This is a genomic window from Paenibacillus sp. FSL R7-0179, from assembly GCF_038002265.1.
Lineage (GTDB): Bacteria > Bacillota > Bacilli > Paenibacillales > Paenibacillaceae > Paenibacillus_AQ.
In genome coordinates this window covers 3,631,268-3,746,610 of sequence record NZ_JBBOCC010000001.1, presented here as the reverse complement: position 1 = coordinate 3,746,610, position 115,343 = coordinate 3,631,268, and the positions used below count along the sequence as shown (strand labels likewise).

Genomic DNA, 115,343 nt, shown 5'->3' with positions numbered 1-115,343 from the left:
CACTGGGAGCCTGCGCACGACGGCCTCCGATATTTTATCCGATTTCATGTATTCTCCTCCTTAAAAGTTGTGTTAGACCCTTACAATTATAGCAACCGTGCCCCCCCGCCTGCCGGAGCGGCAGGACAGGGCGGGAACGGATCTTCAGGTTTATCATGACTTATTAATAATAGCAATAGCAGATGAATTAGGAAACCCCGCCGTCCTCCAGCCATTCGGCAATTCTCGGGACCATCTGCTCGGTGAGCATATGCTCCATCTTGGGACCGGGGAGTGAATACAGGAAGTACTTTCCGTAATGCGATTCAATGACTCTGGTATCGTACACAATTACGATGCCCCGGTCCTGCGCCGTGCGGACCAGCCGCCCGAAGCCCTGCTTGAAGCGGATGACAGCCTGCGGCACGGACAGCTTCATGAACGGGTTCTTCTTCTGTGCCTGAAGCAGCTCCGACTTCGCTTCTGCCAGCGGGTGATTCGGCGGCTGGAACGGCAGTCTGACAATCGCCAGACAGGTCAATGCTTCTCCGGGGATATCCACCCCTTCCCAGAAACTGCTGGTACCCAGCAGGACCGAGGCCGGGCTGTCCTGGAAGCGGCGGATCAGCTTGCTCCGGCTGCCGCCTTCCACACCTTGTCCGAGCACCGCGATATCCTGGGAGGCAAGCGCCTCCTTCAGCGGATCATAGACCTGCCGAAGCATCTTATAGGAGGTGAACAACACCAGCATCCGCCCCCGCGTGGTTACAGCAGTCTCGGCAAGAGAGTGAACGAGGGTGTCCACAAAGCGGGCATCCCCTATGCTTCCCTTGACGCTCGGGAAGTCGCGGGGAATAACCAGCAGAGCCTGCTCCCTGTATTTGAACGGTGACGGAAGCAGCGCTGTCATCAGACGACCCTGCTCCGCAGCTTCACCAAGACCCAGGTTATCGATCATAAACTGGAAGGACTTATCCACGGATAAGGTGGCCGAGGTCAGGATGATACTCTTCTTCTTGTCGAAGAACAGCTCCCTGAGCTGGGTACTGACATCAACGGGAACAGCATACATTTGCAGAGACTTCCCCTTATAATTACCGCTTCCCTCCAGCCAATACACGATATTCTCATCGTTCAGACTCATGAAAAAGCGGATCTGCTCTCTAATGGATGCCAGATCCTTGAATAACCCGCCGATATCAGTCACAAGACTGTCCGAGGAGGATTGGCTGTCCGTGTCACGCATCTCACTGAGCATTTTGTCACCCTTGCGGATAATGTCGCTTAGACTGAGGTTCAGTGTATTCTCAAGGGCGGCCAGCTCCTCCCAATCCTTCGGCTTCTTGCCCGGCTGCAGGCGCGCCACCAGCTGGCCTGCTTCACCGGCTCCGGCATCGCTGCGCTCGGGCAGCAGGCTGAAGAGCCGGTCGCTGAGCGCATCCCAGGATTCCTTCACCGTCAGAAGATCGGGGTAGATCCGGTCGATCACACCGCTCCATTCGGAGGCCTGCTCACTGCCTGAAGACTGCAGACTCTGACGGAGGGCAGGCAGCTGCCCGCTCCGGCTATCCTTGTAGAGACGGGTGAGGGTATGGGCGAATGTGAAATATTTCATCTGCATACCAAGATGCTTACCGGCAATATCCTCCAAATGATGGGCTTCATCAATAACAAGGTGGTCATAAGCAGGAAGAAGCTGATGCCCCGCTTTGACATCTGCGAACAGCTTGGAGTGATTGGTGACCACAACATCGGAGATCCCGGCTTCATGCTTGGCGCGGTGATAATAGCATTTGCGGAACCAGGGACAGGCGCGTCCCAGGCAGGAGTCGGTATCACTGGCTACAGTCTCCCAGAAATCGCCGCCCCGTCCGCTTAAGTTAAGCTCCTCATCATCGCCGGTTGTCGTCTGGGTCAGCCATACGAGCATTTGTGCAGCGGTAAGGGCCTCTTCTCTTGGACTTGTAAAGTCCTTTTTGTTCATTCTATGCTCGAACTTGCGAAGACACAAATAGTGCCCTCTTCCCTTAAAGATGGAGGCCTTGAACGGGAACGGCACAACGCTGGTCAAGAGCGGAATATCCCGCTCACGCAGCTGGTCCTGAAGGTTAATGGTATGAGTGCTGACCATCACCTTCTGATCACTTTTCACACTATGGTAGATGGCCGGAAGCAAATAACCCAGCGATTTACCGGTGCCGGTTCCCGCTTCAATCAGCAGATGCTTGTCCTGCTCAAGCGCTGTAATGACCTCATGGATCATCAGCTCCTGGGCTTCACGGCTCTCATACTGGGGAAGAACAGCCTTCAGCCGCAGGGTTACCTCTTCCATATACTCTTCAAAGGTAATATTATCCAGCGGATTGACGCTTCCTTCCTCCCGGGGCGTAGCCAGCTCCGCCCAGTCCCCCACAGCCAGCGCAAGCTGGCGGTAGAAGCTCAGCTCTCCTTCCGGCTGAAAGGTCTCCATCTCCCGCTCCCGCAGCAGACCGTCGAAATACCAGGCCAAATCACTGTCTTCGTCTGCGAACAGCTCATTCAGCCGCTGAATGGTCAGCAGCGGCAGACTGTGCAGCTCTTCCAGACATTTGAGCAGCACAATAGCCGTGGCAAGCGCATCACTGTCCGCCTGATGGGGACGGTCATGCGTAATGCCGAAATGGCTGCTTACCGCACCTAACTGATAGGTGCTCAGCGAGGGAAAGCATATTTTGAGAAAATCGATCGTATCCAGAATCCGCCCCTGAAACGGCAGGTAGCCGCAGCGGTCCAGCGCATTCTGCAAAAAATGAAAATCAAACGCTACATTGTGTCCGACAAGGACCACATCATCCAGCAGCGGCACCAGCTCCATCATCATCTCATCAAGCTCCGGCGCATCCTGTACATCGCTGTCTGTAATTCCGGTCAGGCCCGTAATAAAAGGAGGAATTGGCGCTCCGGGCTTGACGTAGGAACCATACACCCGGGAGATCGTCCCGTCTTCTTCTATAATGGCAAGGCCAACCTGGATGATCTCTCCCACAGATTGGGTTCCCGTAGTTTCAAAATCAAGCACGGCAAATTTCATTATAAGTTCTATTCCCTTTCACTTGAGACTCTTTATCAGCATAACAGAAGTTACGAAAAAAGGCGATGCACACCCCGGGAAACGGGACGCATCGCCTAAAGAAACCGAGGATAAGTTATAATAGCGAAACCAGCTGATGGCCAAACTCCAGCTTCCCGCCCCGCCTGCGGCATACCTCCAGATTCACATTCGGCTCCGGCAGATCCGGGTCATGCAGCAGAGACAGGCTGAACAGCTCACTGGCTTCATTGAAGCGTTCCTGGGAAGCCCGGATACAGCCCAGCGCATTATAGATCATTGCCTTCAGCTTCACTTCACGGATCAGGCCCAGCATGTGGTTCAGATGTCCCCAGGCGGTGTCGCCTTCTCCCTCCTGCAGATAAGCCATAGCCAAATACAGGCGGGCAGCGAGGCTGTCCGGATACTTAGCCGTAACCTCCCTGAACTGTTCAATGCACTTGCGGTACATCAGCAGCTTGTAATAGCCCTGGCCCCTGACAAAAGCATCCATCGCAAGCTCGGGCGCTTCCTCCTCCGGCAATTCCTCCGGCGGAGTCTGGAAATCGGCCTGTTCCCGGAACTCGCTCAGCTTCTCGGCGAAGAGCAGCCACTCATCCATTACAGTATCACTGATTCGGTGGAGCATATTATACTTGGATAAAAGATCGCTTCGGCGGGCACCCTCCGCAGTAGGATAGTCGGTTTTGATCTCCTGGAGCATCTTGTTCATCTCAGCAAATAAATGTTGAAACACCGGACATCCCACCCTTACTGATAATGAAGTCAGCTTAAGCTTGCCTAAGTTCATTATCAGCAAGTACGGGGGTCTTCATCCCTGCCATTGATTACATGGCTCAAAGCGCGGACTTCAGGCAATTGTGGCGTGAATCTCATGATCCGCCAGCTTCACCGGCTTGTTGCCTTCATCTACGAACACCACCGTCGGCTTATGCGCTGCCAGCTCTTCAGAGGACACCACAGCGTAGGAAATAATAATTACGGTATCTCCGGGCTGTACCAGACGCGCCGCCGCCCCATTCAGACAAATGACGCCGCTGCCGCGCGGACCCGGAATGACATAAGTCTCCAGGCGGGAGCCGTTATTGTTGTCCACGATCTGCACCTTTTCATTCTCCAGCAAGTCTGCAGCTTCCATCAGATCCTCATCAATGGTAATGCTGCCCACATAATTGAGATTGGCTTCAGTGACTGTTGCCCGGTGGATCTTGGATTTCATCATATGTCTAAACAAAAGCGTGTGCCTCCTTAGGAATAAATACATTATTATCAATCAGACGGGTTCTGCCGAACTTCACGGCCAGAGCCATTATAACCTCTCCGCCCGCATCCGTCAGCCTGCTGCCGCCTTCCAGCTCTTCCAGATCAGGGAAGGTTAGAATTTCTGCATAATCAATCACTGCGAGCGGCGATGCAGAAATGACCGAGACCAGCAGTGCCCGAGCTTCATTTACCGTACGAATGCTGCCCTCTTCCATAGCTTGGCGCACCTCGCGCAGGGAACGAGACAATACCAGCGCCTGTCTGCGCTCCTCGCTGCTCAGATAGACATTGCGGGAGCTAAGCGCCAGCCCGTCTTCCTCGCGCACAATAGGACAGGCGATAATGTCCACATTCATGTTAAGGTCTGACACCATCCGGCGGAGAACAGCTACCTGCTGGGCATCCTTCAGTCCGAAGAAGGCATAATCCGGCTGCACAATATGGAACAGCTTGCTGACCACTGTAGTTACTCCGTCAAAATGTCCTGGACGCGAAGCGCCGCAGAGCTGCGACGTAAGCGAGGAGACCGTTACGCCTGTACGAATCGGCTGCGGATACATCTCTTCTACACTGGGGATGAACACCAAATCCGCACCTTCACGTTCAGCCAGCTCCAGATCCCGCTGTTCATCCCGCGGATAGGAAGCAAAATCCTCATTCGGTCCAAACTGCAGCGGATTGACGAAAATACTCATCACCACCGTGCCGCTCTTCTCCCCTGCCTTACGCAGCAGGCTGGCATGTCCTTCGTGCAGATATCCCATGGTGGGCACAAAACCAACAGGGCCATGGCCCCCTTCACGCATATATTCAAGCGCTTCGCGCAGTTCAGCAATCGTTCGGATCACTCTCATTTTATTTCGCTCCTTTGCCGGCATTGCCGTATAAAGATTCCAGAACAGTCTCGTCCGCGCTAAACACATGCTCCTCGGCAGGGAACGAGCGGTTCTTCACTTCCTGAACATAGCTGGTGATGCCTTCGCGGATCAGGGAGCCTACATCGGCGTAGGTTTTGACGAATTTTTTCTCCCGGTAAGGAGAGGCATACCGCAGGAGATCATGGAATACCAGAACCTGTCCGTCACAGTAACGCCCGGCACCAATGCCTATGGTCGGTATGCTGACCGTCCGGGAGATCGCCTCAGCCACCTCTTCCGTGACCAGCTCCAGCACAATGCCGAAGGCCCCGGCAGCTTCCAGCGCCTTCGCTTCGTCCATCAGCCGCTGTGCATCCCTGGCATCCTTCCCCTGAATCCGGTAGCCGCCGATCATATTGACCGACTGCGGGGTCAGACCAATATGGCCGAGCACCGGAACACCGGCAGCGACAACAGCGGACACTGCGGAGCAGATTTCGAGGCCGCCTTCCATTTTGACCGCATGGGCCTGGCCTTCCTGCATCAGCCTGCGCACACCGCGCAAGGTCTCATCCACGCTTCCGTGGTAGGTCATAAACGGCATATCAGCCACTATAAAAGTATTAGGAGCCCCGCGTTTCACCGACCGGGTATGGTAGACCATATCGTCTATGGTAACCGGCAGCGTGGTATCATAACCAAGCACGACATTTCCCAGGGAATCACCGACCAGAATCAGATCAATGCCAGCTTCTTCCGCCAGCAGGGCTGAAGGGTAGTCATAAGCGGTCAGCATGCTCAGGGGCACACCGTCCGTTTTCATTTTTTTCATCTTGATAATATTCAGTGCGTGTTTGTCTGCCATGTCGCTCTCATTCCCCTTTTCCATAAAATACGCGAGTTTCGCGCAAACAAAAAAACCTTTTAGCATGGTCCGCTAAAAAGGTCCGAAGGGCAAAAAAGAGTCACTCGCGATCGTCCCTTCTGTCTCGGTCCTTACGGCTCAGAGCAGAATCCAACGTAACCGTTACATCCAGTTATGAAGGTACATCCGGTACAACAAAAAAACAATTGCGTGAGTACAGCTCGCCATGCGATGCCGCCTCATGAGCACAGTATACCAAAAAAACACAAAAATAAACACCTTAAAATATGACATGGCCGCCCTCGTGGTCGTGAGGAGCGGCCTTGTTGGCATTCTAACAAGGTAAAGTACAAAGCTGCATTCGTAGCTAAAAACTGAGATAAGTGTATTATGTACAATTAACAACAGTGAAACGGAAGACTTTCCTCTCAGGGGTTCGTGTAACGAAACCCTATCATCCCCAAAAATCTAACGGACCGAAGAGACCTTATTCCCGCGATAACGCCCCTTTTTGCAGCGTAACGGACTCAGGAGATCTTATCATCTTTCTGAAAGACGTTTTGGGGCTGAATTGCAGGGGATAAGGTCCTTGCGGTCCGTTAATCGCCCAAGTGACGATTTTCTTTATGCATAAGAGCACCTCAGTCCGTTGTGCTAAGCCAAACGCCCTTTAAGAACACCCCCCGCTTGGAAAAGATGTAAATTGAAGGGGAATTGTGTCTGCTCCACTAACTTTAATCTGATGAGATACTAGTTAAATCTGATGCTCTTCTAAATCATTTCAATTTCGCCGGACAGTACGCTCACTACCTCACCGGATTCGTTACGCAGCAGCAGCCCGCCGTTGCCGTTCAGACCTACAGCAGTAGCCTCGGTGCGGCCTTGGGGAGTATTCACGCATACCTGACGCCCCAGTGTTACCGACATCGACTCCCACAGCTCCTTCACGGGCTGAAAGCCGTGTTCCAGATAGACAAGATACAAATATTCGAGTTCCTCCAGCACGGCTTCCGCAAGCCTCGTACGGTCAACAGGAATGCCGCCGCCTTCGATCAGCAGCGATGTACCAACCCCGAGCAGCTCCTCCGGGTAGTCTTCCTCGGTCAGATTGGCAGCGATGCCGATACCCGCGATGCAGTAATGCAGCCCGCCTTCCCGAAGCGAGGATTCAAGCAGGATTCCGCAGATTTTGCGGCCGCCGGCCAGCAGGTCATTCGGCCACTTGATGCCGGCAGGCACCCCGGTAACCTCACGGATTGCTGTGCAGACAGCCACTCCGGCCAGCAGCGTCAGCTGCGGAGTCAAGGCCAGCGGCAGATCGGGACGCAGCACCAGGCTCATCCAGATTCCTTTGCCATGTGGCGAGTGCCATTTGCGGCCCATCCGCCCGCGCCCGCCGGTCTGCTCTTCGGCCATGACCGTTGTTCCTTCCGGTGCGCCGCCTTCGGCAAGTATTTTGGCTTCCTCCTGAGTGGAACCGACTGTATCCAGCCGCTGAATTCCTTTGGCCCAGCCGGGAACGAACGTCTCCCGCTTCAAGACGCCGGAATGCTGCGTATGACCGCTATTCATCTCTATCCATCCTTTGGGCTGCTTGCAGCAGTGATTGGGTGTCATTGGCAAGGTCACCTGCCGCGACAGCCAGAAGAAGCTGGTTCAGCAATATGCCCAGCCAAGGGCCGGGACGCTTCTCCAACGCCCCTGTCACCTCATGGCCGCTCACCGCCAGCTCAGCGAGCGTACGGACCGGCATCTCTGCGGTCCAGGACCGCAGGAGGCTGGTGGTGACGGTTGGGATGGTACTTACGTCCGCAGCTGTGGCGGGGACATCTGTCGCTGTGGCGGATACGCCGTCTATGCCAGGGATGTCTGACGACGTGGCAGATACGCCATCGTCTGTGAAAGGGACGTCTGACGACGTGGCGGATACGCCGTCTGTGCCAGGGACGGCTGACAACGTGGCGGATACGCCACCGTCTGTGTAAGGGACGTCTGACGACAGGTCTGCTGCACCTGCGTCAACAGCGCGCGCGGCGTCAGCCCCCGCCGCCGCCTCAAGCAGCGTCAGCCACCCTTCGGCGGCTGACTGGCCATAGCCCAGCACGGCGGCGATCCACCGCCGCCGCAGCCGCTCCCCGGCGCCGGTAGCCTCCGGCCGGGCCGAGGACAACGCCGCGTCCCAGGCTTCGCGGACGCGGAGCACGGCGACGACGCCGGTGCGCGTCGCCCCCGGGAACCTCCATGCCCGCAGGAGCTCATCGGCGGAGGCCGATGTCGATCCCAGGGCATGCAGCAGGAGCGCCCAGCGCAGGCGGGCGCTCTCCAGGTTCCCGAGACCGGCGAGGCGGGCGGCGGCGGCCGCCAGGTCCCGGCCGGTCCAAGGGAACGGCGCTTTGCCGCGCGGCAGCAGGCCGCTGCGCAGCAGGAGCCCGAGCCCGCGCTGCGGGTGCGGGCCTTCCAGGATGCGCTCCACCTCGGCGCGCACCCGCTCCACAGCAATATGCGCCAGCTTGTCTCGCTGGCGCAGCAGACCGCGCCAGGTATTCTTCGCAATCGCGAAATCCAGCACGGAAGCAAAACGTACGCAGCGCAGCATCCGCAGCGCATCCTCCTCGAAGCGTTCCTCCGCTTCACCTACACAGCGGATCACGCGGAGCTTGAGATCACGCTCCCCGCCGAAAGGGTCAATCCGCCCGCCGTCAAGGCCACAGCAGATGGCATTGATCGTGAAATCACGGCGGCGGAGGTCCTCCCGTACATCCCTTACGAATACGACATGCTCCGGACGCCGGTGATCGGCATAGCCGCTCTCCGTCCGGTAGGTCGTAACTTCTAAGCTGTAGCCCTCCTGCAGCACAGTGATCGTGCCATGCGCCAGGCCGGTAGGGACACAGCGCGGAAACAGGGCCATCACCTCCTCCGGCAGTGCGGAGGTAGTGATGTCTATATCATGCACCGGACGGCCCAGCAGCTCATCGCGCAGGCAGCCGCCGACGAAATAAGCCTCATGACCGCCTGCCAGCAGGCCGGCAACAACAATTCCGGCGGCTTCTGCCATGCCGGGTGGTGCCATTCTCCATTCCATAACGGACTCCTTACCCCCGGATCGGGTCTAATCCGGATACCTTGCGCCCGAGCACACGGTAATAGATATCTTCGTATTGATTGGTAATCATATCTCTGCTGAAATCATGGCAGGACCGCTCCAGGCAGGCGCGCCGGAAGCTCTCAGCCATCGCCGTATCCGAGAGCAGCCTGACGGCATACTCTGCCATCGCTTCTGTATCCCCGACTGGCGCGAGGAATCCGGTCTTGCCATGCTGAATCAGCTCCGGAATGCCCCCGGCCTGCGATCCGATGGTCGGAACGCCGCAGGCCATCGCTTCCAGAGCGACCAGCCCGAAGCTCTCCTTCTCCGAGGGCAGCAGCAACAGGTCCGCCAGGGAGATCACCTGGGCAATCTCGTCCTGCTTACCCAGGAAGCGGACATGATCGTCGAGACCCATCTCGCTGATCTTGGCTTGAATCTTAGGCAGGTCAGGGCCTTCGCCGACCAGCAGCAGCTTGGAAGGCACCTGCCGGTTCACCTTGGCGAACACATCCACCACATCACTTACCCGCTTGACCGGGCGGAAATTGCTGATATGCATGAGAATCTTCTCATCCGGGGCTGCAAAGTCGCCGCGCAAATCCGTGACATCCCGGGGATAATAGACACGTTTGTCCACGAAATTATATGTCAGATCAATTTCACGCGTAATATCAAGCGCCTTGCGGGTCTCCTTGATCAGATCACGGGAGACTGCGGTCACCGCATCGCTCTCGTTAATGCCCAGCCGGATCAGATCCTTCAGGGATTCATCCTGGCCCAGTACCGTAATATCCGTGCCGTGCAGCGTGGTAACCACCTTAATATCATTGCCCAAGATCTGCTTGGCCAGAAAAGCACATACCGCATGCGGAACCGCATAATGCACATGGAACAGGTCCAGATTCTGCATTTTGGCTACCTGTGCCATCTTGGTTGCCAGCGCCAGATCGTATGGCGGATAGCGGAATACATAATAATCGTTAACCTCTACCTCGTGGTAGAAAATATTCTTCTGAAACGTTCCCAGCCGAAACGGGATGCTGTGGGTTATAAAATGAACCTCATGGCCTTTTTCAGCCAATAGCTTGCCCAGTTCAGTGGCCACCACACCCGAGCCGCCAAGAGAAGGATAACAAGTGATGCCTATCTTTAGCCGCTCCATAGCTCCGCCCCTTCATTTAACTTAGCTCTATTACTTCAAGTAACGATATGAATTAATTATAGTTGTTTTCCGGGCTTTGTCGAGTTGCGCCTTATCCGCGTGCAGCACTGAACAGATCCACAGTATACGGTACCTTACCAGCGAACCCTTCGGCATAAGGAATGAGCCTCCGCTGGCCGAGCAGCATATCTCTGGAACGGACGCGGTCAATATATCCTTCTGTCAGAGGAGTCGCTACGGCATCCTCTCCCGGAGTGATACCGAACTGTGAACGGTAGCAGGACAATGCCCGCTCCTTCAGCGGATACTGCGCAGTCACATCGACAATCAGGTCCGTCCGTCCAAGATCATTAATGAAATAGAAATATAATTGTGGCTCCGCAATCGCAGGCTTGTCCGGCATATATTTGCGCAGCTTGGCATTAAATACCGCTTCCTCCACCAGCTTACTGCAGGCAATATGATCGGGATGGCGGTCTTCCCAGTAAGGGGCAAATACCATCGACGGGGCATAGCGGCGGATTTCTGCAGTTACAGCGGCCAGATGGCCCTCTGTCAGAGAGAGGCCCCGGTCAGGCAGCCCCAAATTACTCCGTACCGACGCGCCCAGCACTGCGGCAGCCTGCTCAGCCTCCTTTTCCCGAAGCTCCACTGTTCCGTTCGAGGACATCTCCGCCCGGGTCAAATCGCACATTCCCACCTTGAATCCGGCGGCAGTGTGCTTGGCAATCGTTCCTGCCATGCCGATCTCGGCATCATCCGCATGCGCGCCGAATACCAGAATGTCAAGCTTCATGACTCGTCCACACCCGGCTTGTATTTATGTACCAGCTCACGCCAGCCGAAATCTCCCCGGTCAATAGCCTTCACCAGGATTTCTGCTGTAGCAATATTCGTGGCAACCGGAATCCCGTACACATCACACAGACGCAGCAGTGCCGTAATATCCGGTTCATGCGGCTGGGCCATCAGCGGATCACGCAAGAAAATGATCAAATCCAGCTCATCTGTAGCGACCATAGAGCCGATCTGCTGATCGCCGCCAAGCGGCCCGGACATGTAACGGTGAATGGAGAGCTTGGTCACTTCCATGATGCGCTGGCCCGTCGTTCCGGTGGAGAATAACTGGTGCCCTTCGAAGACATGCTCATAAGCGGTTACGAAATTAACCATTTCATCTTTTTTACGGTCATGTGCGATAAAAGCAATTTTCAACATTCTGTTTCTCTCCCCGTCTATTCTATAAAATGCTCAAAACCGTAAATCAAGCCGGTATAGCCCATCACCTTTTGAATTCCGAGCTTGACTCCCGGCATATATCCCGCACGCTCATAGGAGTCATGACGGATCTTCAGCGACTGTCCGAACCCGCCGAAGACAACCTCCTCCTGGGCAAACACACCCGGAAGCCGCACACTGTGAATACGGAAGCCGTTATAATACCCGCCGCGCGAGCCTTCAATAATCTCTTCTTCCTCGGGATGTCCCTGGCGGAGCTCCTGCCGCGCCTCAGAGATCATCTCTGCCGTCTTAATCGCTGTTCCTGAAGGAGCATCCAGCTTTTGGTCTCCGTGATATTCGATAATTTCGAGATGAGGGAAATACTTTGCGGCCTGGGCAGCGAATTTCATCAGCAGAATCGCACCGATGGAGAAGTTAGGTGCAATCAGTCCGCCGATTCCCTGCTCTTGGCATTGCTTGTCCAGCCCGGCGATCTGCTCCGGCGTGAAGCCGGTGGTACCGATAACCGGACGGACGCCGTACTTGACCGCCAGTGCAGTATTGCTATATGCCGACTGTGGAATCGTAAAATCTACCATTACATCGGCCGCTGTATCAGCAAGCGCAGTCTCCAGATCCGAAGTCACAAGTATACTGCATTCCTCAAGGCCAACCAGCCGGCCGGCATCTTTGCCATGTGCAGAGCGGTCCACCGCTGCCGCCAGCTCAAGTTCATCATCCTGCAATACCAGCTTCACAACCTCTTTGCCCATTCTGCCTCCAGCTCCGGAGACAATAACTCTGATCTTGTCACTCAAATGAATTCTCCCCGCTTTCCCTGGCTCTGTTATTATTGTATATAGTGTTGCAGCGATTTCTGCAGATCCTTCATCAGCAGACGCAGTCCGCTGTCATCCGGGTGCAGCGACATGACTTCTTTGAGTACTGCAATCGCCTGCAGATGTTCATTCATCCGGCTGTGCGCAATCGCCAGCCATACATAAGCATCCCCGTAGAGAGGATCAAGCGATACAGCTTCCTTCAGCAGCGTAATCGGATGGTACGGATTTAGCGCTTCCGCTGCTTCATCCTCCAGCAGCCGCTTCGCCTCCTGCACAAGCTGGAGGGCCTGCAGATGCTGAAGATGCAGCTGATACTCCGGTTTAGTCCCATCCAGCCGGCGTGCGGCTACAGCATGTTCAAGCGCTTTATCCAGCATTCCGCTGCGGGCATAGGTAATAGAGCAGCGGTATCTGACTTCCGCATCATCAGGACTAGCGGCAATGGCCGCCTCGAACAAGGTGATGGCCTCAGCAAAGTCACTGCGGAGTATCGAGCGGTAGGCCGCTTTTACATAATCATTATGATCCATATCCTCACCATCCTTACGGCTAAATCCCGTTCGTTTGGTACAGCATATGTAGCATAGGCCTAATCGGTGTTTTTGGGCGTCCAGCGCCCGGCATCACGCGTATTGAATTTGTGCATAACCTTATTGTGTGCCTCAGTTAAGTCTATACCGAGTGAATTGGCGAAACAAACGGTAATGAAGAGAATGTCACCCAGCTCCAGCTCAATCGAATTATCGGCTTCATCCGCTTTTTTCGGTTTTTCGCCGAATTGATGGTTCACTTCGCGGGCCAGCTCTCCAACTTCCTCGGACATCCGGGCCAGCATCGACAGCGGACTGAAGTAGCCTTCTTTAAACTGTGAGATATAGGCATCCACCTCACGCTGAATGTCACCAAGGCTTTTATCCATAAATTATTGTTCCACCCCCGTGTGTTCTTGCCTTCTGTTTGCCCCTATGTTATCGTAAAGACGTTTTGAAGACAAATCTTTTTTGCAATGCCGCCTGGAGCTTACGTGCTCTCCGGGGGGATCATTACATATAAATTGCCCATTTAGAGGCGTAGGCGAGGGATTATATGAGTTCAACCATTAAAATCAGCACAGTCAGTAAAACAGTGGCCCCCATCATGCTGGGCACAGCCATCTACGCATTCGGACTACTGTATTTCATCATTCCCAACCAGCTGATGGAGGGCGGAGTTACCGGGATTACCATCCTGCTGAATTACGCCTTTAACATCCCGATCTTCTTAACGACACTGCTGCTGAACCTCCCGCTTTTTCTGCTCGGCTGGAAGGTGCTCGGGGCGAATCAGATCGTGTATACGGGTCTTGGCATCGGCGCCCTGTCTTTTTTCCTCTGGTTATTTGAACGGATGATTAAAGCAGGCTGGATTGTGACGTTCAGTACAGAGCATGATTTTATTCTTGCTTCATTATATGCAGGGGTTACCCTGGGTCTGGGTCTGGGGATTGTCTTCCGCTTCGGAGGCACCACCGGGGGTGTAGATATTGTAGCACGGATACTGGGACGCAAGTTCGGCTGGAGTATGGGACAGATTATTCTGGCCGTGGATATCATCATTATCGGGGCTTCCCTGCTCTACATTCCCCGCGAAAAAATATTATATACGCTTGTGGCCGTCTTCATCGCCTCACGCGTAATTGATTTCATCCAGGAAGGAGCCTACGCGGCCAAAGCCTTCACCATCATCAGCGACGAGGCTCCGAGAATTGCCGAACTGATCACCGCTGAGCTGGAGCGCGGCGTGACCTTGATCCCGGCAATCGGCGCCTATTCCAAGCAGGCCAAGCATATGGTCTACTGTGTGGTCTCCAGGCAGGAGATCCGCCGGCTCAGCCTGCTGGTGAAGTCGGTAGACCCTAAAGCCTTCGTCATTATCAGTGACGTTCATGATGTTCACGGCGAAGGCTTCCGGGAGACGTAATCTATACACAAGTGGAAACGGCTTTGCCGTCCTTTTTTAGAGGGCGGCACCCGTTTCAGCGAGAAATAGAAGGATAATTTATCGTGTGCAACATATAAATTCTTATATTTCAAAAGAGGGCGGACCCCGCAAGCCAGCAATAGCTGCTAGCGGGGTCCGCCCTCTTTGTATCCTCTGTTCCCTCGACCTTATGCTACACGGTCTTCAAATCCCGCTTCTGGCCACGATACTTACGATAAGCCGTATACGCCAGCACCGTAAAGATGAACGCGCCTGCCAGCAAAGCCCAGCCCCCGTATTGCTGCGGAGCCAGCGGCAGCGACAAGACCGGCTCGCTGCGCTCCTTGCCGAACATCACTCTTGCTGCATCCTGCCCGTAGGATACGATCTCCAGCAGGCGGGCCCGTTCCACGGGCTGCTCCGAGCCTGCCACCCCACCGGCATATGACAGCCAGGAATCAAAGGCGTTCACCGTCTCAGCAGGCCGGGAGATCATCACGGCAGGCCGGATATTCGCGTACCGGCTCTGAAGTCTTGCCAGCGCCGCTGTCCAGCCCTTCAGATCATTCGCGGCGGCACTTTGCTCCATATCGTTCAGATCCTCACGGACCAGCTTATAATACTGCAGCCACATGGGCTGGCGCGGGTGATTCAGGCTGTTAGCGGCAAGCCGCAGCTTCGCCGCAGCCGCTTCCCATCTCTCCGGGGACGGCTGGGCCGCAGCCAGTGCGGACTTCATATCCAGAATAACGGACGAGAGTGCATTGATCCCCTCCACTGAGGTCATCCCTTCGAAGGATGACGAGATGAAGATCTGCGAGATTTCCTCTGCTTCCTGGCGGGCCTTCAGCACATCGCCTTCAAGCACATACCCATACAGAGCTTCCGCAGCCTGCTCCAGCCGCTGTGCTCCACTCCTGGCTGTGAGCGCAGCGGGATCACTGGGTACACTTCCGGCTGCTTCTATGTAAGCTGTGCTTCCATGGCCTGCAGCAGCATCCCCCGCTTCAGCCTGAACGCGGTCTACGCTGATACCGGCGAGCAGCCAGCACAGCAGAATTCCAGACAGTATGATTACTTTTCTGCGCGGCATAAGACATCCCTCCCACCTTAATGTATGGCGGAAGGACAAGAGTTAGAACGGAGGCTCAGCGCTTCATGGCAGTTCTGTCCGGAAGTGCCGGACGCCTTGTCCGGCCGCAAAACAGCCAGGCAGCGGCTGTACTGAACAGCGTAAGCCCCATGGTGGAATACTGAACAGTGATAAGATCATCATCAAGCACCGAGGGCAGCCATGGATACACGCCTTGTGAATAATCCACTATATCATTAGCGAACGTCCACGCAAGCGCCACAGGCAGCATTCTCCGAAAGGTGAAGAACCGGGCATAGATCAAGGCTTCTACAGCCATTCCGGTATGGGAGATCATCAGCATCCAGTCCTTCCAGGTGATCGAATCCCCCTGATAACCGCCGGCCACTATGATACTGACCGCCCATATCCCGTATTTCACTGATGTTAATACAGCCAACGCTTCAATCAGCTCACGCGCCAGTGTTCCTGCAAGCCCTCTTGGCGGATAGAGCAACAGCAGTAGTGCAGCTGTGAAGAACAGACTGGCCGTAGGGCTGTCTGGAACGAACGGCAGTAGCCAGAGCGGTTCCGTCTGAGCTGTGAATGTGAGCTGATTGCCATACCACATATATCCGTAGACCGTCCCCAGCAGATTTACGATAAACAGCAGCCATATTATTCTTCGGTCCCTAAATAACTTCTCAAACCAATGACCCGGCATATGTACAACTTCCCCCCGACTGTTGGAGCTTCATGACATGACAAAAACCTGAGCGCATAGACGATCAGGTTTTGCGTTACTGTTATTTTACTGTCCGCTTTTTTGTTTGGCAAGCCAGCCGGCCAGCTCATCGATATCCTGCTCAGTCAGCCCTGCCCCCATAGCTGTTTCAACCATCGGCGGCATCTGACCCTTACCTTCTTTTATAATAGTAAGAATCGCTGCCTGATCATGCTTGTCACCGACACCGCGCAGTGAGGGAATACTGCCGGAGCCCTTCATATCTACGGCATGGCAGGTTATACAGGTTGCTTGCTTATAGAGAGCCATAGCCGGATCGTCCTTGTCCACAATGGCAATATCCTTCGGCTTGACGGCGCTTGTGGTTGGCAAACCCGCAGCCCTGTTCTCGGCCGCCTTCTCCTCGCGCTGAACATCCTCTGGAATCTGGCCGGTCTCAGCCATCTCATGCTTGTATTCTGTCCAGGCTGTATTGGTCAAATAGACGATTGCAGCGAGGGACAGGAACATCAGCGAGGATGCAATCGGTCTGCGGTAGAACCGCCGCTCCGGGCCGGTATCCAGAAAAGGTGCCAGCAGCAGAGCCCCGAAGGCCACCCCAGTCACACCCAGCGTCCCCAGCACAATATAGTCACCGGATGCGTAAGGAAGCTTCAAATACTGATAGAGGAAGAGAAAATACCAGTCGGGAATCGGAATAACCGATGCTGCCGGATTGGCAGGGAAGCCGAGCGGAGCCGGCTCTGAGATGGTCAGAACCAGAATCCCCACCAGCACTACTACACCAACCATCCATTCCTTGAGCAGAAAGTTAGGGATAAAGGCTTCCGATTTACCCGGATACGCCGTATAATCCGGCGGGGTAATGAATCCGTTCCCTCTGCGGACCCGGGAATCCCCGACGAATACCACCTTCTCTTTGGAGTCGTCTCCGTGTGCCATGACTGTGCCTCCTATACGTTATTTTACAGCGGACCGGATATGCCTTGTCTGCGGATCATAATGAAGTGCCCGACAAGCAGAATAAGCAGAACCGCCGGGAGGAAGAATACATGTAAGGCGAAGAACCGGGTCAGCGTCTCGGCCCCGGCGATACTGCCGCCCTGCATCAGCTCCTTGAGCACCGGCCCCATGAACGGAACCGAATTGGCGATCTCCAGCGTAACCTTGGTGGCGAAGTACGCCTTATTGTCCCACGGAAGCAGATAACCGGTTAGACCCAGTCCCAGCATGACGAAAAAAATCAGCATCCCCACTACCCAGTTCATCTCGCGTGGAGCCTTGTACGAACCGGTGAAGAACACACGCATCGTATGAAGGAACATCATCACAATGACGAGACTCGCGCCCCAGTGATGCATGCCGCGTACGATTTTACCAAAGGCGACCTTGGTCTGCAGATATTCCACACTGGCATAGGCATTAATAATATCCGGGACATAGTACATGGTCAGGAACATTCCTGAAAGGATCTGTATGACAGTGATGAAGAACGTTAGTCCGCCGAAGCAGTAGACAAAGGCTGAAAAATGGTGTGCCGGATTGACATGCTCAGGGACCTCGTGGTCGGCAACATCTCTCCAGATCGGTGTAATATCCAGACGTTCATCAATCCAGTTATATACGTTTTTGAACACGCCGTTCACGCCTCCTTCGCCGAAACAGTATTAGGAATGATTTCACCGAGATATACCCAGCCTCCGTCAATCTTGGTGGTGTACTGGTCCAGCGGTTTAGCAGCAACGGCAAGTTGCCGGCCCTGCTTCGTGTAGCGGGCACCATGGCAAGGGCAATGATATTCATCGGGATACGCCTTGTTATTATTCCAGCCTACGGTGCAGCCCAGATGCTTGCAGATGGGTGAAAGCGCATAAATATCTCCGTTCGCGTCTTTACGAATCCACGCCGTAAGCATCGCTGTACTGGCATACCATCCGTCCTGCTGCGGAAGCTCGAAGGTGAACTCCTGGGGCTCCTCTGTAATTTTGGACGCTTCGGCTACCTTGATGAATTGCCCCTCGCCTTTTTTCTGCAAAATCGGGTCCACAGCAAACCGGACCATCGGCAAAATAACGCCGGCCCCCATAAAGGCGGTCGCCCCGCCTAACGTATAGGTTAAAAACTGTCTGCGTGACATCTCGTTTCGGCTGGGCGGTTCTTGCGGAAGTGACACTTCTTCTTCATTAAGGCTGCTCATACTGTATGTAACCCCCTTTTCAAAATGTGAGAAGGCACCTGCAGAGTTATTGCATAGGTATTTTAGGTAAAAAATCCGTTTTCAATGAAAAATATCACAGTTCATATAAGTTCATCCTAATCATAGCTTAGGGTCCAAAACCCGTCAAGAATATTGTCTAAATTGTGACAGGCGTTTTCGGTGCTTTTTTAATAAATTGTTGATTTTCCGTCACATTTAACTTATTTTTCATTCTGCCATAAGGTCTGGATTTCGCTGCGCACATACGCGCTTACCCCTGCCCTGGAATCAGCCACTATCTCAGGCAGGCAAAGGAGTAAATCGCTTTCAAAAACATCCTCCCTGCGCAGTCCCTCATTGGCAGACATCACGATTGCGTACTGGAAGCCGCTGGATTTGACTTTTCGGCAAAGTTCATTCACAATAGCTCCCATTCCGGGCCCGGCATACTGTACCGCCGGATAAGTCACGACCCTCCCCTTGTACGGTTGTTCAGCCAATTCCAGGAAATCACGCTGGCGTTCAAGTAACGTGGCGGTCTCAGGCGGAGTCTCCGTGCCCTGAAGTCCGCTATAAGGAATGATGCACGTATCATAAAAATGTCCGTCGGTCTCCCAGGCTCTACTGTCAAAATCACTGAATTTCATAGATTCGCCTCCTCTAGCCGCATCCTGCAGCATGCATTTTTACTTTAAAAGCATCATAAACAAGTGTATTCAGCTTGGCAATCCCTAATACAGAAAAAAAGAAATGCGCCAAGCGCATTTCCTATGCCAAACTTTTCAGTTCTTCAGTCAGATTCCGGAAAGCCGCCTCATCACCGGCAGCCAGCGCCGTGTCAATCTCCAGGTACAACATGTCGGTACGACGCTTTCTTAATGCTTCATCCCACACCATTTCCGCAGCCAGCCCCAGCATCACTTCATAAGTAGCCTTCATTTTGTCCATTCGATACACCTCCGCTGTTTAAGAAATTCCGTATTCCAATGCTTTTTTCACATAGCTTTCACTTGTGCGTGCCATCCTCAGCAGATCCTGCTCAGTCAGTTCACGGATTACTTTGGCCGGTGTGCCCAAGGAGAGTGTGTACGGAGGAATGATTTTGTTCTCGGTTACAATAGAGCCGGCTCCTACTAAAGCATATTCACCAATCTCTGCTCCGTTCAGTACAATTGCACCCATTCCGATTAATGTGCCCTTGCCTATCCGGCAGCCATGGATGATTGCTGAATGCCCGACCGAGATGTCATCCGCAAGCACCAGCGGCAATCCTTCCGCCACATGGCCGACCACACCGTCCTGGATATTGCAGCGTTCCCCGATGATCACCGGCGCCAGGTCACCGCGAAGTACGGCGTTGAACCAGACACTGGATTGTTTGCTTATTCTTACATCGCCAACGAGCTTAGCGCCTTCCGCCACATAGACTGATTCATCAAGCTGCGGTATGTAACTCCCATAGGCAATCCGCATCTCTCTCCCCCTTACCTGAGCAGATGCTTCGGCACAGCCGCCTCACATCCCCAGGGTGTCATCATGACCACTGTTCCTGCGGGCTGCTCACCAAGCTTAAGCATGCCCAGATGCAGCATCATCCGCAAGATGCGCTGTTCCAGAATGGAAGCGGCATCATCGTAATAGAAGGGCTTGATCAGCCAGCCGATTCCTTCTGACAGCGAGGCTGTGGTCACCCATCTGCCGGCACTTAGACTGATCCAGTAGACCAGCGAAGGCAAATTGGGAATAGCCCCTTTATACAGTCTTAACCAAAAGGAGAATAACTGCATCAGCTTCTCGGATTTTCCCTCCGCCAGAAAATGCCCGCCTGCGGCTGTAAGCTGCAGCCTGTAGCCTTCCTCGGAGATCCAGCGGCGGTGGCGGGCATAATCGTACATCAGGGCAAATCTCGGCGGATAATGCTCACAAGCCCTGCCGTAGCCGAACCTCCAGCCACCCTTGCCAAGCAAAGGCTCCGTAATCTGCAGCGCATTCATCAGCCCTTGCTGATTGCGCTTATAAAGCGCGCCTTCCTGGTTCAGCTCAGGCTCATTCTCCTTCACATACCGCAGGAACAGCAGCAGATCCCCGGCCAGTAAATCTCCCTCTCCCCTGTAGACCGCCGGCTCCGGGACAGGAATAATCCGCTGCTGCAAATACTGGCCCATCTGCTCACGGAAGCGCTTCTTCAGATCCAGCGGCACCTGGAACAGATACCGGCTCTGCTGAGAGACTCCGCTGAACAACCAGCCGCTGTTCTTAAGCCGGCTGACCAGCTCGCGGTAGTCACCGCTTTTGCCGGGCGGGGCATCGAAGGAAGCCTGCCTGGCAGCAGCCAGCAGATCCTCCAGGCTGAAGTGACTGCGTTCATCAAAGAGCAGGCTGTTCAGCAAACGCAGCTCTCCCGGGGAACTCCCCTTAATATGGGACTCCATGAATTCCCGGCTGCCCAAGGTAATCAATATACTCTGAATCAAATCATGTTTGGAATTCCGTTTGCACTCACACTGATAGCGTCCCGCAATGGCGGTCAGCTGACCAATGTCTGCATAAGTGAGCATATCCGCCAGATTCATCTCTCATCGCCTCACTGTTTTACTACCATTATGGGAAATACAGCCCTTTTTATTCCTTTTGCCGCAAAAAAAATAACCCGAAGGGTCGGGTTAATGCTGTTTTTGTAAAATATGACGGGTACAGTTGTACAATAAAGGATTCCATTCCTGCTCATTCTTCTCCAGAATCGTGAGTGAGAGATTGCCGAGCCGTTCCGAATATTTGTCTTTGTATAGTGCGGTGTAGAGCTGCGCAAGGAATCCTCCATGGGAGATGACCAGGACATTCTTACCCGGGAAGCGGGCCGTAATATCCTCCAGGAATGCAAGACCCCGGACCTGAAGCGCCTCATCGCTCTCCTGTCCCAGAGACAGCAGCTTCCAATCCTTGCCCCATTTGGCTTCACGGGCTTCGGCTGTCATGCCCTCCACCTGGCCGTAGGCACGCTCACGGATACGGTCATCCGGCTCAAGGAGAGGAATACCCAGCTTGGCCGCTACGATCTTGCCGGTCTCTGCTGCACGCGACAGGCTGCTGGTAATACAATAGTCCCAGTGGTAAGGCTCCTGCAGCAGCCGGTCGCCCAGCATCTCAGCCTGCCGCCTGCCTTCATCATTCAGCGGAATATCACTTTGTCCCTGAATTTTACCTACCGCATTCCAATCCGTCAGCCCATGGCGTATTAAGCCGATCAGCATCGCCTATCACCGTTCCCTTCCCTTTTATGTTTGCTTACTAATGTAACACGAATGAAAACAAATGTCTTCTTTTTTAGAGCAAGAGGATACACATACATTCTTGTATTCAAATCAAAAACCCTCTTCTCCAGGTTCGGGAAGGGGGTTCTCATTGTCTGCGGTACCGGTTCAGACGGACCAGCAGGAATATGGATAATCCGACGCCCAGCGTCGACAATACCATCCAGTACTGCGGATGTGCAGGCCCCATATTGGCCACCAGCGGCTCAATGATCCCGCCCTCAGACTCCACCGGATAGGAAGAAGACCAGTCCAGAGTTAAGCCTGCCACACCTGTCTCGACGATCCCGCTCTGTGCCGCCGTCGTATTCGAAGGGGTCTTGAACACGGTGAAATATAAGAAGCTGGAGATAAACACCGCTAAGAAGCAGGCAATCCAGAGGGTTAAACGATGCCGGAATACTGTAGAGCTCCCCGCAGACTTCCCGTCTCCAGGCATAAGCCAAGGGCTCTCCAGATAGATCCGCTCCATAACCTTACTGTTAATCGCTTCTGCCCGCTCATCGCTGACATCGAATCTTGTATCCTGCATAAGCTCACTGGTCTCCTGCCACAGTGCCCATTCGGCACTGCAGTAGGAGCAGGTTGCGATATGTCTCTCAAGTCTAATCCGCCTGGGATCTGTGGGGGGAGCGTCCCACAAGTGTGGAATGGAATCCTGCGCTTCCCTGCAATTCATAGGCCTTACACCCTCTCAGCCTGCTCTTCAGCTTCAGGCTCATAGAAATAGGATTCGAGCTGCAGCTTCACACTGCTTCTAGCCCGGAACAGCAGTGACTTCACTGAGCTGACGCTCTGCTCCAGAATCACAGCAATTTCCTGATAATCCATCTGATCATATTCACGCAGAATCAGCGCGGAACGCTGCTTCTCCGGGAGATTGTTAATCGCTTCGCGGACGAGCTCCATCCGTTCCTTACGCAATGCTGCCTGTTCCGGCGCAACATCAAGCGGTGCCACAGGCGTATATCCGCTCTCTTCGAGCGACACATTCCCGGCACGGTTCTTACGAAGTTCACTCAGCACTGTATTGCGGGCAATCGTGTACAGCCATGTGGAGAAAGAAGCATCAACTTCCCGGAAGGAATGAAGACTCCGGAAGGCTTTGTAGAAGGTCTCTGAACAGAGGTCTTCGGCAATCAGCTCCATATGGGAGTTCTTCAGCATGTGGTACACAAACGCCAATATCTTGCGTTGATATCGTCGCATGAGTTCCGAGTATAATTCTGTATCGCCTTGCTTGATTAGCTGGATCAACTGGGAATCCGTCATGGTGAGTCGGCCCTCCTCGCCCTTGCACGTGTAATCCCGTCCGGTCCGTATCTACTTATACCGGGCAGGTAACAAAAAGTTGCGGCATTACTTCAAATTTGCAGCACAAAAATCCAATCTTCCTATGTATATTCAACTAACCGTTATTTAAGGCTTGGTGTATGTAAATACTGAAAAAAATTCGCATATTTACAACTTTCATTCTTTTCAAGTCAGAAGAATGGCAGCATTCTCCTTACAGGACAACGCAGCCTCTCTCCACTTGTTCAGCAAGCGGTTACCTATACCTGGAAGGAATCTATAAACATACTTAACCTAGTATAGCACAGTTTCTAACAGGAGGAAATTAATAGACTTTGAGAGATGTGCAGACCGGCCGGTGAAAGCGGTCTTTTTTAAATGATAATTTGGTTTAAATAAAGTGTTGACAAAATGTAAACGGATACATATAATAAAAGTACAGTATGGTTTCTCTCCACTCCTATCCAAACACTACACGGTTCCAAGAAATTGTGAACTGTAACCGCTTATTATGTAAGCGGTCTTTTTTTTTGCCCATTTTTACGAACATTTGGGTGTTTACCAAGCGTTTGTTCTTTGCGGGAGCCGGGGCGTCCTCTCATAGCAGGTGGATATCCTCCACTTATTTAGGGAGTGTGATTCTTTTTCGGTGCAATAGCTGGACAAACAACACTTATTTCTGCTCCTCCTCCGTTGTATGGCAGAAACCAGCAATAATAGTTGCTGTTTTTCCACTTGCTTCCTAATATCCAGCAACTATCGCTGAATTAAGATACATTTGTCCACTTACTCCTTAGAGAAAGCAGTTAAGTTTCAAAAAAATAAGAGCCGGAGCTTCAAGCCCCGGCTCTTATTTTCCTTTTTACATATATACGGTATAATCATTCTCCTGCAACAGAATTCTGGCCCGCTCCATATCGTTCTCCTGGCGGAAGGATAAGCGCATGATCCCGGGAACATCCTCGCGGCTCTCAATAATCTGCACGTTGCTGAGGTTGATGCCCTGGTCGCCCAGCTCCGTAGCAATCCGGCCGATAATGCCGGGATGATCGGGAACATCAATATGCAGATCGAACAGCGGAGTGATCATTCCCTTGCGCCGCTCAGGAAGCTGGCTGCGGAATTGATTCGCCTCCTGGAAGGCCGACTCGATCCCTGCACCATCCCCGCTCTCCAGCAGATGGATGAACGTGGACACTTCATCATTCCAATCCTTCAGCAGCCGCAGCATCACAGAGCGGTTATTCAGCAGAATATCGCGCCAGATGATCGGATCGCTCGAAGCAATGCGGGTAATATCGCGGAAGCCCCCTGCAGCCAGCGTGCTGTACAAGGAGTCCGAATGGTCATATGCATGAATCTGATTCACCAGGGCTACCGCAATAATATGCGGCAGATGGCTGATCGCTCCAACAATCTCATCGTGGCGCTCCGGATCTAGCCGGACAATCTGTGCTCTCGTATGCAGCAGGAGCGACTCCAGAGCCTGGTATGCCGCTTCAGGTACACCTGGCGGAGGGGTGAGTACGTAGTAAGCATTCTCGAACAGTAAAGAGGAGGCTGCTTCTACGCCTGAACGCTCCGATCCGGCCATGGGATGGCCTCCGATGAAATGTACACCGGGAATATCCAGTGCAAGGGCACACGCGGCGATGCTGGCCTTGGTGCTGCCGACATCTGTAATGATACAGCCCGCCTTCAGCGGCAGCCTGCTTAACCGCTGAAGATAGTCCTCAAGCATGCCGACCGGCACACACAGAAAGATATAATCCGCATCCAGTGCAGCTTCCTCAAGAGATAATGTAGCCTGATCAACCACACCTCTGCTCACATATTTGGCAGCAGATTCAGGACGGTGGGCATGGCCTACAACGGTCAGACCCTCCTTGCCTTTGAAGCATAGGGCCAGTGAGCCGCCGATCAGGCCGACACCGAAAATTGCTATTTTTGTCGTCATGTTCTTAGTACTACCTGCCTTCTGTGGTATCGTCAATCCGGCTTCTGAGCCTGTTGCGGTTATGCGCGAACTTCCTGCTCCTTCAGCGCTTGCTCCAGGGCAGCTACGAAGGCTGTGTTCTGCTCGGCGGAGCCGATGGTCACCCGCAGATAGGTCGGATACCGGTGGAAGCCTGTTCTGACGATGATTCCTTGCCGCAGCAGCGTATCGAAGACTTCAGCCGCAGGCTTACGTACATCCACCATAATGAAGTTCCCGTGAGCCGGGAACGACGTAAGCCCTAGGCGCGCAAATTCCGCCTCAAGCTGCACAATCCCTGCACTGTTAAGGGCACGGCACTGCTGTACATATTCCTGATCGGAGAGTGCCGCCACAGCCGCCACCTGAGCCAGGCGGGTCGTATTGAACGGCTCACGCACCTGATTAATCAGGGAGATCACCTGCTGGCTGGCTACACCATAGCCGATTCGGAGCGCAGCAAGACCATAGATTTTGGAGAAGGTACGAAGGACTACCAGATTAGGATATTTGTCGATCAGCTTAATGCCGTCGGTGTAGCTGAGATCCGTCACATATTCGTAATAGGCTTCATCGAGGACTACCATTACGCCCGCAGGTACTGCATCCAGGAACGAAATCAGAGCATCCTCAGGCACAATGGTACCGGTTGGATTGTTCGGATTGCAGATCCAGACGATTTTGGTCCGGTCCGAAATCTTCGCCAGCATCGAGTCCAGATCATGCGTTCCGTCCTTAAGCGGGACTTCTATAGTTACAGCCCCTTCGATATCCGCATTGCTCTTATATACAGAGAAAGTCTGATCGGCCATAATCGTCTCGTCGCCGGGCAGGAAGAAGGCACGGGCAATCAGAGCAATAATCTCATCCGATCCGCATCCGAAAATAATACGGTCACCCGCCACGCCCAGGTGCTTAGCCAGCGTCGCCGTCAGCTCAGCGGCAGAGCCGTCTGGGTATAAAAAGAGGTTATCCAGCTCCGCTACGATAGCGGCCTTCGCACTTGGTGCAGCCCCGTAAGGGTTCTCGTTGGATGCCAGCTTAATGACTTCGCTTAAGCCCAGCTCCTTCTTGACTTCTTCAATCGGCTTCCCAGGCTTGTAGACAGGAAGGTCAACGATATTCGGTTTTGGATTCATGGGTGATCCTCGCTCTCCAAAAGTTAATTAGGTCTTAATTGTGCCACAAATTCACGAATTTGCAACAGTCCGGCGCTTCTCATCTGCGGCTGGGACAAGAGGGGAATAACTTCCTCCACCTTGCGGACAATGGCGCTGCCCACTACTACACCATCACAGATCTTGGCAAACCGGGATACTTGTTCTCCAGTGGAGATTCCGAATCCTACAGCAACCGGCAGGTCCGTAGACCGGCGGACGGATGCTATGAATTCATCTACTCCGCTGTGGAAGCTTGAGCGTTCCCCGGTTACACCGAGCGAGGATACGCAGTAGACAAAGCCGCTTGCGCCGGATACGATCCGGGCAATCCGTTCGCTGGAGGTCGGGGCTACGAGCGGAATGAGATTCACGCCCGCGGCACGGCTGCGAGCACGCATGTCTTCTGATTCCTCAACCGGCAGGTCAGGTATAATCAGCCCGCTGATCTCATGAGTATTCAGCTCCGCAAAAAACGTATCCAGCCCCATCTGCAGCACCGGATTATAATACGTGAACAGGATGAACGGCAGCCCGCTGCCTGCCTGCCTTGCTTTGAGCGCCGTCTCCATACAGGTGCGCAGATGAACCTTGCTGCGCAGGGCTCTTGCGGACGCCCGCTGGATGACCGGACCGTCGGCAAGCGGATCGGAGTACGGAACGCCAAGCTCCAGGATATCCGCTCCCGCTGCCTCCAGCTCGGCAATAATATCCAGTGTAGTCTCCAGATCAGGATCGCCTACGGTAAGGAACGGAATAAGGGCAGTACGGCCTTCCGCCTTCAGCCGGTTAAAAGCCAGGTCCATCCGGTTAGTCGTTTCAGTTGTCATTACTGCTCGCCCCTTCCGTATAAGCCATAATGGATTCGACATCTTTGTCACCGCGTCCCGACAGGCAGATCACCACAATATCATCCTTGGTCAGCGTCTTGCCGAGCTTCACCACATGGGCAATGGCATGAGCCGATTCCAGGGCGGGAATAATGCCCTCCGTCACGCAGAGCAGCTTCAGTGCATCCAGCGCTTCGGCATCGGTCACCGGCACGTATTGGGCACGGTGAATGTCCTTGAGATAGGAATGCTCAGGCCCCACGCCCGGATAATCCAGTCCGGCCGATATGGAATGGGCCTCGATGACCTGTCCGTGCTCGTCCTGCAGCAGATAGCTCAGCGAGCCCTGGAACACGCCATGGCTTCCCTTGCTCATGGTTGCTGCATGGAACGGAGTATCTACGCCTTTACCGGCAGCTTCAACACCAATCATCGCCACCTGCTCATCCTCCATGAACGGATAGAACATACCGATGGCATTGCTGCCTCCGCCTACTGCGGCAACCAGCAGATCGGGCAGACGTCCTTCCGCCTCCAGAATCTGTCGGCGGGTCTCATCCCCGATAATCCGCTGAAAGTTGCGGACCATCATCGGATACGGATGGGGACCTACCGCCGAGCCAAGCACGTAGAATGTATCTTCGACATTGCTCACCCAGTAGCGTAGCGCCTCATTCCCGGCATCCTTCAGCGTTCTGGAGCCTGAGGTCACCGGAATAACCTCTGCCCCGAGCAGCTTCATGCGGAAGACATTGAGCGCCTGGCGGCGGGTATCCTCTTCACCCATGAACACCTTGCATTCCATGCCGAGCAAGGCGGCTACCGTAGCTGTAGCTACTCCGTGCTGGCCTGCGCCGGTTTCGGCAATCACCTTGGTTTTACCCATCATTTTGGCCAGGATGCCTTGTCCGATCGCGTTGTTGATCTTGTGGGCGCCTGTATGATTGAGGTCCTCCCGCTTCAGATAGATCTTGGCCTCGCCAAGCTGCTTACTTAGCCTCTCTGCATAATACAGCGGGGTCTCGCGGCCCGAATACTGCTTGAGCAGATAATCTATTTCCTCCTGAAAGGCCGGGTCTGCCGAGAATTTATTGTAAGCTTCCTCCAGCTCAATCAGCGCAGTCATCAAGGTCTCAGGAACGAAGCGGCCTCCAAAAGAACCAAAACGTCCATTTTTGTCCGGTACTTGTATCATGATTGCTTCACCCTTTCTACGAAAGCTGTCATTTTGGCGATATCCTTACTGCCGTTACTCTCTACTCCGCTGGAGACATCCACGCCATAAGGGCCGTAACCATCCAACAGCTCGTTCACATTGTCCGGATGCAAGCCTCCGGCTATAAATAAAGGCAGCGCATGCTTCGCCGCCGCTTGCTGGTATAAGGGGATTTGCTCCCAATCAAATGTACGGCCCGTACCGCCGCTGTCCTGCGGATCATAGGTATCCAGCAGCAGCGCATCAATCGTACCCGCATAGCTGTCCAGCAGAGTCTGAACCTCATCCCCCGCATCAGTACTGCACCCGGCAACCGAAAGGGCTTTCCAGACCTTAATCTGGGGAAAAGCCGCCTTGACCTCCGCACAGAACTGCGGACTCTCTTGTCCATGAAGCTGCACAACATCCAGCGGTACCGTTCTCAGCAGCTCTGCCAGCTCAGAAAGAGCGGGGTTAACGAATACGCCCACCGGGCGGGGAGCCGGCTCAGACTTCCAGTTGCCCAGCTCTGCAATCAGCTCCACAGCCACACCCGGGGTAACCCTCCTGCGGCTGGGTGCAAATACCAGGCCCACATAATCGAGCGGCAAACTATTCATAGATTTTAGCACTTCAACGCCCTGAAGTCCACAGATTTTTACGAGAGGTTCAGTCACTCTGCACACGATCCTTCCCTGCTGGAAGCGGACCGAGCAGCTGATGGATGGCCTGCTCTACATCCGGCTGGCGCATCAGGTATTCTCCGACCAGCACACCGGTTGCCCGTGTCTTGCGGAGATACGCAATATCCTCCGGCCCGGCAATCCCGCTCTCGCTGATTACGGGAAGACCGGCGGGCAGCAGGGCTGCCAGCTCCTCCGTAGCGGAGAGCGACGTTTCGAACGTCTTGAGATTCCGGTTATTAATACCCAGCAGAACCCCGGGATGTTCAGCCTTACCAGTAGACAATACCGTCTCCAGTTCGCTGCGGTCATGAACCTCAATCAGGATATCGAGTCCAAGCGCGGCAGCGGAGTCGGTGAACGAGGCGAGCTGCTGCGGGGTTAGAATGGCCGCAATCAACAGAATGGCATCCGCACCAAGCAGGCGGGCCTCATAGATCTGCTTCTCGTCGATAATGAAGTCCTTACGCAGCAGCGGAAGCTGTACAGCCTCTCTTACCTGCTGGAGATACACGCCGCTGCCCTGAAAATAATCCTTGTCCGTGAGCACGGACAGGCAATCGGCGCCTCCCGCTTCATAGCCCCGGGCAATCGTCACCGGATCAAAATCGGCCCGGATCAGCCCCTTGGACGGCGAGGCCTTCTTCACCTCGGCGATCAGCCCCATCTCCCGGTTCCGGCGTTCAGTTAAGGCGCTGCGGAAGCCTCTTGTAGCAGGTAATGCGGCAATGGAACGCTCCGCCGCGGCAAGCGAGAATTGCCGGCTTAACGCTTCTACCTCTTTTACTTTCGTGGCAACAATCCGGTCAAGATACATAATCAAGCTCCTTTGTCATCGCTTTTAACTGTTCCAGCTTGCGCAGCGCCGCTCCTGAATCCACAACCTCTCTGGCACGGTCCACGCCTTCCTTAAGGGTATCGGCAAGACCGGCGACATAGATGCAGGCTCCGGCATTGGCCAGTACGATATCACGGTACGGATTGATATTACCCTCCAGCACTGTAGTAATAATCGCCGCATTCTCTGCGGCATCGCCGCCCATGACATCCTCCAGCGGATGCTGGCTGAGGCCAAGCTCCTGCGGTGTAATTTCGTAGGTAGTGACTACGCCCTGCTTCAGCTCGGAGACCTGCGTCGGTGCCGAGATACTGATCTCATCCAGGCCGTCCAGGCTGCTGACAATCATCGCCCGCTTGGAGCCCAGCTCACCCAGGACCTTGGCAACCGTCTCTGTCTTGTTACGGTCGTAGATGCCCATCAGCTGCCGGTCTGCTCCGGCCGGATTGGTCAGCGGACCCAGCATATTGAAGACCGTCCGCACCCCCAGCTCACGGCGGGGAGCAGCGGCATGCTTCATGGACGGATGATAGATTTGAGCGAACAGGAAGCAGATCCCGATACTGTCCAGACACTGCCGCGCCTGCTCTGCATTCAGATGGATATTGACGCCAAGCGCCTCCAGCACATCCGCACTGCCCGCTCTGCCGGACGCCGAACGGTTACCGTGCTTCGCCACTCTGACAGAAGCAGCGGAAGAGATGATCGCCGAAGCTGTGGAGATATTGAATTTATGAATCCCGGAGCCGCCCGTGCCGCAGGTATCCAGCAGCTGGCTCCGCTCAGTAAGCACCTGTGTGCCGAAGCCGCGCATCGCCTCTGCGAAGCCGGTGATTTCTTCAACGGTCTCTCCTTTGATCCGCAGTGCAGTCAGCAGTGCTCCGATCTGCGCCGGTGAAGCCGCACCTTCCATAATCGTGCCCATAATCTCGCGGGCCTGCGTACGGGTAAGATCCTTTCCCTCGATTAAACCGGCAATTCCTGATTGCAGTAACTGGCTTGCGTCCATAGTGGATGTCCTCCTAAGAGTTTTGTGAGCGGGGCTTCCTGAACCAGCTTCGTACAAAACTGGCTCCGAAAGCATACGCAAAAAGTTTTATGGAGCATTCTCTGCTCTTCTGATCTCGTCTCTGCTAATTCGCGGTTCACGGGGTATATTCGTACATATAATCCTGGTTAATGACCTGCTTCTCCTTCACCTCAGCGGGGAACATTGCTTCCGCCATCCGGATCGCCTTCAGCATTCCCTTAGCCTTGTTCACCGTCTCCTCATATTCCTTCTCCGGCACGGAATCCCAGACGATTCCTGCTCCGGCCTGCACATAAGCACGGCCCTTGCGGAAGATAATCGTGCGGATCGTGATGCAGGAATCCATGTTCCCGGAGAAGCCGAGGTAGCCGATCGCTCCGGCATAAGCACCGCGGGCTTCCCGCTCCAGCTCGGCAATAATCTCCATCGCCCGCAGCTTCGGCGCTCCCGATACCGTACCTGCCGGAAGGCAGGAGAGGAAGGCATCGAAGAAATCCTTATCCTCGGCCAGCGTTCCGGTCACATTCGAGACCAGATGCATGACATGCGAGTATTTCTCGATCTCCATGAAGGTATTGCATTTCACGCTGCCGAATTTTGAGACCCGGCCCAGATCATTGCGGCCCAGGTCGACCAGCATCAGATGCTCCGCACGTTCCTTCTCGTCCTCAAGCAGCTCTGCGGCGAGCTGATGATCCTCAGCCGCGCTCGCTCCGCGCGGCCGGGTTCCCGCAATCGGCCGGGTCTCCACCCGTCCGCCGTCCACCTTTACCAGCGCTTCCGGCGAGGTGCCGACGATGATCTCCTCATCCATTTTCAGATAATACATATATGGGGATGGGTTCAGAATGCGCAGCATCCGGTACACATGCAGCGGAGAGACCTCGGTCTCGATATGCATCCGCTGCGACAGCACCACCTGGAAGATATCTCCGGCACGGATGTATTCTTTGGCCTGCTCTACGTTGCTTATATATTGCTCCTTTGTGAGATTCGAGTGAATCTCTCCAAGCTCGATATCCTGCGGAATGCTGCGGCGGTTGACGTTCTCCTTCGGGCCTTCCTTTTGCAGCTCCTCTGCCAGATTCACTAAGCGGTTGCTCAGTTCCTCGTAATTGGCCCGGATATCCGAATCCGTATCGCCATCCTTAATATGAAGATTACCCACCAGCAGAATCTGCTGCTTCACATGATCGAAGACGATAATGCGGTCACAGAACATAAAGCGGATGTCATCCATATTCAGGTCATCTACCGCATGTGCGGACAGCTTCTCATAATACTGCAGCAGATCATAGCCGAAGAATCCGATGGCTCCGCCTGTGAACGGCGGCATGCCGTCCAGCTTGGGACTGCGGTAGGAACGGAGCAGCGCCTTCAGCTCCTCGACAGGTTTGCCGGACAGCTGTTTTTTCTCGCCGCCGACCTCCACCTGGATCTGCCCCTTTTTGCCGGAGATCATCAGGAACGGATCACTGCCGATAAAAGAATAACGCGCCCATTGAATGCCGCCCTCTACACTCTCCAGCAAAAATGCGCGATCCTGCTCGGCAAACCGCTGGAACAGCCGGATCGGCGTTTCCATATCAGCCAGCAATCTTGTCACAACCGGGATCAGATTGTATTCGCGCGACAGCGACACCACTTCTTCAATGCTCGGATTCGTCACTTGGGTAACCTCCTAGGGGGATAACGGATAGGGTCCGAAATACAGAAAAACCTCTACCGGAGTAGAGGTTTGTTGATAGTCAGTATGTGAATAAGCGCCTGGGACAAGCATGAACAAAGCCGAATGCAAGAGATTCCTCCATGGATACATACAGTGATAGCGCAACAGCAACTCATCATAAGTTACGGCTATACAGGTATGCCAAAAAAAGAACACTGACAATCAAGGGCCTGCTCTGCTATAAATCCTACACTCAGCTCAACTATACTCTACTCAACTCATTCAAAACTCTGCTTTACTCGGCTAACTTCACTATACATGATGACGGTAGTCATTGACAACCCCGTAATTATAATTTATTACTTGCTCTGTGAGAGATCCGGGCGAAGCCGCTGGGCTTCATTCAGATACACATGACGCATATCCCGCTGGGATTTGTCGGTGTTCACCTGCACCATCAGGCGGATACAATTCGGCAGGCTGCCCTTCACAGGGATCTCCACGGAACACATCAGCGGAACCATCTCCCAGCCTTCAATCTCACGGATCGCCCGTGCCGGGAAGGTTGCATCCAGATCGGCAGTCATCGTAATCCACACACTGCAAATATCCTCTGCGATCACATCATTGCGCTCCACAATCTCCCGCAGCAGGATCACCGTTTCACGTAAAATTTCCGTCTCTTCATTCTGGGTTACGGTCGTTGCACCGCGTATGCCCCGGTTCACCATGGGCTCCCCTCCTTCTTAAGCTGGGCTATGACCTCTGATACATCGCTTGCCTGCACATCATTGAAGATGCTAACTTCACCAATGGCCTCCGGCACGATAAAAGTCATTCGGCCTTCCTTGAATTTCTTGTCATGCATCATCGCTTCCATCAGCTCTTCCCCGCTATACTGCGAAGGCAGCCGGGTCGGCAGCGACAGGGCGGTGAGCATCGATACAGTATCCTCGTAGATCTGTCTGTCCCGGCCCAGCTTCGCTGCGAGCAGAGCAGATCCGGCCATCCCGATGGCAATCGCCTCTCCATGCAGGAAGGTGCCATAGCCGCCGACAGCTTCGATGGCATGTCCGATGGTATGCCCCAGATTCAGAATCGCACGCTGCCCGTGCTCGCGCTCATCACCGCCGATTACGTCCGCCTTGATGGCACAACCGCGTTCCAGCGCATATCCCAGCGCCTCAGGGTCCAGTGCTAACAGCTCAACCGCATGCTCCTGGCACCAGTAAGCGAACTCACGGTCCAGAATCAGCCCGTGCTTGACTACCTCAGCGAGGCCAGAAGCAACCTGCCGGGGTGGAAGCGTAGTTAGGGTGTCCAGATCATATACCACCATAGAAGGCTGATAAAAGGCACCCAGCATATTCTTGGCCAGTGGATGGTTAACGGCTACCTTGCCGCCTACACTGCTGTCATGGGCGAGAATGGTCGTTGGAATCTGCATAAACCCGATTCCCCGCATATAAGATGCTGCAACGAAGCCGGCCAGATCGCCAACGACTCCCCCGCCAAGCGCCAGCACGGCTGAGCTTCGGTCCAGACCGCCTTGAATGGCGGTGGTAATAACTTCTTCATAGACGGCAAGTGACTTCGAGGCTTCACCTGCCTGAATGACATGGCTGACCACCGTATATCCGCTGCTGCGGAGGGAGGCCTCCACCTGCTCCAGATACAGCGGCGCTACTTCCGTATCACTCACCACCAGCAGCGGGCTGCGCTGCGCGAACCCCGCTTCGGTACAGCGTTCACCGATACTCTGCAGCAGACCGCTGCCGATATAAATCGGATAAGAACGTTCGCCTAAGTCAACAGTAATGCTGCGCATCTTAGTAGCTCTCCAGCTGAGCCAGGTAGTTATTATAGTTCGCGCGGATCTCTTCCAGAGAGTCCCCGCCGAATTTGTCCAGGAACGCCTTGGCAATCTCCCAGGCTACTACACTCTCCAGTACGACACAAGCTGCCGGAACGGCACAGGCATCTGAACGCTCAACCTGGGCTGTGAACGGCTCCTTTGTATCGATATCCACACTCTGCAACGGTTTGTACAGCGTCGGGATCGGCTTCATTACTCCTCTGACGACCACTGGCATTCCATTGGTCATTCCGCCTTCGAACCCGCCCAGCCGGTTGCTCGCCCGGTAGTACCCCTGCGAGGCTTCATACATAATCTCGTCATGGACCTGTGAGCCGCGCAGCTTCCCGGCTTCGAAGCCGATTCCGATCTCTACGCCCTTGAAGGCATTAATAGACATCACGGCTCCGGCAATGGCACCATCCAGCTTGCGGTCAGACTGTACATAACTGCCAAGGCCAATAGGCAGACCTTCGACAATACATTCCACAATTCCGCCGATGGAGTCGCCTTCTTCCTTGATCTTGTCTATGTAAGCCTCCATCTTCTGCTCCGTCTCCTTGTCCACTACCCGCACAGAGGATTCTTCAGTCCGGGCAATCAGCTCATCGATAGGCAGATCGTTAGCAGGTGCTTCAATCTCTCCGATCCGGATGACTTGTCCGGCAATCTTCACCCCGAAGGCTGCAAGCAGCTGACGCGCTACTCCGCCTACGGCTACTCTTGCGGCTGTCTCACGGGCGCTGGAGCGCTCCAGCACGTTACGCAGATCGGTATGGTTATACTTAAGTCCGCCGTTCAGGTCCGCATGACCGGGACGTGGACGGTTCACCCGGCGCTTCTCTTCGTCACTGCCCGGAATCGGCTCAATGTTCATAATGTTCTTCCAGTGTGTCCAGTCCTTGTTCTCCACAATGAGCGCTACAGGAGCTCCGGTAGTATAGCCGTGGCGTACACCGCCGGCAATCTGGGCAGTATCCTTCTCAATCTGCATCCGGCGTCCGCGGCCATAGCCCTTCTGTCTCCGGTGCAGCTGGAAATTAAGCTCTTCAAAGTCAAGTGTCAAATTACTGGGCAATCCCTCAATAATGGCTGTAAGCTGGGGGCCGTGCGTTTCCCCCGCTGTTAAATAGCGCAAACTCATGCTGCGTTCCCCCTTCACACTTTTGGACTGTAAACCGCTAAAATGTTAAATGTCTTTGCTTATTATAGTATAGGCTCTCCGCTTTGACAAGAAAGCAATAGACTATCCCGCCGCTTCCCCCGGAACAAAACAAGCGCCGCTCCTGCTCTTTCGAGTAGAAGCGGCGCTGCTGTGCTCCCCGTTCAGGAGCCTGTCTCCAGAGCATCGCTGCCGGGTGCCGGAAGACGGCTGCCGGTTCTGCCCTCTTCCGCAGTGAGCAGGCTCTGGAGCTGAAGCTCCTCAATGCCGAGAATATGCCCGCATTCGCGCACGGTGAGGAACCCCCGCCGGTACGCGGTGATGACCTTGCTTTTGTCCATCTGGATTAACGACCTTTCACTTGGCGTTAGGTTTCTTCCTACTTTCCAGTATCACTGAAAAGCGCCTAAAGTATACCTTGTACCAAGGGAGACTCCAGCAGACTAAGGCTATTTCTTACGGTAAAAGAAGGTTTCAGTCGACTCGAAGCCATACTGCGCCGGTGTGAAGATCTGCTCCGTGCTGCCCACGAAAAGATAGCCCCCCGGACGCAGACTGGCCGAGAATTTGTGATACAGCTTATTCTTGGCTTCTTCGGTGAAGTAGATCATGACATTGCGGCAGATAATCAGATCGAAGCCTTCATCGAATTTATCCAGCAGCAGATTCTGCTTGCGGAAATCAATATTCTTCTTCAGTCCTTCGCTGACCTTGAAGACCGGGCCTTCAGGTGTGAAATACCGGTCTGCCACATCTTTGGGCACATCCTTCAGGGAGCGCTCCAGATACATCCCCTGCTTTGCTTTGGCCAGCGCCCCGTCATCAATATCTGTAGCCAGAATACCGGTCTGGGCCAGAATATTCTTATCCGAGAGAATCATCGCCAGCGTATAAGGCTCTTCCCCCGTTGAACAGGCGGCACTCCATAGCTTCAGTCTGCGGCCGGAACGCTGAAGCTCCGGCAGAATCACATCCCGCAGCACTTCCCAGCGGTTCGGATTCCGCCAGAATTCAGAGACATTGATCGTCATGCGGTCAAGGAACTCATAGAACAGAGCCTTGTCCTTCATCATTGCCGCATAGAATTCGCTAAAGCTATTGTAGCCGTTCTTCATACGGAGTGTAGTCAGCCGCCGCTTCATCTGTGCTTCCTTATACTGCGCAAGGTCAATGCCGGTGCTTTGCTTAATGTTATGGATAAATCCGGTGTAATCAGGGTCCGGGGTTAATGAGGATTCTTCACGTTCAGCCATAATAATCTCCTGTCTCCTGCCCGGATCTTACATCCAGGCCGCGATGTCTTTATGATACTGTGCCAGCTCATCCGGAGCGAAGAAATTGGCGATCTCACGTGCTGCACTGTCCGGTGAATCCGATCCGTGAATCAGATTAAGCGGAGTATGGCTGGCATAATCCCCGCGGATGGTGCCCGGCAGGGCTTCACCGACCTTGGTTTTGCCGATCAGGAGACGCGATAAAGCGATGACATCATCGCCTTCCCATACCATGGCAAACACAGGGCCGGAAGTGATGAAGCTTACCAGCTCCGGGAAAAAATCCTTGCCGTCATGCTCCGCATAATGCTTCTTGGCCTGCTCTTCAGTAACAGTAATCAGCTTGGCAGCGACCAGCTTGAATCCCTTGTCTTCCAGACGGGCGACGATGCGTCCGATTAGTCCGCGCTGTACACCATCCGGTTTGATCATCAGATACGTTTGTTCCATAGAGTCACTCTCCAATTTCCCTTATTCTAAATGAATGGGCTGTTTATGGTCTGATATTATCAGAAACCCCGGCATCTGTGAACGTAAATTTGCAGGTGAGCTGTTATATTTTCAATAAGCCCGGCCGGTCACGAAAAAGGCGATATCGCGCAAATTGCGCTTCGTCCGGTTGCTGGGCAGCTGCTCCAGCGCATCCAGCGCCTTGGCGATATAGCGGGAAGCCAGCTCCTCCGCACGTGAAATCCCGTCGCCGGAGAGAATCAGATCGATCGCGCGGCCGACCCCGGTGTTCCCTTCACGAATCGCTTCAAGCTCTTCCAGCAGTCGGCTGCGGAGCCGCTCATCCTGCAGACTGTAGATGACAGGCAGAGTGATATTCCCCTGCCGCATATCGCTTCCGGGCGGCTTGCCAATTTGCTTCTCCGTTCCGGAGAGATCGAGCAGATCATCACGGATTTGAAACGCCATCCCAACGTTATATCCGTAATTATAGAGGAGCCTGGCCGTTCCCGGCTCCGCATCTGCAGCCAGAGCGCCAAGCTGACAGCTGACGGCAATCAGCAGCGCTGTCTTCCGGCGGATTCTCCGCAGGTAATGGCGCACGCTCTGTCCGCTGTTGAAGAAGTCGCGGATCTGCTCCATCTCTCCGATGGACATCTCTACCATGGCTTTGGAGAGAATCTGATGAATCAGGGGATTCTTCAGCCCTGAAGTCATCACGAGTGCCTTGGCATAAATATAGTCACCTGTATACATGGCGATCTTGTCGCCCCATTTCGCCTTCACGGTAGGCTCCCCCCGCCGGAGCTCCGCATCGTCAATGACATCATCGTGGACCAGCGAGGCGCTGTGAATCAGCTCCAGCGGAATCGCAACACGCTTTAGCTTTTCGAGATCATAGGTCCCGAATTTGCCGCCCATCAGAACGAATACCGGCCGGAGCCGCTTGCCCCCTGCTCTCAACAGATGCAGAGAGGTCTCGCTCAGCAGTTCATCATCCCCCTGGACACTGCGGTATAGCTCTTTCTCAATTTGATCCATATCTTTGCTTAGCAAGCCGAATATTTGCAGTCGCTTCATTCTTTCACCCGTGTCAGCAGATTGTGGCTCCAAAGCTCCATCTTCACTTCCTGCGGCAGCAGGCCCATTTCATAGGCATAGCGGAAATAGAGGTTCAGACCTTCCTGCTGCCTTTCCCCAAAGTCGTAACATAAATTACGGAAGTAATCTCTCCAATAGGAGGCCGTGCCCCCGATCGTGCAGCAGGCTTCGTGAATTACCGGTCCCAGATCATTCAGGCCGCGTCTTTTGCTCCGCTCGAAGGCTTCGGCAATCTCGGCAATAGCCTCAGGATTCCGGGCCGCGGCCTTGCGGTTAACCGCCCATACAGCAAAGGTCATACTATGGCCGGTCCATTCCTTCCACAGCCCGCCCAGATCCGTCACTTCATAGCCCTGATCCTGCCAGGAGGCGCGAATGGCATGGTCACCTATCAGGAGTCCGGCATCCGCCTGCTGCATCATGGTGTTCAGATCGGGATCGCTGCTAATATACTCCGGGCTGGTCCCTAATGCCTTATGCATCAGAATCTTCAGCAGATTGACCGAGGTAGCCGAGGTATTCGTCACGGCTATCGTTCCGCTGCCAAGCTGATGTAGCGGCTTTTTGGAGAACAGAAATATCGACCGCACCGGACCGTCCGCGCTGACGGACAGACCGGGCAGCAGCAGCAGCCGGTCGCTGGCCGCGGCGTAAGCAAAGGAGGATAAAGCCCCGACATGAATATCGCCTGCTGCCATTCCCCGGTTAAGCACAGCCGGCACCTCACTCACCATTTCAGCAGGAAAGCTTAAAGCAGAGGGATCGAAATAATGATAGACCGGCCATGAATTGGTGTAGCTGATTTTGCCGATGACGGTGTGTTCCAGGTTTGTCATCCTTCATTCCCCCATCTGCGAAATAAAGTATGCTCAATCCCGAAGCTGTCCAGCACCTTACCCACCATGAAATTGATCAGATCATCCATAGTGGCAGGACCGTAATAGAACGCAGGCATCGCCGGAATCAGCTTGACGCCCATCCGCGACAGCTTCAGCATGTTCTCCAGGTGAATCGCATGCAGCGGTGTCTCCCGGGGCACGAGAACGAGCGGACGCCCTTCCTTCAGCATAACATCCGCAGCCCGCGTCATCAGATTGTCCGAGCTTCCATGCGCTACAGCAGACAGGGTTCCCATTGAGCAGGGCATAATAATCATCCCCTCTGTCCGGAAAGAGCCACTGGCAATCGAAGCACCGATATCCTGCACCGGGTGATACAGAAGAGAACCGGGATAGCTGCCGAACTGCTCCCTCAGCAGGCCTTCCCTGTCAGTTACAGCATAACCCAGCTCCTCCTTGAAGACACGCCAGCCTGCATTACTGACCACCAAATGTACTGTATAACCGAGGGACAGGAGTGTCTCTGTCAGCCGGATGCCGTAGACAGCCCCGCTCGCACCGGTAATGCCAACCACGAAGTTCTTTGGCTTAAGTTCGGTCATTTGTAGAACTGCACCACCAGGTCAATCAGAGTAAAGGAAAAGACTACAATGCTAAGCACACCGTTCATGGTGAAGAAAGCAGTCTGCAGCTTGCTTAGATCACCCGGAGACACAATGTAGTGCTCATAGAACAGTATAATATAAGCAATCACCATGCCGGCTACATACCACCAGCTCAGCTCCGTGATGAACAAGAGAGAGATGAAGCCCAGGGCTGTCAGCAGGTGAAAGACCTTGGCTATCCCCAGCGCACGGGCCACCCCGAAGCGCACCGGAATCGAATACAGCCCTTCCTTGCGGTCGAAGTCCACATCCTGGCAGGAGTAAATGATATCAAAGCCTGCTGTCCAGAATACGATCGTGAAATAGAAGATCATAGCAGTCAAGTCCACCGTTCCTGTAACTGCAACCCAACCGCCGAGAGGCGCAAGGGCAATCGTAAGCCCGAGAATCAGGTGACAGGCCCAGGTGAAGCGTTTGGTGAAGGAATAGATGACCAGCAGAAAAACAGCAATCGGCAGCAGCTTCGCTGACAGAGGATTGAGCTTGAAGGCTGCCCAGAACAGCAAAAAGAACGAGAACGCGATGAATAACGATACCTCTCCAACCTTCAGTAATCCTGCCGGAATGGCTCTTCCCGCTGTCCGGGGATTCTTCGCATCACTGATCCGGTCGATCAGCCGGTTAAGCCCCATGGCCGCGCTGCGTGCGCCGAACATAGCAACAACTACCCATCCGATCTGGCTCCAGGAGGGCAGTTCCCCAAACATAACTACTGAACCCAGCAAAGCTCCCATAAAGGCAAAGGGTAAAGCAAAAACTGTGTGTTCGAATTTAATCATTTGTAGAAAAATACCGATTTTCTTAAACATTACAGTTCTCCTTGAGTCCAAGATGTAACGCTGCGATGCCACCATTCAAGGGGAACGATTCCACTTTTGTAAGTCCTATGTCCCGGAAGATCTCCTCTAATTGCTTCCTGTCCGGGAAGAGTGCCAGTGATTCAGGAAGCCATTTATATTGCTCATACCGCTTGGCGAACAGCCTGCCGAGCAGTGGAAGCACACGCTGGAAATAAAAATAATAAATACCTTTGAACGGCTGCTTCATTGGCTTCGACAGCTCCAGACATACTACCATACCGCCGGGCTTCACCACACGCTTCATCTCACCCAGCACCTGAACGGGATCAGGCACATTACGAAGTCCAAAGCCAATCGTTGCGTAATCGAACGAATTATCACCGAACGGCAGCTCCATCGCATTCCCCTGAATCAGGGAAATCCGGTCCTGCAGTCCGCGTGCTTCCACCTTGCGCCGTCCCACCTCCAGCATGCCTGCGCTGAAGTCCAGCCCCATAACATTTCCGGTCTCGCTCGCATCAGCGAGGGCAATGCTCCAGTCGCAGGTTCCGCAGCACAGGTCCACTGCCGAGTCCCCGCGCTTCATGCCCATCTTACGCATGGTGAACTTCCGCCAGGCCTTATGGCGCCGGAAGCTCAGAATATCATTCATCAGATCATATTTGCCGGCAATGCTCTCAAATACCGAATGGACAAATTGCTCCTTCGGCTTCTCGCCTTGCCCGCCTGTTACGGTAGCTTTATCTACTGTCATTCTCTAACCCTCCACGGCAGCTTGTCCGGAAATTTTCATTTGCAGAAGTAGGCGGTCCAGTGCTGATCTAAGCTGACCCGCCAGTTCCTCGTCCCTGATGCTCTGCAATAACGACTGAATGGACGCAAGCGAACTATGCAGCTTGTCCGTCAGCAGTGTATCACATTTGCACCTCAGCTTCAGCTTCTGCCAGTCCTTGGGGTCCAGAGTCTGATCCTTAAGCTGCTGACGTTCCTCTTCGGCCGCCGACTCCATCACCTTCCAGTAAGCATAGCCCTCCAGCGCACTTGCCGGAGTTGCCCCCCGGCGCAATTCCTGGGCTGCAGTCTCACACTGGCTGAATTCGGCGAGCAGCTTCTGCCAGATGTCTCTCAGGGACTCTTCAATCATCGGTGTAAAAGAAAGAAACAGCCGCATATTGAGCTGTACCGTGTGCTTCAAGTATTGTTCGGCCTGGACAAGCGTTCCGCTCATCTTGCCGTAAAGATTGGCCTTCATCACATTGAAATCAGCGATAGCCGTGCTGAGCGTGCCCACCATTTCAATCTGACCGTGCTTCGCGAGCAGATGGTAGAACCAGCTGCTGAAATAATCACCGGCCAGAACCTTCAGCTGGCGGGTGCGCATCATATCACCGCCGGGCTCTTCATGATTCCGGTCAATGCTCTCATGGGTATCCAGTCCAAGCTGGACGAGTCCGGTCACCAGAGTGAACAGCTCTCCCTGCTGGAAGTCTGCCCCCCGGCCTCTGCCGAGAAAAATATATAACAAATGACCCCGCCCGTCTGAGAACGGCGGCAGTTCCGTATGCCGCTGAATCATATCGTAGTCGGTGTAGGGTTTAGCCAGTTGCGGTATGCGGTACGGTTTCATTTTAGCCTCCGAAGCCATTGACGTTTGTCAAAATGATTTGTTCACAATCTTGTCTATTATATCACATGTTTTTTTGTCACGCACGAGTGAAGCCTTCTAGTTTCAATTACCCAGTTCAGGGATAAATGAACTGTTTCTTCCACAGCTCGCTTTCGCTAATGCGGAAGCCGTTCTTCAGGTAATCGGGAAGAGGCGAATTGCCTGCGTTCTCCAGCGCCTCCTGGAGCAGAGGGGTCCACTCGCTGCGGCGGATATCCCCCGCAAGGAGCAGGCGGCGGGTATCCAGCCACTGATCCTCTGCCACCACACGCAGCAGGAGCTGGTCCACGTTCGAGGTCTCCTGAATCGCGAACCCGACCGCCAGAGCCATGTTGCGGTACAGCTCCTGAGGTTCGTGGACATCACCATTCACCTTGAGATCCAGCGACAATACCCCGTTCTCCCAGCCAGCCTTGTCGATCATCAGACTCAGCGGAATCTCACTCAGCGCATCTACCAGATTGTCATTCTCCAGCACCATGCCCTCCGGCCCTATAGTGTGTACTGCGCTATACTTGCTCTGAGCAGTTAGAACGTTGCCGGCCAATTGCGGCAGCAGCAGGGTAGCAGCTGCACTAAGCAGCAACGCCGTTCCGATCAGCCAGCTCCGGTTCATAACATGCCCCCCTACTCATAGTTTCCGCTGCTATGCAGGATTATACGGCACCGCAGAGCGGCCCATATCTAGTTATATTTTGAAAAAAAGCAGGCTATGCCTGCTTTTCAGCTTTCACTCTCTAATTGTCCGTGTTTGCTCCAGATTTCAGCCTTGCCGCGGATTTTCATTGCTGAGGTGTGATCGGTGAATTGGGCAATGAGCACCTCGCCTTTGTCCAGCTTCTCCGTATGGTGAAACCGTGTGTCCAGCCCTCTGGTCAGCCCGATGACCTGAACACCGTTCTCCTTGGCCTTAACTACGATGTAGTCGCTGCCGGACGGCGCAGGATTCACTTCATTCTTCTTCTCAGTCATTGTAATCCTCCTCAAAGTTTATGAGCCTCTCAAAAACAAATGCCGCCCTGGAAGGCGGCATCGTTGGTATTCAAGGACTATGGGGCAGATATGTAGAAATCTTTATTTGATTCCGTCTTTCAGCGCTTTACCGGGTTTGAAAGCCGGTACTTTGCTTGAAGGAATTTCGATTTCTTCACCAGTCTGCGGGTTGCGGCCTTTACGTGCGGAACGTTCGCGCACTTCAAAGTTTCCGAAGCCAACCAGCTGAACCTTATCGCCGCTTTGCAGTGCACCTGTGATTGCTTCAAAAACGGCATCTACCGCTTTCGTAGCATCTTTTTTGGGAAGTTCAGTTGCTTCTGTAACTACATTGATCAAATCTGATTTATTCATGTCTTCTCACCTCCCTGGTTAAAAGTTCCGGTATCATACACTGTTTCCGTTTCAACGTAAAATATACGTGATAATCCCGTTTATTACTAGGGTACTGGCACCTCTCTTCTAGAAGCGCAACAAACTTATAGTAATACAGCCCAACCATAATATCAAGGCGTTCCTTAAAAAAGGAGCAGAAAGTAGCAGGTTTCCCATCATTCCGCTGTAATTGCGCAGTCTATTACTACCAGTTATGCCGTAAAAACGGAAGCTTTCCAGGGAGAATTCCCCTTTTCCACTCTATCCGCATGCGGACCCGGAAATAGCAAAAGAGCGGGAAATGCTCCCGCTCCAAAGGACAAGCTTATTTTATTTAGAGGATGATGGCGATCAGGCCGCCCGAGCCCTCGTTGATAATCCGGCCCAGCGTTTCCTGCAGCTTGTAGCGGGCATTGTCCGGCATCATCGCGATCTTACCCTGGATGCCTTCGCGGACTATGGAATGCAGGGACCGGCCGAAGATATCGGATTCCCAGATTTTGATCGGGTCATTCTCAAAGTCCTGCATCAGGTAGCGCACCAGCTCTTCACTCTGCTTCTCCGTACCGATGATCGGCGAGAACTCCGACTCGACATCCACCCGGATCATGTGGATCGACGGTGCCGTAGCCTTCAGCCGGACTCCGAAGCGGGAGCCTTGACGGATCAGCTCAGGTTCATCCAGCGCCATCTCAGCCAGGGAAGGTGCGGCGATGCCATACCCCGTGGTCTTCACCATTTCCAGTGCTTCCGAGAAGCGGTCATATTCGCGCTTGGCGTGGGAGAAGTCCTGCATCAGCTGGAGCAGGTGATCCTTGCCGCGGATCTCGACCCCGACTACCTCCATCAGCACCTGATCATACAGTTCTTCGGGAGCATAGAGGTCGATCTCGGCTACCCCCTGGCCCATGTTCATGCCGCTGAGGCCTGCCCGGTCGATGAAATCATATTCGGTAAACTGTGAGACCAGGCGGTCCACATCACGCAGACGGCGGATATCCTTCACGGTATCGCGGACAGAATTCTCATAGCTGCTGCGCAGCCAGTGATTCTCACCCAGCACCATCACCCAGCTTGGCAGGTTAACATTGACTTCATGTACAGGGAATTCATACAGCACTTCGCGCAGTACACCGGTTACATCGTCCTCGGTCATATTCGCAGCGCTGAGCGTCATCACCGGAATGTCATATTTGAGGGCAAGCTCACTGCGGAGCTGCTGGACTTCCTCACTGCGCGGCCGGGTTGAGTTGATGACCAGCACGAACGGCTTGCCGACCTCCTTTAGCTCTGCAATGACGCGCTCTTCGGAATCGACATACGAGCTCCGCGGAATCTCAGCAATCGTACCGTCTGTAGTGACTACCACACCCAGAGTGGAGTGCTCCTGAATGACCTTGCGTGTCCCGATTTCAGCCGCTTCCTGGAAAGGAATCGGTTCCTCGAACCATGGCGTCGAGATCATCCGCGGACCATTCTCATCCTCATACCCTTTTGCTCCTTCTACTGCATAGCCTACACAATCGACCAGCCGGACGTTGACCTCCAGCCCTTCGGCCACCTTAATCTGCACCGCATTGTTGGGTACGAATTTAGGCTCGGTAGTCATAATCGTTTTGCCTGCCGCACTTTGCGGCAGCTCATCGACCGCTCTTACGCGGTCTGATTCACTGGTGATGTTTGGCAGAACAATCGTTTCCATGAAGCGCTTGATGAATGTCGATTTCCCCGTGCGAACCGCGCCGACGACGCCAAGATAAATGTCTCCGCCGGTACGCTCGGCAATGTCCTTGAAAATATCCACTTTTTCCAAAAGAGATCCCCTCCTCATATTACTCCGAAGAAAAAATGCCTGAAGAGCATCGACTTCGCGTTCCGCCGGCAAACTGACCCTTGCAGGACAACCACCGGACTAAGCTTTGCCCGCCCGAAGCCTAGCTTACTTGCCTGAGGCGAAGCAAGGTTGCCCCGCGCTAAACTCCGAATGCTCGGACATGCATTTGGACTAGTATCATCATATGTATCCGTAACGGATTTATGACAAGCGTCCGCGCATTTTGCATCTGAAATTTCGTATACCAGTTCCAGCTAGCCACTGCGTCAAGACACCCGGAAGTCTTCTCATCAAGTCTATGAGGGAGGCCTGCACCCTAGAACTACTATCCTTCCTGGCAAAAAAGCAGCAGTCCCCGCCCTCGGAGATCTGCTGCTTTAAGTAAAAATACTGCATCGTTATTCTTGCGGAGCCTGCGGAACCGGACGGCCGTGGGCCCACAGGTAAGGGAGTGACTTGACGGGAACATAATAAGAAGCCTGGTCCAGCTCCAGACGCAGATCACGGTCTGCCGCAGGTTCACTGCCGTTCTTATCTATGGCCGAGGAGATATCCCCGCTGTAATCCACATAGACCGTCCCGCTGCTATCCATCAGGAATTCCAGCGGCTGGCCCGAATATACGCTGCTTAGCTTGATTGTCGCGGTCCCTGCCCGTTTGGCGTCAATGGACACAAGGCCCGGATACAGCTCCTCTCCTGCCGGAAGCTTCCCGCCGTAGGCAGACTTATAGAGGTTCACCTTACGCTGGATATCGTTAACCTTCTGCACGGTCACCAGGTCCATCAGTTTGACCTGCGGGTCCGTCTCCTCATCCAGCACAAGGAAACGGGCGCTCCCGCCCTTCTCGAACGCTGCTGCCGGGATCTCATCCAGGTATCCTTCCTGCTGCAGCTTATTCAGGTCAATCACGAATTTCTCGTATCTGGGCGTGGCCTGATCGCTGGTCAAGATCGGCAGCAGCCCATTCTGCTCCTGATAATCATCGACCGCAGCCTGCACCCGCTTCACACTCTCGCGGTAACTGCTGCCGGGCTGCTGCTGCTCCCGGGGATACATGCAGCCGCTTAGAGACAAGAGCAGCAGGACAAGCAAAGGCAGCAGAATAGCAGACCTGTTCCGCCTCTGCCGGAGCTTCACCAGCTGCATAGAGTCCATTCGCAGGGCTCCTCTCTGTTCGTTTATGGTTGCGTATGTGCCTGTAGTAGCCTTCACCATAAGTCCTCCGTTTCGCCACGGCGCGCCGCTTCCAGCCTGCGGCGTACAGCCGCTTTCAGCGGGTCCTCGGGGATATGCACCCTGACATCACCCCATACAGCGGCCTGACAGGCAAGGCGGACGCCTTCATCCAGCAGGCTGCCAAGCTTGCGCTTCTCCGCCTCCGCAGGAGGTCTGAGTGCCCCGGCCTCCCCATGCTCCACCGACACTTTGCACATCATGCACCCCGCCTTGCCCCCGCAGCGGGTAGGCAGGACAATTCCGGCTTTGCGCACAGCCTCCAGCAGCGATGTACCATGCTTGACAGAAGCTGTGCGTTGTTCCGGAAGGAAAGTGACCGTTATTTGCGATTTCGCATTCATCTTACAGCCTCCTTCCCTGCATTCAGGTTATATACGTATAGATTCAGTGATCCCCAGCAGCTTGTCCAGCCTGGGCTGCAGGCCGGCGGCTTCCAGATGATTCTCCTCGACGAGCTGTTTCAGAAGCGGCAGATGACTGTTTATATCCCGCTTAACCAGCTCAGCAATAGCCCGGCAGCGTTCTTCCCTGCCGCGCAGCAGATTGAAGATTAGCTCATGGACGAGCGGCATCAGTGCCAGCCGTCCGCTCCCTTCAAGCGCATATATCGGAGCATAAGGCTGCAGCTTGCTGATATCCACTGAATACTGCCCGGAGCCGCCTCCGATCCTGAATCCGCCCACCAGCTCAACCTTCACCTCCCCGATGAAGTAGAGCCCGCGCAGAGAGTAACAGCCTCCGCTATAATCCTCTACCGGCGCACAGACCGTGTATCTCAGCAGTGCCTGATGAAGCTGCGCGGTATCCTCCAGATCACAATAGAGATCAATATCGCGCGGAGCAGCGCTCAGCTGAACCCCGTGCAGCAGCAAACCGCAGCTTCCCCCCAGCAGCCACACCGGCGGCTTACCCGGCCCGATACCATCCAGCTCCTCCGCAATGCTGCCCAGTGCCGTCTCCAGCACATAAGGAATTCCTGAACCGGCAATCAATCTACACACGCTCCATTCCTGTAAAATCAACTAACGATTCTGTCAGAAATACGTCTGCCTGAGTATAATGTAAATGCTTACATAATTGAAGCGGCCCCGCCCAAAACCCCGATCAGCAGGATGACAAAGGCAATGACCGATAAAACTGCTCTAAGCAGGCCCTTCGTCTTGCTGCGTGCAAAAGTAATCAAAAAAACGGATAAGCCCATAATCAGTACCGCAATCAGAGACAGCCACATTTTTGTCATCGGGTCCATAGGTCATGCGCCTCCATTTCACTTTTCCCGGATTGCGACTATTATAGCGTGAAACCCGTCATTTTTTAAGTATTAATTTACAGATTAGCCCCTGCCAATAGAAAAAAAGGGCATCAACCGCGGAATCAGCTTGCCTTCCGGAGTTATGCCCAGTCTGAAAAAGAGCCATCCCGGCAGGAATGGCCTTACTTCACGGATATGCTATTTTTTCAGCATCATTTTCATTAAAGACTCCATTGTACCGGAACCGGCGCCGCCTTTTTTAACAGCATTGACGATCTCCTGCACGGTAGCCTCGCTGACCGGCACTTTGGCCATAGCGGATACCTGTTTAATTAACTGGCGGAGCTGGGCTTCATTCTGTGTGGTGCCCGGCTTAACCGTACCGGCCAGCTTTTTGATGGCACCTTCCGAAATGTTTTTGCCCGTCTTCTTGTTGATGGCGTTCAAAGCATCCTTGGAAAAATCTCTGCTCACTGTTCATCCCTCCTCCGTCAATCCCCATTAACAACATATGAGATATTCCGGCAAAAGGTGAACGTGATCAGGAATGCCACTGCTCCCAGGTCTCCTGGGAAATAGCCTCCATCTCCGTCTTGCGGTCACGGCCCATCAGAGCTTCCACGGCATTACGCGGTGTTCTGCCCTTGAACAGCACATGATAAATCTGGTCGGTAATCGGCATCTGTACGCCCAGCTTCAGCGAGATCGCATAAGCCACCTCCGTTGTCCGGATGCCTTCTACAACCATCCCCATCGAGTCCAGCACCTCATTCAGCGGCCGGCCCTGGCCCAGCATGGAGCCCGCGCGCCAGTTCCGGCTGTGCTGGCTCGTTGCCGTTACGACCAGGTCCCCGAGTCCGGCAAGGCCGGAGAAGGTTAAGGGATTCGCTCCCATCTCCACACCGACCCTGGAGATCTCGGCCAGGCCGCGGGTAAGCAGCGCCGCCTTCGCGTTGTCCCCGAAGCCCAGCCCGTCGGACAGCCCTGCACCCAGCGCGATAATATTCTTCAGTGCACCAGCCAGCTCTACGCCCAGCTGATCCCTGTTGGTATACACACGGAAGTCATTGTTAATGAACAGCCCCTGCGCCGCCTTGGCACGGCCCTCATCCGGCGAAGCCACTACGACCGTGGTCGGACAGAGCCGTACCACTTCTTCCGCATGGCTCGGCCCGGAGAGCACAACAATGTCACCTTCGCCGCAGCCCAGCTCTTCTGAGATCACTGTGGACATCCGCTTCATGGTCTCGGTCTCGAAGCCCTTCGTCGCGTGAATGCAGAGCATATCGTCCTTCCAGAATGGCTTAAGACTATGCGCCACCTGACGCATTCCGGAAGAAGGCGCGACAATGACTACCGCCTTCGAACCGGAGACGGCAGTCTCCATGTCCGTGGTGGCAATAATATTCCCGGGGAGCTTGATTCCCGGCAGGAAATGTTGATTCGTATGTGTCTCGTTAATCTCGGCAGCCTGCTCAGGCTTTCGCGTCCACAGATAAACCTCCGAGTGGTTAGCCGCCAGCACAGTAGCCAGCGCAGTTCCCCAACTGCCCGCGACCAGCACGGTTACTTTATCAGACAACGCGATTCCCCTCCTTGGCTTTGGAGCCGATTTTGTTCTCACGGCCCTGCGAGATCTTCACGATATTGCTGCGGTGACGCCAGAAGGCGAACACCACAATGATCAGACTTCCCCATAGCTCCGGGGTTGTATGCTCCGTGAACAACAGGAAGACTGGAGTAAGCGCCACAAAAATCAGCGAGCCCAGCGAGACATACCGTGTAAGTACAATAGCAAGAATAGCAATCAGACCGGCAAGCAGCGCAGGCCAGAATACCAGCGTAGCCATCACACCAATCGTCGTTGCAATCCCTTTTCCCCCGCGAAAGTGAAAATAGACCGGCCAGTTATGCCCGATGATCGCAGCGAGTCCGCAGACCACTGCGACCCAGCTTCCCCATCCCCCGGCCCATGTGCCAAGCCAGACTGCGGCAATTCCCTTCAGTACGTCCAGAAACAGCACCAGTATGGCCGGTCCCTTCCCCATCACACGCAGCGTATTGGTCGCTCCCGCATTGCCGCTTCCATATTGGCGGATATCAATCCCCTTAAGCAGCCGGGCGAGCAGTACACTGAAGCTGACGGAGCCAAGCAGATAGCTTATAACGATAACCAGAAGTTCAAACGCCACTACTCTTCTCCCCTAACCTTCGTTCTCGGATTTGCGCCGTGTAAACAGGCGGATCGGTGTACCTTCGAAATTGAACGCTGCACGGATCTTGTTCTCCAGGTAACGCTCATAGGAGAAGTGCATCAGCGAAGGATCATTGACGAATACCACGATGGTCGGCGGCTTTACAGCAACCTGAGTTACATAGTTAATGCGCAGACGGCGGCCTTTGTCCGTAGGCGGAGGATTGATCGCCACAGCATCCGACACCACATCATTCACCAGATGGGTAGTAATCCGCAGGGCGTGCTGTTGGGCCACATGCTGTACGACCGGCAGCAGCTTCTGCAGACGCTGTTTGGTAAGCGCAGACAGGAATACCACCGGAGCATAGCTCATGAAGAGGAAGTGATCGCGGATGGTACGTTCGAAATTCTGCATCGTCTTGTCGTCTTTCTCAATGGCATCCCATTTATTGACGACAAAGACTGAGGCCTTACCTGCATCATGGGCATACCCGGCAATGTGCTTGTCCTGGTCGATGATGCCTTCTTCGCCGTTGATTACAACGAGTACAACATCAGCACGCTCAATCGCCTTCATGGCTCTCATGACACTGTATTTCTCCGTGTTCTCATAGACCTTGCCGCGTTTGCGCATGCCCGCTGTATCGATCAGCACATAACGCTGGCCATCCCGTTCGAACGGCGTATCAATCGCATCGCGTGTAGTTCCCGCAACATCACTGACAATAACGCGTTCTTCACCCAGAATCGCATTGACCAGTGAAGATTTACCCACATTCGGACGTCCGATTAAGGCCACACGGATGACATCTTCATCATATTCCTCATCTACCTTATCTGGCAGACGTTCAACAACCGCATCCAGCAGATCGCCGATTCCGGTTCCGTGGCTTCCTGAAATGCCGATTGGATCACCAATTCCAAGGGTGTAAAATTCATAAATATCTTCGGTGCGCTTCATGTTATCGACTTTATTGATAGCCAGAACAATCGGCTTGCCGGAACGGAACAGAATCTGCGCCACTTCCTCATCCGAACTCGTGAGTCCGCTCTTCGCCTCGCACATGAAGACGATCACATCCGCTTCCTCAATCGCCAGCTCCGCCTGAACGCGGATGGATTTCAGAATAGCGTCTTCTCCGTCAATCTCAATCCCGCCAGTATCAATGACACTGAAGGATTTGCCGTTCCAGTCGGAGACTCCATATATCCGGTCACGTGTAATCCCCGGTTTATCTTCTACGATGGCCAATCTATCGCCAATCAGCCGGTTAAAAATCGTCGACTTTCCGACGTTAGGCCTGCCGACAATGGCCACTACGGGTCTTGCCATATTCATTCCTCCTGTCTTCCTTACGTTACTCATCATAGCAAAAAACATTCCAATTGGCTAACCGTGAAAAGACAATCGGCGAACCCTCTGATCGAGGGCTCGCCGATTACTTTACCCGTTATGATGAGATAACAAAGGGATTAGTTGTTACCCTTGAATTTGTCCAGCTTGTCACCGAAACGTTCAGCCAGTGTGAAGCTGAGGCCTTCATTGCTGAGCGATACGTTAGGATTGTTCAGCACTTCTTTAGGGGCTCTGTCTCTGCTGTTGCTGCGTTCTGGTCTTGCCGAAGGAGCCGGAGCTTCTTCAGTTTCCTTGATGCTCAGGCTGACGCGCTTCTCGGATGGGTTGAAGTCAAGCACTTTCACTTGTACTTCCTGTCCTTCCTTAAGCACTTCGTGCGGAGTACCAATGTGCTTGTGGGAGATCTGGGAGATATGCACAAGGCCTTCAACGCCTGGCAGCAGTTCAACGAATGCGCCGAAGTTTACAAGGCGTTTAACTTCGCCTGTAACCACATCGCCGATGTTGATCTGACCTGCTGCGGAATCCCAAGGACCCGGAGCACCGGCTTTGATGCTGAGGCTGATTTTGCCCTTTTCAGGATCAACCTTAAGTACTTTAACACGAACCTTGTCGCCTTCGGATACTACATCGGATGGCTTCTCTACGTGGTTCCAAGCGATCTCGGATACGTGAACCAGTCCGTCTACGCCGCCAACATCGACGAATGCGCCGAATTGAGTCAGACGTTGAACCGTACCTTCGATGATTTGGCCTTCGGACAGCTCAGCCATAATCTTCTGCTTGTTAGCTTCGAATTCTTCCTCCAGAACTTCTTTGGCGGAGAGAATTACCTTGCTGTTCTCACGGTCAAGTTCTTTCACCTTGACACGCAGTGTGCGGCCCTTGTAGTCGCTGAAATCTTCAACGAAGTGACGCTCAACCATGGAAGCAGGGATGAAGCCGCGTGCGCCAACGTCAGCCACAAGGCCGCCTTTGACAACATCAGCTACAGTAACTTCGAAGGATTCCTGGGAAGCGAAATACTTCTCCAGATCTTCCCATGATTTCTCGCTGTCGATGGCACGCTTGGACAGCACCAGGCTCTCCTTGTTGTCGTTGATGCTGACAACCTTGCATTCCACTTCCTGGCCAACTTCTACCGCTGCTGCGGCATTGTCCAGCTGAACGGAAGACAATTCGCGAATAGGAATAACGCCGTCGTATTTATATCCAATGCTTACATAAGCTTGGTTATCTTCGATTTTGACGATTGTTCCTTTCACGGTATCGCCTTTTTTCAGAGAAATGATTTCCAGACCTTCCTGGCTTGTCACTTCTTCTTCATTGCTGGCAACAACTTCTGCAGATTCGGTTACAGCGGATTCCACAGCTTCTGCCTTGTCTACGGTCTCGTTATTCTCAACGTTATCCGCAGCTTCTTGATTCTTAATTTCTTCAGACATGTGATTACCCTCCTCGATTCAAAACCCCATTTATTTAAACCCGCGTAGAGCAGAGTTCAAAACAATCAATGCTTCGTTAAACCATTTCACTTTGTTGCTTAGTATGTTCCAAAAAATAGCGGTTATGCTGTAATTTATAAGCTATTCACGGAAGCAGGGGATTTGACTCCCGGACTTACCGCGAACTGGGCTTACCGGTACTGATCATTTCATGGATGCGTCCCATAATAACATCGGTTACAGCTTCCAGAGAATCACTTCCCGCACCTTCAAATGCGCTGAGGTCTATGGGTGCCCCATACACTACAGTCATCCGGCGGAATGGCTTGTAGGAACCGATAATAGCTGCCGGCACAACGGCTGCGCCGCTGCGGAGCGCGAAGCTCGCTGCGCCCTTCTTGGCTGAACCGGAATCGGAGTTCCGCGTTCCTTCCGGAAAGATGCCCATCACATGTCCGCTGCGAAGCGTATTGAGGGACGTCTTAATGGATTCTTTGCTTACGCCGCCACGCTTGACAGGAAATGCACCCAATTGCTTGATGAGCCAGCCCAGCACAGGAACATTGAATAATTCCGCCTTGGCCATATATCTTACCTGTCGCTTCAGCTTAATGCCGATCGTCATAGGATCAAGCAGGCTGATGTGATTCGCGCAGAGCAGGACTCCACCCTCCTTCGGCACATTCTCTCTTCCCACAATCTTAAGCGGGAACAGTATGGCATAAATCATTCGAAGCAAGGCCACGCAAAATGCATAAATCATAGATGATTTCTCTCCCCGTTAACATAGGTTCTGCAGTGGGAGACGATGGCTTCCACGGCCTGAAGGATATCCATATGCGTCGTATCGAGAAGAATAGCATCCTCGGCACGGCGCAGCGGTGAAATCTCCCGGCCTTCATCAAGCCGGTCCCGCGCTGCAATATCATATTCAAGCTGCTGGAGAGTCACTGTTTCCGTATCCTTCAGTTCCTTGTAACGACGGAGAGCACGCTCCTCCACACTTGCCGTCATGAAAATCTTCACTTCGGCATCCGGCAGTACGGTTGTACCGATATCCCGGCCATCCATTACGACTCCCTTGCGGAGCGCCATCTGACGCTGCAAGTGACTCAGTCTGGATCTGACACCCTCAATCTTCGAATACTGCGACACCTGGCCGCTGACCTGAAGACTGCGGATATGCGGGGTCATGTCTTCCCCATTAATCAGCACTTTCTGCAGATCTTTCTCCGGCAGAAGCTCAATCGCCATATTCCGGACCTTCCGGTCCACCAGCTCATGATTCTCTGCAGCTATGCCTTCACGAAGCATATACCAGGTGATTGCCCGGTACATGGCACCCGTGTCCACATAGATGTAAGACAGCTCCCGTGCTACCAATCGGGCTACAGTGCTCTTGCCTGCCCCGGCAGGTCCGTCGATGGCGACGTTAATTCGGTCGTTAGTATGTGTATCCTGCCTGTCCAACGGGGCATTCCTCCTCAAACACTCTTCCGCAGAAATACGCCTATCGACATATCTCTCTAGGAACTTGCTGATATTCTCAAGAAAAAAGCAGGCATTGCCTGCGACTTATAAAATTATACCACAGTTTGAACCCCAGTGCAAAATGACATTGAGGTTTTTTAGAGAGAAAAAAGCTGATTTAGGGCCCGTTTGAAGATTCCTGACAGGGAATCAGCGGTTGCGGAAATCGAATTGGCGTTCAAAGCAGTACCGGATAATTTTTTGCCGCTCCGTATCGGAAATGGCGGAGAATTTAACCATGACCAGATTTCTCCCGGTCTCCAGCGGTTTGATCCGCACAATCTCGCCTTCGAAATTAACATGCTCTGTGCTTCCGTTGCGGTAGGAGACGAGCAGCCAGCAGGACAGCTTGTCTGCCACCCCTAATGTAATCTTGGCATCGCTTAAGAATGACGTCCCGCCGCCGCCGATATCCTCGGTGCGCACCAGAAACCGGCTGCCCAGGGCATCCTTAACGGCCAGCTCCAGCTCGGCATTGACGCGGAAGAAGCTGCGGCGCTGAATTTTGAAGATGGATTCTGCCTCAGGCTTGCGCAGCCGGACCATCCGGATGACATCTTCCTTGAATCCGAGCACATGGGTATTGAAGTAATTCTTGATGCCGCCCTCTGTGAGAAAATAGACCGACAGCTCGTCACCGACGAACAGCTTCTTAAGCCGGCCATTGCTCTCCTGCATTGGGATTTCTATCAGGATGCTCTCATCCTCCATATCAGCAATCCTTGCCCGGTACTGGATCTCAGACTCTGCCGCATCGCTGGATGCGACCTGGAGGTATAGATATTCATTGATTTTGGGATACAAACCTGTCACCGCCGCTTGAGTTAGTAATAAATGCTAAACCGATTATAGCACGCCCTCCTGAGGCAGGTCAGAAATATTATTAGGCAATGACTACTAAAAGCTGCAACCGGCGTGCAGCCTATATTTTTAGCTTAAACAAAATTAACCTAATGGATGAACAAGGTTACCTTTGCAAGAACACAACGTATGCTGTTTTTGACATACATTCAGGCCGCATGCCTGCTGGCGAGTACAATGTATACTGTTTTCCACATACATTCAAGCCGTATGCCTGCTTGCGAGCATAATGTATACTGTTTTTGACATACATTGGGTTCAACACATACCTTATCCACCTTGAGTAAATAGATAATGCGCGCCTCTGGGCATACTATATATTAAAAAAAGACGCCCTCCGTTTCCGGAAATGCGTCTTCTCTATTATAACCAGGCTTATCCGTCCCCTTGGGAGGTCAGTCTATTTATCCTGTGCCCCCGAGGAGGTGCGGATCTGTTCCACCGCTTCCTCATTACCGTCATCGGCGTTCAGATAAATTCTGAACTGGGAGCCGTTGATTTTGCCGCCGAATTCATATGTCAGCAGCTCCACCGCATCCTCATTCTCGATCCAGGCCAGCCGGTTATACAGCTCCTTGAACTCGGGGTTAAGCATCGCTCTGGCTTCAGCCAGGGAGAGCTTCGGCTTCGTCAGCACGCGCTTTTCCTTATGCTCATTCACATAGTCGCTTGCCTGAAATCCTACCGCTTCCCCCGTATCCAGCCCGACACGAACCGTCATTTTCTCGGGATAAATGAGCACCCCGTCCTGGCTGCTGACGAAGGTCAAATTGCCCAGATTATCATACCGGTCCGCACTGACTGCAGTCATTCCATGATATCCCTTCTTATCCAGGAACTTACCCACCTTCTCCACAGCTTGCATCATAGATACTTTGGCCGGTCCAACCTCGCGGTTATCATTGTAAGAGATCAGCAGTCCGCCTTCCGCCGTGAAGTCCATCGAGACCGGCTCTTTATGCTCTGCGGAAGTCACAGTAGCTGTATAAGAGGCCCACTCAGTTCCCTTTCCGTTCTCCTGAATCTTCACCTGTGCCTTCCCGCCGAGCCCGGCGAACTTCATCGCCTTGGCCTTGATTTGGTCAGCGGTAACCGGCTTGCCACCCAGCTTTTTCACCGACCGTTTATCATAGATGCTTGCAACCGAAGGGCCGTAGTCCAGCTCCGGGTATGCCGCTACGCGCTTATCCACAGTTTTGAACCCGTCGATAATCGTGTTGTCTTCGGCCTTCTGCTCTGTAGCCAGCGCAGTCTCTACATCCATCCAGCGCAGCTTTTTGCCGATGACCTTGTCCTGAACCTTCTGCAGGTCCCTGGAGATTTCAGACGAATTCTGGTAGAGCGTCTTCAGATTCGCCATCTCCCCCTCAGTCAGCGGCTTCTTGGTGAAGTCACGCACCGCAGCCTTGTAGGAGAAGTTAGCGATTTTGGATAGGAACTCCTCCGTCTCACTGAACGGGAGCAGCGTCAGCGGCAGCTGGTTAATTTCGTTCTGCGCCTCGCTGGTAATCCGCCATACATTGACCAGTCCCTTGCGGTGCATTCCGTTAGAGGTGGTGTTCACCGCAAGCGTATTGCCCAGCTCACCATGAAGCCGCTCCACATGGAAGGAGAGATCATGGAATGCACGCTGATACTGATTCTCCGCCTTGATCAGAATCGAATTCTTCTCCTGATTCTCCTGATACCCCCAGACGAGCGCTCCAAGCAGCAAGAGTGCGGTAAGCGGGAACATTATGGCACTTAATCTTTTGTACATAGGTCCGCATAGCTCCTTTCAGTAGCTTATTGCCGTTAGTTTGACAATAACTGAGAAGTCTTATGCACTTTTTTCAAGAATCCGGTCTTCAGGCCCGTTCCTCAATTTCAAAGCCGCTTACACAGCTGCACAGACATTGCTTGAAGCCAGTCTGGACAACCCCCTGCTCCTTGTTCCCTCTTAATATGTAGGTTTCACCGCACTGCTTGCAGACAATCCGAACTTTCACTCGCAAAAAAAGACACCTCTCTCTCCTTTCTGGAATTCCTTGCCTTAAGGAACTGCCCTGTAGGATTAAGTGTGTCCATCTCGATTATAGGTTAACCTCTTCCTCACGCTTCAAAAAGCGAAACGGGGAACGGCTGTTGGCCCGCGCTACCTTCCCCATGCCTCTATACCATAAAACTGCCATCAGGGGCACGATAAACCAGATCCAGTAGTTAGCTGTGGTGGCGATCAGAAAATCATAGATTCCATGCCACAGCCAGGGCAGGAGCAATGAAATCAGCAGAATCTTCCGGGTCTTAAGCCCGCCGGAGAACTTGGCTCTGCCCATATGGTAGCCCATAATTACGCCGAACATGGCATGTCCGGAGACTGGAAGCAGCGCCCTTAGAATCATGGTGCCGAATGAAGCATTGCTGTACCACGCATACATTACATTCTCTATTGTTGCGAAGCCGAGCGAAATCGCTACGGCATATAGTATTCCATCATAGGGCTCGTCAAATTCGGTATGATTGTAAATCATATGGTACAGCACAAACCACTTCAGGGCCTCTTCCACCCCGGCCGAGATCAGAAAGGAGTCCACATAAGGACCACCGCCCAGCCCCAGCACAAGCCCCCTCTGGATAATCATCACCGGCAGCACGATCAACAGGCCAAGCAGGAACACCTTAAGCACCATATGGAGCGGTTCCTGATCATACTTGTCTTTCAGATAGAAAAAAGTCAGCAGCGCAAGTCCCGGTGCAACTGCTGACGAAATGACCGATAACAAAAGCACCGAATAGCCTCCCTTGCGCTCAAACCTAATTCCTGCTGAAAGCGGTATGGCCGGAACCGCACCATTCCCGCTATCCTTTATTCCTGGCGTTTAAAATGATTGCACAGCGTCTGAATCGCGTTCTCCGCCATAACGGTCTTGCCGTATTCAGCCAGAACAGCCTGAGTGACCGGAGAGGAATCTCCGAATTCAGCGAGCACACCTACCAGCCCTGACAGTGCAGCCTCTTCAAACTCCTTCGGATCGAAGTAGAGGTACCATTTATCATTATAAGAATACAGTTGTCCTTGAGAAGTAATATTGCCGATGAGCACATGAGCCGCTTCCACCAGAACCTCGAAATCGCGGAACGCATATACAATGGAGTCGCTTTGTTCAAGAGTAACTTCCATTTCATAAATCTCTTCAGGCAATTCATCTTCCCCGGCGCCACCGTACTGATGGTGATCATATTTCCCCCGGGTCACAATAACGACCATGCCTTGCGCGGGCAATGCGAACACTTCCACGGCAAGCGGACCCGTAGCATCAAAACCAAGCTCGCTGTATGCCTGATCCATCATTTCCGTAAAGAGGTCGTGCACCTTGGGAACCTCCTGCCACATATCTTCCTTCTGGATGCCCCGCTCGCTCAGGTCGTCAAAAGTGAGGAAAATCCGTATCTTATCTTGACTTAATCGCTCTATTCTCATGACAGGATCCTCCTTTTGCAAGCTCATTTAATATTAATGTATGATGAGTCCCGAGTAATGAGCCAAAAATGGTTACTATATACGTATGTTATCATTTTGAAGCTACAAATGCACGTAAATAAATATAGATTCAGCCCAATTTGCTGCCCATTATATGTAAAGCCATATTAAAAAAGAATCACTTCAGCGATGCCGGCATCGCCAAAATGATTCTGCAGCGGTTAAATCCGGTTACAAACCCGGTATGGCGGTATGAGTATCTTTGAGAATCTGCTCGACTTCATGCTTCACATCAGGATTTGTGCGGATGAAATCCTTCAGCATGTTCAGATTTGATTCTTTGGACTTTAACGGGGAGTCCTCTTTATGGTCGCCGCCTGATACATGAGAGTCTGAGTGTTCATGGCTGCTGCCGGCTGCCGTGCTGCCGAAGCCGGTCATGGCCATCCCCATAATTTTGTCCTTGGCCTTGTCACCCGCATTGTAGGAAGAACCGTTCGAGTGCAGTAAGGCAGACATCATGGCGCTGCGTTTTTTGGACATAATCATACTGGCGGCTGCACCAATCAGCACCCCGCACAGAAATGACGAAGTATTCATATCTCTAACCTCCTTGTATGGTAAAATCATGCTTAGTGTTCGCGGAAAGGTAGCCGCTCATACAGCCAAACAACAAGAAAGCGAGATGAAAAAAGTGGGTAAAGCAACAATTACGCTGCTCCTGGCGGCTTGTCTGCTGTCAGCTTGCAGCAACAGCGGAAACACAGGCAGTCAGGCAGCGGAGAAGACGCCGCAGCCTGCGGCAGCGACAGCGACGGCGGAGACAGCCGCTTCTTCTACACCTGAGGCAACAGCATCAGCTGCACCAGAGGCAACTGCCTCACCGGAGGCCACGCCTGCGTCAGTAAGCGATGCGCAGGTGCCGCTGCTGTACCATATGAACAAGAATTATGATATTGTCCCGAATGATCCGGCAACGAACAAGAAGGTAGTCCTGCTGACCTTCGACGACGGGCCGAAGGAAGCTGAATTAATCAATCCGCTGATGGATACTCTGGACAAGCACAAGGCCAAGGCGATCTTCTTCGTCAACGGCTACCGGGTGAAGGAGCATCCCGAGCTGCTGGAGCTGATCCACAAACGGGGCGGCGTGCTCGGCAATCATAGCTGGGATCACATTGTGCTGAAGGACAAGCCGGAAGCCGAAGTGAAGAAGCAGATTGAAGATGTTCAGAAGATCGTTAAGGAAATTACTGGTGAGACCCCTCACTTCTTCCGTCCGCCGCACGGTGCCGGCGGTGACGTAGGCAAAAAAATCGCTGCTGCAAACGGCATGCTCTATATGACCTGGTCCAATGGCTCCCTGGACTGGGAGATGAAGGCCAAGGATGCGGATAAGACCGGCAAGCTAGTCAGCAATGTCACCGGTCAGCTGCACGCCGGGAGCAATATCCTGATGCATGAGCTGCCTTGGACGGTAGAGGCGCTTGACACTCTGCTCACTACGCTTGAGAGCAAGGGCTACAGCTTTGTAGACCCGCGCAGCATTGAGCTGAAAATGCGCTAAGCTCTGAATTCTTCAAAAAAAAAACGGTTGTCCCGCAAATGTGGGCAGCCGTTTTTTATATCGTGTTAAGTATCGATCACATAATTTCCTAATAACCGTTGCCTTGCCCTCCACAGCGCAGAGTCAGCACATGCATCTCAGCCGGACTGCGCCAGCGCAGCGGCAGGTGCGCGGTGCCGAACCCCCGGCTGATCAGCATCTTCAGCGGCGGGAGAGCCATATTATAGCTCCGTGGGATCTCATACATCCCCGCATTATACTGGCGGTAGAACTCATCGGTATGCCGGTTCCCGATCAAGGGCAGCACAACCTGGCCTCCATGGGTATGCCCGGCCAGAATCAGATCAGCCGGAACCTCCTGCTGCCGGGACAGCCAGAGCGGATCATGCACGAGGATGATCCGGAGTGCTTCTGCATTCGCATCAGGCAGGGCGGGCAGAGGCCCGTAGGCCTTTTTGCCGCCCTGCCTCGGAAAATCCACCCCGGTCAGAATAAACTGCTCACCGTCCCGCTCAATGATGCAGTTCTCATCCACCAGCAGCCTGACTCCGCTTCCCCGGATGATATTATCCACCAGCATGATATTTGCCCGGTAATCATGATTGCCGTGAACGGCATACACAGGCGCAATGGAGGCGGCCAGTATCATATTCTCCAGCAGACGTTCTATGGAAGCGCCCTTCTCCGTCATATCACCGCCCAGAAAGACAGCGTCCACCTTCCCCCGCAGCGGGGTCAGCATTGGCTCCGGCAGACGGCGGCGGTGAATATCCGTTATGAGCAATATCCGGTAGCCGTCGAACACGGCAGGAAGCCGCTCCAGTACAATATCCTGATGATTCAGCCGTTTCTTGAAGGCAGCAGCAACCATCAGGAGACCCATCCCCCCTGCTCCCCCAAGACACACACCAAGCAGAATCAGGAGCACCCTAGTCAACTCCATAGGCTATCCAGATCCGGTGCTCCGTTAATTCCCCACCACAGCAGGAAGCCCAGCAGCATCAGAAATACAACTATCAGCGAATTGATGAACATTTTGCTGAACCGGATTCGTTCTGACGGATAGCTCTCCGCACGTGACGGAGTCTGCTCCCCTTCCTGCTGTGCCGCTTCACGCTCCGGCCTCCCGGCAGCCCTGCGCCCGGATAAGCGTTCCTTTCTGGACAGGGTCCCTGCCACCGGTACCGGATTTCCCGCACGCTCTTCTTCTGCCCCGGAAGCCGGCTGACGTTTGCCTGCTCCGGCCGGAGCCTGTTGTTCTCTCTTCTGCTGTTTCTGGCGGGACCTTACCCGGCTTAATTGTTCTGTCATGATACCCTCCTGTAACGAATAACCATACCGGAGAACAAATCTATAAGGAAATGGCACAATATAGGTGCCCACAGACTGCCCGAATGGATGTAAATAAGCCCAAGACCATAGCTGCTGAGGAAGACCCAGCCTGTTGGAATCCAGTGCCGCAGATAACGGACATGAATAACGGCAAACAGTATACTTGTCCAGTACGGCCCAAGGGAATGCTGGATCGCTCCGCGGAAGAGCAGCTCCTCACACACTGCAACTACCGCCGAAATGACCACAATATGCCACAGCGGCCGTTTGCCGAACAGCAGCTCGTTGATCCCCCCGTCATCCATGCTGTCTTCAGGAACAATATGGGTCAGCAGGAAGTCCACAGCGAGCATAATAACCGCCAGGCCAAGTCCCCAGTACACGAAATGTACACTATCCGGAAAATTTAATATGTGAATAGGATTTCTTTTCTGCAATAATATCCATATCAAACCGATAAATAAGGTAAGGCCCTGAGTAATGTACAGATTAATGAGTAACAGCTTGTCTGTTAACTGCTGTGGATCGGCCTTTTTAATTTTGATGTCACCCAATTTGAATTTTTTCATTATAACCTGCCTGTTCTATAAATGTTTTTACATAAGTTAATTTACCTATACGAAGGAGCACCTAATCATGAACAGCCGTACCTCCCGCACTCAAATGATGTACACACTAGGTTTTTTGTTTTTTTTAATATCCGCATTCGCTTCATTTTTCACGGGAGTCAAGGTTGGAGCCGACAAGACAGAGGCCAAGTATTCACAGCTGAAGGACCGTCCAAGCGCCCAGGAATTCTCAGGCTCCTACCAGCAGCAGGATCTTGTCACCTTTTATCATAACGTATTTCTGCCCTACCGGGAATTCAAGCGCAATTGGAACGAACAGGTGGGTGATCTTGCCCGCAGCACGGATGCACGCCAGAACGCGGCAACGCTGAAGAATCTGAGTATTCTGGCCGACAAGCAGTATGCTAAGGTTACCCAGGATTCACTCTTCACTAATTCACCGATGCTCTATGAATCTCAGCTCAATATTCTTAAAAGTCTCACACTCTTCTCCCAAGCCTCCGGCAAGGTGACTGCGGGTGCTTCCGGCGCCGAAGCCGCCAAATTGCTGAGAAGCGACAACTTCACAACCAGTGCCGTGAGATTCGGGCTGCTGGCCCAGAAGAACTTCTATGATTCTATGCTGAAATGGGGGTCTAAGACTAATTCGTCCATTCCGCAGCAGTCCGGAGAGCTCAAGACAATATCTTTCATTCAGTGGAAAAAAATGCCGTTCTTGCTCAAGAACGCTTCCATTGCCGATATGATGCTGAACCGCGGCATCTATGCCGGATATGATCCGCAGGATATCACTGCCAAGATTGATGATATGATCTACTCTGGGACCGCCAGCTCGCTGAAGCTGAATAATATTCAGTCTTCCGTCACTCTGCTTACCTCCACCGGAGCGGTGCAGGAGCAGGACTTCATCAAGTGGCGGGAACAATATTACGGCAAGGAAATCATGCCGCAGCTCCCCTTCTTCTACGAGTAGGACCAGTTATTGCATCATAACGAAAATTACGGTCCACTTCAAGGCGGACCCGCGCAGAAGAATCCTATTGACACACTTGGCATCACCATGTTACATTATGACAAATTAATCAAGCAAAACCGATGATGGAACAAAGATTACTTGCAGTCTTCAGAGAGCCGGTGGGTGGTGAGAACCGGTGACGGACATTAATCTTTAGCGCTCCTGAGATATTGTATTGAACACATGAGTAGATACAATCGGATCACTCCGTTACCAGTGTGGCCTTTGCAGGCCAATGAGGCTGCTTCTTAACCGTCGCAGTGAATTAGGGTGGTACCACGACAACTCTCGTCCCTTACTACGGCAGTAGTATGGGGTTGGGAGTTTTTTTATTGCCATATTCCTATGAATCTGGTAGCTCTGCATGCTGTTTCTTTTGTGCGACAGCGCGTTACCCCGGTGTCAAGGTGTTCATTATGCTCTTGTAAGTTCTGGTACTGCGGATTTCCTTAACCGGTAATCCTTGGCATATACAATAAGCTTTCCCATTTGAAGGAGGACAAGAGACCATGTTTAAAGTATTAGTATCGGACCCGATCAGCGATTTGGGCATTCAGCAATTGATGGACGCAAGCGATGTGACTGTAGACAAGAAAACAGGACTAAGTGAAGATGAGCTAGTTGCAATCATTGGCGAATATGACGGCTTACTCGTTCGCAGCCAGACTACTGTAACGGACAAAATTATCGCAGCCGGTACTAATCTCAAGGTTATCGGCCGGGCCGGAGTGGGCGTGGACAACATCAAGCTGGAGTCCGCCACGCAGCGCGGTGTAGTCGTTATCAACGCTCCGGACGGCAACACCATTACGACCTGTGAACATGCTTTTGCCATGATGATGGCCTTGGCCCGTCATATTCCTCAAGCCTATGCGAAGACCATTTCCGGCGTATGGGACAGAAAGACCTTCCTCGGCGTAGAGCTGCGCGGCAAGACACTGGGCGTGCTCGGCATGGGCCGGATCGGCAGCGAGGTGGCCAAGCGCGCCAAAGCCTTCGGCATGAGTATCCTGGCCTATGACCCGTTCCTGACGGCTGACCGTGCAGAGAAGATGGAAGTGAAGCTTGCTTCGGTAGACGACATTGTACGCGGTGCAGACTTCATCACTGTTCACACACCGCTTACCCCTGAGACCCGCCACATGATCTCCCGTCCGCAATTCGAAGTCATGAAAAAAGGCATGCGTATCGTCAACTGTGCACGCGGCGGTGTCATCGATGAAATGGCGCTCGTAGAAGCGATCGACAGCGGCATTGTAGCCGGCGCTGCATTCGACGTCTTCGAGAAGGAGCCGCCTGAAGCAGACCACCCGTTCCTTACGCATCCGAAGATTATCGTGACTCCCCATCTGGGTGCCTCGACGATTGAAGCCCAGGAGAACGTGGCGATCGATGTATCGGAGCAGGTCCTCCATATCCTGCGCAACGAACCGTTCATCAACGCGGTGAACATTCCGCCGGTTGCACCTAGTGTGATGAACAAGCTGCAGCCGTACTTCACCCTCGGCGAGAAACTGGGCAGCTTTGCGACACAGATTACCGATGGAGCGATCCGCGAGATCCATGTGGAGTATGCCGGTGATCTCTCGGATGTGGATACCCAGCCGCTTACCCGCTATGTGGTTAAGGGTGTACTCACCCGCCACTTCGCCGGAGATGTGAACATCGTCAACTCGATGCATCTGGCCAAGACCCGTGATGTGAACGTTGTGGTGACCAAGGCTTCCAAAACCAAAGGCTTCACCAACCTCATCACGGTAACACTCAAGGCTGAGCATGATGAAGAGCGTCTGGTTGCCGGTACCCTGCTGCAGGGCTACGGCGAACGTATCGTTAAGGTCAACAAGTTCCCTGTCGATATTGCTCCGGAAGGCCATCAGCTGGTCATCTCGCATAACGATAAGCCGGGTATCATCGGACTCGTCGGCACCCTGCTTGGCGAGAACGGCGTCAATATCGCATCCATGCAGGTTGGCCGTACCATCGTCGGCGGAGCCGCCATTATGCTCCTGACTGTGGATAAGGGTGTGCCGAAGGAGGTCCTGGTGAAGCTGGCCGGACTGCCGGAGATCAACACCGCTGAGGAGATTATTCTGCTCTAATTCTTATTTTTCCAAAGTAAAACACTCTTCGGGAGTGCAGGCCCCAGGGCTGCGCACTTCCAAAGAGTGTTTTTTGCGTAATTCTTATATTTCTATAAAATCCGGTAGGCAGGCACCTGCCGGCCGTCGGTGTCCGTAAAGCCGTATTTCCGTGCCAGGTCCCCTACCTTCTGTGGAACACCCGTCATGGATATCACTTCAGGATCGGCAGCAAGCGCTGCAACTGCCCGTCCGATATAGGCTGTTGATTCGGTCTCCCTTAGTCCTTCCTCCTCCTGCCAGTGCTCTTCATCTGTGCCGAAGCTGTCCAGGACCAGCTCAGTCCGCATCCAGCCGGGAGAGACAGGAATCACCGCGATGCCGTCCGCAGCCACTTCCAGAGATAATCCGTAGGCCATGCGCACCAGCGCATTTTTGGACAGATCATAGTAGAAGTTTCCGGTGTATTTATACTCATCCCAGAAGGTCGTATGAACGATTAATTTCCCCGCCCCCGTTCCTTCCCTGCGCATCAGTGGTATGGCATAATAATTAGTCATCAGCTGCGCCCGGACCCCGGCAGTGAACATATGATCCCAATGCTGCACCGGCTGCTTCCAGAACGGCTCATTTTCGATAGAGAGACTATTCCCTCCCCAGACGTTATTGACCAGAATATCCAGTCTGCCCTGTTCTGCGTTAATCTGCCGGATCACAGCTTCTGTCTCACTGTCATTGGTATGATCACAGCGGATCACCGCTCCATCCCCGCCTGAACGGCGGATATCAGCCAGCACCCCTTCAAGCGTTCTTGCTTGTGCCTCCTGCGGCATACCGGCATTCCTGCCCGTAATGTATACATAGGCGCCTGCCTTCGCCAGCTCCAGCGCAATGCCTCTGCCTGCCCCCCTGCTCCCTCCTGTTACCAATGCCACTTTCCCTTGCAGATTTGTCATTTGATCCGCTCCCTTTCGTCTATCATGCCCGGATTAGAAGATCATTTGCGCTAATCCGTACTCTTGTCTAATATATACCTTATACATGACAACCACTGACATATATAAATAATACATTTAGGGAGGCAGCAGAATGAGAGCGGATCGCCTGATCACTATTGTTCAACTTTTACAGAGCCGCGGGAAAATCAGCTCCAAGGAGCTGGCACAAACGCTGGAGGTATCGGAGCGTACAGTCTTCCGGGATATGGAGGCACTCAGCTTCTCCGGCATCCCCGTGCTGGCGGAGCGCGGCCGGGAAGGCGGCTGGAAGCTGGCTGAAGGCTACCGGAATTCCCTGAGCGGAATGAACACCAAGGAGATTGCCGCGCTGCTGGTGCCCGCCGATCCGGCGATTCTGAACGCGCTGGGCATTCAGGAGGAGTTCTCCTCAGCATCCCGCAAGCTGCAGGCCGCTGCTACCAGGCAGCCCCTCACCCCCTTCAGCTTCCTCAGCCAGCGGATTCACATCGACGGAGCCGGGTGGCATCCCTCTGGGGAGACCTATCCCTGCCTGCCCGCTTTGCAGGGAGCCTTATGGGAGAACCGCAAGGTGATCATCACCTATCTGCGCGGGGAGGACGCTGCCGAGCGGCTGGTTGCACCGCTGGGGCTTGTAGTCAAGCGCGGCGTCTGGTATTTGGCCGCCGGACATGACAGTGAGCTGAGGACATACCGGGTCTCCAGAATCACTGAGGCCAAAGTCACAGAGGAGTCCTTTGAGCGGCCGGAGGATTTCGTCCTGTCTGAGTACTGGGAGACCTCCACCGCTGCGTTCAAGTCTGCCTTGCCCCGGTACCCCGCCAGCCTGCTTGTCAGGGACCGCACAATGAAAGAGCTGCAGAAGGAGCGTTACGTCACCCTGATGCACCAGGAGCCTTCTGAGGCCCCAGGCTGGATTAGGGCCGAGGCCGAGTTCAACACGCCGGAGTCTGCGAGCCGGATCATCCTGTCCCTGGGTCAGGGCATCAAGGTAACGGCACCGCCTGAGCTTGCGGATACGGTTGCTTCAGCTCTGCGTGAAGCGGCAGCATTATACGATTTTTAATAATAGACCAAATGCACTAGTATCCCCTATAATATTACAATACACATTATTATTTATAGGGGGACTCTACATTATGGACTGGATGAACAAGCTTCCATTGAAACAAAAAATCGTCACCGGATGTTACCTGGTTGCCGCTTTATTCGCTGTCCCTGTCTTAATCACACTAATACTGATGGACAGGCTGCTCATCGGCATTATTCTTGTCGCCGTCCTGGCAGCGCTGACTTACCCGCTTGCGCGCTTCATTGAGAGAACGCTTACATCTTCATTTGAGGATATCTCCAATGTGACGCACACGATTGCCAAAGGCGACTTCACCAGCCGTGCCGACGAGAATGGCTCGATGGGTGACATTAGCCGCTCGTTCAACACCATGATTGACAAGCTCAAAAAAATCCTCACCGATGCCTCACAGATTACCCGTCAGGTTATGGACGCCAGCCGCGGGATTGAAGACAAGAATCAGAACCTGAAATTTGTAATGGCTCAGGTGGCCTCCTCCTCCAATGAGCTGGCTCTGGGTGCTAACGAAATCTCGGTGGATATCGCTGATATGACCGAATCGATCAAGGATATCGAAATCAAAGTCTCCAATTATACGAACTCAACTAAAGAAATGAATAGAAGATCTGTACATACGCTGGAATTGGTTGAACAGGGACGGCAATCCGTGGATACCCAAGCCGAAGGCATGCGTAAGAACATCCAGGCTACCCAAAAGGTGGCGGATACGATCGAAGCCCTATCACAGAACGCACGCGGCATTACGATGATAACCAAGACAATTACCGAAATTGCCGAACAGACCAATCTGCTGTCGCTCAATGCTTCCATTGAAGCTGCCCGTGCAGGTGAGCATGGCCGCGGGTTCGCAGTTGTTGCCCAGGAGGTCCGCAAGCTGGCCGAGGAATCCACCGCTTCCACCAAAGAGGTGTTCGGACTGGTCCGCAGCATTGAAGCGGATATCAAGCAGGCCATCGATAATATCGCCATTAACGAAGAGGTCGTTCAGGTACAGAATGAAATGATAACGGAAACGGCTAACATCTTTGCTCAAATTGTGCATAGTGTCCAATACATAACCGAGCAGATCGCTTCCTTCTCCGCAGAGAGTGACCTTATGCTGGAGAGCGCGCTCAAGATCTCCGGCGCGATCGAGAATATCTCAGCCATCACCCAGGAGACCGCCGCAGGGACCGAAGAGGTATCTGCCGCAATGAACGAACAGATTCACGCGCTGCAATCCGTGGCTGAGGAGACAGAGAAGATGACCTCCGCCGTCTTTAATCTGCAAAAAACGATTCATATTTTCAAATTCTAGCTTCGGTACAAAGAGACACGCCTGCGGGATTTTCTGCGGGTGGTGTCTCTTTTTCTCTGGCTAAACTAAGATTGTTATGTAATATTCACAAATTGTTGAAATTGTGCATAAGGGTAAAAAGCATGCTTTGCACTTCTTTACTATAGTCGTTCTATTGTCTTAGCTTGTCTATAAGCCAACATCTCACCTGTCCATTACTTAAGTCCTATCATCGAATCTTTAAGTGCTGTATATCTAGTGAATTCTTAACATTTTGCAGTAACTCAGGATTGCAATAAGTCTTTGTACTTACTATTAATAATAATAGCCCAGAATTCTCATTTGCATTTTAAGACTTTAGTCTTCCAGGGACAACCATTTTCAAAAGTTTGAAATTCCAAATATTCAGCCCTTTTTATTCCTGAATATTCGGCAAATTCCGAGTTTCTTCTCACAGGGGTTATTGACAAAAGAGCAGCAAGGAATATATTGTAAAGGAAAATTCTCCACAGATTGATTTATAACCGCATACCGGCAAAATTCACCGAAAGGGAATGACGCAAAGCCATGGATCTACAGTCTCATTTCTAAAGTGGGATCATGACAGCCAGGTTGCTGAAAAACTGTGAACGCCTTAGGTTTCGCGTTTGATTATGGTGATTCGTGCAACAGACCTGTGCTCCAATGTTGAGTACAGGTTTTCTATTGCTGACTTATACAAATAACAACATGCGGGGTGGATGTTCTGAAGACAGTTGCAGATTATATGGCGGAAGCTTTACGTAATTTGGGAGTCACTCATTCTTTTGGTATCATAGGCAAGTCTATTTGCCCCATCGCTTTGAAAATGGTCGACTATGGCATAGAGTTCATCCCCGGCCGGCACGAATCCAGCTCCGGCTTCGCCGCCGGCGGTTACGCTCTTAAGACCGGCAGCCTCGGGGTAGCCTTCGGCACCTCCGGTCCGGGCGGAACGAATCTGCTCACCGCAGCAGCGCATGCCAAGGCCAATAATCTTCCCGTCCTCTTCATCACCGGCCATCAGTCCATCAAGGAGCTGGGCATTCCCCAATGTCAGGATTCCACTTCCTATCTGGCTGATTTGGCGGATATGTTCCGGCCGGCCACCCTCTTCAGCAAGCTCGTAGAACGCGGCGATCACTTCAGCACGATTTTCAACCATGCCCTATCCATCGCCCTCGGTGACCGGAAAGGTCCGGTCCATCTCTGCATTCCGTTTGATGTGCAGACAGAGCGGCTCGCGGAATGCCGGATTGTTCTGCCGCAGCGCGAGGGACTGGTCAGTTATCAGAACTATGACCGGGTCATCTCGGCGATTAATCAATCCGCCCGCCCTCTGATCATTGCCGGTAAAGGCGTTAACCGCTCCGGGGCGCATCAGGAACTGGTGCAGTTGGCCGAAACCTTCAACATTCCTGTAGTCACCTCTCCAGGCGGCAAAGGCGCCATAGCTTATGATCACCCTCTCTATCACGGTCCTGTCGGTGTTGGAGGCTCGTCGCACGGCGATGAATTGCTGAACAACAGCGACCTGTTCATTGTTCTGGGCTCCCGTCTCAGCGACATGACCATCTGCAACCTGAAGCCGGAGAATCATCCGCAACAGCTGATTCAGTTCGACGTAGATCCAACCTTTGTCGGCAAAATCCTCACCTCGTCCACCATCGCTGTCGGCGGAGACTTAAGGGACAACCTGGCGCTGTATCTTCAGAAGCTGGACCCCTCAACAGTCACCAAGCATGAAATTACTATCTCCAATGATTACAATGACGAGCTGCCCGTGCTGGCGGGACTATCTCTGGCTTCGGTAATGAGCACGATGAGCGAACTAATCCCCTACAACAGCAGCGTGTTCGTAGATGATGGCAGCCATGGCTTCAATGCGGTGAAATGGTTCAATGTCCGCAGGCCCGGCAGCTTCATATTCGATGCCTACTTTGCCTGCATGGGCAATTCAATTGGCATGGCCATCGGCGCCAAGGCAGCCTCTCCCGGGGAGACCGTCCTCTGTATAACCGGTGACGGCTGTTTTATGATGCTAGGAGCTGAAGTAAACACGGCCGTTTGCAAGGATATTCCGGTGATTTTCATCGTGGTGAACAATATGCAGCTGGATATGGCGCTCAAGGGCATGGAGAAAACGACCGGCCGGATTGACGGTACGATCTTCGAGGTTCCGATGGATGCTGTGAAATTCGCCGAATCGCTGGGTGCAGCCGGCTTCCGCTGTGAGACGCAGGAGGAGTTCGCCGCCGCAATCCGCGAGGCTATCGCACTTAACAAGACCTCTGTCATTGAGCTGCTGACTGACCGTGATGAGATGCCTCCTACGGCTCACCGCACGCTGGATCTTACGTAAGAAGCCGCATTCGCATACTTTTTCTAACCTACTATCAGGAGGCCAAAAGCATGAACAAGAACAGCGGACTCGAACATTTCACTGATCTCTCAGGAGATTACGGGGCCAAAGCCCTGGCTCCGATTAAAGAGCATTTTCCGGAATTAGCCGAGTATATTATGGGCAATGCCTATGGTGATATTTTTCAGCGGACCACGATTGGCTCTGACTGGAAGGAGATCGCGGTGATCTCGTCTCTGATTACGATGGGGCAATATGAGCAGCTAGGGGTTCATTATGTAATGGCACTTCGCGTTGGCATGACCGTCGATCAGATTAAGGGGGTGCTGCTGCATCTCACTCCTTGCGTTGGTGCCCCCCGGGTGATTTCGGCCTTTAATGTGCTGCTGGATACCCTGGAAGAGATTAAAGAAAAATCTTCATAAATCTACAATTTTCGACTTTTGATTGCACATTTCAACATGATCTGGTTATAATGAAGGCAAAATATCCCAAATCAAATGCGATTTTGTCGAATGGAGTCGCTGGAATGATGGTTTGGAGGTATTACAAATTACACTTAGGGAGAGATCAACATGGGACAATTTATTCTGAAGACAGACACTGCGAAGAAAGTAATCAATATTGAGCTGGAGGGAACCTTTTCTAACGAGGACGGACTCAAATCTATACAGGCTTACCAGCAGACCATTAACCCGATCAGCCCTGCTGAATATGCATTAGAAATCGACTGCCGCAAGCTGAATGTAACGGCTCCTGATGTTGTACCGCTGCTTGAAGGCTGCTTCATCATGTTCAAGGCTGACGGCTTCCAGAAGGTGAGTCTGACCCTGGAAAATAACCCGATCCTCAAAATGCAGCTGGCACGCCTGGGACGCAAAGCCGGACTTGAGAACCTGGAAATCACTTCAACCGTACAAGCTTAATAAATACAATTTAAACTAAAATCAGCCGCGTGAAACGCACCTATTCATTCATTGTAACGGCTGCTAATGCTGGAGAGAGTTTTGTAAGAAGCACATTCGTGAGAGGCATAGCTAACAAAACTTTAGGAGGTCTGTACTATGGCAGGGATTCGCATTAAGGACATTGATATCTACCATCCGGACAAAAGAATCGGCAATGAGTTTTTCATTCAGCATTTTGATGACAAAGGTATTGATATCCGCGGACTGTTGGCCACTCTGGGCCGTGAAAACCGCTACAGCATCGACAGCCCGGATGAGAACTCCCTGACAATGGCTTTTGAAGCCGCAAGTAATGTTCTGGAGAAGACCGGTCTTACCGGCCCTGACATTGACCTGATCGCTTATGCAAGCCAGACCCCTGAATATATATTTCCTACGAACTCATTGATGATCCACCGCCTGATTAACGGGGCTTCGCATACCATCTGTATTGACAGCAATGCCAACTGTGCCGGAATGACTGCCTCGGTTGAGCAGGTCAGCCGCCAGATGATGGCGAACCCGAGAATTCGCCGCGCCCTGGTCATCGGCTCCGATTACGTGGCGCCGCATGCGGACAAGAATGATCCCGTGTATTACGCGAACTTTGGTGATGCCGCTGCTGCGGTCATTCTGGAGCGCGATGAGCATTCGGTCGGCTTCATTGACTCGATCTACCAGACTGACACCTGCGTGTACGGCAACTCTTTGTTCCCGGCAGAAGGTCTGGCTAAGCTTGGACGCACCGGTGTTGCTGCAGGAGAGTTCAATGTGAAGTTCATTCCGTTCGATGATTCCATCTGTGTGGATGCCGCTTCTGAATCGATTAACACTCTGCTTAGCAACAACGGGATAGCCCCTGAATCGGTTAAGGCCGCCTGCTTCTCTCAGCTGTCTCTTCCGAACATCCAGGCTGTCTCCGGCAAAACCGGTATTAACCCTGAGGCCGCAGTCTACATAGGCGATGAGTTCGGCTATACCTCGACCAGCAGCCCGTTCATTGCCCTTCACAAAGCCGTCACTACCGGGCAGCTTGAACGTGGAGACAAGGTCCTGTTCTGGACCGTTGGCGCCGGATGGCAGAATGTCGCATTTGTAATGGAGTACTAATCTTTGAGTAAAAAACGGCCCGCAGCAGAGTTACTGCTTGCGGGCCGTTTCTGTTCTTGTCTCTAAAGTCTGCCTTCGTGGTTGCCCTCATGCTTCTCCCAGCCCATCGTACGCGACACAGCGTCCTGCCAGGCGCCGTATCTGCGTTCCCGCTCTTCCGGCTCCATCTGCGGCGAGAAGACCTTCTCAGCGGTGTTGAAGCTCTCCAGCTGCTCACGGGTCCATACCCCGGAGGTGAGCCCGGCGAGCAGCGCAGCGCCAAGCGCTGTAGTCTCCGCATAGGTTGTACGTGTCACCTCACTGCCCAGAATATCGGCCTGGAACTGCATGAGCAGATTGTTGCGCACCGCACCACCGTCCACTCTCAGGCCGGTGAGCGGCATGCCGGCGTCCTTTTGCATGGCATCGATGACATCACGGGACTGGAAGGCCAGGGATTCCAGCGTCGCCCTTACCAGATGGGCAGAGGTGGTGCCTCGCGTCAAGCCGAATATGGCGCCACGCGCATACATATCCCAGTAAGGCGCACCCAGTCCGGTAAAGGCCGGTACCACCACAACCCCTTCACTCTCCTCCACTTCACTGGCCTTCTCTTCCGAGTCAGCAGGCGCAACAATCAACCCCAGCCCCTCTTGCAGCCACTGCACAGCCGCTCCAGCGACAAACACACTGCCCTCCAGCGCATAATAGAGATCATCGCCCATACCCCAGGCTACCGTGGTCAACAGGCCGTGGCTGGAGGCCACAGCTTCAGTGCCTGTATTCATGAGGATGAAGCAGCCGGTTCCATAGGTATTCTTGGCACTGCCGGCTTCCAGGCAGGTATGGCCAAAGAGTGCCGCCTGCTGATCCCCCAGCACCGACCGGATAGGAATCTCCAGTCCGAACCATTGCTGGTCACAAATACCGAAATCTCCGCCCGACATCCTCACCTCCGGCAGAATGGACGGCGGAATGCGCAGCGTGTCCATCAGCTCTTCATCCCACTGACGCTCATGCAGGTTATACATCATCGTTCTTGAAGCGTTGGTAACGTCTGTAGCGTGTACGGCGCCTCCGGTCAGCTTCCAGATCAGCCAGGTATCTATCGTCCCTGCCAGGAGCTCTCCTTTGCCAGCACGCTCCCTTGCTCCCGGTACATGATCCAGAATCCACGCCAGCTTAGTCGCCGAGAAATACGCGTCAATGACCAGCCCTGTCTTATCCGCAATGACTCCGGCCATCCCGCGTGACTTCAGCTCCTCACATTGATCTGCTGTCCGCCGGTCCTGCCAGACAATTGCCGGGTAGATCGGCTCACCTGTAATTTTATCCCAAATGAGAGCCGTCTCCCGCTGGTTGGTAATGCCGATAGCTGTTATGTAATCAGCCGGTTCAGAGCTTGCTGCAATGGCATCTCTGGCTGCGGCAAGCTGACTCTCCCAGATCTGCTCCGGGTCATGCTCAACCCAGCCCGGGCGGGGAAAGGATTGCTTGATCTCATATTGTCCCTGCGAGATCACTTCTGCCTCTGCATCGAAGAGAATTGCCCGTGAGCTGGTAGTACCTTGGTCCAAGGATAAAATCATAATGCCCAGCCTCCTGCAAGCCTTAGCTTGAAATATATGTTTCACGATGAACAATATTAATGTGGTGATTTCAACAAAAAGCACCTCTGCTCTCAGAGGCGCTGTCATGCATGGTCTTGGTTTACTGTTTTTCGACAGGAAGCCGCAGGGTAAACGTGGTGCCCTCTCCCAGCTTGCTGGTGGCATAAATACTGCCGTGATGCGATTCGACGATATTCTTCACGATTGCCAGCCCCAGCCCCGTACCGCCCGATTCTCCCCGCAGGCGGGCCTTGTCGGCTTTGTAGAAGCGTTCGAAGATAAACGGCAGATCCTCAGGATTGATTCCGGCCCCTTGATCTCTGATCGCGATCTCCACCAGACTTCTGCCTTCCAACACTACTGTGCCTGCCAGAATGGAGATTCTCCGGTCAGCCGGAGTATGGCGGAAGGCATTATCCAGCAGATTGGTCAGCACCTGCTCCAGCTTGTCTTCATCGGCAGCTCCCAGCAGCAGCTCCTGCTCCGGGCGCTTCAGTTCAAGCATAATATCCCGCTCCTTGGCTCTGACGGAGAATTTGCGGTATACCCGCTCCAGCAATTCTCCCACATCAACCTGAGCCTTAAGCATATCCGTATGTCCTGCTTCCATACGCGCCAGGTCCAGCAGATCCTTCACCAGACGGCCCATACGCAAGGATTCATCATGAATGACCTGAACCAGCTCACTGCTCTCCTCCGGTGAGGAGGCCATTCCGTCCAGCAGCGCTTCACTATAGCCCTGCATCATCGAGAGCGGGGTGCGGATCTCATGGGATACATTCGCCACGAAATCCCGCCGCATCTTCTCCAGCCGCACCTCTTCCGTCACATCACGAAGAACAGCAACGGCTCCGCGCAGATGATCTTCCGAATAGAGCGGTGCCATGTGCACCGACCATACCCCCTGCCGGACATGGACATTGGAGCGCTGATCGCCCCCGTTCTCAAGGGTGCTGAGGAATAGTGGACGCAGCGGCGGCGGGACCTCGCTGGAAGCAGAGGCCTTCGGAACAGGTCCGTTTTCCTCTTCCTCCTCCCAGGTAAGATCACTCCACGTTTCGAGGAGGGTCTGGCCATGCGGATTGGTGAGGATGATCCGGCCTTCGATATCGAAGGTGATCACCGCATCGCTCATGCTGCGCAGGACACTGGATAAATGCCCTTTTTCATTATTCAGACTGCGTATATTCTCTTCCAGCTCTTCCGCCATGTGGTTAAACGATGTCGCGAGCTGGCCGATCTCATCGCTCGTAACCAGGGTCAGTCTTGTTCCATATTCGCCGCGGCGGATGTCATTCGCTGCTTCAATAACCTGCTGCATCGGCTGAGTGATCTTCGTGAACAGGAACAGGGCAAAGAAGGTGGTCAAAGAGAACCCGATCATGCACGTATACATGAACAAGCGCTTGATTGCCCCGGAGTTGGTGAAATTACTGTCGATGTAAGGCAGCAGGAACAGCCCGAGTGTAATGAGCACGACAGCAACCAGAAAGATGATCGTGATCCACAGCTTACCGACAAGGCTTCTCCAGAAGTTCACTTATTTAGGCACCTCAAGCTTATAGCCTACTCCCCATACCGTTGTAATCATTGCTGCCGATTCCGGGGATACCTTATTCAGTTTTTCACGCAGACGCTTGACATGGGTATCCACGGTGCGGAGATCTCCGAAGAATTCGTAATTCCATACATCCTTCAGCAGCTCCTCACGCGAGAATACCTTGTCCGGTGAGATGGCCAGATAATGCAGCAGCTCGTATTCCTTGGGCGTCAGACTTACCTCTTGGCCCCCTGCGCTTACGCGGTGTGCATCATGCTCAATAATAAGGAACGGGAACACGATATTGTTGCTTGAATTACTCTCTTTGGACAAAAATGCTGTTGCGGAAGAACGGCGCATGATCGCCTTCACCCGGTAGATCACCTCACGCGGACTGAACGGCTTGACGACATAATCGTCTGCTCCCATCTCAAAGCCCTGAACCCGGTTGATCTCCTCGCCCTTAGCAGTAAGCATCAGGACCGGTGTGGATTTCACGCCTCTGAGCCGGGTCAGCACTTCAATCCCGTCAATACCGGGCAGCATCACATCCAGCAGAATCAGACCGTAGTCATTGGCGGTTGCTTTGCGCAGGGCGATTTCCCCGTCCTCCGCCTCATCAATCTCATAGCCTTCTTTTTCAAGATACATTTTGAGCAGGCGGCGGATGCGTTCTTCGTCATCCACTACCAGAATTCTATTCAAGTGCTCAGCCATTTACACAACAACCCCTTCATCAATTACAGTAGAACGTCACCCTGGATCATACGCATGCCCGAAAGAAGCCTGAGCTTATCAGTCCGTTCCCGCATATGAATGAAGTCCGGCGATAACCAGGTTAACACCGACCAGGGTAAACATTACGATTAGAAAGCCGAGTACAGCGAGCCAAGCGGATTTGCGTCCCTGCCATCCGCGGGCCAGCCGCAAATGGAGATACGCACTGTAGAACAGCCAGGTGACGAGTGCCCAGACTTCCTTGGGGTCCCATCCCCAGAATCTGCCCCAAGCCACCTCAGCCCATATCATTGCAAAAATCAAAGCCCCCAGTGTGAAAATCGGGAAACCGATGGCGATTGCCCTGTAGGTAATCTCATCCAGGTCATTCTCATCGATTCCATCAAGCACCGGATGAAGAGCCTTCCCAAGCGGCTTACGTACGGCCAGCCGAAGAATGCCATACAGCAGCAGTCCGGACAGCAGTGACCAGATCACAGTGTTGAACTTGCGCCCTGCATTGACACCATTCATCCAGGAAGGTGCTTGAAACAAAGGCTTCTGAAGCCCAAGAAACGGCTGGAAGCTCTCAATTTCGCTATGGTACGGTGCCACAATCGGCGGCATTTTATAACTCACTTTCTCTATTGTACTATCTTCCTGCCCGGGGCTGTCAATCGTAACGTTCGAACGGACAAAAACAGATTCATAGCCCGCGCCGCGGAAGGCAAATACAGATCCAAGAAACCCAATTATAACAATGATCGAGAACAGAGTAAATTCGACCAGCCGCTGCTGCTTGCGGTCACTGCGTTCCTTGCTGTCAAACTTCACTGTCCGCAGCAGATACATCAGTCCGGCGGCAAAGCCTACGGCGAAGAAGGACTCCCCGAGCGCAGCAAGCGTGACATGAATATTCAGATAGATTGATTTGAGCGAAGGAATGAGCGGCTGCACTTCCTGCGGAAATACAGCTGCATAGGCCATCACAACAATGGAGATTGGGACCGCGAATACCCCGAGAATTATCTTGCGGTAGATGGCAAAGATCACCGTAAAGGCAACCATCACCATCATCGATAGGAAGGTCATGAACTCATACATATTGCTGACCGGAATATGACCGGCCCCCATCCAACGGGTAACGAAGTAGGCCAGATGGCAGATCAGCCCGAGTGAAGAGGTGATAAAAGCAATCCGCCCCCACCGTGCCGTATGCTCCTCCGGCTTCCTGCCCGACCATTTGCGGCCCATAATGGCAATGGTGAACAACATGAAGGCACCGCTGTATAAAAGAAATGCGGCTATAAAGACGTCACTGCTGAAATCGAGCAAGCTCATGCCATGCCTCCTCCGTTGTCCAATGATTTGTCATCGACTGTCATGTCTATCTGCTCCAGAATAGAAACGAGCTCACGGCGGAAGCCGAACCAGTTCTTGTTCGTATGGCCTCCAAGCACCAGCTGTCCGCCCTCAACGATCAGCCAGATGCGTCTGTGCTGCCAATAGAAGCCGAGAATCAGCCCCAGCATGACAATACCCGCACCAATCCAGACAAACGGCATTGCCCGGTCTACACGGACATTGAGATAGGTGGTGGATTCCGAGAAATCCACATCCGTCATACTGCCCACCTCAAGCTCCAGAAACCGTGTGCCGCCTCCAAGCTTGTCGTTGATCGCAGACTGCTGGAAGCGCTCCTTGTCCACCTGCTTCGGGAAATAGAAATATTGCTGCCCCTCTGCCGGCAGATCCGGACCACGGATCAGGAAGAGAAACGCCGGAGCGTTCGGATAAGGGGAGGTAGAGACCGGACGGCCTTCCTCATTCAATCCGAAATCCATATACTTCTCCTTTAGCTCAAGGGTGTAGGGTCCCGCCTTGAAGCTGCGCTGCGGATTCTTCATATCCAGTCTGAACTTGCCGTAGCTCTCACCGGTTGAAGCATTGACGAGATCAGGCTGCACGGAACGCAGAACAGGCGTAAGATCATAGTCAAACTGATACGCTTTCATTCCTTGGTAGCTCAGCGGAGAATTCACCTGAATGTCATGCCGGGCAACTTCCGCAAGCTGAGGCTCCTTGGAGGGATCGCTGCAGTCCGCTGTACATTCATATAGAACCGCCTTGGTCTCGTAGAGCTTAGGGAGGACCTTCTTGCCCCGGAATTCCTCGGGCATCTCTTCTTCACTATAGAATTCTACTGTGAACTTCTCATTCTTCAGGTACATGCTGGTGTCCGGTATCCGTACTGCCTCTCCCTGCGGGAAGGCAAGATGCTGATCCATATTCAGACCCGGAAGTCCCCTCGCAAGCACAGCAAGCAAAAATATAATCAGGCCAATATGTATTACATAAGGTCCCCAGCGACTGAAACGGTGTTTTTCGGCCAGTAATGCGCCTCCCTCCGTCCGCACGCGGTACCCTTTCTTCTTAAGCGGCTGAACGATCCGTGCCACCCATTCCTCCGGCTCACCCTCCACCTCTGTAATCAGCGTGAGCTTTTGACGGGTAAGGAACTGGCGGTGCTTACGGATCTTCTGACGGGTTAACGCCTTGTAGAGCGGAAGCACGCGGTCCAGGCTGCAGATGACCAGAGAAGCTCCGATCATGACCAGCAGCGTCACGAACCACCAGGATTCATAGGTATGCGAAAGGCCGAGTCTATAATATATATTCCCGGCTGTTCCATACGTTTGTTCATAATAGGTTGAAGCGTCAATATTCAGAAAGGTGCTTTCTTGCGGAAAAATCGTACCGAGCATCGCACCCAGCAGCGTCAGCACAATCAGGTAAATGGCTATTTTGACTGAGGAAAAAAAGTTCCAGACCTTATCGATCACTCCCGGACTTACCCGCTGTGAACGGCGGGCCACCCCATCGTAGCGCATCTCCAGGTTCCCCGAGGCGTTCTCTTCCTTCTCATCCAGCGGCTTGCCGCAGGCTTCACAGAGAACCGTGCCTACCGGATTCTGGTGACCGCATTCACATTTGGTGTTGCTGATCAGCGGCTCTCGCTTACTCATGGTCCCACCAGCTTCCCGATTTGCTCGTCAAGCGAGCTCAGATCCAGCTGGCCAATATGAATGCTGTCCACCCTGCCCTTCGTATTAATGAAGAAGGTGGTGGGCAGCGGGGAGACCCCGTAGCTGCGGACCGCATCGCGTCCCTTATCCATCACAACCGGAAAATCAATATCCACGAGCTTCACGAAATTGTCCACCGTCATCTGATCCTCGCCCACATTCACACCCAGGACTACAACACCCTGGTCCTTCCATTTCTCCCACTGTGACTGGAGCGCGGGCATTTCCTTAACGCATGGTGCGCACCAGGAGCCCCAGAAGTTCAGGACAACCGACTTTCCTCTGAATTCCTCCAGCGTATGGGTCGCACCGTCCAGCCCAAGCAATTCAAAATTAGGCGCTTTCCCGCCTTCCTCCGGCTTGCCGTCTCCCCCGAACACAGAGGAGCTGATAGCATAACCCCCAAGCAGAACGATTAGAAATAGTATCACGATTTGGATTGGCTTCCTGGCTTTGCCCATACAGGGGTACCCCCTTCTGTGACGCAACTCATTACTTTAGTTGTAAGGTGTGAACATCCTATGAACATTATAACGAATATTGTCACAGTTTTAGGAGGGGAAATTGTGAACTTTATGTGTCTTTGCGTGTCTGATTGTCCCGAAGCATTCCCGCCTTGGCAATTTGCTGCAGATGATTGATCTCATCCTTGGTCAAATGGCGGTAAGAGCCGCGCTTGAGATTCTGGAGCAGGATATCCCCGAAGGAAATCCGCTTCAGACGGATAACCGGATGCGACACAGCCTCGAACATCCGCCGGACCTGACGGTTGCGGCCTTCATGGATGGTGATGCTGATCACCGCTTCCTTATTGGCTTCATCGATATCCTTGTATTCGACTTCCGCAGGAGCGGTCATGCCGTCCTCCAGCTTAATGCCGGCCTTCAGCTTGTCCAGCGCTGTGCCGTGCGGAACACCCTTGACCGTGGCCAGATACGTCTTCGGCACATGGTGCTTCGGATGCGTGAGCAGGTTGGCAAACTCACCGTCATTCGTCAGCAGCAGCAGCCCTTCGGTATCGTAGTCCAAGCGGCCTACAGGGTATACGCGCTCTGTGATGCCTTTCAGGTAATCCGTTACTACCTTGCGGCCCTTGTCATCCGAGGCGCTTGTAATTACACCTTTGGGCTTGTTGAACATAATATAGATTTTATTCTCGCCCCGGATCAGTCTGCCCGAGACTTTAATAATATCGGTTGCGGGGTCCGCCTTCGTGCCAAGCGTAGTTACGAGTTCCCCGTTGACTTCCACTTTACCGGCCAAAATCATTTCTTCACATTTGCGTCTGGACGCAACACCTGCTTGCGCCAAAATTTTCTGTAATCTTTCCATTTTCGACTACTCACCTCAGGTTAATGATAACCATCAGAGGCATAAATCACAAGATCATTCCACGGAAAAAATGCGCCGGGGCAAGTTTCGCTATGCGGCTCCACCGTAAGCGGCGACATTTGATAGCGTCCGGACAGCTCCAGTATAAGCTTCCCCGCCGCGAACAGCTGCTGCTGGCGCTCCGGCAGCTGGGGCAATTGCTCCGCCTCCCCATAGTTGCCCTCAAGGCATATATGAATATGCTCCGGGTCTGTCAGCAGCGGCGCCGCGTAGACTGAACCGTTCAATCCGACCCAGAAGTCAAAACCTTTGCCGTTAATAGACGGACAGCGGGAATGATGCAGAATAAAGCCTTTGTAGTCCACCCTTGTCGTCCTCCCTCCGTATTGCTGAAATAGCATATGAAGCGGGGGAGCGGGCGGTGAGGAATGTTTGTTAAAATGTTTGGGGGGCGGGGCGAGGGCGAGTAAAGGCGTTGAATATTCGTAACTCCGAGGAATATTTGGACTTCCGGCCGCTGTTAAAGTTGGATTTCCTTGATTAGACTGCCCTGCGGCAGTAGAAATCCAACACAGCTTATGCTTACGATGCGAGCTTTCCTACGGAAAGCTTTCAGGCGGACGCTGGCGCTCCTACAGTTCCAAAATTCCTCTCCGTTACTCCGTCAACGCACGGGCAAACCTAATAACAAACAGTCCTCACCTCCCGGAAGGGGGGGAGGACTGTAGGGCAAGCGGCAAGCGGCTGCGGGGCAGCGCTTGAAGGCCACAACCACCGGCGCAATACCCTTCATTCGCTCATCCGGCCGACTTTTGCTGTAATCAAGTGCATTTATACCCTTCATTCGCTCTCCTGAAGGCAAACAATTGGATAAACGTATCCTAATCCAAACGATTTGAGGAAGTTAGCTGAAGCAAGTGGAAAAAGAACAATTAATTTGTTTAATTTCAACACTTTAGCGGGAATACGTATAATTAAGCTGCATTTTTCCAACTATTGTCTCCTTAACGCTCACTCGTCTAGCAGCAGGTGGAGGAAATCCATCTATCAAACTATCCATCTATCCATTCATCCACTTATCCACTTATCCATCTACCTCCTACTCCTGCTCCTGCTCCTGCTCCTACTCCTGCTCCTGCCCCGCTACCCGAACACCAGCAGACAAACGGCAATGGCAGCAATAAAGCCGACGACATCCGAGAACAGGCCCACCTTCAGGGCATAGCGGCCGTTGCGGATGCCTACGGCGCCGAAATACACAGTCAGCACATACAGGGTGGTATCTGTGCTGCCCTGTATAGTAGAAGCAATCATACCGATGAGAGAGTCCGGGCCGTGGACGCGGATCAGGTCTGTGGTATAGGCAAGCGATCCAGTGCCCGTCAGCGGGCGCAGGAGACCGAGCGGAAGCACCTCTGACGGAATACCCAGTCCCTCCATCAGAGGGCTTACAAAGCCCATGAGGAAGTCCAGCGCACCGGACGCGCGGAACACACTGATGGCCACCAGCATGCCGACCAGATGGGGGATAATAGCAATGGCGGTGCCGAACCCGTCCTTCGCCCCCTCCACGAACGATTCATAGACGGGAACCTTACGTGTGAAGGCATACAGCGGAATAAAGGTAACCATGACCGGAATCGCCCAGGCAGAGATCAGACTGATCAGTTGTAGCATGGACGGTCACCCTTTCACCGAAGATTGTGGAAGCGCCCCGCTCCCGTTCGCCGGGCCGCCCCCGGTCTTCAGGACCGGCGGCGGTCCGGGCGGCTTGCGAAGCAGGCTCAGGCGGCGGAACAGCCTGTCCGCAGCAATCGCCGCCAGGGTAGCCACCGCAGTCGCCGCCAGGGTGGTTCCGACGATAGCCGCCGGGTCCGCCGATCCGTAATTCAGCCGGATCGCAATCAGGGTCGCCGGAATCAGGGTGATGCTGGCGGTATTCAGCGCAAGCAGGGTACACATGGCCGGCGTTGCGGTCTCTTTATCCGGGTTCAGCGTCTGCAGCTCCTGCATCGCCTTAATGCCCATGGGAGTAGCCGCATTCCCCAGCCCCAGCAGGTTGGCGCTCATATTGGAGAGAATGTAGCCGATGGCAGGGTGGCCTTTGGGCACATCCGGGAACAGAAAAGAGACGACCGGACCCAGCACTCTGGAGATTTTTTTCAGCAGGTCGGCATCCTCCGCAATCCGCATAATGCCCAGCCAGAACACCAGCACACTGATCAGCCCGAAGCTGACGGTCACCCCGCTCTTCGCACCATCGAATACAGCGGCGGTGAATTCATTCATCCGTCCGTTAACTGCGGCAAAGCCAAACCCGATCAGAATCATCCCCAGCCAGATTCCATTTAACATAGGTATCCCCTCCCCCGCTTCATTCTTTATACTTTGTCTTGCAGAATCGTTTCCCTATTCCCCCGTGAGGAACAACGCCCGCAGCGCACTGCCGAAGGCCTGCAGCCAGTTGCCCGCCGGGTAGGCAGAGGCACTCGCAGCGTTATATTTTTTCACATACGGCGTGGTCTCCGGCGGGAGCTGGCCAGGCTTGTACACCGGAACCCGGCCGATCTCCTGCTCTCCCAGCTGTAAAATAATCACACCCCTGAGCCCGAAGTTAACATCGCCCTCACTCCCGCTGGCATTCACAGCTGCCCTGCCCGCACCTGCACTTACACTGAAGCCTGCACCTGTTGTACTTCCCGTACCCGCAGCATTGCCATCCGCAGAAGCCTGCGGAGCTGCACTAAGCACCAGTTTGTTGACGAGCCTTGCTTCCTCCCCCTGACCCAGCGGATAGGCGAAGGCCTTGCCGGTCACCAGACTGTAGCCTTTGACGGCCTCGCCCCGCTCGACCAGCGTCTTCAGCGGATAGTGGTTGAAGCCGAAGTCCAGCAGCGAGGCGTGGTCATTCCAGTCATTGCCGTCGTTCAGCGTAACCGCCACGAGCTGCTGCCCGTCTCTTGTAGCGGAGCTGACCAGGCAGCGCAGCGCTTTTTTGGTATAACCCGTCTTCACCCCGTCCGCTCCCTCGTAGAGGCGCAGCATCTTATTCTTGTTGCTCCATTTATAGTCCCACTTCTCATAGGGATTGTCCGCCGTCTTCTCTTTGGAGGCTACGATTTCCTTGAACACCGGATTGTGCATCGCATAAGCAGTCAATACAGCCAGATCATTCGCGCTGGAAAAGTGCCCTTCAGCATCTAATCCGTGCGGATTGGCAAAATGGGTGTTTTTCAAATTCAGCTCCTGCGCCTTGGCGTTCATCAGGTAGACAAACCCCTGCTCCGAACCGCCGACATGCTCGGCGATTGCCGTTGCCGCATCGTTGCCGGAGCGCAGCATCAGTCCGTACAGCATATCCTTCAGCGTCATTTCCTCGCCCAGCTTCAGGTACAGGGAGGAGCCCTCCTTGGCAAAAGCATTTTTGCCGACCTTGACCTTCGACGTAATATCGCCGTTCTCTATCGCCACAAGGGCGGTCATAATTTTGGTCAGACTGGCAATCAGCATCGGTTCATCCCCGCGGCTGCTGTACAGAATTCTTCCGGATGTCACATCAATCAGCGCCGCCGCCCTGGCATGGGTAGAGATAGAAAGGTTCTCTGCCCGGATGGCAGACACCGGCACCAGCGCAAGCAGCAGCATACTCAACAGTAAGGACAGCATAGATTTTCGGGTTAATGTCTTCATGTTCATCCTCCGGCTTCTTATCCGTTCCTTACGCAACGGTTCATCAGTCTTGCCTGGTTGTACAAGTGTATGCGGGGCATGGGGCAGGTATGTCCGATCCTCTTTCATCCGGCAAGTGGAAACAGCTCCAAAAAAGGGATACCACCTTCTAAGGTGATATCCCTGACCATCCATACTTTTCTTGAGTTCGCTGTATCCTAATGTGCTGACGAATGGTCGGACGAGCCGGACCCGGTCTCCACAACGGTTTTGGTTACCCTGGAGCCGGGAATGTCCGAAGCTTCCGGAACCATGCCGGGCTGGAACATATTCTGAATTTTGTCGAGCAGGTTAGGCGTGGCATCAATAATTTTCTCGAACAGGTGGGTCTGATTATCCAGCGGCACAATATGTACCCCTTCCCTGCCAACGACCAGAAAAGCGATTGGACGAATAGACACGCCGCCCCCGCTCCCGCCCCCGAATGGAAGCATTTTGACGCCGGACCCGCTGCTGTTCACGCCCGGACCGTCGTCCTCCACCCTGAAATCACTGCCGCCTGCTGCGAAGCCGAACGTCACCTTGCTAATCGGCAGAATGACGGTACCATCGGGCGTTTCAACAGGATCCCCAACAATTGTATTTACATCAACCATGCCTTTAATATTTTCCATTGCGGTCTGCATGAGACCTTGAATCGGATGATCTGACATTGTTTGTCTCCTCCTCGGGTGTATATAAATGTACCTGCAGTATTTATCTTGCCCACTATAGATTGGAGTATGTAGATTATTTAGGAGCGTTCACGTCTGAGCAATTTCTTCCACCGCTCCAGACCGCCTTTCACCTTCGACACGCGGCGCAGCAGCAGAAGCCCTGCATAGAGTGCATAACCGGCGGACAGCTTGCCGCTACAGACGGCTTCCGTTGCAAAGGACGGCTGATCCCGGAAGACAGGGGCCACGAATATTCCCGGCTTATGCACCAGTCTGACCCTGCGGGAGAGCACGCCGATCATCGTCCACTTCAGTCCCCATAAGGCCCCTACCGCCGTAGCGGTCGTTGCAGCCTCCCCCAGTGAGAAGTCCGTGGACCAGTCCAGCTTGGTGATCTGAATATGGGACAGGGTGTCTTTAAGCCATTTTTTCAGACCGCGGGTGGCATGTAAAGCAGTACGAACATCCTTAAGCCATTGCGTTACAGATTCCTTATCGACCTGCCCTTCCTTCTCGCTATCCAGCTTCACCGGTGCAATTCCGCTTTTCTCCACCTTGAGCTTAATCCCCTGTTCGAGGCTCTGGAAGACCAGCGCAGGCACCTCATAATGAATTTTAACAAGGCCATATACAGCTTTGATGTCGAATTCGATGCGGTCATCCTTACCCAGCCTACGCACACGAAAGTGAAAATGAATCGATGACGCCAGAACCAGCAGGAACAGCAGAATAACGAGCAGCAGCAGGATTAAAGGTATTGCCAGCCATAACGTCACACGGTTAACCTCCAAGCAGACTTTAGAATAATAAACATGGAGCCTCTGGATTAGTATGGCAATTACGGCTGGATAACATTCGGTGATCTCGCAAACTTCTCCATTTTTTACGAAAAAATGCCGCTGCCCCCGAAGGGACAACGGCATCTCTATCACAGCGGCAGGCCGCTGCAGTTATTCTACCTCATCAAAGGTCATCTGGCTGTCCAGCTTGCTGAACAGCAGCTGGGTCTCCTCTTCCAGACCCTCGGAGGTATCGAAGCTCGACGGCTCCGGCAGCTCCTTCAGGCTGGCCAACCCGAAGCTGTCCAGGAAGGACTTGGTGGTGCCGTACAGAATCGGACGCCCGACAGCCTCCGCCCGGCCCACCTCGTGGATCAGATCCTTGTTGCCCAGCGTGTGGATGGCCCGTTCGGATTTGACACCCCGGATCTCCTCGATCTCCACTCTCGTGATCGGCTGCCGGTAAGCCACAATCGCGAGTGTCTCCAGCGCCGCCTGGGACAGGGAGGATCTGGAGGGCGAATACGCCAGCCGCTCGAAATACTGTGCATGCTCCGGGAGTGTCGCCAGCCGGTAATTTCCGGCAATCTGGACCACCTGAAGACCCCGGCTCTGCGAGTGGTAGTCTTCTTTTAAATCATCCAGCGCTCTTGTCGCCAGATCGGGCCGCTGCTCGGTAATCTCGGCAATCTGCCGGACCGACAGGCCTTCATCCCCCGAGAGAAACAGCAGGCCTTCAATAATCGATTTCAGCGTGTTGTAGTCCACTGACATCCTCTCCCCCTCTCCACTCCATAACAATATCCTCAAATAATTTCTCCTGGTAGCAATAAATGGCCTTCATCTTCATCAGCTCCAGAATCGCCAGGAAGGTGGTGACAATCTCATGCCGGTCCATCTCCTCATGCAGCAGGGACGAGAACCGCATTCTGCCGCCGATCCCTTTGCGCTGGAGCGCTTCGGATACATCACGGATGCGGTCTTTTACCGAGATCTCATCCCTGGTAATCCGCTGGTACGAGGTGCGCCGGGCAGCCTTGCTAAGCGCCTTGCGGAACGCAGCGATCAGATCGGCGGTGTGCAGACCCTTCAGTGTATTGTCCGTCTGCGCAGGAACGAAGGGGCCGAGATCCTCAGGCTCCTTCGTAAAAATCAGGCTGCGCTCGCTCTCCATATCCAGCAGCTGCACCGCGATGCTCTTGAACTTACGGTATTCAATCAGACGCTGCACCAGCTCCGCGCGCGGATCATAGCCGTCATCTTCGTAATAATCGAAGTCCTCGAACTCAATAACGGGCGGCTTCGGCAGCAGCATCTTGCTCTTAATCGACAGGAGCGTGGCAGCCATCACCAGAAATTCACTGGTGATATCCAGCTCCAGCTCCTTCATTCCCTGTAGGAATTCCATATACTGCTCGGTGATCTCGCTGACCGGAATGTCCTGGATGTCGATTTCCGCCTTGTCAATCAGATGCAAGAGCAGATCGAGCGGACCTTCGAACGTCTCCAGCTTGTACAATACAGTCACGCGGTTTCCTCCAGCCCAAAAAAAGTAAAGTGCAGCGCCGCAAGGACGCTACACAAGTAGAAAGATCTATGTTCATGCTTTCTTCTCATACCTATAAATAAGCACGATTTACGCTCTTTCGTCAAGAGGTGGTTTATTTGAACAGCTTATTCAGGTTAGCCATCTCGATAGCGGCAGTCGCTGCATCCCAGCCTTTATTGCCGGCTTTGGTCCCGGAACGCTCAATGGCCTGTTCAATATTCTCCGTTGTAACCACACCGAAAATGGTTGGAACACCGGTCTTAAGGTTAATCGCCGCCACGCCCTTGGCCACCTCGTTGCACACATAATCATAGTGCGTTGTAGATCCGCGAATGACTGTGCCCAGCGTGATGACGGCGTCGTATTTGCCGCTTTCAGCCATTTTTTGGGCGATCAGCGGAATTTCGAATACGCCCGGTACCCAGGCCACATCCACTTCATCATCGGCGACGCCATGGCGCTTGAAGGCATCGAGTGCCCCGGAGAGCAGCTTGCTGGTAATGAACTCATTGAAACGTCCTACAACCACCCCATATTTCAAGCCCTCAGATACTAAATGTCCTTCAAAATAATTCGGCATGCTACTCATCAACCCTTCGTGTATAGGATAGGTAATCTATGATTAAATTTTGGTATTCTCATTCTGTTCGATCTTGTCAAAATTCAGCAGATGCCCAAGCTTCGCCTGCTTTGTATGAAGATAATTGGTATTGTCCTTATTCTCCGGCATCTGGATCGCTACGCGCTCCACCACCTCAAGTCCGTAGCCTTCCAGCCCCTTGATCTTGCGCGGATTGTTGGTCAGCAGCCGGATCTGCCGGATGCCGAGATCCTTAAGAATCTGTGCCCCGATGCCATAATCCCGCAAATCCGCCGCGAAGCCCAGCTTCAGGTTGGCATCCACAGTATCCAGCCCTTCTTCCTGCAGCTTATAGGCACGCAGCTTGTTGATCAGGCCAATGCCCCGGCCCTCCTGGCGCATATAGAGGAGAACGCCCCGGCCGGCTTCTTCAATCTGGTGCAGTGCCGCTTCGAACTGCGGACCGCAGTCGCAGCGGTGCGAATGGAACACATCGCCGGTCAGGCACTCGGAATGCACACGCACAAGCACCGGCTCATCCCCGGAGATATCACCTTTAACCAGGGCAACATGCTCCTTGTCGTCTACCTCGTTCGTATAGGCGATGGTCTGGAAATCACCGAAATCCGTCGGCAGATTCACCGCTACCTCACGGGTAACCAGATGCTCCTTCTCATTACGGTAGTGAATAAGGTCCTTGATGCTGATCAGCTTAAGATCATGCTTCTTGGAGATTTCAATCAAATCAGGCAGGCGGGCCATTGTACCATCCACCTTCACCACTTCGCAGATGACGCCTGCCGGGTAAGCCCCGCACATGCGGGCCAGATCGACAGCAGCCTCCGTATGCCCGGAACGCCGCAGGACTCCGCCCTTCTTGGCGATCAGCGGGAACATATGCCCCGGTCTGCGGAAGTCGGCCGGCTTGGCCTTGGGGTCCAGCATGGCCTTAATCGTCTGGGAGCGTTCACCAGCCGAGATGCCAGTCGTTGTATCCGCGTGGTCAATGGATACCGTGAACGCCGTACCATGGTTATCGGTATTCTGGGATACCATCGGGTGCAGGTCCAGCTCCTCTGCACGCTCCGCTGTGATCGGTACGCAGACCAGGCCGCGTCCTTCGGTAATCATGAAGTTAATCACTTCCGGAGTAGCCCGTTCCGCCAGAGCAACGAAGTCTCCTTCATTCTCGCGGTCCTCATCATCTACAACGATAACGACCTTACCGCGCATTAAGTCATAAATCGCATCTTCAATCGGGTCTAGAACGCTGTCTTTATCAGCTTGCTGGCTCATACTACTGTCCTCCTAATGGCTATGCGCCCTGCCTGACGGCCTGCCGCATGCCTGATCTATAGATTATACAAACCCGTTGGCCGCCAAAAAATCATGGCTGATCTTCGAGCTTCCTCCATCCTCTTCATTGCCCGCGCGTGAACCGTAATGGAGCAGATGGTCCACGTATTTACCGAGCACATCACATTCGATATTCACCCGGTCTCCCGCCCGCTTGTGGGCCAGCACCGTCTCTCCCAGCGTGTGCGGTATAATCGATACGGTGAAGGTTGCGGCTTCCGTCTTCACAACCGTAAGGCTGATGCCGTCTATCGTAATGGAGCCTTTGGGAATGATGAATTTGAACAGAGATTTGCGGTCCGGGGCAATCTCGAACACCACTGCATTCTGATCGCGCCTGACGCTGCGAATCTCACCGGTTCCATCCACATGCCCTTGGACAATATGCCCTCCGAAGCGTCCTCCGGCAGCCATGGCGCGTTCCAGATTCATTTTGGACCCGGTGCGCAGCTCCTTGAGCGTACTGTTGCGGTAGGTCTCGGGCATCACGTCAACGGTGAAATGCTGGCCCCCGAGTGAGGTTGCCGTGAGGCAGACTCCATTGACCGCCACACTGTCGCCGATCTTGAGATCTCCCATAATGAGCGAGGCGCCAATATTCAGCACCATCATTTCCCCACCGCTGGTAACGCTGCGCAGAACTCCTACCTCTTCAATCAAACCGGTAAACATACCATCCCTCCTTCCTGAATGTTCGGTTAATGCTGAGGAACCGGGGTGCCGCTGATACACACATTATCCCCGAGCACCTCCACTTCCAATCCTTCAAGCTGGATGGCATCACGCATCAGCTCCACACCTCCGAAGTCGAAGGTCCCCGCTGCTTCCGCGCCGCCGCCGACAATCTTGGGCGCGAAGAAGAGGACCACCCGGTCAACCAATCCTTCCGCAAGCATCGCCCCATTCAGCATCCCGCCGCCTTCCAGCAGAATAGACCCAATCTCCATTGCACCGAGCGCAGCCATTGCCGCCTGCAGATCCACACGCGGACCTCTGCCCGCAGCAACGACCTCTACCCCTGCAGCCTGCAGTGCTGCTCTGCGGTCAGGATCAGCTGCCTCTGTCGTCACGACCACCGTAGGCGCGAGGCCATCCTTGACCACCGCGCTGTCCATTGGAAGGCGCAGCGAGGAATCGATGATAATCCGCAGCGGATTCCGTCCGGGCACATCCAGTCTGGTCGTCAGCGAAGGGTTATCGGCAATCACCGTATTCACCCCGACCATAATCCCCTGATGGCGGTGACGCAGGGTATGTACGATCTCCCGTGCCTCAGCATTCGAGATCCACTTGCTGTCTCCGGTCCGGGTGGCGATTTTGCCGTCCAGTGTGCTTGCGCTCTTAAGGGTTACGAACGGCTGCTTCGTCAAAATATACTTGATGAACTTCTCATTCAGCCGCAGCGCCCGGCCCCGCAGGAGGCCTACTTCAACATCAATCCCCTGGTCGCGCAGCATCGCAATTCCCCGGCCCGCCACCTGAGGGTTGGGGTCCTCACAGGCAACAACCACTCTCGCCACCCCTTCGTCAATCAGACGCTGGCTGCAAGGAGGGGTAATGCCGTAATGGCTGCAAGGCTCCAGCGTAACATAGGCCGTACTGCCTTGTGCTTTACCGGCTGCCATATTAAGCGCATGCACCTCGGCGTGTCCGGTCCCGCGCTGCAGATGGGTTCCAATCCCGATCATGGCGCCGTCCTTCACGACTACGCAGCCGACCACAGGATTAATTCCGGTCTGTCCCTGTGCCCGCTCCGCCATATCCAGCGCAAGGGACATGTAAAACTCATCGTTCATCTTATCCATGTCTTGCCTCCTATCCCAAGGCTGTAGTCTTCATGTGTACCAAACCATAAACAGAAAAACCCGTCTCAATCTCCAGGAGGAGTTCAAGACGGGATATACGAGAGGTAATCACAGCAAAGAATATATGCGTAAATAAACGCCGGACCTCCACCATTGTGAAAGTTCGCACATAATATCCGAAAACATTGCTGCTTGGCCGCCTGCTGCAAGCGCGGCGCGTGAATCTCTCCTTCTTCCATCCAGACTATACTGTCGGTCCCGGAATTACACCGGGTCCACCGTCCGTATCATTATCATACGAAGCGGGTAGCGGACTAAGCATCAGAAGCGGCAATTATAAGCCAGCTCCAACAGCATCACCGCCGGTAGGGAATCACACCCTGCCCTGAAGGATTGATCTATTCAGTTCAATACCAAGTTACGCCTACAACAAAATTATCACTTCACTGCGGGAAATGCAAGTGTGCTTCGGAAATTTACTATATTTATGTAACTTAATTCCCTATCATACCTGTCAAATGCCTGTCTCACGCTGCTTGTCCGCTCTCAGCAGATCACGGATTTCCGTCAGCAGGACCACATCCGGTGCCGGAGCAGGTGTCTCCACAACCTCAACCTTGACGGTCTCCTTACGTCTGAACCGGGTACTCAGCTTCACCACCATGAAGATGGAGAAAGAAATAATGAAGAAGTCGACTACGGTCTGGAGGAACATGCCGTATTTTACTTCCGCTTCACCACTGCCGAAGCTTAGCCCCTTCAGATCAATACCTCCGCTGATCAGACCGATAAGCGGCATAATGATGTCTCCTACCAGCGAGGTGACAATTTTGCCGAATGCCGCACCAATGATTACGGCCACCGCCAGATCAAGTACATTGCCTTTCATAGCGAAGCTTTTGAATTCCTTCCACATGACGAACCATCCCTCCGAAACTTTGAATTTGAAATTATTATAGCATTTATAGCAATGCGTATAGCAAGATGCAAGTTGAAAAATGTATAAACGGTAGATGGTTTCCGATACAGCCAATTTATATTCGGAGTAGGATTAACGTGTGCACTTGGATGGACGCTCCGCAAACGGACCGTTGTTCCAATCGCTGTGGTCTCCAGATTTTTTTTATTCCCCTGAGCGGTGAAAATCCGGAGACCAAGGCGACCGCTAACGCTTTTACACAATCGGTCCGTCCGCTCCGCTGTTTAAGCGGGATGCGAAATACCAATTGCCCGAGTGAGCGAATGAAGTGCATAAGTATACTTGATTTCATCAGAAATGAGCAAAAAGAGCGGTCCTCCAATAAGGGAGAAACGCTCCTTTTTTCATATTCAGCTTCGAGAAGATATAGGTTTTGATGCCACCTATAGAATATTTACTTTTGGCACAGCCCCTGCTGTAGCCCTATTCTGCTGCTCTACTTCAGCCTAATCCTGCTTGCGTGTTCTGCGGAATACCCGGCTGAGGATGAGGCCGCCCACGATCAGGCCAGCACCCGTCAGGTAGATAGGCAGCGGGCTGCTCTCTCCGGTCTGCGGCAGTCTGCCGCTGCCGTCGTTTGTACCCGAGACCGTTCCCTGCGGAACCTCCTCGTCTTCAACATCTACCTCCGGATTGCCCAGCGGGATATTATCGTCGATTGGCGTCACCACTTCAGGTGCTGCCGGTGCTGGAGTCACCGTTGGTGCTGGTGCAGAAGGCTGCGGTGTTCCCGGCAAGCCTGGTCCTGCAGGAATCTGCGAATCATCGATAATGACCCCTGGTTCGAATGTTCCCGCTGGTGTGGGCACCGGAGTAAATACCGGTCCTCCAGCAGGCGTTGTCGGAACAGGTGTAGCCTCTGGCCCCGTAGAATCTGTAGGAACTGCCGTTGGAACTGTAGTAGGGACTGTAGTCGGAATTGTGGTCTCTACTGGTGTCTCAGTCGGCACCGGAGTTACAGTCGGCGTTGGTGTCTCAGTCGGTACTGGAGTCACTGTCGGCGTTGGCTGCTCCGCCAGCTTATTATACAAGGTAACATTCAGCACGGCCGATGAGCCGATCGTCACCGGATGCTCGGTGGAATCAAGCACATAGCCTTGCGGTGCAACCGTTTCAATCAGGACATAGCTGCCCAGCCACAGATTGTTGAACGCGGCGATGCCTGCTGCATCTGTGGTGCGGGTATTCACCAGCACCCGGTCGCTTCCGTTCAGGCGGTATAGCTCATAGGTAGCTCCCGCCAGCGGTTTTGCAACATTCCCCGCTTCCAGCTTGAAGACATTGAGCGTCCCTCTGACGCCGCTGCCTGTTCCCGAACCACTGGATACTCCCACGATAATCTCCTTGGTTGTTTCCTTGGTGATAAGCTTAACGTTATTGCCGGTGAAGCTTACAGAGTTAACCAGCTTATCGCCAGTGTTCGCAACGATCAGCGACTGATATTCCAGTACATAAGCGGAATGGATGTCACCAGGGAAGCTTAAGACGAAGGACTGGCGGCCCTGTGCATCGGCGCTGATCGTTAAGGTGTAATCGGTATCCTTCTGAAGTGCAGGACCGCTCTTCGTGACTTCGCCGTTCACGGCCGTAACCGTACGGTAGAGCTGGAAGCTGTCCGGCAGCAGGCTCTGATTGGTGCTTGGCACATCGGTGATCACCGCATCTTTTACATGGGATTGGGTCCGGTTGATCGCAATGGTCCAGTTCAGCTTATCTCCATTCTGCGCGCCGTCTTTGAACACATATTCATTCCCGTGCGGGATATCTACCCTGGCATTTAAATCCTCGGAGACCTTCATGGTGCCATCCAGCAGCTTGGCTGTATTGAGAACCTTGGTTCCAATTAGCTGTCCGGCCAGGCTGGTTTTGAATACGATATAATAAGGCGAATTAATGGCTTTGTCAAAATCAACCCTCAGCTCATTACCGCTTCCCACGCTATAGCTGAACTCAGTACCGTCCACTTCAGCGCCCAAGCTATGTTGTCCATCCTTGGCAATATTCATTTTGTATACCTTAAGTGAGCCGGGTACCAGAGACTGTCCGTCACCCAGTACATCCGTCACTACAGGATCGGCAATGAATTTGCTGTTGTAATTGACGCCTACGGTCCAAGTCAGTTCTTTGGCCGAAGCATCGTACGCCCCGGATTTGAACCCGTTGGTCTTCACCTCTAAATTAGGAATAAACTTCCCGCTGGCTTCTGTCCATTGTGGCTTGTTCTGGCTGTCCTTCCAGTCAATCCGGGCCACGTTGATGAAATCATCCGTATTTCCGGTAAGCCAGTCATTGCTGAATTCCGTCTGATAACTAATGGTATGAGTACCTGTAACGGGTGAATTGAATTTCACCTTGAAGCCTTCATTCGGCTGAGCCGGAGAATTCACAATCAGAGTATAAGCCGATGAAGGGATCACTGTGCCGGATAGCGTACGGACCACCAGAGAACCTGAGATGTATTTCTGTCCTCCCTGCGGAAAGCTGTCGGTAACCACCACTTCGTTCATTGGATAATTGTCACCGTTGAATGTGATTTTCCAGTCAGTTGTGTGTTTGTTGTAATCCACCCCGGACAGATTCTTATAGATAATGATCGGCCGGATCAGTTGAGTAGCATTGCTGCTATAGGTGCTGTCAGTGACAGTGTTGGTGATCTTCGTATCTTTAAACACACGGTCTGCGGCTTTGGTCGTGTATTCGATCAGATAAGCCGATTTCACTGTATGCTTGAACTCCAGTCGGAATCCGTTGCCGGATTCGATGCTGACTGGCGTTACTGTGTAATCACTGCCTGCATTAAGAGCCGTGCCCTTTGCAGCTTCTCCGGCTGCATTCAGAGTAACCGGATAGATCCGCACCGTGTTCTCCAGGAGCACCTGGGAGCTGTTGAACACATCTGTCAACACCGCGTTCTCCGGGGAGATCGTCCGGTTATTGTAATTGTATTCGATAGCCCAGTTGATGGTCTGGGTGCCCCAGTCATAACGGACGGCTTTTTTGTTAAGGCTGCCTCCGCGTTCAATGACCACTGTATCCGAAGCACTTACCGGGTCACGGCCGTTCCCTGTGAAGGTAGCTGTGTTGGTGAAGGTGGACAAGTTGTCGCTTACGACCTGCGTTGTATACGCGATACGGTATGCCCCGGTAATCACAGGGTCGGTGAACTGAAGCTTCAGCATCCCGCCGGAGACATCCGCTGTATATTTGCTGCTGTCTACCAGTTGCCCTTGTGTAACCGTGCCGTCTAGCTGAACATTCAGCTGATAGACTGCAAGTGAAACCGTACTGTCCAGTGCCAGCCCGGCAGGAACCGGGTCGGTCACAGCCGCGCCGCTTACCGGCTCCAGTCTCTTGTTCACATCAACAGTCCAGTCAATATGATCGGCGTTGAAGCCGCTGGAGATTCCCTTCTTGGTAATTGTCGAGCCTACAGTAGGCTTGAACGATACCGTAACCGTCTGGACCCCGCCGTTCACCGGGAATAGAATCTGCTGGACGGTGCTGCCGCTGATCACTTTTTTGTCAAATTGGGTATTAATACGTAAGGTTCCCTGCACATTGGCATGACTCTCGATATAATCGTTAAACGTCATCACTACCTGATGAGTAGCCTGGCTGACTGTAAATGTGCCTACCGTCCCATCGTCCGATTCCAGCCCGCCTTGAATGTCATTGAAGAGCTGGAACTGCTCGGGAAGCTGGAAAGTGAAGCTGTCTCCCTGGCTATAGCCGTGGCTGTTAGGAAGCGACCAGGTATAGTCCAGCTTCACGGTGGAGTCTACATCATACACACTGCCTGTCACCGTCTGCCCATCCGGACCATATACCGCCATGGATACGCTGGTAATAATGTCCCGGTCCTGCTGGGTGGCCGCTGCTGTAGCCTGCCGGGTGAAGCCCAGTCCTGAGACCATTTGCACAAATAACAGGACCAGAACCACTGCCAGGCTTGTTCTTTTTTTCACCATTTCCCAAAAGCCCCCGTTCTTTCGATTGAATGATTTGAAGCATACTGCTAAAAAGATGGCTGCTGCACGCACCGGTAAGGACACACTCCACCTGAAGTTTCGTTATGTATACGGGCTAAGAGTCCATCTTATGTAAATAAACTAGTAAACCTGACTTTTCTGCCCACTACAGACGATATATACTTATATCACCTAAGAGTAGAACTTTAGAATCAGAAATGGTTAAAATTAAAGAAATTATTATGTGACTCCTATTTCAGGATTCAAGGAGAGATTCCAAGTGAACCGAACTTTATTCTGGGACCGTGCGCGTGACAGCGATTTCGTCATGCTTTCCGTCTCCCATCTCGTTGCCCTGGCTATTATTGCCCTATGCTGCCTGGCGCTCTTTGGAGCCCGCTTCGCCCTGCGCAGCCGGTCCGGCCTGCGGTTAGGCGTACGCCTGCTGCTGATCCTGCTGCTGGCCGCTTCCGAGGGGGGCCTGCATGTCTGGTATCTGTCCCATGACAGCTGGAGCCGCAGCTCCTCCCTGCCGCTGGAACTATGCGGAATCACCCTGCTTCTGTCGATCGTGATGCTGCTCACACGCAGCAGGCTGCTGTACAGCTTTCTGTATTTTGCCGGAATCGGCGGTGCATTCATCGCCCTGCTTACACCTAACCTGGTCTATCCGTTTCCGCATTTCCGCTTCCTGCTGTTCTTCATCGCCCACGGGTCGATCATACTTGCATCCCTGTACATGACCTGGGTCGAAGGATATAAGCCCACTTGGCGCTCACTGTTCTTCACCATGCTCTGCCTGAACCTTGTCGCTGCGTGTGTATACGCCGCCAATATGCTGCTGGACTCCAACTATATGTTCCTGATGCACAAGCCCAGCACGTTCTCGGTACTGGACTATTTCGGCCCTTATCCCTACTATCTGCTGGTTGAAGAAGGCTTTGCCTTCGTCATCTTCCTCCTGATGTTCCTGATCTTCTTCAAGCTGCCGGAGCTGTACACGAACCGCCGCGCCGCAACCAGCCGGAAACTGGGCAGGTAAATTCAGGGGAGGAGAATGAGGGGCATTAATGCCCCTCATTCCCGCCTAGCGCCGATATCTGCAAGTTCAGGAGCATGCTAGTTGGACAAACGCAGCTTGTTTCGGATGGTTTGGAGCCTTCGAAGAAATTAATTGGATAAACGACATTTAATTTTGCGCTTACCCTCTACTCTGGTCTATTTGCAGCATTTTAAGTGCTGTTTTTCCACCTGTTGCCTAAAAAGAGTACCTCCGCTCCTGAGTAATTGGAGAAAATCCAACTGTTATGTACAATTCACCGTACGGCAAAAAGCACCCGGCTGGATAACCCAGCCGGGTGCTTCGGCGATGCCCTAGGAAGAGGAGGACCTCCCCCTAAAGCGTCTATGGAGTGCTTGTATTAAGCTTCAACAATTTCAACGGTCGTCATCTTGTCGCGGCCTTTGAAAGCGTCAACCAGATCCATGCCTTCAACCACTTTACCGAATACTGTGTGTACTCCGTCAAGATGCGGCTGTGGAGCATAAGCGATATAGAACTGGCTTCCGCCTGTGTTCTTGCCGGCATGGGCCATAGCCAGGGAGCCGCGCTCGTGCTTGTTCGGGTTGATCTCGCAGTTGATGGTGTAGCCAGGACCGCCGGTGCCTGTTCCGTTCGGGCAGCCGCCTTGTGCTACGAAGCCTGGAATCACGCGGTGGAACAACAATCCGTTGTAGAAGCCGTCTTTTGCCAGCTTCTCAAAGTTTGCTACTGTATTAGGTGCATCCTGGTCGAACAAGTCGATCAGCACGACGCCGCCGTTTTCGAGTGTAATTTTCGCTTGCTTAGCCATATGTAAATGACCCCTTTCGAAATGACAAATGTAGAACACGTTTATTAGTTTACTATGAAACGGGGCACAAAGCAAAGCAAGCGGGAAGTCTTCCCGCCTGCCGCTATAGCACAACCCTTATGTCTTAATTCGTAACAGCCTGTTTGGCAATCCGTGCAGGAACGATATCATTGGCAACAATGTCCTGATGGGACTCACGGCGTACGACCAGATCACTCTGCCCGTTCTGCACGAATACCACCGCCGGACGGCGGATTCGGTTGTAGTTGCTGGCCATGGAGTAATTGTAGGCTCCTGTGCAGGCCACAGCCAGCAGATCGCCGCTCTCCACCTTAGGGAGCTCAACATCCCAGATCAGCATATCGCCGCTTTCGCAGCATTTGCCGGCGATGGATACCTTCTCCACGTTAGGCTCAGTCGCACGGCTTGCCAGCAGTGCTTCGTACTTGGATTCATACAAGGCCGGACGCGGATTATCTGTCATGCCGCCGTCAACGGCTACATATTTGCGCACACCAGGAATTTCCTTGCTGGTTCCAACTGTGTACAGGGTCGTACCGGCATCCCCCACGATGCTGCGGCCCGGCTCCACCCAGATCTGCGGCAGCGAATCGTTAATGCCGGTGAAGTGCGTCTTCACTGCATCTGTGATCGCTGCAACGTATTCGGAGACGAGGAGCGGCGTATCGCCTTCCACATAACGGATTCCGAAGCCTCCGCCCAGGTTGACTACAGGGAAGGAGATTCCCAGCTCATCCTTGACGGTACGGGTGAACTCAGCGATCCGTTCAACGGCAAGCTGGAAGCCCTCAGTCTCAAAAATCTGCGACCCGATATGCGAATGCACGCCGAGCAGATTCAGATTAGATAGGCTATCAGCCAGGCTAACCGCTTCACGGGCTGAGCCGTTTCCGATATCGAAGCCGAATTTGGAGTCGGTCTGTCCTGTGGAAGCATAGGCATGATGGGCATGGGCTTCAACCCCAGGCGTGACGCGCAGCAGAATATTAACCGTCACTTCTCTGCGGGCGGCAATGGACTGAAGCAGACGAAGCTCCACCAGATTGTCGGCGACAAAGCAGCCAATTCCTGCATCGATCGCCATCTCGATCTCATCCGGTGTCTTATTATTGCCGTGGAAATGAATGCGTTCCGCCGGGAAACCGGCTTGCAGCGCAGTATACAGCTCACCATCGGAGACCACATCCAGCGACAGTCCTTCCTCATCTGCAAGCCGGCACATCGCCATCGTCGAGAACGCCTTGCTGGCATAAGCCACCTGGAACCCGAGACCGGAAGCTGTGAACGCCTCCATGTACTCGCGGCAGCGTTGGCGGACCAATTGCTCGTCCACTATATATAGCGGTGTTCCATACTCCGCCTTCAATTCGGTTACATCACATCCACCGATCTCCAAATGCCCTGCATCATTGATTCGGCTCGTCCCGTGTAAAAACATTGCGCAGTCCTCCAATTTCTGTGGAATCATCCGTTCCACCCTGTCTAGTATATGATTTGGGGCCCCGATGCGTTCCTGAAACAGATGCTCAGAATACAAATCCGGCTTATTGCGGGGCTGTTCAGTATATTCAGTATAACAGACAGAGGGAACACCATTGAATGGACTTTTTTGCAGTTGATTTGTATTTTCCTACGACTTGCGCGGGGCATCCTTATTCTCCGGCATCCGGGTGTTATCTCTTGTTTTGTTGAAGGATGGCCTTGTTTTGGAGCTGAGCACCGGCTGACGCAGGAGGATCTCCGCCATAGCTTTTGCATTAAATGGTATAAACGGCCACATGTATGGAGAGTTATACGAACGGTGTGTGGTCAGCAGCACCACCAGCAGCGTTGTCCCGATCATGAAGCCGGGGATGCCATAAGCAGCCACCGCCAGCAGCAGCGCAAGCCGGACAATCCGGTTGGCCAGCCCCAGCTCGTAGCTCGGCGTTGCAAACATCCCGATGGAGGCCACCGCCATATAGAGCACCACTTCATTGACAAAAAGCCCGGTCTGTACGGCGATATCACCGACCAGAATGGCAGCGATCAGCCCCATCGCGGAGCCGAGCGGAGTGGGTGTATGCACCGCAGCCATCCGCAGAAGATCCACCCCCAGCTCAACGATCAGAAATTGGGCAATAAGCGGGAGATTGGCTGATTTTTGCGGACCGATGAAATCCAGCATGCCGGGTTTGAGCTCCGGATGAAGCACCATCAGCATCCACAGCGGGAGCAGGAACATCGACGCAAAGATCCCGATGAAGCGGACCCAGCGCAGATAGCTGCCCATAAAAGGAGTCTGGCGGTTCTCTTCCGCATGCTGGCAGAGATCAAAAAACGTCGTCGGCAGCACCATGACACTCGGTGAAGTATCGACAAAAACGACCACCCGGCCCTCCAGCAGATGGGAGGCGACAATATCCGGCCGTTCCGAATAACGGACCAGCGGATAGGGGTTCCAACCGCCGCCGACAATAGCCTCCTCCAGCTGCTTGTCTGCCAGGGGAATGCCGTCGAGATTGACGCTTTTCAGCTTGTCGGTAACAGCCTGCACCTGGGTCTTATCCACGATGTCATCAATGTAGGCCAGACAGACATCCGTCCGGGTCCGCCGTCCGATCTGGTGCATCTCCAGCTTCAGCCCCGGGTCGCGGATACGCCTTCTCACCAGGGCCACATTGCTCAGCAGCGTCTCTGTGAAGCCGTCGCGCGCTCCGCGGACCACCCGCTCAATCGACGGTTCATCCGGGCTTCGGGAAGGGTACGAACGGGTATCCATGATGATAGCCTGTGATTCCCCTTCAATGAAGAACGCACTCATGCCGGATAACACTTTGTTGATGCTCTCGCTGAACAGCTCGCCTTTCTCCACCTGAACATGGGGAATGTATTCACTCATGAAGCTGGCGACCACATCGGCCGATACATTTTCAGGGGTCAGATAGGTCAGGCGCTTCAGAATTTCATCGATAATCGTATCCTTGGCGAAGCCGCTGATGCAGAGCAGTGCTGCGCGTTTTCCGCCGAAGGACATTTCCCTGAACACAATATCGAAGGATGAGCCCAGCCCCAGCACCTCGGTCAGTGTATTCTTGGCATCCGCAAGGGATTGCGGGATCTTGTCATTGCCTTGCCAATAGGTAATCGACTGCTCCAGGGAGTCAGAGCGTTCCTCGTCCCTTTTTTGCTGCAGAGGGTCCTTGGGCTTGCTTGCAGAGTCAGCTCCCTGACCGGCTTTGGCCTTCTTGGGGGCTGACTGCTTGGAGGCGGCCTGCTTAGGCTCGGACTGCTGCGGCTGACCAGCTTCCTGACCGTCCTCCTGATCCTCAGACTCTTCATCATCTCCAAATAATCGGGCAAAAAAGCCTTTATGGCTCTTCTCCTGCGTCTGCGCCCCGAGCTCGTCCGAGGTTTCCATCTCCTGTGACTGGCCTCTGCCGTCTTCCTGGGCTCCCTGTTCCGGGCCGGAATCCGCAGCTGCTTCCTCCGGCTGACCGGACTTGCCCAGTTCATCCGCAGCTTCCATATCCTGATTGGATGCATCCATATTACCGGAGCCGTTCCCGGACTGCTCCTCCGGGCCGGCATCGTCACCGAACAGACTGCTGAAGAACCCTTTGATCCCTCCGCCGGACGATTCCTGATCGTCTGCGTTATCGGATGCGGGATCGTCCTCGCTGCTGGCCCCTTCGCTGCTGTCCTCTTTATCTGTAGCCGCTGCATTCTGACCGCCTTCTGTCTTCCCTTCTCCAGACGCAGCTTCTTCCCCGCCAGTATCCGCAGTAACTCCAGATGCAGCGTTTTTACCGCCGCCAGCCTCATCATCGACAGCCGCTGCATTCTGACCGCCTTCTGCCTTCCCTTCTCCAGACGCAGCATCTTCCCCGCCGTCTTCCTCGCCATCGCCAGCTGCTGCATTCCGACCGCCGCTATCCTCCCCGCCGGTATTTGACGGAGCATCCAGGCCCGATGGGCTTTCCTGCCCGCCCTCAATCGGGCGCGTCACCGCGCCCAGCTCCGCCGACGCCTCCAGCTCCTGACCCCCGCCGCTCCGGGACGCTGCCGGTTGCTCGTCCTGCTCTGGCGGCTGCTGCCCAGTCACCGCACCCAGCTCCGCTGACGCCTCCAGCTCCTGACCCCGGCCGCTCCGGGACGCTGCCGGTTGCTCTTCCCGTTCCGGCGGCTGCTGCTTCGTCACCGCGCCCAGCTCCGCCGACGCCTCCAGCTCCTGACCCTTGCTACTCTGGGACGCTGCCGGTTGCTCTGCTTGCTCCGGTGACTTCTGCTCCGTGCTCTGCTCCGCAGAACGGTCTTTCTTTTTATCCGTCTCTACCTGATCACCGCTGTGAATATATCTCACTCCCTAGCCTCCTTTACTGTTGATAGACAAACCAGTCGAACAACGAGCCCGCCACCTTGCCGCATACCATTGCCATTAAGAGACCAAGCAGCAGATGGGTCATATGCAGACGTTTGGCCAGGATCGGCAGGACATTGAGCACCTCAGTCAGAGCCGCAGCCAGCATGCCAATGAATATGCCATTGAACAGGCCGACCCCAAGCTCAATCAGAGGGCCAGCCGCCATTTTCCAGTTCCAGAAGTCACTCACCGTCCCCAATAGGGAACCGCCGACCATCGCTCCCTCATACCAGTGAACCTTGTCATAGGAGGAGGTGAGCTGAGCCAGCCGGGGAATGATATCCAGCACTACGAATAGCGCAATCACCCCGCCGCCCACTGCGATTCCACCGGCAATCCCGAGCAGCAGATGAAGTCCAAGCGACAGCGGTGCCGTCATGCGCCCCCCTCCCGGCTGCCGGGTGCTTCGTCACTGCGGCGTTTCATTTTGCGGTACTCCTCATTGATTACATATTGATCGATATTCTTCTGATACAGGAACATTTCCACCTCAAGGGGGGTCGGCTCCTCGTTCCATTTCTTTTTGAACAGATGATTGAAAAAAATGACCATCCCAAGCCCGATGCCCAGCGAATAGGCAATCTGAAACAGGTAAGGATGCTCGTCCCTGCGGCCGGTCAGCATCTCCACAATCCGGATCTGTACCTCCAGCATGCTGACATCGGCATGGAAATTCATAATCGTCAGCGCCGAGCCGAAGAACAGCAGCAGCCAGACCAGCACGAACAGGGCTATAGAAGGTTTAGCAGCCGTAGACGGACCTTCAATCTGTACAATGGTGCGTCCTTCGCCGATCGGCTGAATGTCCGCATCGGGGTGCATATCCTGAATCCGGGGAATGACAGTCAGCAGATCAATCAGAATCAGATTGCCGTCACTCTCCTTCGGCTGAAGCACAAGCAGTGTATACAGCGGTTCCCGCCACTCTTGCTCAGTGATCAGATAAGCGACATCGCGCAGCAGCACCCCCTTGCCCTTGGGCACCGTCACCCGGTTCTTAAGCTGGATATATACGACTGGAGCCTGGGATTCACTGTTCATCTGCGGGGCCTCCTTAAGCTCAGGTGTGATGCAGTCCTACGGCAAGAATAAGGGTAGTATGGGAAAAAAGGCTTATTTTTACTCTTCCTCTCCGCAATTCATCGTGACTTATGCAGGACCAGCGAAACTTTTCCTGCCTTAGGGCCGTCTATAGTTACAGTTATTTACACAGAAGGGATGGAAATTCATATGAGAAAAGCATTGCACCAATCCTTACGGATGGTTCTCTCTGCATCAATGCTACTGGCATTCGCTGCGCCCCTCACAGCACATGCAGCCGAGAAGATCGAGGTATACGATTCCTATACCAGCAAAAGCAGCAACATACAGCTGTATTCGGTAAGTCAATTGGACGGGAACCAGTTCATCAATGCCGTCATTGCCCGGCAGCCGGATGGGACATTTGCCAAATGGCCGGACGCTTTTCAACATTTCCGGGAGAATAACAGCGGGAACTTGCAGTTAACGGGGATGGACGATCCGGAGCAAGCCTATGTCTACGATACACAGAGCCAGTCCATTGTGCGCAAAAGCGAATACGACCTCTCCCCTGACGGCCGCTGGGGTGTTCTGGAGCGTTCCCGTTATGAACGTCAGCCGGCTGGCTATATCGCAAAATATGGCGATCAGTATCTGAGAAATTCGGCGACCGGTAAGGTATCCGTCTATCATTCTACTCAGCGGTATTACAATGCCCGGTGGATCAACCAGCATACGCTGCTTGAGAGCGGATATAATGAGGCTGCCAAGCAGAATGTGATCAGTACCTACGATCCGTCCACCGGGAAGCGGCAGGAGCTGCTGAAGGGGACCTTGCACAACCTGAACCTGTCGAAGGGACTGCTGCAATATGTCAAAAACGAGCCTAAGCGCCTCCCGTGGATCTATAATCTGAAGGACGGATCGTCAAGGCTGGTCAAGGACACCCGCGAGCTTGAAGTCTTGTTCCCTGCTCCTGCATTCTCCAGACCGGAAGTTACTTTTCCTAAGGATATGCTGCTAAAAGACCTGCCGGTGACGGAGATGCCGATCACCTTAGCCTATGAACACAACCTGAATCTGGACGGCAAAAGTGTGGATGTATCCACCGTTTTCACTAAGGGCGGACAAGAGTGGATACCGGTGAAGCCCCTTGCTGCAGCACTCGGCTGGAAGGTTGAAGTCATGAACCTTAGCGCAACCGGCGACCCTTCCGCGGCTTATATCTACAAAATCACAAACGGCAGCAATCACGCGGTCCTTACGCCTGTGAACAGCTTCAATTCGGCAAGCCGGCTGTATATCGCACCAGCGCAGCTTAAGGAGCTTGGGTACAAGAGCATCAAGGTCACTCCATATCTGAAATAAAATCACTCATGCGGCGCCTCCCTTGCCCCGTGTCTGATATACAACAAAGAGGATGTTCCCGGACGGCGCGGCCGTATTAGGAACATCCTCTTTGACTATGATGCGCTGGGTCCTGGGGTGTATCCCCTCAGACTGGAGCGCTATGAAGTTAATTCTGCTTGGCCGGCTGCAGCTGATCCCGCTGCTGACTGGAGATGAAGAAGAGTGCTGTCCAGATCAGTGCGAAGCCGACAAGCTGCGGCAGGGTTACAAGCTGCTGGTACACTACCCAGTTAATCAGAATCCCGGTCATCGGGAAGCTAAGTTCAGCCAGGGTCGCTACCGAAGCTTTGGTTGTGTTCAGCCCCTTGTAATAGAGCAGCATGCTGAGCAGTCCGGGCAGCAGCGCCTGCAGCAGCAGGTTAACAGCAACTGCCGCTGAGCCGCTGATTCCGCCGCTCATCTGCCACGGGGCGCCTTCCATGCTTGTAATTACGAACAGCAGCGGGAGCGCCAGAATGAAGCGCAGTGAGGTTACTGTCTCATATTTCATCGAGCCCAGCAGATAGCGGCCCATAACTGTAGAGCCGCCCCACAAAGCCGCAGCGCCCAGCGCCATCAGGCTTCCTACACCCATGAAGCTGTTCACATGGCCGAAGGGAATCGTCCAGCCGAAGGTCAGCAGGTACGTCCCGGCCAGGGCAACGATAAGCAGCGGTGCGAAATTGCGCGGCAGGCGTTCTTTTAGAATAACAGCGGCAAGACCAATGGCGAACAAGGGCTGAAGCTTCTGAAGCAGCAGCACGGCATTGAAGTCTCCGCTGGATAAGGCTTTCGTGAACAGAATGGTTGCTACGGCTGAGCCGCCCCAAGATACCACCAGCAGCGCTGCGGCCTGACGCAGACGTACACCCTTCAGCTCTGCGCGGTTACGCCACATGACCGGAGCGGCAACCAGGAAGAGCACAACATGCTCAAGCAGTACAATCTGGGATGAAGTCAGGGATTTCAGCAGGATAATGCGGAACAGCGGGTCAACTCCCCATAAGGCCGCCCCCAGAACCACCAGCCAGAATCCGCTGCGCACCGGTGCGGTACGCAAGCCTTGGGATGAAGCAGATACATTACTCATCTTTCATTCTCCTTGTCGATACAAACCCTCGATAGAGACCAAAAACCCCCGCGAGCCCTGTGAACAGGACAAACATCGGGGGTTGTTATCAATAAAGACACACGGAATAGACCCGCCGCCTTTATCTTATGATCCTCTCCCATCCGGACTTTACCGTCGGCTCTGGATTGTCACCAGATCAGTCGCTTCCTCTTGTGATAGAGTAACGAGTCGCGGGCTTAGCTCTCACGAACATCACCGCCGGTCAGGAATTTCACCTTACCCCGAGAATCTTGTATTCTGTTATTATTTTCACAATCTCAGAATACCTCTGATTTTTGATTTCGTCCAGCTTTTTATGAAAATAATCATGATATTTCATTCAATAATCATTCGAACCATCACTCTGCTAACCCAATCTGCTTGCCGCATCCAGGTTCTGGTTCGTTTGGCAGAAACGGCAGTGTGCGCTACACTATAGTATGAACATTAATCATCCCTAAATATAGAGATCTATTTGGAGGTCATCATGAAAAGAAGTTTTTCGATCAATCTGCTGTATTCCTTCTTTGCGCTGGCTGGGCTCACAGTTGCCGCCTTTATAGCTTATTTCATTACCGCTTTCACCAAAGGATATCTGTTCTATGGTCCGCTTGTCCTGGTAATCGCTGCGGGCTTGGCACTGCTCTCCGTAATCTCCATCTTCGGCCTGTTCAGCAGACGGCTGCGCCAGATCCTGCTGGGAAGCTTCGTTGGTCTCTGTCTGCTTACAGCCGCTGGCTATGAGATCAGACAAGCTTATATCAACAGCTTAGCTGAGGTTAGTGAGCAGGAGGTCAATCTCAATCAGTATGCCCCTTTTGCGACAAATACCAAAGCCGCATCCCTGAACCATAAAGCTTCCTACCAGCTTATGATGAACCTGCCGCGCCTGGATGGAGCAACAGCGCTGTACCCGCTGTATTCGGCTTTTGCCCAAGCGGTCTACCCGCAGGATAACTATTCCCCCTTCGTCCAGAAGGAAGGGACCGATTTCGTGGTATGCACCAGCACCTCTGAGGCCTACAAACGGCTGATCACAGGAGAGGCCGATATCATCTTCGCTGCTGCCCCTTCGCTGGCCCAGACGAAGCAGGCGAAGCTAGTAGGCCGTGAACTGAAGCTCACTCCAATCGGCCGCGAAGCCTTCGTCTTCTTCGTCAACAAGCGCAATCCGGTGGACAGCCTGACCACGGAGCAGATTAAGGATATCTATTCCGGCACCCTCACCAATTGGAAGCAGGTCGGCGGCAAGGATGACCCGATCCGCGCTTTCCAGCGGTCTGAAGACAGCGGCAGCCAGACCCGGCTCCAGAAAATCATGGAGGACCGCCAGCTGATGACTCCACCGAAGGAGAATGTGGCAAACGTCATGAGCGGCATTATCAGCCAGACCGCCAACTACCGCAATTACAAGAATGCACTGGGCTTCAGCTTCATGTTCTATGCCACGCAAATGAACGCCAGTGATGAGATCAAGCTGCTGGCTATCGATGATGTGCCGCCGTCCACAGAGAGCATCCGCAGCGGAGAATACCCGTTCACGACTGAATTCTATGCCGTAACCGCCGGCAGCACCAATCCGAACATCGAACCGTTCCTGGACTGGATTCTGTCCGCCGAGGGCCAGGAGCTGGTTGAGAAGACCGGGTATACGCCGGTTAAATAAGCAGAGCGCCAGCATCCTAGGGGGTAAAAGGATGCTGGTGCCCGCACTTGCCAAACGTGTTCGGTTTTTCGATTACATTTGGCCTGCACACCACCGTACCTGACCATTGTAATCGGTTTTTCGATTACATTCAGCCCACACACCACCGTGCCTGACCATTGTAATCGGTTTTTCGATTACATTCGGCCCTAACACCACCGTGCCTGACCATTGTAATCGGTTTTTCGATTACATTCGGCCCACACACCACCGCACTAACTCATTGTATTTGGTTTTTCACATACATTCTGAAGCGATCTCCTACTCATTCCGGCGGTCCGCCTAACTCTGGCCAATCTGAGAGTTTTCTCTCTCACCGACCGCTTGTATAAAGCAGCATTGTTGCACTTTTTGCAGGACTTCTCTATTACAGTTACTGGCTGGGGTACATTGTTGCATCATTTGCAGGAATTATGGTGTTTAGAGTCAGTTAGCGCTGGATTAGTTGCAATTCGTGCAAGATTTCAACATAAACCGCTCCTATCGAACAGTATTGCTGCAATTCGTACAGGATTTCTCAATTAATGTTACTGGCTGTGGAGCAATAGGCCCTTCCCTTATCGCAGCCCCCATTGCATTATGCTTTTACGCATACATTCGCCCGCATATCTCCTCACTTGCTCAATTTATTCGCTTTTACGCATACATCCAGCCGCACACTGCTAAGCCCGTCCTCTGTATTCGGTTTCCCGCCTACATCCGGCCGCACACAGCAGCAGCCCTCCCGGAGGTCTTCCTCCGGCGAGGGCTGCTGCTGTGAACTTATCCCATATAATGCTCAAAAATCCGTTTGCGCTTCTCCCCGTCCGGGTCGTTAACCACACGCGAGGATTGGTCAAAGATCATCGTAGCCCGCGTGTTCGGCGTGTACTGCGGCCAAGCCAGTCCCGGCGCTGCCGGATCTCCACTATGGGCGAAGGCAGTCCAGGCGGTCTGCATTGCCTCAGCCACTGCCTCCATCTCCGGCGTCACGCTCAGGCCATACTGCTTCAGCAGCGGGAGGTTGTTGAAGACATACAGAATCTCCGCGCCGTGAATGGCCTTCTCCAGCAGAGGATGCCCGGCCACCGTCCAGTCGAAGCGGTACATCCAGACGGGCGCATGCCCTTGCTGCTTCTCCGCGAACGAAATGGAGCTGGCCCAGAAGAACAGGTCGGTCAGCACCTCAGCCTGTCCTTCCCAGCTCTGGCTGTAATCCGAGGTCAGCTCGGAGAGGTCACCCACTCCCATCAGCTGCTCCAGCGCTTTGAGCGATTGCTCGAAGTTGTCCGCCTTCTGCCCCTCGCGGAAGAACAGATTGCCTTCATGCAGATTCGTTCCGATCAACACGGGAATGCCGCTGGCAGCTCCCGCTGCGATGGCCTGTACCGGCTCAACCGGCAAGGTGCCCGGCTCAATAACCGGCTGGAAAAACATATTCATCGAGTCTCCGGACAGCTTGTACGCCATCCGGCCTGCGGCTTCCATGATCTCTCCAGCCGGCAGCGTATGCAGAAGCTGCGTATCACCGCCAGGCTGAAGGCCCAGCTCTGCCAGGAAAGCGGCGGCAATCTGCCCGCCGAGCTCTTCATTCAATGTCTGTGCCGCCCCGCTCTCCATTATGGCCCGGGCGAACAGTCCCTTCGCCGCAGGCATCGCCAGCAGTGCAGCAATACTCATGCTCCCTGCCGACTCCCCGAAGACCGTGACACGCGCCGGATCCCCGCCGAATGCAGCGATATTCTGCTGCACCCATTCCAGGGCAGCAATCTGATCCAGGAGGCCCAGGTTGCTGCCCAGTCCTGCGCCCAGCGGAGACAGATGCAGGAACCCGAGCGGACCCAGCCGGTAATTCACGGTAACCACCACGACCTTCCCGGAGACGGCCAGCTTGCTGCCCTCGAACATCGGCTGGCTGCCTGCGCCGGTAACGAAGGTGCCGCCGTGAATCCACACCATCACCGGCAGAGCTTCGGTCTCCTCCGCAACCGCCGGGGACCAGACATTCAGATATAGACAGTCTTCATCATAAATAGGGGTGGTGCCGCCAAACCGCGTCCCGCTGGTGCTGACCGGCTGCAGGCTGACTGGTCCGAACTTGACAGCCTCCCGCACGCCGCTCCAGGACTCCGGCGGCTGCGGTGCCCGGAAGCGCAGCTCTCCAAGCGGCGGGGCAGCGAACGGGATGCCGCGCCACACGTTCACGCCGTTTCCCGCTTCTCCCTCCAGTTGCCCGTAAGCTGTATTCACCAGTTGTCCTGTCATTGCAATCATTCCTTTTCGCTTTATTCCTCAGTCTTTTCTTCGATGACTCTGTAGAGCCCGGAGCGGAAGCGGAACCACTGGAAGATATGGGTCATTACCACCTTAAGCACGGCGTAGCCCGGCACCGCAAGTATGATACCTAGTACACCGAACATTTTTCCGGCAAAAATAATCACAAAAATAATTGTAATCGGGTGAATCTTCAGCGATTTCCCCATAATCTGCGGCGAGATAAACTTCCCTTCGATCAACTGGACGGCGGTCCAGACAATGACCATCTTCAGCAGCATAAATGGTGAGGTCACCATCGCCACAATCAGCGCAGGGGTAATCGCAATAGCCGGCCCCAGATAAGGAACTACAGCCGTACAAGCAGCCACGATCGCCAGAACCAGCGAATACTCCAGCCCGATAATCAGATACCCGATATAGAGCAGTGCGCCGATACAGCAGCTGACAATAATCTGGCCGCGGATATACGATGCGATCTGATTGTTCATTTCCTGCATCACCATCCGGGACTGCGGCCGCAGCGCGGTAGGGATGAGTCTCATGAGATAGTCGGGCAATCTTTTGCCGTCTCGCAGGAGATAGAAGAGAATGAACGGTGTAGTCACTACAGCCAGCACAATTTCGGTCAGTGTTCCCACGAAGCTGCCTACGCCGCTGACGGCATTATTCAGGAAGGCAGTGGCCCAGGTCGTCACCTTGCTGGTAATATCACTAAGGTCCGTGCCCACGCTCGACTGAATCTTGTTGAACAATTCACTGCCCGTAAGCTGGAGGAATTCCTCCTGAATCTGCTCACTGTAGACGGGGAAGTTGTCAATCAGGCCCATGAGCTGGGTGCGGATGATCGGGATGACCATCAGCAGCACCAGAGTAATGATTCCGATAATAATCAGATACAGAATGACAATGCCATACGCCCGCTTCACCCGGCTTCTCTTCTCCAGACGGTCCACCAGCGGATTCAGCAGATAATAGGCGATCCCTGAGAGGAGCAGCGGCGCTGCCACCGTATGCAGAAGCACAGACAGCGGCTTGAACACAAACGGAATCTTTGAGAATACGAGTATCGTTAAGCCCACCAGCAACGCAATCAGCAGACCTACCACAAACTTGTTGTTCAGAAAAAACTTTTTGAATTTATCCGGCCATACCTGCCGTCTATCCATATCCTGCCGCCCCCCTAGCTGCAACTCTTGCCTGTTAAGTGTGATTATTTGCACTATGTATAAGCATAGTAACCCTGTGGCTGCAAGTCAAATCAGGGATCATCAACGCAAATAACAGCCATTGTTGATATCAAAGGTGGCTCCGGTATAAGCTCTGGCTCTGCTGCTCAGCATAAAAATCACCGTATCGGCAACATCCTCCGCCAGCAGCGGTTCAGGATTTAACTGGTGTTCCCGGTATTCCTGCTGCCTCCAGGCCGGGATATGTCCCATCATCGGGGTGTCTGCCATGGTCGGAGCCACTGCATTCACGCGGATCGAAGGGGCAAAATTCATTGCGCAGCTCTTGGTCAAGCCAAGAATAGCAGCCTTCGTTAGGCCGTATACTGCGTCGGAGCTGCCTTCCTGGCCGGAGACCGATGACATGTTAACGATGACGCCCTTCTGCTTACGCTCCAGCAGCATCCGTCCGAAGGCCTGGGAGAAGTAGACATACCCTTTGATGTTGATATCCATCACGCGGCTGATCTCCTCCGGAGTATACTCCAACAGGCTGCGGCCCAGATAGATCCCTGCATTGTTAACCAGCCCGCTCACATGAGCATGCTCTTGCTGAAGGGCTGTGAAGAAGTGCTCCACCTCGCTGTAATCGGCGACATCCAGGCGGTAAGTATAGAGCTTATCCGTAGCGGCTTCATGCTTCAGCTCCTCCAGACGCGGTCCATCCAGGTCACAGGCAATGACCTCTGCTCCCGCCTCCAGACTATGTCTGACAATAGCCTTACCAATACCTGAAGCCGCACCGGTCACTATTACTTTCATTCCTTGCAGCATCCTTTGACGTTCCTCCCTATATTAGGCTGAATAATCACTGTCGTACTGAAAGCGCAAATCAACAATACTTCCGGTTACCACAAGTTACGCCCGGCGGCATGAGCGGCAATCAGGTCATTCTCCTCCGTCTTCAGCCGCAGGGACTCCTGATTCCCCGCGATCAGATGAATCAGGTTATATTCCACCTCTTCCTGCACGAACCACCTGCTGTGCAGCACATCATCCTCCGGCCCAAAGCTTACAAACATCCCGCTTCCCCTCTCTTAGACTTTTCTATCTATTGTAAGGCCCCCATTGGAAAAAATAAACAACCCGCAGCCGGAATTATTCCGTCAACGGGCTGTACTAAGCCACTTTGTTATTTCTTCTTCTTCCCTTTGGCTCCCTTGGGGGTAGCGGCCTTGAAGCCTTCTTCATACGTATAGAGCAGATGCTCTTCGAGCTGTTCTCCCTTTAGCAGCTTACGCACCAGACTTTTGGCCGACTTGGGGGTGACATCCCTGTACCATGCGCCTTCGGGGTATGAGATCACTACACAGGCATCCGAGCATCTTCCATTGCAGCGGGTTACCGTTGTATGGATCAGCGCGTCTGCTCCTTGCTTCGTAATCTCATCCTCAATCGCTTCGGCTACCTCTTCACCCTTGTGCTTCTTGCAGTCACTTCCGTTACAGATCAGCAAATGGCTGACCGTTCCTTGCAGATTCCAGGTTGTCATGGCAGTTCCGCTCCCTTCAATACAACAATACCCTGCTAGTCCTATAACCTTAAACTCTACTGCCCTTTTCGGGGATCGTCAATAGAAGGAAAGACTGTTATACTGACATTGAGAATGATTATCATCTAAGAAAAGAGTGACCTGAAACATGCAGACGCGAAATGCCGGCAGTTCATGGCCTAATCCTCACAGCTTTTATATTCCGGTACGTGTAGCGGCACTGGATCAAGCCTCCATTAACCGTGACAATCCCATTCAGCCCTTCACCTCATTCCTGGCGGTAATCACCGGGGGAAGCGGAGTCATTGAGCTGAACGGCGAACACATCCGTCTATCCGGCGGTCATATTCTGTGCAGTGACAGTTCGGCAGATAACAGGCTGCCCCACGGCCATAAGCTGCAGGGCGTGTGGATCGAATATGCTGTGATCTCCGGCAACATCCGGACGTTCAGCCCGCTGAACCATGGTCAGCCGGTCCGAAGCTGTCCGCCCCACTTAAGCACACTTGCTGTGCAGCTTCTTAACGGCTGGAACCAGCCGGAGCAGCATACGCCGTTTGCCCTGCAAGCCCTGTTCACGGAGTTGCTCAGTGAGCTGTACGACAATTCTGCGGAGTACGCAGAGCGGCCAACTCAGTGGATTGACCGTGTACTGCATCATATAGAGTCCCATTATAATGAAGATTTGACGAGAGAACAGGCTGCCGGGCTTGCCGGAATCACCCCGGAGCATTTCTCCCGCAGCTTCCGCAAGTTCACCGGACAGACCTTCAACGAATACATAACGCTGATGCGCATCCGCAAGGCCCAGCAGCGTATCCTTACAGGAGCTCCGAATCTGAGTACGCTGGCGCTTGAGGTAGGATATAGCGAAGGGACCTATTTAAGCCGCAAATTCAAGCAGGTCGTAGGCATCTCCCCTTCAGCCTTTCACCGTAAGAGCAAATCCGTAGTCTCGCTGAACTTCAATCATACGGCCAGCCTCCATGCGCTCGAAGTCGTTCCCCGCCTGGGAGTCTATTCGGCCTGGATGGAGAGCATGCAGCCCGTTCCCTCCAGGAAAAAGCTGCTGGATGAAGGAATCGGCTCTGAAGGTCTATACGAACGTCTAGCTTCAGCCCGGCCGGATGTCATTATCAGCTATTCCTTACCTGATAAGAGCAAGCAGCTCCTGTCCGTAGCGCCGGTGATCGAGATTCCCTTCATGCAGATGGACTGGCGGGAGCAGTTCCGCCTGATTGCCGAGGTGACCGGGCGTCAGCCACAGGCAGAGGCCTGGCTAAGCCATTATGACTGGCATTGTTATCAAGCTAATCAGCTGCTCGACCGGCAGATCGGTGACCGGGGGACCGCCATGGTCCTGGAGCTTGGCGCAGAGACAGCCTACTGCTTCAGCAGCAGCTATGGCCGCGGGACGCAGATTCTGTATCATGATCTTGGCTTCCGCCCGCCGCTTGGCCTTGTTGCCGAAGGACTGCTGGATAAGGGTTATCTGGAGATTGCCTTCCATAACATTGCCCGCTACTCCGCTGACCATATCTTTATTACCTCAAGCAGGAAGGCTGCTGAAGCGCTGGAGCCGCTGCAGAGCTTTCTTCACCCTGTACAGCAACAGCCCATCAACGGCTCAGTAGGCGGAAGAATCTACTTCCTGAATCAGTCAGGGATGTTCTACGGCTTCGATCCGCTCTCCTCCAAGGCCCAGCTGAAGGTGCTGGTGCAGGCGCTGACATCATAAATTTACATAGCCGGACATCACATTCAGCCATAGTCTAATCCGGGGAAACTCTGTAAAGTGTTACCTGAGAATGATAATCGTTCTACATTAAGGAGGCGACATCTTGAAAATCCCATATTTACAATCACGCCGCATTCACCGGAAAGCTTGGATCGTCCTGTCTTTGCTTCTGGCATTGACTCTTATCGCCTCTGCTTGTGGAAATAACACTTCTAATAACAGCAGTGGTGCCGCTTCAGCTAAGGCTACCGGGACACCCGCTTCCTCCACCCAGGCAGAGAAGGCTGCTGCAACCACAGCTCCCGCCTTCCATACCGTGACCACTGTGAACGGAGATATTGAAGTGCCGGCAGCACCGCAGCGGATTGTTGCCGAGGAATATCTGGGCAGCTTGATTGCCCTGGATACGATTCCTGTCGGTGCTCCGGGGCTTACACTGGAG

Annotated in this window: 116 protein-coding genes, 1 pseudogene, 3 riboswitches and 1 other annotated feature (2 of these 121 running past the window's edge); of the genes and pseudogenes, 15 read left to right on the top strand and 102 right to left on the bottom strand. The window is 53.5% G+C overall.

The features are described from left to right. From MKX63_RS16510 to MKX63_RS16445, 14 genes are all read right to left on the bottom strand, one after another. Positions 1-48, bottom strand: partial view of a redox-sensing transcriptional repressor Rex gene (locus tag MKX63_RS16510; protein ID WP_341018391.1) — the 5' end (the start) only. It extends 603 nt beyond the left edge of the window; 48 of the gene's 651 nt are visible here — the first part of the coding sequence; its start codon is at positions 46-48; its stop codon lies beyond the left edge, outside the window. A gap of 139 nt (positions 49-187) precedes the next feature. Next, complete coding sequence (gene dinG / locus MKX63_RS16505; protein WP_341018389.1) at positions 188-3,049, bottom strand: ATP-dependent DNA helicase DinG; 2,862 nt, start codon at positions 3,047-3,049, stop codon at positions 188-190. A 115-nt stretch (positions 3,050-3,164) separates the two neighbouring features. Further along, positions 3,165-3,803 carry a tetratricopeptide repeat protein gene (locus MKX63_RS16500; RefSeq protein WP_341018388.1) on the bottom strand — a complete coding sequence of 213 codons (639 nt, stop codon included), beginning with the start codon at positions 3,801-3,803 and terminating at the stop codon, positions 3,165-3,167. A gap of 114 nt (positions 3,804-3,917) precedes the next feature. Continuing rightward, positions 3,918-4,301, bottom strand: a complete 384-nt coding sequence (gene panD / locus MKX63_RS16495) for an aspartate 1-decarboxylase (protein ID WP_036698065.1) — start codon at positions 4,299-4,301, stop codon at positions 3,918-3,920. After that, on the bottom strand, positions 4,294-5,184 hold the full coding sequence (panC, locus tag MKX63_RS16490; RefSeq protein ID WP_341018386.1) for a pantoate--beta-alanine ligase: 891 nt from the start codon (positions 5,182-5,184) through the stop codon (positions 4,294-4,296). The genes panD and panC overlap by 8 nt, the downstream gene beginning before the upstream one ends. Position 5,185: 1 nt before the next feature. Then, entirely contained in the window at positions 5,186-6,052 is an 867-nt protein-coding gene (panB, locus tag MKX63_RS16485; protein ID WP_341018384.1) for a 3-methyl-2-oxobutanoate hydroxymethyltransferase, read from the bottom strand. A 771-nt stretch (positions 6,053-6,823) separates the two neighbouring features. Then, the gene (locus tag MKX63_RS16480; protein ID WP_341018382.1) at positions 6,824-7,624 is read right to left on the bottom strand and encodes a biotin--[acetyl-CoA-carboxylase] ligase; all 801 of its coding nucleotides are present in this window, start codon (positions 7,622-7,624) and stop codon (positions 6,824-6,826) included. After that, positions 7,617-9,137, bottom strand: a complete 1,521-nt coding sequence (locus tag MKX63_RS16475) for a CCA tRNA nucleotidyltransferase (protein ID WP_341018380.1) — start codon at positions 9,135-9,137, stop codon at positions 7,617-7,619. Before MKX63_RS16475 ends, MKX63_RS16480 begins: the two co-directional genes overlap by 8 nt. Positions 9,138-9,147: 10 nt before the next feature. Further along, positions 9,148-10,305 (bottom strand): N-acetyl-alpha-D-glucosaminyl L-malate synthase BshA, encoded by a 1,158-nt coding sequence (bshA, locus tag MKX63_RS16470; protein WP_341018379.1) that lies wholly within the window; start codon positions 10,303-10,305, stop codon positions 9,148-9,150. A 91-nt stretch (positions 10,306-10,396) separates the two neighbouring features. Then, entirely contained in the window at positions 10,397-11,101 is a 705-nt protein-coding gene (gene bshB1 / locus MKX63_RS16465; protein ID WP_341018378.1) for a bacillithiol biosynthesis deacetylase BshB1, read from the bottom strand. Further along, positions 11,098-11,523 carry a methylglyoxal synthase gene (gene mgsA / locus MKX63_RS16460; RefSeq protein WP_341018376.1) on the bottom strand — a complete coding sequence of 142 codons (426 nt, stop codon included), beginning with the start codon at positions 11,521-11,523 and terminating at the stop codon, positions 11,098-11,100. The genes bshB1 and mgsA overlap by 4 nt, the downstream gene beginning before the upstream one ends. A gap of 17 nt (positions 11,524-11,540) precedes the next feature. Further along, positions 11,541-12,344 carry a 4-hydroxy-tetrahydrodipicolinate reductase gene (gene dapB / locus MKX63_RS16455; RefSeq protein ID WP_341018375.1) on the bottom strand — a complete coding sequence of 268 codons (804 nt, stop codon included), beginning with the start codon at positions 12,342-12,344 and terminating at the stop codon, positions 11,541-11,543. Positions 12,345-12,376: 32 nt separating this feature from the next. Next, positions 12,377-12,898 (bottom strand): tetratricopeptide repeat protein, encoded by a 522-nt coding sequence (locus MKX63_RS16450; protein ID WP_341018373.1) that lies wholly within the window; start codon positions 12,896-12,898, stop codon positions 12,377-12,379. Positions 12,899-12,957: 59 nt separating this feature from the next. Then, complete coding sequence (locus tag MKX63_RS16445) at positions 12,958-13,287, bottom strand: nucleotide pyrophosphohydrolase (RefSeq protein WP_036698080.1); 330 nt, start codon at positions 13,285-13,287, stop codon at positions 12,958-12,960. 167 nt (positions 13,288-13,454) lie between these two features. On the opposite strand from MKX63_RS16445, the gene MKX63_RS16440 reads away from it, so the two are divergent. Further along, a complete protein-coding gene (locus tag MKX63_RS16440) occupies positions 13,455-14,327 on the top strand; it encodes a YitT family protein (protein WP_341018372.1) in 873 nt (290 codons plus the stop codon). A 193-nt stretch (positions 14,328-14,520) separates the two neighbouring features. Here MKX63_RS16440 and MKX63_RS16435 read toward each other — a convergent pair whose 3' ends face one another. The 52 genes from MKX63_RS16435 to MKX63_RS16180 all read right to left on the bottom strand — a co-directional run bounded on the left by MKX63_RS16435 (position 14,521) and on the right by MKX63_RS16180 (position 59,276). Then, positions 14,521-15,420, bottom strand: coding sequence for a sporulation protein YpjB (locus MKX63_RS16435; RefSeq protein WP_341018370.1), 900 nt, complete (start codon positions 15,418-15,420; stop codon positions 14,521-14,523). A 55-nt stretch (positions 15,421-15,475) separates the two neighbouring features. Further along, on the bottom strand, positions 15,476-16,123 hold the full coding sequence (locus MKX63_RS16430; RefSeq protein ID WP_341018368.1) for a DUF1405 domain-containing protein: 648 nt from the start codon (positions 16,121-16,123) through the stop codon (positions 15,476-15,478). An 87-nt stretch (positions 16,124-16,210) separates the two neighbouring features. Continuing rightward, positions 16,211-17,086 (bottom strand): menaquinol-cytochrome c reductase cytochrome b/c subunit, encoded by an 876-nt coding sequence (locus MKX63_RS16425; RefSeq protein WP_341018367.1) that lies wholly within the window; start codon positions 17,084-17,086, stop codon positions 16,211-16,213. Between the two features lie 23 nt (positions 17,087-17,109). Continuing rightward, positions 17,110-17,781: a menaquinol-cytochrome c reductase cytochrome b subunit gene (gene qcrB / locus MKX63_RS16420; RefSeq protein WP_036727267.1), complete on the bottom strand. Its 672-nt coding sequence runs from the start codon at positions 17,779-17,781 to the stop codon at positions 17,110-17,112. Positions 17,782-17,786: 5 nt separating this feature from the next. Next, positions 17,787-18,341, bottom strand: a complete 555-nt coding sequence (locus MKX63_RS16415; RefSeq protein ID WP_341018366.1) for a ubiquinol-cytochrome c reductase iron-sulfur subunit — start codon at positions 18,339-18,341, stop codon at positions 17,787-17,789. A gap of 221 nt (positions 18,342-18,562) precedes the next feature. Continuing rightward, the gene (locus MKX63_RS16410; protein WP_341018364.1) at positions 18,563-18,988 is read right to left on the bottom strand and encodes a DUF2487 family protein; all 426 of its coding nucleotides are present in this window, start codon (positions 18,986-18,988) and stop codon (positions 18,563-18,565) included. Positions 18,989-19,109: 121 nt separating this feature from the next. Beyond that, a complete protein-coding gene (locus tag MKX63_RS16405; RefSeq protein ID WP_341018363.1) occupies positions 19,110-19,289 on the bottom strand; it encodes an IDEAL domain-containing protein in 180 nt (59 codons plus the stop codon). An 18-nt stretch (positions 19,290-19,307) separates the two neighbouring features. Next, a complete protein-coding gene (locus MKX63_RS16400) occupies positions 19,308-19,814 on the bottom strand; it encodes a gamma carbonic anhydrase family protein (RefSeq protein ID WP_341018362.1) in 507 nt (168 codons plus the stop codon). Between the two features lie 11 nt (positions 19,815-19,825). Continuing rightward, positions 19,826-20,914 (bottom strand): hypothetical protein, encoded by a 1,089-nt coding sequence (locus MKX63_RS16395; protein ID WP_341018360.1) that lies wholly within the window; start codon positions 20,912-20,914, stop codon positions 19,826-19,828. A gap of 90 nt (positions 20,915-21,004) precedes the next feature. Beyond that, positions 21,005-21,592, bottom strand: a complete 588-nt coding sequence (locus MKX63_RS16390; RefSeq protein WP_339310367.1) for a histidine phosphatase family protein — start codon at positions 21,590-21,592, stop codon at positions 21,005-21,007. A gap of 148 nt (positions 21,593-21,740) precedes the next feature. After that, positions 21,741-22,184, bottom strand: coding sequence for an anti-sigma factor (locus MKX63_RS16385; protein WP_341018359.1), 444 nt, complete (start codon positions 22,182-22,184; stop codon positions 21,741-21,743). Positions 22,185-22,336: 152 nt separating this feature from the next. Continuing rightward, entirely contained in the window at positions 22,337-22,924 is a 588-nt protein-coding gene (locus tag MKX63_RS16380; protein WP_341018357.1) for an RNA polymerase sigma factor, read from the bottom strand. 883 nt (positions 22,925-23,807) lie between these two features. After that, positions 23,808-24,902: a prephenate dehydrogenase gene (locus MKX63_RS16375; RefSeq protein WP_341018355.1), complete on the bottom strand. Its 1,095-nt coding sequence runs from the start codon at positions 24,900-24,902 to the stop codon at positions 23,808-23,810. A gap of 59 nt (positions 24,903-24,961) precedes the next feature. Then, entirely contained in the window at positions 24,962-26,059 is a 1,098-nt protein-coding gene (hisC, locus tag MKX63_RS16370) for a histidinol-phosphate transaminase (protein ID WP_341018352.1), read from the bottom strand. 23 nt (positions 26,060-26,082) lie between these two features. Then, positions 26,083-26,907 carry a tryptophan synthase subunit alpha gene (trpA, locus tag MKX63_RS16365; RefSeq protein ID WP_341018349.1) on the bottom strand — a complete coding sequence of 275 codons (825 nt, stop codon included), beginning with the start codon at positions 26,905-26,907 and terminating at the stop codon, positions 26,083-26,085. Beyond that, positions 26,897-28,102: a tryptophan synthase subunit beta gene (trpB, locus tag MKX63_RS16360; RefSeq protein ID WP_341018347.1), complete on the bottom strand. Its 1,206-nt coding sequence runs from the start codon at positions 28,100-28,102 to the stop codon at positions 26,897-26,899. Before trpB ends, trpA begins: the two co-directional genes overlap by 11 nt. Further along, on the bottom strand, positions 28,099-28,779 hold the full coding sequence (locus MKX63_RS16355; protein ID WP_341018344.1) for a phosphoribosylanthranilate isomerase: 681 nt from the start codon (positions 28,777-28,779) through the stop codon (positions 28,099-28,101). The genes trpB and MKX63_RS16355 overlap by 4 nt, the downstream gene beginning before the upstream one ends. Then, a complete protein-coding gene (trpC, locus tag MKX63_RS16350) occupies positions 28,772-29,602 on the bottom strand; it encodes an indole-3-glycerol phosphate synthase TrpC (RefSeq protein WP_341018342.1) in 831 nt (276 codons plus the stop codon). The genes MKX63_RS16355 and trpC overlap by 8 nt, the downstream gene beginning before the upstream one ends. Continuing rightward, on the bottom strand, positions 29,592-30,632 hold the full coding sequence (trpD, locus tag MKX63_RS16345; RefSeq protein WP_341018339.1) for an anthranilate phosphoribosyltransferase: 1,041 nt from the start codon (positions 30,630-30,632) through the stop codon (positions 29,592-29,594). Before trpD ends, trpC begins: the two co-directional genes overlap by 11 nt. A gap of 136 nt (positions 30,633-30,768) precedes the next feature. Continuing rightward, on the bottom strand, positions 30,769-32,322 hold the full coding sequence (gene trpE, locus MKX63_RS16340) for an anthranilate synthase component I (RefSeq protein ID WP_341018336.1): 1,554 nt from the start codon (positions 32,320-32,322) through the stop codon (positions 30,769-30,771). 359 nt (positions 32,323-32,681) lie between these two features. Further along, positions 32,682-33,053 carry a chorismate mutase gene (gene aroH / locus MKX63_RS16335; RefSeq protein WP_341018334.1) on the bottom strand — a complete coding sequence of 124 codons (372 nt, stop codon included), beginning with the start codon at positions 33,051-33,053 and terminating at the stop codon, positions 32,682-32,684. Then, positions 33,047-34,150, bottom strand: coding sequence for a 3-dehydroquinate synthase (gene aroB / locus MKX63_RS16330; protein ID WP_341018331.1), 1,104 nt, complete (start codon positions 34,148-34,150; stop codon positions 33,047-33,049). Before aroB ends, aroH begins: the two co-directional genes overlap by 7 nt. Position 34,151: 1 nt before the next feature. Continuing rightward, complete coding sequence (gene aroC, locus MKX63_RS16325; protein WP_036727299.1) at positions 34,152-35,321, bottom strand: chorismate synthase; 1,170 nt, start codon at positions 35,319-35,321, stop codon at positions 34,152-34,154. A gap of 182 nt (positions 35,322-35,503) precedes the next feature. Then, the gene (locus MKX63_RS16320) at positions 35,504-35,680 is read right to left on the bottom strand and encodes a hypothetical protein (RefSeq protein ID WP_341018328.1); all 177 of its coding nucleotides are present in this window, start codon (positions 35,678-35,680) and stop codon (positions 35,504-35,506) included. Between the two features lie 108 nt (positions 35,681-35,788). Continuing rightward, positions 35,789-36,592: a CheR family methyltransferase gene (locus MKX63_RS16315; protein ID WP_341018326.1), complete on the bottom strand. Its 804-nt coding sequence runs from the start codon at positions 36,590-36,592 to the stop codon at positions 35,789-35,791. Positions 36,593-36,619: 27 nt separating this feature from the next. After that, a complete protein-coding gene (gene ndk, locus MKX63_RS16310) occupies positions 36,620-37,063 on the bottom strand; it encodes a nucleoside-diphosphate kinase (RefSeq protein ID WP_036727303.1) in 444 nt (147 codons plus the stop codon). 111 nt (positions 37,064-37,174) lie between these two features. After that, positions 37,175-38,143, bottom strand: coding sequence for a polyprenyl synthetase family protein (locus tag MKX63_RS16305; RefSeq protein WP_341018324.1), 969 nt, complete (start codon positions 38,141-38,143; stop codon positions 37,175-37,177). Further along, positions 38,140-39,000, bottom strand: a complete 861-nt coding sequence (locus MKX63_RS16300) for a menaquinone biosynthetic enzyme MqnA/MqnD family protein (protein WP_341018321.1) — start codon at positions 38,998-39,000, stop codon at positions 38,140-38,142. Before MKX63_RS16300 ends, MKX63_RS16305 begins: the two co-directional genes overlap by 4 nt. Then, positions 38,997-39,539, bottom strand: coding sequence for a UbiX family flavin prenyltransferase (locus tag MKX63_RS16295; protein ID WP_445321883.1), 543 nt, complete (start codon positions 39,537-39,539; stop codon positions 38,997-38,999). Before MKX63_RS16295 ends, MKX63_RS16300 begins: the two co-directional genes overlap by 4 nt. A gap of 62 nt (positions 39,540-39,601) precedes the next feature. Beyond that, complete coding sequence (locus MKX63_RS16290) at positions 39,602-40,477, bottom strand: UbiA-like polyprenyltransferase (RefSeq protein ID WP_341018318.1); 876 nt, start codon at positions 40,475-40,477, stop codon at positions 39,602-39,604. Next, complete coding sequence (locus MKX63_RS16285) at positions 40,470-41,222, bottom strand: demethylmenaquinone methyltransferase (protein ID WP_341018316.1); 753 nt, start codon at positions 41,220-41,222, stop codon at positions 40,470-40,472. Before MKX63_RS16285 ends, MKX63_RS16290 begins: the two co-directional genes overlap by 8 nt. A gap of 3 nt (positions 41,223-41,225) precedes the next feature. Beyond that, positions 41,226-42,095 (bottom strand): heptaprenyl diphosphate synthase component 1, encoded by an 870-nt coding sequence (locus MKX63_RS16280; protein WP_341018314.1) that lies wholly within the window; start codon positions 42,093-42,095, stop codon positions 41,226-41,228. A 115-nt stretch (positions 42,096-42,210) separates the two neighbouring features. Beyond that, on the bottom strand, positions 42,211-42,750 hold the full coding sequence (locus MKX63_RS16275) for a hypothetical protein (RefSeq protein WP_341018312.1): 540 nt from the start codon (positions 42,748-42,750) through the stop codon (positions 42,211-42,213). A 107-nt stretch (positions 42,751-42,857) separates the two neighbouring features. Continuing rightward, a complete protein-coding gene (mtrB, locus tag MKX63_RS16270; protein ID WP_051478165.1) occupies positions 42,858-43,106 on the bottom strand; it encodes a trp RNA-binding attenuation protein MtrB in 249 nt (82 codons plus the stop codon). Positions 43,107-43,208: 102 nt separating this feature from the next. Then, entirely contained in the window at positions 43,209-43,481 is a 273-nt protein-coding gene (locus MKX63_RS16265) for an HU family DNA-binding protein (RefSeq protein WP_019909963.1), read from the bottom strand. 355 nt (positions 43,482-43,836) lie between these two features. Further along, positions 43,837-45,315 (bottom strand): stage IV sporulation protein A, encoded by a 1,479-nt coding sequence (spoIVA, locus tag MKX63_RS16260; RefSeq protein WP_341018310.1) that lies wholly within the window; start codon positions 45,313-45,315, stop codon positions 43,837-43,839. 419 nt (positions 45,316-45,734) lie between these two features. After that, positions 45,735-46,493: a DUF3939 domain-containing protein gene (locus tag MKX63_RS16255; RefSeq protein ID WP_341018309.1), complete on the bottom strand. Its 759-nt coding sequence runs from the start codon at positions 46,491-46,493 to the stop codon at positions 45,735-45,737. A gap of 53 nt (positions 46,494-46,546) precedes the next feature. Then, positions 46,547-46,915: a 2Fe-2S iron-sulfur cluster-binding protein gene (locus MKX63_RS16250; RefSeq protein WP_341018308.1), complete on the bottom strand. Its 369-nt coding sequence runs from the start codon at positions 46,913-46,915 to the stop codon at positions 46,547-46,549. Positions 46,916-46,942: 27 nt separating this feature from the next. Beyond that, positions 46,943-47,566, bottom strand: coding sequence for a hypothetical protein (locus MKX63_RS16245; RefSeq protein WP_341018305.1), 624 nt, complete (start codon positions 47,564-47,566; stop codon positions 46,943-46,945). A 77-nt stretch (positions 47,567-47,643) separates the two neighbouring features. Further along, the gene (locus MKX63_RS16240) at positions 47,644-47,823 is read right to left on the bottom strand and encodes a DUF2768 family protein (RefSeq protein ID WP_036698144.1); all 180 of its coding nucleotides are present in this window, start codon (positions 47,821-47,823) and stop codon (positions 47,644-47,646) included. A gap of 201 nt (positions 47,824-48,024) precedes the next feature. Beyond that, on the bottom strand, positions 48,025-48,300 hold the full coding sequence (locus MKX63_RS16235; RefSeq protein WP_036698146.1) for a stage VI sporulation protein F: 276 nt from the start codon (positions 48,298-48,300) through the stop codon (positions 48,025-48,027). A 67-nt stretch (positions 48,301-48,367) separates the two neighbouring features. After that, positions 48,368-49,408, bottom strand: coding sequence for an NAD(P)H-dependent glycerol-3-phosphate dehydrogenase (locus tag MKX63_RS16230; protein ID WP_341018303.1), 1,041 nt, complete (start codon positions 49,406-49,408; stop codon positions 48,368-48,370). Then, positions 49,401-50,018, bottom strand: coding sequence for a glycerol-3-phosphate 1-O-acyltransferase PlsY (plsY, locus tag MKX63_RS16225; RefSeq protein WP_341018301.1), 618 nt, complete (start codon positions 50,016-50,018; stop codon positions 49,401-49,403). Before plsY ends, MKX63_RS16230 begins: the two co-directional genes overlap by 8 nt. Positions 50,019-50,030: 12 nt before the next feature. After that, entirely contained in the window at positions 50,031-51,356 is a 1,326-nt protein-coding gene (gene der / locus MKX63_RS16220; RefSeq protein ID WP_340752867.1) for a ribosome biogenesis GTPase Der, read from the bottom strand. A gap of 140 nt (positions 51,357-51,496) precedes the next feature. Beyond that, entirely contained in the window at positions 51,497-52,825 is a 1,329-nt protein-coding gene (gene rpsA, locus MKX63_RS16215) for a 30S ribosomal protein S1 (protein WP_341018299.1), read from the bottom strand. 175 nt (positions 52,826-53,000) lie between these two features. Further along, entirely contained in the window at positions 53,001-53,588 is a 588-nt protein-coding gene (locus tag MKX63_RS16210; protein ID WP_036698151.1) for a lysophospholipid acyltransferase family protein, read from the bottom strand. Further along, complete coding sequence (gene cmk / locus MKX63_RS16205) at positions 53,585-54,295, bottom strand: (d)CMP kinase (RefSeq protein ID WP_341018296.1); 711 nt, start codon at positions 54,293-54,295, stop codon at positions 53,585-53,587. Before cmk ends, MKX63_RS16210 begins: the two co-directional genes overlap by 4 nt. A 210-nt stretch (positions 54,296-54,505) precedes the next feature. Further along, positions 54,506-55,159: a flagellar brake protein gene (locus MKX63_RS16200; RefSeq protein ID WP_341018295.1), complete on the bottom strand. Its 654-nt coding sequence runs from the start codon at positions 55,157-55,159 to the stop codon at positions 54,506-54,508. A 457-nt stretch (positions 55,160-55,616) separates the two neighbouring features. Next, positions 55,617-56,975, bottom strand: a complete 1,359-nt coding sequence (ypeB, locus tag MKX63_RS16195; RefSeq protein WP_341018293.1) for a germination protein YpeB — start codon at positions 56,973-56,975, stop codon at positions 55,617-55,619. A 313-nt stretch (positions 56,976-57,288) separates the two neighbouring features. Then, positions 57,289-57,984: a glutamic-type intramembrane protease PrsW gene (gene prsW, locus MKX63_RS16190; protein ID WP_341018292.1), complete on the bottom strand. Its 696-nt coding sequence runs from the start codon at positions 57,982-57,984 to the stop codon at positions 57,289-57,291. A gap of 77 nt (positions 57,985-58,061) precedes the next feature. After that, positions 58,062-58,676 carry a genetic competence negative regulator gene (locus MKX63_RS16185; protein ID WP_036698160.1) on the bottom strand — a complete coding sequence of 205 codons (615 nt, stop codon included), beginning with the start codon at positions 58,674-58,676 and terminating at the stop codon, positions 58,062-58,064. Between the two features lie 231 nt (positions 58,677-58,907). After that, on the bottom strand, positions 58,908-59,276 hold the full coding sequence (locus tag MKX63_RS16180; protein ID WP_341018291.1) for a hypothetical protein: 369 nt from the start codon (positions 59,274-59,276) through the stop codon (positions 58,908-58,910). 94 nt (positions 59,277-59,370) lie between these two features. Between MKX63_RS16180 and MKX63_RS16175 the strand changes: the two genes are divergently transcribed. Continuing rightward, the gene (locus tag MKX63_RS16175; RefSeq protein WP_445323522.1) at positions 59,371-60,243 is read left to right on the top strand and encodes a polysaccharide deacetylase family protein; all 873 of its coding nucleotides are present in this window, start codon (positions 59,371-59,373) and stop codon (positions 60,241-60,243) included. Between the two features lie 88 nt (positions 60,244-60,331). On the opposite strand, the gene MKX63_RS16170 is transcribed toward MKX63_RS16175, so the two are convergent. The 3 genes from MKX63_RS16170 to MKX63_RS16160 are packed head-to-tail and all read right to left on the bottom strand — an operon-like array spanning position 60,332 to position 62,144. Then, complete coding sequence (locus MKX63_RS16170) at positions 60,332-61,186, bottom strand: metallophosphoesterase (protein WP_341018288.1); 855 nt, start codon at positions 61,184-61,186, stop codon at positions 60,332-60,334. Further along, positions 61,177-61,554, bottom strand: a complete 378-nt coding sequence (locus MKX63_RS16165) for a hypothetical protein (protein WP_341018286.1) — start codon at positions 61,552-61,554, stop codon at positions 61,177-61,179. Before MKX63_RS16165 ends, MKX63_RS16170 begins: the two co-directional genes overlap by 10 nt. After that, a complete protein-coding gene (locus MKX63_RS16160; protein ID WP_036698166.1) occupies positions 61,551-62,144 on the bottom strand; it encodes a CPBP family intramembrane glutamic endopeptidase in 594 nt (197 codons plus the stop codon). Before MKX63_RS16160 ends, MKX63_RS16165 begins: the two co-directional genes overlap by 4 nt. Positions 62,145-62,211: 67 nt before the next feature. Between MKX63_RS16160 and MKX63_RS16155 the strand changes: the two genes are divergently transcribed. Both MKX63_RS16155 and serA read left to right on the top strand, forming a co-directional pair. Further along, positions 62,212-63,117: a hypothetical protein gene (locus MKX63_RS16155; RefSeq protein WP_341018284.1), complete on the top strand. Its 906-nt coding sequence runs from the start codon at positions 62,212-62,214 to the stop codon at positions 63,115-63,117. A gap of 113 nt (positions 63,118-63,230) precedes the next feature. Continuing rightward, positions 63,231-63,458, top strand: a binding site (T-box leader). A gap of 210 nt (positions 63,459-63,668) precedes the next feature. Continuing rightward, the gene (gene serA / locus MKX63_RS16150) at positions 63,669-65,261 is read left to right on the top strand and encodes a phosphoglycerate dehydrogenase (protein ID WP_341018281.1); all 1,593 of its coding nucleotides are present in this window, start codon (positions 63,669-63,671) and stop codon (positions 65,259-65,261) included. A 92-nt stretch (positions 65,262-65,353) separates the two neighbouring features. Here the strand turns inward: serA and MKX63_RS16145 are convergent, their stop codons facing one another. Next, complete coding sequence (locus MKX63_RS16145; RefSeq protein ID WP_341018279.1) at positions 65,354-66,196, bottom strand: SDR family NAD(P)-dependent oxidoreductase; 843 nt, start codon at positions 66,194-66,196, stop codon at positions 65,354-65,356. Between the two features lie 133 nt (positions 66,197-66,329). On the opposite strand from MKX63_RS16145, the gene MKX63_RS16140 reads away from it, so the two are divergent. From MKX63_RS16140 to MKX63_RS16115, 6 genes are all read left to right on the top strand, one after another. After that, on the top strand, positions 66,330-67,283 hold the full coding sequence (locus tag MKX63_RS16140; protein ID WP_341018278.1) for a helix-turn-helix transcriptional regulator: 954 nt from the start codon (positions 66,330-66,332) through the stop codon (positions 67,281-67,283). 73 nt (positions 67,284-67,356) lie between these two features. After that, positions 67,357-68,607, top strand: a complete 1,251-nt coding sequence (locus MKX63_RS16135) for a methyl-accepting chemotaxis protein (protein ID WP_341018276.1) — start codon at positions 67,357-67,359, stop codon at positions 68,605-68,607. A 502-nt stretch (positions 68,608-69,109) separates the two neighbouring features. Further along, positions 69,110-69,206, top strand: a riboswitch (cyclic di-GMP riboswitch). A 116-nt stretch (positions 69,207-69,322) separates the two neighbouring features. Continuing rightward, entirely contained in the window at positions 69,323-70,966 is a 1,644-nt protein-coding gene (locus MKX63_RS16130; RefSeq protein ID WP_341018275.1) for a thiamine pyrophosphate-binding protein, read from the top strand. 50 nt (positions 70,967-71,016) lie between these two features. Beyond that, positions 71,017-71,391 carry a carboxymuconolactone decarboxylase family protein gene (locus MKX63_RS16125; RefSeq protein WP_341018274.1) on the top strand — a complete coding sequence of 125 codons (375 nt, stop codon included), beginning with the start codon at positions 71,017-71,019 and terminating at the stop codon, positions 71,389-71,391. 150 nt (positions 71,392-71,541) lie between these two features. Then, positions 71,542-71,892: a hypothetical protein gene (locus tag MKX63_RS16120; protein WP_036727352.1), complete on the top strand. Its 351-nt coding sequence runs from the start codon at positions 71,542-71,544 to the stop codon at positions 71,890-71,892. Positions 71,893-72,030: 138 nt separating this feature from the next. Beyond that, complete coding sequence (locus MKX63_RS16115; protein ID WP_341018273.1) at positions 72,031-73,023, top strand: 3-oxoacyl-[acyl-carrier-protein] synthase III C-terminal domain-containing protein; 993 nt, start codon at positions 72,031-72,033, stop codon at positions 73,021-73,023. Between the two features lie 62 nt (positions 73,024-73,085). Here the strand turns inward: MKX63_RS16115 and glpK are convergent, their stop codons facing one another. The 21 genes from glpK to MKX63_RS16010 form a co-directional block, all read right to left on the bottom strand. Then, positions 73,086-74,591, bottom strand: coding sequence for a glycerol kinase GlpK (gene glpK, locus MKX63_RS16110; RefSeq protein ID WP_341018270.1), 1,506 nt, complete (start codon positions 74,589-74,591; stop codon positions 73,086-73,088). Positions 74,592-74,712: 121 nt separating this feature from the next. Next, positions 74,713-76,152 carry an ATP-binding protein gene (locus tag MKX63_RS16105; protein WP_341018269.1) on the bottom strand — a complete coding sequence of 480 codons (1,440 nt, stop codon included), beginning with the start codon at positions 76,150-76,152 and terminating at the stop codon, positions 74,713-74,715. Further along, positions 76,153-76,869, bottom strand: coding sequence for a response regulator transcription factor (locus MKX63_RS16100; RefSeq protein ID WP_036727360.1), 717 nt, complete (start codon positions 76,867-76,869; stop codon positions 76,153-76,155). It abuts the gene before it with no gap. 78 nt (positions 76,870-76,947) lie between these two features. Further along, entirely contained in the window at positions 76,948-78,210 is a 1,263-nt protein-coding gene (ccsA, locus tag MKX63_RS16095) for a cytochrome c biogenesis protein CcsA (RefSeq protein ID WP_341018268.1), read from the bottom strand. After that, complete coding sequence (gene resB, locus MKX63_RS16090) at positions 78,207-79,895, bottom strand: cytochrome c biogenesis protein ResB (protein ID WP_341018267.1); 1,689 nt, start codon at positions 79,893-79,895, stop codon at positions 78,207-78,209. Before resB ends, ccsA begins: the two co-directional genes overlap by 4 nt. Then, complete coding sequence (gene resA / locus MKX63_RS16085) at positions 79,892-80,416, bottom strand: thiol-disulfide oxidoreductase ResA (RefSeq protein ID WP_341018265.1); 525 nt, start codon at positions 80,414-80,416, stop codon at positions 79,892-79,894. Before resA ends, resB begins: the two co-directional genes overlap by 4 nt. 112 nt (positions 80,417-80,528) lie before the next feature. Beyond that, the gene (locus tag MKX63_RS16080) at positions 80,529-81,287 is read right to left on the bottom strand and encodes a pseudouridine synthase (protein ID WP_036727368.1); all 759 of its coding nucleotides are present in this window, start codon (positions 81,285-81,287) and stop codon (positions 80,529-80,531) included. Positions 81,288-81,307: 20 nt separating this feature from the next. Next, complete coding sequence (locus MKX63_RS16075) at positions 81,308-81,652, bottom strand: N-acetylmuramoyl-L-alanine amidase (RefSeq protein WP_076079153.1); 345 nt, start codon at positions 81,650-81,652, stop codon at positions 81,308-81,310. Between the two features lie 778 nt (positions 81,653-82,430). Beyond that, entirely contained in the window at positions 82,431-82,964 is a 534-nt protein-coding gene (locus tag MKX63_RS16070) for a spore maturation protein (RefSeq protein ID WP_036727371.1), read from the bottom strand. A gap of 6 nt (positions 82,965-82,970) precedes the next feature. After that, positions 82,971-83,642, bottom strand: a complete 672-nt coding sequence (locus MKX63_RS16065; protein ID WP_341018263.1) for a nucleoside recognition domain-containing protein — start codon at positions 83,640-83,642, stop codon at positions 82,971-82,973. Between the two features lie 54 nt (positions 83,643-83,696). Next, positions 83,697-84,983, bottom strand: coding sequence for a D-alanyl-D-alanine carboxypeptidase family protein (locus tag MKX63_RS16060; RefSeq protein WP_341018262.1), 1,287 nt, complete (start codon positions 84,981-84,983; stop codon positions 83,697-83,699). Positions 84,984-85,174: 191 nt separating this feature from the next. Then, entirely contained in the window at positions 85,175-85,669 is a 495-nt protein-coding gene (gene ytfJ, locus MKX63_RS16055) for a GerW family sporulation protein (protein ID WP_341018261.1), read from the bottom strand. Between the two features lie 80 nt (positions 85,670-85,749). Continuing rightward, entirely contained in the window at positions 85,750-86,448 is a 699-nt protein-coding gene (locus tag MKX63_RS16050; protein ID WP_341018260.1) for a DUF2953 domain-containing protein, read from the bottom strand. A 174-nt stretch (positions 86,449-86,622) separates the two neighbouring features. Then, positions 86,623-87,219 carry an SMC-Scp complex subunit ScpB gene (scpB, locus tag MKX63_RS16045; protein ID WP_036698207.1) on the bottom strand — a complete coding sequence of 199 codons (597 nt, stop codon included), beginning with the start codon at positions 87,217-87,219 and terminating at the stop codon, positions 86,623-86,625. Continuing rightward, entirely contained in the window at positions 87,188-87,979 is a 792-nt protein-coding gene (locus MKX63_RS16040) for a segregation and condensation protein A (RefSeq protein WP_341018259.1), read from the bottom strand. The genes scpB and MKX63_RS16040 overlap by 32 nt, the downstream gene beginning before the upstream one ends. Positions 87,980-88,112: 133 nt before the next feature. Further along, on the bottom strand, positions 88,113-88,580 hold the full coding sequence (gene ribH, locus MKX63_RS16035; RefSeq protein ID WP_036727378.1) for a 6,7-dimethyl-8-ribityllumazine synthase: 468 nt from the start codon (positions 88,578-88,580) through the stop codon (positions 88,113-88,115). Positions 88,581-88,622: 42 nt separating this feature from the next. Next, positions 88,623-89,876: a bifunctional 3,4-dihydroxy-2-butanone-4-phosphate synthase/GTP cyclohydrolase II gene (locus MKX63_RS16030; RefSeq protein WP_341018258.1), complete on the bottom strand. Its 1,254-nt coding sequence runs from the start codon at positions 89,874-89,876 to the stop codon at positions 88,623-88,625. 63 nt (positions 89,877-89,939) lie between these two features. Further along, on the bottom strand, positions 89,940-90,608 hold the full coding sequence (gene ribE / locus MKX63_RS16025; protein WP_341018257.1) for a riboflavin synthase: 669 nt from the start codon (positions 90,606-90,608) through the stop codon (positions 89,940-89,942). 26 nt (positions 90,609-90,634) lie between these two features. Continuing rightward, a complete protein-coding gene (gene ribD / locus MKX63_RS16020) occupies positions 90,635-91,741 on the bottom strand; it encodes a bifunctional diaminohydroxyphosphoribosylaminopyrimidine deaminase/5-amino-6-(5-phosphoribosylamino)uracil reductase RibD (protein ID WP_341018256.1) in 1,107 nt (368 codons plus the stop codon). A 223-nt stretch (positions 91,742-91,964) separates the two neighbouring features. After that, positions 91,965-92,138: riboswitch (FMN riboswitch) on the bottom strand. A gap of 117 nt (positions 92,139-92,255) precedes the next feature. Beyond that, positions 92,256-92,657, bottom strand: a complete 402-nt coding sequence (gene mscL / locus MKX63_RS16015) for a large conductance mechanosensitive channel protein MscL (protein ID WP_341018255.1) — start codon at positions 92,655-92,657, stop codon at positions 92,256-92,258. A gap of 509 nt (positions 92,658-93,166) precedes the next feature. Further along, entirely contained in the window at positions 93,167-96,688 is a 3,522-nt protein-coding gene (locus MKX63_RS16010) for a collagen binding domain-containing protein (protein ID WP_341018253.1), read from the bottom strand. A 280-nt stretch (positions 96,689-96,968) separates the two neighbouring features. Here MKX63_RS16010 and MKX63_RS16005 point away from each other — a divergent pair, with 280 nt between their 5' ends. After that, positions 96,969-97,730: a YwaF family protein gene (locus tag MKX63_RS16005; protein ID WP_341018250.1), complete on the top strand. Its 762-nt coding sequence runs from the start codon at positions 96,969-96,971 to the stop codon at positions 97,728-97,730. A gap of 379 nt (positions 97,731-98,109) precedes the next feature. Here MKX63_RS16005 and MKX63_RS16000 read toward each other — a convergent pair whose 3' ends face one another. The 5 genes and pseudogenes from MKX63_RS16000 to MKX63_RS15980 form a co-directional block, all read right to left on the bottom strand. After that, on the bottom strand, positions 98,110-98,541 hold the full coding sequence (locus tag MKX63_RS16000) for a peptidylprolyl isomerase (RefSeq protein ID WP_036727386.1): 432 nt from the start codon (positions 98,539-98,541) through the stop codon (positions 98,110-98,112). Positions 98,542-98,665: 124 nt separating this feature from the next. After that, complete coding sequence (gene lysA, locus MKX63_RS15995) at positions 98,666-100,000, bottom strand: diaminopimelate decarboxylase (RefSeq protein ID WP_341018248.1); 1,335 nt, start codon at positions 99,998-100,000, stop codon at positions 98,666-98,668. Positions 100,001-100,192: 192 nt separating this feature from the next. After that, a pseudogene (locus MKX63_RS15990) lies at positions 100,193-101,872 on the bottom strand (spore germination protein); the annotation flags it as partial. Positions 101,873-102,917: 1,045 nt separating this feature from the next. Then, complete coding sequence (locus MKX63_RS15985) at positions 102,918-103,343, bottom strand: stage V sporulation protein AB (protein WP_339249408.1); 426 nt, start codon at positions 103,341-103,343, stop codon at positions 102,918-102,920. Then, the gene (locus MKX63_RS15980; protein WP_341018247.1) at positions 103,340-104,005 is read right to left on the bottom strand and encodes a stage V sporulation protein AA; all 666 of its coding nucleotides are present in this window, start codon (positions 104,003-104,005) and stop codon (positions 103,340-103,342) included. The genes MKX63_RS15985 and MKX63_RS15980 overlap by 4 nt, the downstream gene beginning before the upstream one ends. 189 nt (positions 104,006-104,194) lie before the next feature. Here MKX63_RS15980 and MKX63_RS15975 point away from each other — a divergent pair, with 189 nt between their 5' ends. Continuing rightward, entirely contained in the window at positions 104,195-105,352 is a 1,158-nt protein-coding gene (locus tag MKX63_RS15975) for a hypothetical protein (protein ID WP_341018245.1), read from the top strand. Positions 105,353-105,500: 148 nt separating this feature from the next. Here MKX63_RS15975 and MKX63_RS15970 read toward each other — a convergent pair whose 3' ends face one another. Next, entirely contained in the window at positions 105,501-106,463 is a 963-nt protein-coding gene (locus MKX63_RS15970; protein ID WP_341018243.1) for a DMT family transporter, read from the bottom strand. Between the two features lie 127 nt (positions 106,464-106,590). Then, positions 106,591-106,738, bottom strand: a riboswitch (FMN riboswitch). 233 nt (positions 106,739-106,971) lie between these two features. On the opposite strand from MKX63_RS15970, the gene MKX63_RS15965 reads away from it, so the two are divergent. Further along, positions 106,972-108,150, top strand: a complete 1,179-nt coding sequence (locus MKX63_RS15965; RefSeq protein ID WP_341018242.1) for a PstS family phosphate ABC transporter substrate-binding protein — start codon at positions 106,972-106,974, stop codon at positions 108,148-108,150. 801 nt (positions 108,151-108,951) lie between these two features. Here the strand turns inward: MKX63_RS15965 and MKX63_RS15960 are convergent. The 5 genes from MKX63_RS15960 to MKX63_RS15940 all read right to left on the bottom strand — a co-directional run bounded on the left by MKX63_RS15960 (position 108,952) and on the right by MKX63_RS15940 (position 113,163). Continuing rightward, positions 108,952-110,433, bottom strand: a complete 1,482-nt coding sequence (locus tag MKX63_RS15960) for a carboxylesterase/lipase family protein (RefSeq protein ID WP_341018679.1) — start codon at positions 110,431-110,433, stop codon at positions 108,952-108,954. A 20-nt stretch (positions 110,434-110,453) separates the two neighbouring features. Continuing rightward, on the bottom strand, positions 110,454-111,611 hold the full coding sequence (locus MKX63_RS15955) for an AI-2E family transporter (protein WP_341018240.1): 1,158 nt from the start codon (positions 111,609-111,611) through the stop codon (positions 110,454-110,456). A 102-nt stretch (positions 111,612-111,713) separates the two neighbouring features. Beyond that, positions 111,714-112,445 (bottom strand): SDR family NAD(P)-dependent oxidoreductase, encoded by a 732-nt coding sequence (locus MKX63_RS15950; protein WP_341018239.1) that lies wholly within the window; start codon positions 112,443-112,445, stop codon positions 111,714-111,716. A 74-nt stretch (positions 112,446-112,519) separates the two neighbouring features. Further along, a complete protein-coding gene (locus tag MKX63_RS15945; RefSeq protein WP_341018238.1) occupies positions 112,520-112,693 on the bottom strand; it encodes a hypothetical protein in 174 nt (57 codons plus the stop codon). Between the two features lie 110 nt (positions 112,694-112,803). Continuing rightward, positions 112,804-113,163 (bottom strand): (2Fe-2S) ferredoxin domain-containing protein, encoded by a 360-nt coding sequence (locus MKX63_RS15940; RefSeq protein WP_341018236.1) that lies wholly within the window; start codon positions 113,161-113,163, stop codon positions 112,804-112,806. 148 nt (positions 113,164-113,311) lie between these two features. On the opposite strand from MKX63_RS15940, the gene MKX63_RS15935 reads away from it, so the two are divergent. Both MKX63_RS15935 and MKX63_RS15930 read left to right on the top strand, forming a co-directional pair. Further along, positions 113,312-114,901: an AraC family transcriptional regulator gene (locus MKX63_RS15935; protein ID WP_341018235.1), complete on the top strand. Its 1,590-nt coding sequence runs from the start codon at positions 113,312-113,314 to the stop codon at positions 114,899-114,901. A 109-nt stretch (positions 114,902-115,010) separates the two neighbouring features. Next, positions 115,011-115,343, top strand: partial view of an ABC transporter substrate-binding protein gene (locus MKX63_RS15930; RefSeq protein ID WP_445321881.1) — the beginning only. Its footprint extends 687 nt past the window's final position; 333 of the gene's 1,020 nt are visible here — the first part of the coding sequence; it begins with the start codon at positions 115,011-115,013; the stop codon falls past the right edge of the window.

Excerpts from the sequence above, each read along its gene's own strand:
- MKX63_RS16170 (WP_341018288.1), bottom strand. The coding sequence starts at position 61,186 with ATGGAGTTGACTAGGGTGCTCCTGATTCTGCTTGGTGTGTGTCTTGGG.
- ccsA (WP_341018268.1), bottom strand. The coding sequence starts at position 78,210 with ATGAGCTTGCTCGATTTCAGCAGTGACGTCTTTATAGCCGCATTTCTT.
- MKX63_RS15965 (WP_341018242.1), top strand. The coding sequence starts at position 106,972 with ATGAAAAGAAGTTTTTCGATCAATCTGCTGTATTCCTTCTTTGCGCTG.
- aroC (WP_036727299.1), bottom strand. The coding sequence starts at position 35,321 with ATGAGTTTGCGCTATTTAACAGCGGGGGAAACGCACGGCCCCCAGCTT.
- ytfJ (WP_341018261.1), bottom strand. The coding sequence starts at position 85,669 with ATGTCAGATCATCCGATTCAAGGTCTCATGCAGACCGCAATGGAAAAT.
- MKX63_RS16165 (WP_341018286.1), bottom strand. The coding sequence starts at position 61,554 with ATGACAGAACAATTAAGCCGGGTAAGGTCCCGCCAGAAACAGCAGAAG.
- trpA (WP_341018349.1), bottom strand. The coding sequence starts at position 26,907 with ATGACAACTGAAACGACTAACCGGATGGACCTGGCTTTTAACCGGCTG.
- MKX63_RS16395 (WP_341018360.1), bottom strand. The coding sequence starts at position 20,914 with ATGAATCTGGCGGATATGCTCACTTATGCAGACATTGGTCAGCTGACC.
- MKX63_RS15950 (WP_341018239.1), bottom strand. The coding sequence starts at position 112,445 with ATGCTGCAAGGAATGAAAGTAATAGTGACCGGTGCGGCTTCAGGTATT.
- MKX63_RS16410 (WP_341018364.1), bottom strand. The coding sequence starts at position 18,988 with ATGAAATTCAGTGATTTTGACAGTAGAGCCTGGGAGACCGACGGACAT.
- resA (WP_341018265.1), bottom strand. The coding sequence starts at position 80,416 with ATGGGCAAAGCCAGGAAGCCAATCCAAATCGTGATACTATTTCTAATC.
- MKX63_RS16185 (WP_036698160.1), bottom strand. The coding sequence starts at position 58,676 with ATGAGAATAGAGCGATTAAGTCAAGATAAGATACGGATTTTCCTCACT.
- MKX63_RS16135 (WP_341018276.1), top strand. The coding sequence starts at position 67,357 with ATGGACTGGATGAACAAGCTTCCATTGAAACAAAAAATCGTCACCGGA.
- MKX63_RS16405 (WP_341018363.1), bottom strand. The coding sequence starts at position 19,289 with ATGGACAAAATGAAGGCTACTTATGAAGTGATGCTGGGGCTGGCTGCG.
- mscL (WP_341018255.1), bottom strand. The coding sequence starts at position 92,657 with ATGTGGAAGGAATTCAAAAGCTTCGCTATGAAAGGCAATGTACTTGAT.
- der (WP_340752867.1), bottom strand. The coding sequence starts at position 51,356 with ATGGCAAGACCCGTAGTGGCCATTGTCGGCAGGCCTAACGTCGGAAAG.
- MKX63_RS15960 (WP_341018679.1), bottom strand. The coding sequence starts at position 110,433 with ATGACAGGACAACTGGTGAATACAGCTTACGGGCAACTGGAGGGAGAA.
- MKX63_RS16010 (WP_341018253.1), bottom strand. The coding sequence starts at position 96,688 with ATGGTGAAAAAAAGAACAAGCCTGGCAGTGGTTCTGGTCCTGTTATTT.
- MKX63_RS16065 (WP_341018263.1), bottom strand. The coding sequence starts at position 83,642 with ATGTTAAATGGAATCTGGCTGGGGATGATTCTGATCGGGTTTGGCTTT.
- MKX63_RS16155 (WP_341018284.1), top strand. The coding sequence starts at position 62,212 with ATGAACAGCCGTACCTCCCGCACTCAAATGATGTACACACTAGGTTTT.
- MKX63_RS16400 (WP_341018362.1), bottom strand. The coding sequence starts at position 19,814 with ATGCGGATTGCCTATGGGAGTTACATACCGCAGCTTGATGAATCAGTC.
- MKX63_RS15970 (WP_341018243.1), bottom strand. The coding sequence starts at position 106,463 with ATGAGTAATGTATCTGCTTCATCCCAAGGCTTGCGTACCGCACCGGTG.
- trpD (WP_341018339.1), bottom strand. The coding sequence starts at position 30,632 with ATGGACGCAAGCCAGTTACTGCAATCAGGAATTGCCGGTTTAATCGAG.
- MKX63_RS16210 (WP_036698151.1), bottom strand. The coding sequence starts at position 53,588 with ATGATTTATGCATTTTGCGTGGCCTTGCTTCGAATGATTTATGCCATA.
- panB (WP_341018384.1), bottom strand. The coding sequence starts at position 6,052 with ATGGCAGACAAACACGCACTGAATATTATCAAGATGAAAAAAATGAAA.
- MKX63_RS16430 (WP_341018368.1), bottom strand. The coding sequence starts at position 16,123 with ATGCCGGGTCATTGGTTTGAGAAGTTATTTAGGGACCGAAGAATAATA.
- MKX63_RS16415 (WP_341018366.1), bottom strand. The coding sequence starts at position 18,341 with ATGAGCAGCCTTAATGAAGAAGAAGTGTCACTTCCGCAAGAACCGCCC.
- MKX63_RS16240 (WP_036698144.1), bottom strand. The coding sequence starts at position 47,823 with ATGGACCCGATGACAAAAATGTGGCTGTCTCTGATTGCGGTACTGATT.
- MKX63_RS16120 (WP_036727352.1), top strand. The coding sequence starts at position 71,542 with ATGGGACAATTTATTCTGAAGACAGACACTGCGAAGAAAGTAATCAAT.
- MKX63_RS15975 (WP_341018245.1), top strand. The coding sequence starts at position 104,195 with ATGAGAAAAGCATTGCACCAATCCTTACGGATGGTTCTCTCTGCATCA.
- MKX63_RS16390 (WP_339310367.1), bottom strand. The coding sequence starts at position 21,592 with ATGCTGATCGGCTTAATACGCCATGGGCTGACGGATTGGAATGCGGTA.
- MKX63_RS16320 (WP_341018328.1), bottom strand. The coding sequence starts at position 35,680 with ATGGACAAAAGCAAGGTCATCACCGCGTACCGGCGGGGGTTCCTCACC.
- MKX63_RS16280 (WP_341018314.1), bottom strand. The coding sequence starts at position 42,095 with ATGAAACCGTACCGCATACCGCAACTGGCTAAACCCTACACCGACTAC.
- MKX63_RS16000 (WP_036727386.1), bottom strand. The coding sequence starts at position 98,541 with ATGGCTAAGCAAGCGAAAATTACACTCGAAAACGGCGGCGTCGTGCTG.
- MKX63_RS15945 (WP_341018238.1), bottom strand. The coding sequence starts at position 112,693 with ATGTTTGTAAGCTTTGGGCCGGAGGATGATGTGCTGCACAGCAGGTGG.
- serA (WP_341018281.1), top strand. The coding sequence starts at position 63,669 with ATGTTTAAAGTATTAGTATCGGACCCGATCAGCGATTTGGGCATTCAG.
- MKX63_RS16275 (WP_341018312.1), bottom strand. The coding sequence starts at position 42,750 with ATGAACCGGAGCTGGCTGATCGGAACGGCGTTGCTGCTTAGTGCAGCT.
- MKX63_RS16425 (WP_341018367.1), bottom strand. The coding sequence starts at position 17,086 with ATGGCACACGGAGACGACTCCAAAGAGAAGGTGGTATTCGTCGGGGAT.
- MKX63_RS16265 (WP_019909963.1), bottom strand. The coding sequence starts at position 43,481 with ATGAATAAATCAGATTTGATCAATGTAGTTACAGAAGCAACTGAACTT.
- MKX63_RS16100 (WP_036727360.1), bottom strand. The coding sequence starts at position 76,869 with ATGGCTGAGCACTTGAATAGAATTCTGGTAGTGGATGACGAAGAACGC.
- ribH (WP_036727378.1), bottom strand. The coding sequence starts at position 88,580 with ATGCCGAATTATTTTGAAGGACATTTAGTATCTGAGGGCTTGAAATAT.
- MKX63_RS16380 (WP_341018357.1), bottom strand. The coding sequence starts at position 22,924 with ATGACGGATTCCCAGTTGATCCAGCTAATCAAGCAAGGCGATACAGAA.
- MKX63_RS15955 (WP_341018240.1), bottom strand. The coding sequence starts at position 111,611 with ATGGATAGACGGCAGGTATGGCCGGATAAATTCAAAAAGTTTTTTCTG.
- MKX63_RS16300 (WP_341018321.1), bottom strand. The coding sequence starts at position 39,000 with ATGACAAACCTGGAACACACCGTCATCGGCAAAATCAGCTACACCAAT.
- aroH (WP_341018334.1), bottom strand. The coding sequence starts at position 33,053 with ATGGTGAACCGGGGCATACGCGGTGCAACGACCGTAACCCAGAATGAA.
- MKX63_RS16450 (WP_341018373.1), bottom strand. The coding sequence starts at position 12,898 with ATGGATCATAATGATTATGTAAAAGCGGCCTACCGCTCGATACTCCGC.
- MKX63_RS16115 (WP_341018273.1), top strand. The coding sequence starts at position 72,031 with ATGGCAGGGATTCGCATTAAGGACATTGATATCTACCATCCGGACAAA.
- MKX63_RS16285 (WP_341018316.1), bottom strand. The coding sequence starts at position 41,222 with ATGACAGTAGATAAAGCTACCGTAACAGGCGGGCAAGGCGAGAAGCCG.
- ribD (WP_341018256.1), bottom strand. The coding sequence starts at position 91,741 with ATGGATAAGATGAACGATGAGTTTTACATGTCCCTTGCGCTGGATATG.
- panC (WP_341018386.1), bottom strand. The coding sequence starts at position 5,184 with ATGAGAGTGATCCGAACGATTGCTGAACTGCGCGAAGCGCTTGAATAT.
- bshA (WP_341018379.1), bottom strand. The coding sequence starts at position 10,305 with ATGGAGCGGCTAAAGATAGGCATCACTTGTTATCCTTCTCTTGGCGGC.
- mtrB (WP_051478165.1), bottom strand. The coding sequence starts at position 43,106 with ATGACTGAGAAGAAGAATGAAGTGAATCCTGCGCCGTCCGGCAGCGAC.
- MKX63_RS16290 (WP_341018318.1), bottom strand. The coding sequence starts at position 40,477 with ATGTTTAAGAAAATCGGTATTTTTCTACAAATGATTAAATTCGAACAC.
- glpK (WP_341018270.1), bottom strand. The coding sequence starts at position 74,591 with ATGATTTTATCCTTGGACCAAGGTACTACCAGCTCACGGGCAATTCTC.
- trpB (WP_341018347.1), bottom strand. The coding sequence starts at position 28,102 with ATGATACAAGTACCGGACAAAAATGGACGTTTTGGTTCTTTTGGAGGC.
- MKX63_RS15985 (WP_339249408.1), bottom strand. The coding sequence starts at position 103,343 with ATGACGGCACCGCTGTCGCTTGGACTTCATCTGCTGCTCGGGATTGCC.
- ypeB (WP_341018293.1), bottom strand. The coding sequence starts at position 56,975 with ATGTACAAAAGATTAAGTGCCATAATGTTCCCGCTTACCGCACTCTTG.
- trpC (WP_341018342.1), bottom strand. The coding sequence starts at position 29,602 with ATGTATCTTGACCGGATTGTTGCCACGAAAGTAAAAGAGGTAGAAGCG.
- dinG (WP_341018389.1), bottom strand. The coding sequence starts at position 3,049 with ATGAAATTTGCCGTGCTTGATTTTGAAACTACGGGAACCCAATCTGTG.
- MKX63_RS16475 (WP_341018380.1), bottom strand. The coding sequence starts at position 9,137 with ATGGAATGGAGAATGGCACCACCCGGCATGGCAGAAGCCGCCGGAATT.
- MKX63_RS16305 (WP_341018324.1), bottom strand. The coding sequence starts at position 38,143 with ATGAAGCGACTGCAAATATTCGGCTTGCTAAGCAAAGATATGGATCAA.
- MKX63_RS16080 (WP_036727368.1), bottom strand. The coding sequence starts at position 81,287 with ATGGAAAGATTACAGAAAATTTTGGCGCAAGCAGGTGTTGCGTCCAGA.
- MKX63_RS15935 (WP_341018235.1), top strand. The coding sequence starts at position 113,312 with ATGCAGACGCGAAATGCCGGCAGTTCATGGCCTAATCCTCACAGCTTT.
- MKX63_RS16480 (WP_341018382.1), bottom strand. The coding sequence starts at position 7,624 with ATGAATAGCGGTCATACGCAGCATTCCGGCGTCTTGAAGCGGGAGACG.
- MKX63_RS16140 (WP_341018278.1), top strand. The coding sequence starts at position 66,330 with ATGAGAGCGGATCGCCTGATCACTATTGTTCAACTTTTACAGAGCCGC.
- resB (WP_341018267.1), bottom strand. The coding sequence starts at position 79,895 with ATGAGTAAGCGAGAGCCGCTGATCAGCAACACCAAATGTGAATGCGGT.
- MKX63_RS16060 (WP_341018262.1), bottom strand. The coding sequence starts at position 84,983 with ATGAACATGAAGACATTAACCCGAAAATCTATGCTGTCCTTACTGTTG.
- MKX63_RS16160 (WP_036698166.1), bottom strand. The coding sequence starts at position 62,144 with ATGAAAAAATTCAAATTGGGTGACATCAAAATTAAAAAGGCCGATCCA.
- MKX63_RS15940 (WP_341018236.1), bottom strand. The coding sequence starts at position 113,163 with ATGACAACCTGGAATCTGCAAGGAACGGTCAGCCATTTGCTGATCTGT.
- MKX63_RS16125 (WP_341018274.1), top strand. The coding sequence starts at position 71,017 with ATGAACAAGAACAGCGGACTCGAACATTTCACTGATCTCTCAGGAGAT.
- MKX63_RS15980 (WP_341018247.1), bottom strand. The coding sequence starts at position 104,005 with ATGAACAGTGAATCCCAGGCTCCAGTCGTATATATCCAGCTTAAGAAC.
- MKX63_RS16255 (WP_341018309.1), bottom strand. The coding sequence starts at position 46,493 with ATGGACTCTATGCAGCTGGTGAAGCTCCGGCAGAGGCGGAACAGGTCT.
- MKX63_RS16375 (WP_341018355.1), bottom strand. The coding sequence starts at position 24,902 with ATGACGACAAAAATAGCAATTTTCGGTGTCGGCCTGATCGGCGGCTCA.
- MKX63_RS16250 (WP_341018308.1), bottom strand. The coding sequence starts at position 46,915 with ATGAATGCGAAATCGCAAATAACGGTCACTTTCCTTCCGGAACAACGC.
- MKX63_RS16070 (WP_036727371.1), bottom strand. The coding sequence starts at position 82,964 with ATGCTACAACTGATCAGTCTGATCTCTGCCTGGGCGATTCCGGTCATG.
- rpsA (WP_341018299.1), bottom strand. The coding sequence starts at position 52,825 with ATGTCTGAAGAAATTAAGAATCAAGAAGCTGCGGATAACGTTGAGAAT.
- MKX63_RS16315 (WP_341018326.1), bottom strand. The coding sequence starts at position 36,592 with ATGGCTGAACGTGAAGAATCCTCATTAACCCCGGACCCTGATTACACC.
- MKX63_RS16440 (WP_341018372.1), top strand. The coding sequence starts at position 13,455 with ATGAGTTCAACCATTAAAATCAGCACAGTCAGTAAAACAGTGGCCCCC.
- MKX63_RS16435 (WP_341018370.1), bottom strand. The coding sequence starts at position 15,420 with ATGCCGCGCAGAAAAGTAATCATACTGTCTGGAATTCTGCTGTGCTGG.
- ndk (WP_036727303.1), bottom strand. The coding sequence starts at position 37,063 with ATGGAACAAACGTATCTGATGATCAAACCGGATGGTGTACAGCGCGGA.
- MKX63_RS16445 (WP_036698080.1), bottom strand. The coding sequence starts at position 13,287 with ATGGATAAAAGCCTTGGTGACATTCAGCGTGAGGTGGATGCCTATATC.
- lysA (WP_341018248.1), bottom strand. The coding sequence starts at position 100,000 with ATGTTTTTACACGGGACGAGCCGAATCAATGATGCAGGGCATTTGGAG.
- hisC (WP_341018352.1), bottom strand. The coding sequence starts at position 26,059 with ATGAATCCAAAACCGAATATCGTTGACCTTCCTGTCTACAAGCCTGGG.
- mgsA (WP_341018376.1), bottom strand. The coding sequence starts at position 11,523 with ATGTTGAAAATTGCTTTTATCGCACATGACCGTAAAAAAGATGAAATG.
- MKX63_RS16180 (WP_341018291.1), bottom strand. The coding sequence starts at position 59,276 with ATGAATACTTCGTCATTTCTGTGCGGGGTGCTGATTGGTGCAGCCGCC.
- aroB (WP_341018331.1), bottom strand. The coding sequence starts at position 34,150 with ATGCGCAGCATTACTGTTGACTTAGGCGAACGTTCTTATCCGATTTAT.
- MKX63_RS16145 (WP_341018279.1), bottom strand. The coding sequence starts at position 66,196 with ATGACAAATCTGCAAGGGAAAGTGGCATTGGTAACAGGAGGGAGCAGG.
- MKX63_RS16385 (WP_341018359.1), bottom strand. The coding sequence starts at position 22,184 with ATGCAGGATACAAGATTCGATGTCAGCGATGAGCGGGCAGAAGCGATT.
- MKX63_RS16030 (WP_341018258.1), bottom strand. The coding sequence starts at position 89,876 with ATGAGCCAGCAAGCTGATAAAGACAGCGTTCTAGACCCGATTGAAGAT.
- ribE (WP_341018257.1), bottom strand. The coding sequence starts at position 90,608 with ATGTTTACCGGTTTGATTGAAGAGGTAGGAGTTCTGCGCAGCGTTACC.
- bshB1 (WP_341018378.1), bottom strand. The coding sequence starts at position 11,101 with ATGAAGCTTGACATTCTGGTATTCGGCGCGCATGCGGATGATGCCGAG.